We start from the raw sequence: 111,874 nt of genomic DNA, 5'->3' as shown, positions 1-111,874 counted from the left end.
GACACGGCGGCCAGCACGAGGCAAAAAAGAAGCGTCAGGCGGCGCATGGCGTCCTCCGAACCGCGATCATCGCGGCGTTATTTGTATCGCAGCGCCATGACGAGCATGGCGACCACCAACCCAAGTGTTACCGCATTGGCCGCAATGACGGGCCAGGAACCGATGTCGATGCCATGCAACAACCACAGCACGGTCCCGGTGCACATGAGCACGTACATGCCGGTCGAAATGTCGGCAGCTGAACGACGTCGCAGGGTCTTGACCACCTGAGGCGCGAAAGCCAGCGTGGTGCACAAACCGGCGAGATACCCCACCCATTCGAACGATCCGGCCATGGCGGCGTCCTATTTCTTTACCGACTGCCGGGTTTCGCCGGCTGCCGCCGGCTCGAAAGTCGGAGCGGCGGTGCGGAAATAGGCGGCCATGGCTTCAATGTCGCGGAAGGCTTGGCCCAGTTGCACGGCAATGGGCAGGTCGGAAACATTTTTTTCCACCAGCCGCATCCACTGCAGTTCCTTGTCGAGCTTGCCGCCAACGGTCACCAGCCCTGTCTTGATCATGCCGCCTAGCTGATGGACTGCCGAGGAACAGCCGGGATCGAGCATATCATAGACGTAGACCATGTCGCCGGCGTTTAAAATGAGCTCCCAGCAAGCCGAAAGCGAGGCGCGAAGGGCCAGAACGTCCTTTATGCGGTCATCGTTGCCGTCCTTGGCCAGGGAGGCGTAGTAGTCCGTGACCTTGAGCAGATGGTCGTAGATACGGGCGCTCTGGCTGGCGTAGTAGGCGTTGAACGCCTTGGTGTCGGCCTTGGCGGCACAAAAGGCCTGGGGCGCGGTCAGAAACAGCATTGCCAGGACCGCCGCGACGACGATGAAGAACCGGGACCGGGATTGACGATGAGCCGCATGGCCGCACCGGCCGGCGGGTGAGCCAGGCCAAAGAATCAGGCCTGCTGAACATGCAGCCGTAACAAAGGACCTGGGAGTATGGAGGTCATGCACGATGCTGCTCGTGTTGGCCGGAGAGTCCGCGCTGGCAGCAGACGTCAATTGCCAACAGCCGCGTCCAGAGGGGCCAGGGCGGCTTTGGCCTGCATCCCGGTGATCTGGGCGGCGCTTAAGCGCTTGGCCGCGGTGTCGCGCAATTTGACGGCCCGGTCGCGGACCCGGTCCGGCAGGGTCGAGGAAGCGGCGGCCAGGGAGGCGTAATAATAGGCCAATTCCTCATTGACCGGCACGCCGGCGTAGCCCCGGTTGTAGACGTCGGCCAGGACGAAGCGGGCGTAGGCAAAGCCGGCGTCCGAGGATTTGGTCAGCCAGTGGAGCCCCAGGCGGTAATCCTGGGCCACATGACGACCGTTCAAGTAGGCGATGCCGACGTCGCACTGGGCCTTGGGATTGCCGTTCTCGGCCTGTTCCATCTGGCCGGGGATCGGGTCAGCGGCAAGTTCGAGGGGATTGTCCTGGGAATCGGCGGTCGTGGCGGCCAGGGACGGACAGGCAGGGGCGGCCCAAAACAGAGCAAGCAGGGTCAGGACGCCCCATAGTCGCAGGCCGCAACGGCCCGGTCGGGAATTCCCACGGGAATTGGGCATGGCGTCTCCTTGAAAAAGCGGCCGGCCCCGGCGGGACCGGCCGCTCGTGAAGCTACTTCTTGAGCCAGCTCATCATGCCGCGCAGCTTGGCCCCGACCTTCTCGATGGGGTGCTCGGCGTTGATGCGGCGCATGGACAGGAAGTGGGCCCGTCCGGACATGTTCTCCATGATGAAGTCGCGGGCGAAGGTGCCGTCCTGGATTTCCTTGAGGATCTGGCGCATCTCAGCCCGGGTCTCGTCGGTGACGACCCGGGGGCCGCTGACATAGTCGCCGTATTCGGCAGTGTCGCTGATGGAGTAACGCATACGCGACAAGCCGCCTTCATACATGAGGTCCACGATGAGCTTGAGCTCATGCAGGCACTCGAAGTAGGCGATCTCGGGCTGGTAGCCGGCCTCGCACAGGGTCTCGAATCCGGCCTTGACCAGCTCGGCCGCGCCGCCGCACAGGACGGCCTGCTCGCCGAACAGGTCGGTCTCGGTCTCTTCCTTAAACGTGGTGGTCAACACGCCGCCGCGTGTGCCGCCCACGCCCTTGGCGTAGGCCAGGGCGGTCTCCATGGCCTTGCCGGTGGCGTTTTGGTGGATGGCGATGAGGCAGGGAACGCCGGCTCCTTCGGTGTAGACCCGGCGCACCAGATGGCCCGGACCCTTGGGCGCGACCATGGCCACGTCCACGTCGGCCGGGGGCACGATCTGCTGGAAGTGGATATTGAAGCCGTGGGCGAAAAGCAGCATCTTGCCGGGCTTGAGGTGCGGCAGGACGTCTTTCTCGTAGACGGCTTTCTGGTGCTGGTCCGGCACCAGGATCATGATCAGGTCGGCGGCGGCAGCGGCTTCGGCGGCGCTCATGGGGGTGAAGCCGTTTTCCTTGGCAAGCTCCCAGTTGGGGCCGCCGGGGCGCTGGCCAATGACTACCTTGACGCCGGAATCCCGCAGGTTCTGGGCATGGGCATGGCCCTGGCTGCCGTAGCCGATGATGGCCACGGTCTTGTCAGCCAAGAGGGAAAGATCGGCGTCCTGGTCGTAATAGATTTTCATCCTTGCTCCTTTCTCGTGCCGCTTGGGGCACGCTCGATTTCCAATACGGACGGGGCGCATCAGCGCCCTACTCCTGCATCCCGCGCTTCATGGCCACGGCCCCGGTGCGGGCGACTTCCTTGATGCCGATGCGTTGCAGGAGGTTTATAAGCGCTGTGAGCTTCTCCTGGTTGCCGGTGACTTCGAGCACCAGCTCGTCCGGGCTCACGTCCACCACCTTGCAGCGGAAGATGTCCACGATGCGCAGCACCTCGACGCGCTTTTGGCCTTCGGCGTCCACCCGCAGCAGCATCATTTCACGCTGCACGGACTTGACCTCGGTGAGGTCAACGACCTTGAGGGTGGTGACGAGCTTGCGCAGCTGCTTGACGATCTGTTCGATGATGGCCTCATCACCGGTGGTGGTGATGGTCATCATGGACAGCCCCTCGGTCAGGGTGGGGGCGACGTTTAAGGTTTCGATGTTGTAGCCCCGGCCGCTGAACAGGCCGGCCACCCTGGCAAGCACCCCGGGTTCGTTCTCGACGAGGATTGATAAAATGTGGCGCATGGGGGTGCTCTCCTAGACGAGGATCATCTCGGTTATGGACTTGCCGGCCGGCACCATGGGGGCCACGTTCTCCTCGCGGTCCACCACCACGTCCACGATGACCGGACGCGGCAGGGCAAAGGCCTCGGCCAGGGTGGACTCGACCTTGGCCGGGTCGGTGACCCTGAATCCGGCCGCGCCGTAGGCCTCGGCCAGCTTGACGAAGTCCGGGGCCACGTCCAGGCAGGTGGCGCAGTAGTTTTTCTTGTAGAAAAGTTCCTGCCACTGCCGGACCATGCCGAGATAGCCGTTGTTTAAAATGACGATCTTGACCGGCAGGCCGTAGCACACGGCCGTGGCCAGCTCCTGGATGCACATCTGGATGGAGCCGTCGCCGGCCACGTCGATGACGAGCCTGTCCGGAAAGGCCATCTGGGCCCCGATGGCCGCCGGGAACCCGAAGCCCATGGTGCCAAGACCGCCGGAGCTGATAAACGACCGGGGCCGGGTGAAGGCGTAGAACTGGGCCGCCCACATCTGGTTTTGCCCCACTTCCGTGGTAATGACGGCCTCGCCCTTGGTCAGCTTGGAGATGGTCTCCACCACGAACTGCGGCTTGATGGTCGTTTCATCCTGGGCGTAGCTCAGCGGCTTTTCGGCTTTCCAGTCCGTGACCTTGGTCGTCCAGGCCTCATGGGGCGCGGCCGGTTCGGCCGCCAGGGCCGGCTCCAGGATGTCGCGCAGGGCGGTTAAAAAGCTTTTGCAGTCGGCCACCACCGGAATGTGCACGGCCACATTTTTCTGGATGGAGGTGGGGTCGATGTCGATATGCACGATCTTGGCGTTTTTGGCGAACTCGCTGATCTTGCCGGTGACCCGGTCGTCGAAGCGGCTGCCTATGGCCAGGATCAGGTCGGCGTGGCTGATGGCCATGTTGGCGGCATAGGTGCCATGCATGCCGAGCATCCCCAGCCAGCGCGGGTCGTCGGCCGGAAAGCAGCCCAGGGCCATGAGCGTGGCCGTGACCGGAATGTCCAGGGCACGGGCCAGCCAGGCCAGATCGTCGCTGGCCTCGGAGGCAATGACCCCGCCGCCGGCGTAGATGATGGGCTTTTTGGCCTTGCGCAACACTTCCGCCACCTTGGCCACCTGCTTGGGGTTGGGGGCGTAGGTGGGGTTGTAGCTGCGCATTTTGATGGTCTTGGGATACTTGTATTCCGTAAGCTGGGTCTGCACGTCCTTGGGCAGATCAATGAGCACCGGTCCCGGCCGGCCGGTGGAGGCCAGGTAGAAGGCCTCCTTGATGACCCGGGCCAGTTCGCGCACGTCCTTGACCAGATAATTATGCTTGGTGCAGGAGCGCGTGATGCCGACGATGTCGACTTCCTGGAAGGCGTCGTTGCCGATGAGCGGCGTCGGCACCTGTCCGGTGATGATGACGACCGGCACCGAATCCATGTAGGCCGTTGCGATGCCGGTCACGGTATTGGTGGCTCCGGGGCCCGAGGTTACCAGACATACGCCTACCTTGCCCGTGGCCCGGGCATAACCGTCGGCCGCGTGGATGGCGCCCTGTTCGTGGCGCACCAGCACGTGGCGCAGGGGGTAGTGCGGCAACTGGTCGTAAATGTCGATGACCGCACCGCCCGGAAAGCCGAACACGACTTCCACGCCTTCACGGCGCAGGGATTCCAGGAGGATCTGGGCCCCGGTAAGTTCCATGCTATTGGACCTCCGCCTTACGGTACTTGGCCAAAAGCGCTTCGATGCGAGTCTTGCCGGAGAGCTTCTTCTTCTTGATCTCCTTGAGTTCCGTCTCTTCCGCCGGAGTCAGATACGGCTTGGACTCCATCTTCTCCAGAATCTTTTCAAACGCGACATGCTCTTCATAGAGGCTCTTGAGTTCCGGGTCCGCTTCACCGTACTTGGCGACGAGATCCAGATCGCGTTGATCCATGGCACAGACTCCTTGTTGACGGTTCTAGTCGCATCCCGTCCCGGCCGCCCTGGGCCAGTCGGGCTCGGACTCTGTCTCGATACGTAAGGTCTTTTTCCGGGATTTCTCGCCGGAAATAATGCGCACTTGCCGGGGTTTGACCCCCAGGCAGCGCGCCACGAAATCGGTCAGGGCGGCGTTGGCCTGCCCTTCTACGGCCTTGGCTCGCAGCCGTACCCGAAGGCGGTCTTCAGCCAACCCGGCCAGGGCGTCCTTGGCCCCTCCGGGGGTCACGGCCACCCGCAACGTCCAGGCCCCGTCGCCGGCCGGCGCGACGAAAACCGGCCGATCGGCGTCGCCGGACGCAGGTCCGGTGGCCGGGGAAACACACTGGGCGGAGGCTTGGCGGGCCATGCCTAGCCCCCCTGCCCCGGCGGCGACAAGGAAACGGCCGCGTCGGCCGCCTCGCCACCAAGAAACACGCCGTTTTCGGCAGCATCCAGAGACCCTTCGGCCAACCGGGCCAGTCCGACCGGCAGGCCCTGGGGTTCGTCCCCGGCCGCCTCCTGATCGCTTGCGGCCATCCGACCTGTCAGAGCCGACGCGTCCCGGATTGCCTCCTCGGCCGCCTCGGTGTCCAGCAAGGCCAAAGCCGCCGTCAGCATATTGCGAAACCGGCCGGCTATGTCCGCCTTGCGGGCCTCCAGGGTCTCGATCTCGTCGGCCAGGGCGTCGGCCCGGCCACGCGCCTCGGCCACTATGGCGGAAGCTTCGTTTTGCGCAGCCTCGACGATGCGCCGGGCTTCTTCGCGGGCCTTGCCCTTGAGCTCCTCCACGATGCGCTGAGTGGTGAGCAACGTGTCGCGAAGCGTCGCCTCGCGGGCGCGATACTCGGCGATTTCCCGGGCAAGGCCGTCGTTGGCCCGGGTAAGCGCCATCTTTTCCTCGGCCAAACGGCCGATGGAATCCGCCGCCTCGGCCACGAGGCGGTCCACTTCGTCGCGGCGGTAGCCGACGAGACTGTGGGAAAAGGTGCGGTCGAGCAGGTCGATCTTATCCAGGGTCACGGCTACGCTTCCAGCCCGGCGGCGGCGTTAGCCGTCCCGAGGCGGTTTGCGGCGCACGCCGGACCAGCCGTCGCCATGCGCCGTTCCTACATGCGCCCCATCCCCACGCCGCCAAGGCGCATGAGGGTGGGCACAAGGAACCATTGAAGGAACTGCAGCCCCAGGATCACCACGATGGGCGACAGGTCGATGCCGCCGATGGTGAGAAACGGCAGCCAGCGCCGGACGCGGTAGAATACCGGATCGGTGACGGCGCGCAGGAAACGGACCACGGGATTGTACGGATCGGGGCGCACCCAGGAGAGTAGCGCGGCAATCAGGATGATCCAGAAATAGAGGCTAAAGACAATATCGAGCACCCTGGCCAGGGCGACAAAGAAATAGCCAATGATATCCATGCGAATTCCTTTCCAGCGCGTATCAAAAGCAGACGCGCTTTACCTGAAAAATGGCACAGCGCCGGCCATTAATCAAGACAAATCCGGTTCCTTGCCAAGGCCGCACGCCGGCTTCGCTGGCGAGGCAGGCTCGGGCCTGCCGGGCACGGGCACGATGTTTGCCCCCAGGCGGTTATTTCGCCGCCAAACCGGAAAGACAAACACGCAGGCTGTCAAAGTCCGGCAGGTGCATGGCCGCAGCCAAGCCGGGGTTTTTGTAGGACCAAAAAGCGATGCCGGCGGCGGCGGCCGAACGCTCGTCCAGGGCCGAGTCGCCGATGTAGGCCACAGCGTCCTTGGGGCACTGCCAGTCAGCCAGGATGCGGTGGACGCCCTCGGGGTCGGGCTTGGGCCGCTTGAGCGCTCCGGCGGCAATGACCGGCGAAAAAAAACGATCGATCTCAAAATGAGCTAAGAGCAGCTCCACCGTGCTCGTCCGGTTGGTGTGCACAGCCATGCGCACACCAAGGCCTTCCAAGGTTTCGAGCAGCTCGACCAGGCCATCCTCCAGGAAAATATACGGAAAGATGTCCCGGTAATCGAGATTGCGCCGGACTTCCTCGGCTTCTTCCCGACGCTCGGCCGGGATGATGCGGTCCAGACACTCGCCCACGGCGTGCATGTGGACATAGTCCTCTTCCTCGGGGGTGATGGGCAACATGCCGATGCCCTCGCGGATGAGGTTGTAATACATGCGGTTGGCGTCCCGGGAATCCACCAGCACGCCGTCGCAGTCGAAGATGACGCCGGAAATCCGGGCCAGGAATTCGGGCGGGGAAGCGGGGTTGCAAACGTACATCGGGCGGCCTTCTTCTCCGTCTTAAGGTTTGACGGCCACAACCAGCCGCGTCATGTCGAGCCACGGGGCCTCAGGGTCGGGCCGGGTCCGGCCGGCCAACCGGTAACCGGACGGGCGGGCCGCGATCAGCGGCGCATCGGGAGAGCCGCCGGGGAACAAGGCCGGAAACGCTTCGGGGGCGACGTCGTCAAAGCCGAGATCAGCGTCCTGGAGTGTCGCGGCGATTTCAGGATCATCGATAAAAAGCCCGGTTTCCACTGGGGCTATGGCCCAAAACGGCGACAGCAACTGTCGCCAGGGCGGACGAAATTCGTCGGCCAGGGTCGCCGGGGTCGGCAGGCCGCCGTCGCTGGAAAAGGCCGCCGCCAGCACCATGGCCGTGTCGTCATCGTCGTCGCCGTCTTCAATGCCAAGGCTCTCGGCCAGATCTTTGCGGAAGTCCTCATCCAGGGAACCGGCCTCGGCCAGCTCCAGCACGCTGTGCTCGATCATGGCGGCCAGACACAAGGCCAGCTGAGCCTGCTTGGCCCGGCGCAGGGCCACCCGGCCCGGATTGAGCTGGTCTTCTAAAGCCTCGCGCACGGCAAAGGAGGTTTCGCTGAAGAAATGCCCTCCGCCCGCTCCGGCCAGCAACGCCAGATCCTTGGGATTTTTCGTCTCGCGGCGCAGGCGCTCGAATTCGCGCAAAAATCCCGCCAGTTCTTCCTGGGAAAGCGGCAGGTCGGCGGGACGCAGCAACTCCGGGTCGCCAGGCTCGCCCAGGCCGGGATCAAGAAAACGTACGCCCGGCACGCCGTCACTGGACACGGCCGGAGTCAAACAAGGAAAGTGCAGCAACGTCAAGGCGTTGCCGGAAGCGTCAGTCATGGAAACCATCCTTTGGCGCGACACCCCGCGCCCAACCTTCCAGGTAGCGTGGACAACGCCCCGGGCACAGGGGAAAGGCGAGCAAGCACAAATCGCCCACGGCATGGGCGCAATCCGGGAAGGAAGTCGTATCACCGGGCAGGTAATCCTGACAATTCCCTTCTTTGGCCAGGGTGGCCGGAAAACGGCTCTCCCAAAGGGCCTGGGCCTGCTCGTCGGGCAGCCCCATGACGTCGGCGCGCAGCACGAAGTCGTCAAAGGCACGGCACAGCCGGTTAAGCACGGCGCAACGATGGTTCTCGTGCAGGCCTGGGTTGAGATGCTCCTCGTAGAGACAGCGCTCTGCCCGGCAATGGGGGCAACCCTGGCCGGGCAAGCGACGCACTTGCGCCGTCATGACGATATGTCCATAAAACCGTGCCTTCCTTGACCTGCCCCAAGGCCGCGTGTATAGCCACGGCCAATCCACCAGCGGAGGCGCAGCATGTTTGGAATCGGATTTCCGGAGCTTATCATCATCCTGGTCATCGTGCTCATTATTTTCGGAGCCAACAAGCTTCCCGAGATCGGCGCCGGCATGGGCAAGGCCATCAAGAACTTCAAAAAGGCCACCAACGAGCCTGACGAGATCGACGTGACCCCGGGCAAGCCCAAGGACGACTCCACGGACCACAAAGCCTAGAGCAACATCCCATCCGCCGTCAAAGCCCCGAGGAGCCGTCTCCCCGGGGCTTTTTTGCGTGCATCATTTTAAGAGGCCCCCGGCCCCCCCAATTGGTTTGCGGTCTGCGCCGTTTTCCCGCCTGTCCTTCTTGTTTGGGGGCGCGTCTTCCCCTTGAGGCTCCGCCTCAAGGGGAAGACGCGCCCCCAGGCAGGGAGGGTCCGGGAGGGGGTTACCCCCTCCCGGCCGCCGGAGGCATCTTCACTCCCCGCAGCGCCGCCAGAAAGGCGTCGGCCAGGGCCTGGGCCAGGGCTTGGCGCTTGTCGGGGCTGCCCAGGGCGGCGGCGTCGTCGGCGTTGGACAGAAAGCCTGTCTCCAAGAGGAGTGCCGGCGCGTCGGCTTCTTCGAGCAGTTTGAGGGGGGCTGATCCGGCGACGCGCGTTGGCAGCGGCGCGGCGGCGGGCATGGCACGCATGAAGGCGCGGGCCAGTTCCAGGCCGCGCGCGAACCGGTCCTGTCCCACGGCATTATTGGCAGCAGCCAGGAAAAGCCCTTCCCCGCCCCGGGATTTCCAGGATGCGCCTGGTCCGTAGGCGGCGTTCTCGACTCGGGCGACAAGGGCGGCCTGGGCATCGGACGGTTCGCGGCCATAGCCATAGGCCGCGATGCCCATGGCCGCCGGATCGCTCACTCGGGCGGCATGGAGCGAAACGAGCAGGTCCGCGCCGTAGAAACCGGCCAGCCCGGCCCTGGCCCAGCCGGGCAGGGACACGTCGGCGGTGCGGGTGAGGTGAATGATCACCTCGTTTCTGGCCGGGGCCAGCGCCCGGGCCAAACGCAAGGCCAGATCGAGGGTCACGTCAGCCTCACGCAGTCCACCGACCGCCGCGCCGGCGTCCAGGCCGCCGTGGCCGGCGTCGAGCAGCACGCGCCACGGCCCTTGTCGGGTTGATTTCCCTGCGCCCTTGGCCAGGGCTTCGCGTTCGGCCTTGGCGTCCTGGGCCAGTCTGGAGGGGCGGGAACGAGAAGGCGACGGTTCGCGCCCAGACCCGACTTTGGCGGCGGGCATGGGAAACTGGCTGATGGTGTCGGCCAGCAGGCGCGACAGCGTGTCCTCGGGATTGAGCCGCACGGCCCGAGTGAAATGGGTCAGTGCTGTCCGGGCGTCGCCTTGCTGGAAATACGCCCGGCCCAAAAGCGCCTGAACCCGGTCGTTGCGCGGGTCCTTGGACTCGGCTTCATGGAGCAGCACCAGGGCCTTGGCCACGTTGCCGCCGGTGAGTTCCGCCTGCCCTTCCCCGGCCAACTCGTCGGCCGAAGCCGCGAACAGGGCGGAAGGCCGTAGCCAAGCCAGTCCGCCGGCCACGGCCAAAAACGACAGGACGCGCCGCCGGTCCATCATGCCCCGCCCTCCAAACGCTTCCCGACCAAATCCAGCAGCCCGGCCTCGTCGCCCGGGCCAAACCAGACGATGTCCGGCTCCTTGCGAAACCAGGTTCTTTGCCGCTTGGCATAGGCGCGGGTGTTGGTCAGCCAGGCGGACTTGGCCTGGCCCAGGCCGCAACGGCCGGAAAGATAGGCCGTCAGCTCCGGCCCGCCGATGCCGCTTAAGCCCGGGACATCCGGAGGATAGCGGTCCAGGGCGGCGCGCACTTCCTCGACGGCGCCGCCGGCGGCCATGGCTTCGATGCGCCGGGCCAGTCGGTGGGCCAGCTCCTCCAGGGGCAGAGCCAGACCGAGGCTGATGACGTCATAATCCGGGGCGGCGGGATCGCCTTGGCGGTGCCAGTCGGAAAAGACGCGGCCGGTCGCGGCCTCAACCTCCAGGGCGCGGGTGACGCGCTGGCGGTCGGCCGGGGCGATCTTGGCCGCGTAGTCAGGATCGCGCTCGGCCAGGCGGGCGTGCATGGCGGCCGGCCCCAGGCGGTCCCAGTCAGCGGCGACGGCGGCGCGCACCTCGGCCGGCACGGGCGGGATGGGGGCCAGCCCGCCGAGGATGGCCCGGAAATACAGGCCAGTGCCGCCGACGAACAGCGGCAGCCGGCCGCGCCCGGCGATGTCGGCGGCGCAAGCCCTGGCCCGCACGGCGAAATCGCCGGCCGCCACGGGCTGATCCAGCGGCGTGTCGCCGTAGAGGTGGTGCGGACAGGCGGCGCGCTCCCCGTCGTTTGGCTGGGCGGTCAGCACCGGCAGGCTTTGGTAAACCTGGCGCGAGTCCACGTTGATGACTTCGCCGCCAAAAGCCCGGGCCAGGCCGATGGCCGCGGCGGTCTTGCCCGTGCCCGTGGCTCCGGCCAGACAAACCACCCTTGTCCTCGCGCTCACGCGCCCTCCCCGCTCCCGTTTGCCGGGCCGAAGCGCTCAAGCATCCGCTCGCGTACGTGCTCGGGCACCATGCCCCGTATGTCGCCGCCGTGCTTGGCCACTTCCTTGACGATGGTGGAGCTGATGTAGAGCCACTTGTAGTCGGTCATGATGAAGACCGTCTCGATGGTGCGGTCGAGCTTGCGGTTCATGAGCGCCATCTGGAACTCGAACTCGAAATCGGACACCGCCCGCATGCCGCGCAGGATGACGTTGGCTTCCCGCGACTTGACGTAGTTGACGAGCAGTCCCTTGAAGCCCTCCACCAGCACCCGGCGGTCGTTGGCGAAGACCTGCTCGGCAATGGCCACCCGTTCGTCCAGGGTGAAAAGCGGCGTCTTGTGGGAATCGCCGGCCACGGCCACGATGACCGTGCCGAAAATCATGGCCGCCCGGCGCACCAAAGAGACGTGGCCGTTGGTCAGGGGATCGAAGGTTCCGGGGTAGACGGCGATGCAGGATTTCTGGGAGTCCATAGGATGATCCTCGTTTGTCCGTAGGTCCGGTCGGTCAGGCAGTCAAACACGGGCGGCACGGCGGTCTCGGGCAGGTCGAGTCCGGCCTCGATCTCGGCCACGACAATGCCGCCTGGGGCAATGAGGTCCAGGGCGGCGATTTTGGCCAGGGTCGGCGGCAGCAGATCCTGGCCATAGGGCGGGTCGATGGCGATGAGATCGAAGTAGCCGCCGGATAGCCGGCCCAGGGCCTTGACCACGTCGGCCTCGACGACCTGGGCCACGTCCGGCCCCAGGCCCAGGCCGCGCAGGTTCTCCTTGAGCACCTTGGCCACGGCCGGGCTGCGTTCGATGAAAACGGCCTTGCCCGCGCCGCGCGACAGAGCTTCGATGCCCACGCTGCCGGCTCCGGCATAACAGTCAAGCACCCTCGCCCCGTGAAAAAGCGCGCCCCGGGCCGCAAGCATGGAAAACAGCGCTTCCCGCACCCGGCCCGTGGCCGGCCGCAGCCCCGGGGAGTCAATGACTTTGATGACGCGGCCGCCCAGGCGGCCGCCGATAATGCGCATGGCGCTTCCTTGTCGTCGCCTCGTGTCGCGTCCGAAAAAGGCAAGTTCCTTCTCGGAACGACAACAAGCTTAACGGAGTATTGTTATTCGAAACACTTGGCACGTTCCTGGCCAGGGCCAGCCTGGCCGAAACCCCTTGCCAGGCAGTGTGCCCGCGACCTCGTCAACGATCCAAAGGTCCTCACCCAACCCTGCCGCGCAGGAGACGGCAAGGCCCGCTATCTCGCTCCCGTGGCCACGGCGTAGACCCGAGGGGCAAAGCGTTCCAGGAGCCGGGCCAGGCCATGGCAGAGGGCGTAGGTCAGGGCGGTGAGCAGGAGCATGTAGGCGATGCCGACCACCGTGCCCGAAGGTTTGAAGACAAACCGCGTGCCGTAGATGAGGTACGACAATACGGGTTCATGGGTCAGATACACGAAAAAGGAAGTCGCGGCCAGCCGGCGCAGCATCACGGCGTCGCGAAGGGGCGGCCAGGCTGAAACAAGCCAGACGGTCAACACGCCCAGGATCATGCTGTTGCGGTAGAGGATGTGATAATAGGACTGGCAGCCGTAGAGGCACTCATAGGTCGCCGTCACGGCCATGAGGGCCAGATAGCCAAGACCGACTGGCCAGGCGAAACGGGCCAGGCCGTCGAGATCGGCCCGGGTCCGGGCCAGGACGCAGCCGCCGTAGAAAAAGACCAGTCCGCTCAGCTCAATGGGAATGCGCCCCTGGGGCAGGAACATCCAGGCCGCCCAGCAGGCGACAAGGCCGGTCAGGGGCATTTCCTTGGAAAAGACGTAAAACACCGGGGCCAGCAGGAAATAGACGTAGAGATCACGCAAAAACCACAGCGTGTAGACCACGGGATAGCGGTAGATGCCAATGAGGAGTTTCAGGTAGCCGTCGGCGTCGATGGCGTGAAAGTCGCCGATGTAGGGCACCTTGTTGAAGACCTTGATGAGGATCAGGGTGATGGCGTTGAAGATGAGAAAGGGCACGAGGATGCTCTTGGTCTTCTTGACGATCATGCGGCCGTAGGAGGCGGCGTCGGGCTTGTAGGTCAAAAAGAAGAGGTAGCCGGAGACGGCGAAGAAAAGCGGCACGGCCAGGCGAAAAACGTTATGCGGAAAAATGGCCAGATAGACGTTCAGGGCTTCTGGCATGGCGCTGTAATAGGCCTGCAAGCCCTTTTCGGCGTGGATGCCGATGACGAAGACGACAAGGAGGGTGCGCAAGACGTCGAAACGCTTGGACGCCTCCGGCGAAACCAGGCTGCGCGTGGACATGGGTTCCTGTACGACTACCCGAGCAGGTCGAATTTGAGAAAACGCATGGACATGCCGGCCCGGCCCTGGGTGGCCGAGCGAAGGTCGGTGGAAAAGCCGAACATCCGGCGAAGCGGAGCCAAGGCCGTGACCGTCTTGTGGCCGCCCCGGTCGGCCATGTTCTCGATCTTGGCCCCCTTGGAGCCGAGCAGGCCGGCCACGTCGCCGATGAAGGCGTCGGGAACGCCGATCTCCAGTTCCATGATAGGTTCAAGCAAGGCCGGCCTGGCGGCGGCCAGGGCGTTTTTCAGCGCCTGGGCGGCGGCCATGCGGCAGCCGATGTCCGTGGTCTTGCCCTCGACCGGAAAGACGCCCGTCACCCGCACCCGCACGTCCTGGACCGGATGGCCGCCCAAGGGACCGCTTTGCAGGCCGTCTTCAAGGCCTTCGGCCATGGCCGCGCTCCAGGCCGGCGGATAGGCCAGGCGGTCGATCTCGAAGGAAATTTCCCGGCCGGTTCCCCGGGGCAGCGGCGATACGGCCACCGTCACCCGGCCGTGATGGCTGCGGTCGCCGAGTTCGCGGTCGAACACGCCCTCCCCGGCCGCCTCGGCCACGACGGTCTCCTGATAGACCACCTGCGGCTTGCCGGCGCGCGGTGAAACGCCGTATTCGCGCCGGGCCCGCTCCAGCACCACGTCGAGGTGGAGTTCGCCCATGCCCGAAAGAATCATCTGGCCGGTGTCGGGGTCGTGGGCCACGGTCAAGGTCGGGTCTTCCTCGGCCAGCTTGTCCAGGACTTCCTTGAGTTTGTCGGTCTCTTCGGCGTTTTTGGGCTCCAGGGCCAAGCTGATGACCGGCTTGTAGCCGCCGATGGCCTCCAACAAGATGGGGCTGGCCTTGTCGCACAAGGTGTCGCCCGTGGCTGCCCGGCGCAGGCCAGCGATGGCCACGATCTCGCCGGGGCCGGCCGTCTCGGCCTTTTCGCGGTGGCCGGCGTGAAGATGAAACAGCCTAGCTGGCCGCTCGATTTCGCCGCGCGTGGCGTTCCAGACGTCCTTGCCGGCTTCCAGGCGGCCGGAATAGACGCGCACGAACACCTGCCGCCGGCCGGTCTCCATGCTGACCTTGAAGGCCAGGGCGGCCAGGGGCGCCTCAGCCTCGGGCGGATAAACGATCTCGGTCTTGGAAGCGGGATCGACGCCGCGCGCCCCGCCACGGTCAAGGGGGCTTGGCAGATAGGCCAGGATGCCGTCGAGAACCGGCTGGACGCCGATGTTCTTGAGCGCCGAGGCGGCGAAGACCGGCGTGACCTTGTGCTCCAGGGTCCCCAGGCGCAGGGCGGCCTCGATGGCGGCGGCGGCAATGGCCTCGCCGCCGAGGTAGGCATCCATGAGCGCCTCGTCGTAGTCGCAGGCCGCTTCAACCAGTCGCTCGCGCCAGGGCGCGGCATAGGCGGCTTCGTCGTCGGTCAGCGGCCGGCGTGAAACCTCCTCGCCGTCGCTGGAAAAACGGACATGCTCCATGGCGGCCAGATTGATGATGGCCGTCAGCTCAGGCCCCTGGCCCAGGGGGATAGTCACGGCCACGGGATTGGCGCGCAGCTTTTCGCGCATGGCGGCCAGGGCCGCCTCGAAATCGGCCCCGGGCCGGTCGAGCTTGTTGACCACGGCGATCTTGGGCACGCCATAGGCCATGGACTGCCGCCAGACTGTCTCGGACTGGGGTTCCACGCCGGAGACAGCGCAAAAAACGCCCACCGCGCCGTCGAGCACCCGAAGCGAGCGCTCCACCTCGATGGTGAAATCCACATGGCCCGGGGTGTCGATGATGTTGATCTGATGGTCTTTCCAGGCGCAGGTGGTGCAGGCCGAGGTGATGGTGATGCCGCGTTCCTGCTCCTCGGGCATGAAATCCATGGTGGCGGTGCCGTCGTGGACCTCGCCCATGCGGTGGATGCGGCCGGAAAAATAGAGGATGCGCTCGGTGAGCGTGGTCTTGCCGGCGTCGATATGGGCGATGATGCCGATGTTGCGCAGGCTGGCCAGACGGCTTTTCTTCGCCCCTTTCTTCGAGCTCATGCGTCCTCCGGGCCGGGCGTCGGAGCATCGGCCGCGCAGTTGGGATCAACGACAGCGGCGAAGCGGCGCCGGCGAAAGGCCTCGGGCGGCAAGTGCGGCCACAGCCAGAAGCCCTCCCGGCCCGGCCCCAGGCACAGCGGCGCGTCGGCAGCCAGGGTCAAGGCCTCGTCAGCCGTCACGTAGACGGCGTCGTAGGCGGCCTGACCGGCTTCGGCCAAGCTTCCCTGCCCCGTCTGCCAGCCGGACAGCTCGGGACATTGGCCATCATGGCTATAAAACGTGCAATCCGGATGGGCAAAGGACAGGGCTGCAGCGTCGAAACCGGGGCCGAACACGCCGGCTTTGCCGGCCACGGCGGCCCGGCGGACGTCGAGGCCGGGCGATATTCCGGCCGGCAGGATCAGCTCGCCAAGGAGGACCACGACGCCCCGCCCCTTGGCCGGAAGCTCGGCCAGGAGGCCGGCCCAGTCGCGGCGGGAGATCCGGGCGGCCGTTTCCACGCCGCACAGCTCCAGGGTGGTGATTAGCGGTTTGGGCCAGGCCGCGCCCACCCGCACGGCGGCCACGTCGGGCACGCGGGCGCACAGGGCGGCCATGACCACGGCGGACAAGCGGGCCGGAGACAGGAAATCCCGGCCGCAGGCCACGAGCACGTAATCCTGGGGGACATCGAGAGAAGCCGCAAGCAGGTCATGGCCCAGGGCGTCGCAACGCTGCCTGGAGGCCGGCAGGGGGCCGCCCATGGCCGCGTACATGGCGGCCAGGCCGGTCTTGATCCAGGCGCGCTCCCGGTCGGGCGTGCGGGCGTAGGCGGCGGCAAAGGCCGCGTCGGCCAGGCGGGCGCGTTCCAAGGCTTCGGGCCAACGGCCCATGGGCAAGGACATCAACGCGTTCATGAAGTCCCCGCGCGGCAAACGCAAACGGGGCGGCCAGCCGCCCCGTTTTGCCGCCGTATGGCCCCAGAAGTGAAAAGCTTCCGGAGATCGATGGTTACAACCAGCGCTTGGTCCAGTGTCGCCAGCTGCCTTCAATGGCCTGGCGTTCGTTTTCGGTCAGGGTCTTTTGGTATTCAAGGTAAGACAGCTCGGCCCGCAGCTTGGCGTATTCGAGCACTTCCTCAAGATCCTTGTAGTTCTCCACCGTGTACATATAGCGCTTCCAGGCCGCGCCGTACTGGCTGGTGCGCCAGTAGAAGTCTGCCACGAAGAGCTCATGCTCGGCCATGCGCTTCTTGCAGCGACGAATGTAGTCGGCCGCTTCCTTGCCGTACTCGGTATCCGGGAAGGTCTGCTCCAGGAGGTAGAAATACTGGATGGCTTCCTGGAGATTGCTTTGCGGCATGTCGATGGATTCGGAGCGCTTGAAGTTGGAGACGCCGACTTGGTAAAGCACGTAGGGAATCTCTTCGCTTCGTGGATGGACCGACTCGAATTCCTTATAGGTTTCAGCGGCCATGCCGTAATCTTCGGTGAGGAAGTAGGCGTCGCCCAGGGCAACCGTGCCCATGGGCGTGTACGGGCTAAACGGATAGCGGTCCTTCAATTTCATGAAGTAATTGATGGCCCCATAGTAATCCTTGTCAGCCATGGACTGCCGTCCAGCCTCATAGAGTTCCTGGGCGGTATCCTCGGGCGGCGGCAGGAAATAGTAGTCGATCATGCCGGCGCAGCCGCCAAGGAACAGGAGCAGAAAGCCCAAGGGCAGGAAACGGCGCAACATCACATTCATGGTATATTCCCGGTATGGCCCGGTCCTGGCCGGGCGCCATGCGGCGGTCGGGTTCCTTTGGTAGGCGTCAGCGGAACCCGGCGTCTCGATGCGCGTCCTCTTACCAAATGGCCCCAAGGGGCACAACGCAAAAAATGCCGGACCCGTCAGCCGTCCGTTCGAAGCGGCGCGGTCGCACGGGTCCGGAAATGATCAGTCTTGCGGGAACCGCGTACTGATGTAGGCGTAAGCGGCGTGGGCGGCCACGGCCCCGTCGCCCACGGCGGTGGCCACCTGGCGGCAGGACTTGGACCGGATGTCGCCGGCGGCGTAGATGCCTTCGATGCTGGTGCGCATCTCGTCGTCGGCCAGGATGAATCCCTGGTCGTCGCGGGTGAGTCCCGGCGGATAGAAATCCCCCTGAGGCTCGAAGCCGACGAACACGAACACGCCGTCCACCGGGATGGTGCGGCAATCGCCGGATTTGACGTCGCGGACCTCAATGCCGGTGACGGCGTCGCCGCCGGAAATGGAGCACACGACCGTGGAACGCAACACCTCGATGACCGGATGGGTGAAGCAGCGATCCTGAAAGCATTTCTGGCCACGAAAATCGTCGCGACGATGGATCAGGTAGAGCTTTTTCACCAGCCGGGCCAGATACAGCGATTCCTCCAGGGCCGAGTTGCCGCCGCCGATGACGGCCACAGTCTGGTTCCTGAAGAAATTGCCGTCGCACAGGGCGCAGTAGGACACGCCCCGGCCGGCCAGTTCGCGCTCGCCGGGGATGCCGACGCGCTTGTAGCGCGCGCCGGTGCACAGCACCACGGCCTTGGCCTCGACCACCTCGCCGCCAACGCGGATGCGATGCAGTCCGCCTTCGGACTCGATGGCCGTGACCTCGTCATTGATGCGCTCGACGGCATAATGCCCCAGGTGGGCGGCCATGGCGTCGGCCAGCTTCCAGCCCTCGATGCCATCCGGGAAGCCCGGATAGTTCTCAATCAGATGCGTCATGAGCATCTGGCCGCCCGGCGAGAGCTTTTCGATCATGGCAACGGACACGTCGGACCGGGCCAGATACAGGGCGGCCGTGATGCCGGCCGGGCCGCCCCCGATCACGACGGCGTCGAATCGTTTCATGGATTAGAGCGCCTTCTGGGAGAGCATTTCCTTGATCGAGCTTTTGGACACGGCACCGGTGATCTGCTCCACCACTTCGCCGCCCTTGAACAGGATCAGGGTGGGGATGGCGCGGATGCCGTACTTGCTCGGGGTGCTCGGGTTTTCGTCGACGTTCATCTTGGCCACCTTGACCTGGCCGGTGTACTCGTTGGCCAGTTCGTCGATGACCGGACCCATGGCGCGGCACGGCCCGCACCAGGGCGCCCAGAAATCCACCAGAACGGGCAGGTCGCACTGCAGGGCTTCGGCTTCGAAGTTGGCGTCGCTCAGTTGGATGGCCATGGATGCTCTCCTTTCATGGTCTGGCCGACCGCCGGGGCGGTCGGGTTTCTGGCGTTATCGGGACGGCGGGTCGCGCCGTTTGCCGTCATACTCAAGGGCCGTAATCGTGCGAACCTATTGCGCCGGCGAGGCGCTGTCAACCGATGCCGCCTTGCCGGACGGTCCGCCGGCATAGTCCCAGGGCACCTTTCGTCCCCGGGGGACGGCAGTCAGCGCCAGGTCATGGGCATAGCCCGCCTCGGCCAGCCGGCTGCCTGCCGCCGCGATCATGACGGCGTTGTCGGCGCAAAGGGCCGGCTCGGGCAAATAGAGCGGCAGGCCGCGTCGGGCGGCCAGATCGGCCAGCATGGCCCGGATGGGACCGTTGGCGGCCACGCCGCCAGCGGCGATGAGGCTGGCCGGCGGTCCGGGCTGCCGATCCAAGGCCCGCTCGAACTTGATGCGCAGCGTCTCGGCAATGGCGAAATTGAGCGAAGAACAGGCCCGCCGCAAGGCCATGGGCCAGGCCTCGGGGTCGATGGCCCCGCCCGCCTCGGCCAGGCTGCCGGCACGCAGTTCGGGATGGGCGGCGGCATAGGACGCCACGGCGGTCTTGAGGCCGCTGAAGCTGAAGTCGAAATGATCGTTATCCAGGAACGGACGCGGGAAAAGGGTCTTGTCCGGCGCGATCCCCCGGCCCAGCACGTCGATGTAGACGCCGCCGGGGTACGGCAGATTGAACGACTTGGCGGCCTTGTCAAAGGCCTCGCCGGCGGCGTCGTCCAGGGTGCGGCCGAGCACCTCCAGGGACAGGGCCGATTCCAGGCGCACGATCTGGGTATGGCCGCCCGAAACCAGGAGCCCCAGGGCCGGAAAGGCCACGTCCCGGCCGATGGTCGCGGCCAGGAGATGGGCGTGGAGATGGTCCACGCCAATGAGCGGCTTGCCCGTAGCCAGGCTCAGCCCCTTGGCCGCGGCCAGCCCCACCAGCAGGCTGCCGAGCAGGCCCGGCCCCCGAGCCACGGCAATGGCGTCAACGTCGGCAAGGCTTCGTCCGGATGCGGCGAAAAGGGCCTGCAACAGCGGCCCCAGGCGGCGCAAATGCTCTCGCGAGGCCAGCTCCGGCACCACGCCCCCGAAGACGGCATGGAGATCGGCCTGGGAAGCGAGTTTTTCCAGGACGGGACGGCCGTTTTCGAAAAGCGCCACGGCCGTCTCGTCGCAGGACGTCTCAATGCCAAGACAAAGCATGTTGCTTAAGCTTTCCTGGCCCGGCCGTAGATTTCCATGACCTTGGCCACGTCGTTTTTGCTACCGATAAAAAGCGGCACCCGTTGATGCAGCTCCTCGGGTTCGATGGACAGGATGTCGCGCTCGCCGTCGGTGGCCGCGCCGCCGGCCTGTTCGATGACAAAGGCCAGGGGATTGGCCTCGCACAAAAGGCGGAGCTTGCCCTGAGGCTTTTTGGGGTCGCGCGTGTCGGCGGGATAGAGGAAAATGCCGCCGTAGAGGAGATTGCGGTGGAAGTCGGCCACCAGCGACCCGATGTAGCGGCCGCCGTAGGGCTGGCCGCGCGGGTTGTCCGTGCCCTTGAAGGCGCTGACGATCTCGCGGGTGGGCTCGTCCCAGTAGGACCAGTAGGCCTCGTTGACGGAATAGACCTTGCCGGTCTCCGGAGTGCGGATGTCGGGGTGGGACAGCAGGAACTCGCCGACGCTGGGGTCCAGGGTGAAGCCATGGACGCCCCGGCCGGTGGTGTACACGAGCATGGTGGAGGTGCCGTAGAGGAAGTAGCCGGCGGCCACCTGCTTGGCGCCCTGCATGAGCAGATCGCACAGCTTGTCGCCGGAGCACCCCTCGGCCACGCGGTAGATGGAAAAGATGGTGCCAACGTTGACGTTGGCGTCAATGTTGGAGGAGCCGTCCAGGGGATCGAAGATGAGGAAATAATCGCCCTTGGGGAACTGGTCGGGGATACGCACGATGTCGGCGTTTTCCTCGGAGGCGATGGCGCACAGCACCCCGGCCCGCTCCATCCGGTGGATCAGCACCTTGTTGGCGTATTCGTCGAGCTTTTGGACCTGCTCGCCCTGGACGTTGACCTCGCCGGTAAAGCCCAGCACGTCGACAAGGCCTGCCTTGCTGACTTCCCGGGAGATGATCTTGGCGGCCAGGATCAGGTCGTTGAGCAGCCGCGTGAAGCGGCCCGAGGCCATGGGGGATTCTTTCTGATGCAACAGCAGGTGTTCGGTGACGGTGATCTGCGGCATGGCTGTTCTCCTCAAGCCTGGGCGGCAAAGGCCCCGGCGCGGCTCGCGGGTTTTGCGGCCTCGTCCCAACCTACCCCCAGACCGAAATACCCACAAGATTTTCCAGGGTTGGGAAGAAAAAAAAGCCGGCGGCTTCGACCGCCGGCCAACGATGCATCGAGAAGGCCGTCTAGGGAGTGGTCAGATCCGTAGGCTGCGGCAACGGCTCGGTGGAAGGCAGCGCCTTGTTGGGTTCGGGCGCGGGCGCGGCTTCCTTCTTGGGTTCCGGTTTGGCGGCGCGCACTTCCCGGGCGTCGGTGAGATAAACAAGCTCCAACTGGCCGAGGTAACGGGCCTGCCAGACGTATTCGCCGCCCCCGGTCCGGATGTCGCCTTGCACCTCGCCCTTGAGGATGTCGCTCCATTTGAGGGCGGCCAGGGACTCGCCCTGCCCGGCTCCGCCGGCCCAGAGCAGGCCTTCGGTGGACACCACCACCAGCGCATTGGGGTCGGGAGAAAAGCGCACCAGGTTACGCGGGTCGAAATTGACCACGACCAGACCGGCCCATTCGTTTTCCTTGAAAAACGGCATGGCGATCATGACCACCGTGCCCATCTCGTCGGACACCACGCGCGCGCCCATCTTGCGAACCTTGTAGCGGTCGGCCATGTCGAGCAGGGACGCGTAGTCAAGGGGACGCATGGGCGTCGAAGGCACCTGGCCGACGATGGCTCCCGAAGCATCGACCACGGCGATGCCGGAGAGCCAGGCATTGGCGGACAGCAGCTGCTGGGCCCATTCGGGGTCCGGGGCCGCGTCCTGGCTGCCCAGGGTGCGCAGCATGGCCAGCAGCCGCTCGTCCACGGGCATCATGAGAGCGGCCAGGCGTTGCAGGCCCTTGTCGGAGATGCCCTGGTCGCTGAAGTCGATGGAGGGGTCGGTGTTGATGTATTCCCGGTACAGCTTGCGGGTTTCGCGCCACTGGGTTTTCATGGTGCCGCAGCCGGCAAGGATGCAAAGACAGACAATGGCGGCAATGGCCGCGAGAACGGTGCGTTTCAAAGCCGTATCCTCGTGCGGTTGGCGTATGCGGTGGAGGCGGTTAGCCGAAGGCGGCGGTTACGATCCGGCCCGGGTTTCCAGGCGGTTGGCCAGGGCTTCGAGAAAATCAGCCAGCCGGTTGGCCGATTTGGGGCCAGCGGCGGCGGGCGTTTGCACTGGGTCCTGCGAGGCGGGCCGCCCCGTTGCGCCCAGGGCGTCCATGAGGGCGCGCAACTCCTCGCGTTCGGCGTCGGTTGCGGCGGCGGCCAGGAGTTCCTGATAAATGGCGCGCGCGCCGGCCAGATCACCCTGCTCGGCCAGGACGGCGGCCATGGTCCGGGTGCGCACGCCCTGTTCCTTGCCCTTGGCGGGCTTGGACCGGGGACGGGGTTCAACGGTTTCAGGAGCGTCCAGCAGACCGGCCAGCTCCATGACCTCGCGGGCACCGCGCAGCTCCGGGCCAGCGGCTTCGACAGGACCAGCGGCAATGGCCGACGGGGCAGGGCCCGTTTCCGGGGGCAGGTTCTCGGCTTCGGACAAGGCGGCAGTCTGAATGACCGGACCGCAAGGGACGTGCGACAGCTCACGAACCGCCTCGATTTCCCCAGTCGGCTCAAGCAAGGCCGATTCCGATACCCCTGGCCTATCACCCAGGGCGGGGGCCACGGCATCCTGAGACACGGCGGCGACGTCCGAGGCAATGCTCGCCGACTGCGCAGCAGCGGCTTCTTCTTCGCCGCCGTCCGGCCCTGACTGCTCCGATCCGCCGGACGCCTCGGCGGTTCCCGGCCCGGAAGAGCCTTCGGACGGCTCAAGGGAACCGGCGGCCTGACTCAGGCTTTTAAGCCCCCGCTCCATGACCTCGGCCCAGGTGAGGGTCTGGTTCTGGAAGTAGTGGGCCAAAAAGAGCATGGCCAGGGAGGGGTCCTTGGCCCGGGCGGCGGCGGTCTTGGACCACAGGAGCCAGACCGAGGGATAGCGCGCCAACAGCGCGCCGACGTCGGCAAAGACCTGATCGGCCTGCTCCTCCTTGCCCTGCCGGGTAAGGAGTTCGATGAGCAGGAACTTGGCTTCGAGGTGGTCGGGATGGAAACCGATGCCGCGTGAAAGCACGGCGGCGGCCTCGTCGTGGCGGCCTTCCTCGGCCAGGCTGCGGGCCAGGGGGAAGAAGACCTTGGAGTTGGGCTCGATTTCCAGGACTTCCCGGTAGATTTCGATCTTACTGAGCATCGGCCCGCTTTCCTTCCTTGTCCCGTTCCGGCTCCTTGGCGGCGGGCGGGTCCTTGGGAAACTGGTAAAGGATCTCGTTATCCTTGAGGTAGTTCATCTGGGACCGGGCCATTTTCTCGGTGAAAGCCTGATCGGTCTTGAGCCAGCGGATTTCCTGGCTGAGGTCCAAGGACTTGTCGTTGACGGCTTCCAGGCGTTGCTTGAGCTGCTCATGCCTGGATTTGAGTTCGAGGTAGGCAAAAATGCCGTTGTCGCTCCATATCAAATTATAGAGCAGGAACACATTGAAGAAGATCAGCGCCGTCAGCAGGAACCTTCGCCAGATCATGTCATTGCACGACGTATTTCTTCGGGCGTTTGGTATCGGACTGGGCCAGGGGCTCCTTCAGTTCGCGAAGGAAATTCTCGGTGGCCGCCTCGATGCGCAACACGTCCTGTTCCTCCACTTCGATGTCTTCGACCTGGGAGAGAAACATCTTGAGCACCTTGAAGTCGCGCAGCAGATAATGCCCGAACTGGAGGCGCTCCAGATCGGGTTCGAGCTCCAGGATGGTGTGCAGGCAGTTTTCGATACGGGCGGCGAGATTGTCGTCCAGGTGCGTCCCGGACCAGGCGCCCTTGCCGAGGCCGGCCCGGGCGGGACGGACCCGGCGACGGGCCAGCTTGGAAATGTTTTTGGCTTTCATAGCGCCTTGTCGCAAAAGGTGTTGGTCAGCGGGCGAGGCATGGCCGCTTCGCTACCGGGCGGCCTTGTCCGACCACTTCGCCTGCTTGCTGAATCCATAAAAGTAATTGACGCCGGAAACAAGGGTCAAAACCAGGGCCAGGTACAAAAGCGTCTGTCCCAGCGGCGCGGGGTCGAAACCCCAAACGGGATAATGCAGCAGCAGCGGACACAGGGCCACCATCTGCAAAACGGTCTTGAGCTTGCCGTAGCGGTCGGCGGCGATGACCACGCCGTGGTCCACGGCCATGGCCCGAAGCCCGGTGACGGCGATCTCCCGGCCGACGATGACCACGGCCACCCAGGCCTCGACCCAGCCGAGTTGGACGAGCATGATGAGCGCGGCGCTTATCAGCAGCTTGTCGGCCAAGGGATCAAGAAACTTGCCGAAATTGGTGACCAGATTGCACCGCCTAGCCACCACGCCGTCCATGATGTCGGTGACGGCGGCGGCGATGAACACCATCATGGCGGCAAAACAGGCTCCCCGGCTCGGAAAATAGAGCAGGAGCACCAGGATCGGCACAGCCCCGACGCGGGCCAAGGTGAGGTTGTTAGCAAGATTGAACATAGCGTGGTTAGTCCCTGGTGGTTTCGTGGCGCAGGCAGGCAATTAAAGCAATACCGGGCCGGCGTCAAAGCCTTCCGCCCGGCGCGCCGCAGCCATCGGCCCCGCAACGCGCCGCAACGGGCGTATTTTCGGCCTGGGCGATTTCCGCATTGCCGCGGGCCGCTCGACAATCCGCCAGTTAGGGCCTCGGGTAGGCGGCGGCTTCGAGGCTGCCCCGGCAGGCGGCGGCCACATGGTCGGCCAGGGCGGCAAAGGCGGCCTTGGCCGGATGGTCCCCGGGCAAAAGGGCCACCGGCCGGCCCAGGTCGCCGGCCGCCACCGTGGCCGGGTCCAGCGGCACCGCGCCGAGGAACTCCAGGCCGAAATCCCGGGCCAGGGCCTCGCCGCCGCCTTTCTTGAAAAGTTCGATCTCCTGACCGCAGTGCGGACAGGCCAGCCCGCTCATGTTTTCCACCACGCCAAGGATGTTGGCGTTGGTGTACTGGAGAAAATTGATGCTTTTGCGCACGTCGGCCAGGGAGACCTCCTGGGGCGTGGTCACCAGCAGGCACAGGGCGTCGGGCACGGTCTTAAGCACGGTCAGGTGCTCGTCGCCGGCTCCGGGCGGGGAGTCGATGACCAGATAGTCGAGGTCGCCCCAGTCCACGTCGGCGATGAACTGGCGTATGGCGGTGGTTTTCATGGGACCTCGCCACAACACGGCGGCATCGGGATCGGCCAGAAGCGACTGCATGGAGACGACGGAGAGATTGTCGCCGAAGCGTTTGGGGGCGATGGCCGCCTCGCCGCCGGCGGTCATGGCGCCGGTCAGGCCCAACATGCCCGGCACGCTCGGGCCGTGGAGATCCACGTCCAAAAGCCCAACCCTGGCCCCGCCGGCGGCCAATGAGCAGGCCACGTTGACGGCCACGGTGCTCTTGCCGACCCCGCCCTTGCCGCTCATGACCACAAGCTTGTAGCGGATGCGCTCCAAGGTCTGGCCGATGCGGGCTTGGCGGCCGTCGCTGCCGGTCGCCGCCCCAAGGGGCTTGCCCGGTCCGGTGCAGCCGCGACAGGAATCGGATTGCGTCATTGAGCCAACTCCTTCACGAAGCCTGCCAGCCGTGGGTTCCGACGAGGTCGACGAACATGACCCCGCCGAGATCGCGCACGATGACCCGGCCGTTATCCCGGCGCACCAGGCACAGGGTCTGGTTTCGCCGCGAAGTCCCCACCGGTATGACCATGCGCCCGGCCGGGCCGAGCTGGGCCACCAGCGGGGCCGGAATCTTGGGCCCTCCGGCGGCCACCAGTATTCGATCAAAAGGAGCCTTCTCAGGCCAGCCCAGGGTGCCGTCGTCAAGTTTAAGCTGCACCCGGTCGTAGCGCAAGGCGTCGAGCCTGGCCCGGGCCTGTTCATAGAGGGGCTTTATCCGCTCCACGGTATAAACCTCGGCGCCGAGTTCGGCCAGCACGGCGGCCTGATAGCCCGAACCCGTGCCGATCTCCAGGACCTTGTGGCCCGGGGCGACCTCAAGCAGTTCCGTCATCCAGGCCACGACATAGGGCTGGGAAATGGTCTGGCCGTGGCCGATGGGCAGCGGGTGGTCCTCGTAGGCCTGGGGAATGAGCGCCTCTTCGACGAAAAGGTGGCGCGGCGTCTTGCGCATGGCCCGCAGCACCTCGGGCCGGGTCACGCCCCGGGCCTCGATCTGTTCCCGCACCATGCGTTCCCGGCTGCGCCGCAAATCGGTCTTGACCCCAGTGGCGTTCATCAGTTTCCTTTCACGGGGAAGCATCCTTCCCCGCGCCATTCCAATCCTCTTCGGAAAACAGAATTTCCGCCTCAAGTCAACGCCTTGCGCCTTGACACGGCCGGTGGTCGATGCCAACTCACGCAGATCACCAAGGAGGTGTTCATGCTGACTACTCGCGACCTCATGACCGAGGATCTCATCGCGTTGCGCCACGACGACAGCCTGTTGTCCGCCAAGCGGACCATGGAAGAGGCGCGCATCCGCCATCTGCCCATCATCGACGGTTCCGGGGCCTTTGTGGGGCTTGTCACCCACCGCGACCTGCTCGCCGCTTCGGTGTCCCGGCTGGCCGAGATCGACGCCCAGACCCAGGAGGACATCTACGCCGGCATCCCGCTGGGCGAAGTCATGCGCGCCGACGTGGCCATGGTCACCCCGGACCTGCCCCTGCGCCAGGCCGCCGAAGTGCTGCTGACCCAGAAATACGGCTGCCTGCCCGTGGTCGAGGGGGGCAAGCTCGTCGGCATACTGACCGCTTCGGACTTCATTCGCCTGAGCCTGGAGCTCATGGACGCCCTGGAGGCATCGGAAAAGCTCGAATGTTTGACCGAAAACGATTAACCCCGTGAATCCTTTGAAAAGCATTGTGCGTGCGCCGACTTTCACCCTGGCGGACAGCGTTTTTTGCCAAAAGAGTATTGACTTCCGGCTTGTGAAATTTTACGCTTTTCCACTGAATTACGGCGGCGGAGCAGTTGCCTGACGCCCCGCCTGCGTAGTCGCAGCGGCAAGGTCACTTTCACCGTTTCTTGGAGCTTAAGGAGGGAGTTGGATGCGTTCCAAGGTCATGCTTTCCGGGTTGATCGTTATGGTGTGCAGCCTGGCCCTGGCCACGGCGGCCTATTGCGAGGGCGGCAAGTTCAGCGACATCGTGGATGCCAAGTCCACCCTGTGCTACCCCCTCGAACTGACCTTCAAACGGCCGTCCGGGGTCCTCAAGACCAGCTTTGCCCCGGTCAAATTTTCCCACGGCCAACACGCTTCCGTAGCCTGCGTCACCTGCCACCACATGTGGGACGGCAAGGGTGAGATCCAGGGCTGCGCCGAAGCCGGCTGCCACGACAACCTGAAGGACCGCCAGGAAGCCACGTCCTACTTCCGCGCCTTCCACGACAAGAATGCCGACAACAGCTGCCTGGGCTGCCACATGAAGCTCAACGTGGAGCGCAAGGCCAAGGGCCAAAAGCCCCTGTCCGTGGCTCCCTGCTCCAACAACGGCTGCCACGTGGCCGCGAAGTAGCTTTTTCAGGCAACTATCGCCGCCAAGTAAACGCCCTCGCCTCGCGGGGGCGTTTTTTGTTGGGTTTCTCGCCTGTCTTCCCCGCGCGGGTTGTCCAGGCGAAGGGGCCTCGTGTCACGTCGATGATAAGCGCCTCTGACGCTTCGTTTGCAACAGACGAAAACCATTTATTTTTTTGACCTGTTGCAAGACAGGCACGACACTTTTCCGCTTCGCCGGCATCGAACCGGGCCGGCTCCACGGGGCCTCCCGAGCGGGAGCGCCCGTTGTCGATCGAAAGCCGCGATGCAAACTGCGGCAGGCAACCTATTGGTTCAGTCGGCCTTGCTCCCAGCCAAAGTCCCGCGTACGGTTTGAGGGGCTTTCCTTTTTGTGAAAGAAAGTACAAATGGCACGTTTCCATCCGATTGCAACCCGCTTTCCCCTGCCCCGCCATCGGCCAAGGAGCGCCATGCCAAGCCGTGTCATCGACATCTCGCTACCCCTGACCGCGACGCCCCCCGTGCCCGGCGATCCGCCTTTTACCCGCCGCCTGTTTCTCGACCAGGCCGCCCACGGCTGCGAAGCCGCCGTCTGGTCGATGAGCGCCCACGCCGCCGCCCATATCGACTTTCCGGCCCATTTCCTCCCTGGCGGTAAGCGGGCCGGCGACTATCCTGCCGAGGCCTTTTTCCTGCCGGCCGTGGTGGTGGACTGCGGCCAGGCCCTGCGCCTTGGCCCCGAACTCCTGGCCGCAGCCGATCCCCGGCCCGGCGAGGCCGTGCTTTTTGCCACCCGAAATTCCCGGGAACGCCGTTTCACCGGCCCGAATTTCCCGGCCGACTTCGCCGCCGTAACGCCGGCCCTGGCCCGGGAACTGACGGCCCGAGGCGTCGCGCTAGCCGGCCTTGACGCCATGAGCATCGAACCTCTGGATGATCCCGCCTATCCCGTCCACAACATCTTGCTTTCGGCCGGCATCCTCATCCTCGAAGGTCTTGATTTATCGCAGGCCCCGGTCGGCCGCTGCCGGCTTGTCTGCCTGCCCTTGGCCGTGCCCGAGGCCGAAGCCTCGGCGACGCGGGCCGTGCTCGTCGTTGAACCGGCCACGTAAAGGCCAAGCTACGGTCGTCGCCGCACCCCAATCTGCCCTGGGTGCCTCTCCACCCCACGCCGCAGACGCCGCCAGTCTTTTTATCGAATAAAAACGTATGAATTAGCACAAACGGCCCTTGTTGTTGCACGAACCATAAAGACGTGCTACCGATACCTTGATGTCCAACCCTCCTGCCGCCGCAACGTCGCTGGTCGCCAACCATCTGGCCCTCTCGCGGGCCAAGACGCTCCTGGCTCTGGGGCTGGGCGGCCTCCTGGCCCTTTTGGCCGGCTACGCCCTGACTGCCGGCCGCTACGACCTTTCGCTGTCCCAGATCGCCGGCCACCTGTTCGGCCAAAGCGCAGCCGGGCCGGCCGGGGTGGTGGTCATGGGCATCCGGCTGCCGCGCATCCTGGCCGCCGTCAGCGGCGGCTTTGCCCTGGCCGTGTCCGGGGCGCTGACCCAAAGCCTGCTCGGCAATCCGCTGGCCTCGCCGTTTACCCTGGGCATCAGCCACGCGGCCGCTTTTGGCGCGGCCTGCGGCATCGTCCTTTTCGGAGCCGGAGGATTTACCGCCAACGCCGTAGCCGGCTCGGCCGCTGAGATCGTGCGCATCGGCGCGGCGGCCACGGTTTCCGCTTGCGCCTTTGGCGGGGCGCTGGGAGCAACGGCGCTTATTGCCGCACTGACCACGCTTCGGCGGCTTTCGCCCCAGGCCATGATCCTGTGCGGCGTGGCCCTGTCCTCGCTTTTCACCGCCGGCACCATCCTCATCCAGTTTTTCGCCGACGACCTGCAGCTTGCCGCCATCGTCTATTGGACCTTCGGCGACGTGTCCCGTGCCGGCTGGGAGCAAATCGCGGCCATGGCCGGGGCTGGCGTCGCGGCCGGCGGTTTCGGCCTTATGGCCCGCCACGACCTCAACGCTCTACTGGCCGGCGAGGACGTGGCCCGAAGCGTGGGCGTGCGCGCCCTGCCCTTGCGTCTGGCCGGACTGGGACTGGCCGCCCTGGCCACCGGCGTGGTGGTCGCGGCCTGCGGCGTCATCGCGTTTCTGGGACTTCTCGCCCCGCACATCGCCCGACGGCTGGTCGGAGCCGACCACGGTCCTCTGGTGCTCCATAGCGGCTTGTGGGGCGCGCTGTTGTTGCTGGGGGCCGACACGGCCGGCCGGCAGCTGGCCGGCACGGGCGCGCTGCCGGTGGGGGTGCTCACCTCGTTTCTCGGCGCGCCGCTGTTTTTATTGCTGCTGTTGCGAGGAGGTCGGACATGACGCTTTGCGCCCACGACGTTGCCTGCGGCCACGGCCGCCGGGAAGTGCTGCGAAACGTCGATCTGCCCCTGCAAAAGGGTCTGGTGACCGCCGTGCTCGGGGTCAACGGAGCGGGCAAGTCCACCCTGCTGCGCTGCCTGGGCGGTTTGATCCGCCCCTTGCGCGGCCGGGTCACCCTGGACGGCCGGGACATGGCTGCTGTAAGCCGCCGGCAGATCGCCCGGCGCGTGGCTTACGTGCCCCAGTCCCAGCGGCCGGACAGTCTCACCGTATTCGAGGCCGTGCTGCTGGGCCGCCGGCCCCATATGGGCCTTGGTCCGTCGCGGCGCGACCTGGCCGCCGTGGAAAACGGCCTGACCGCCCTTGGCCTGGAGCCGCTCGCCTTCAAACGCCTGGAGGACCTCTCCGGCGGGGAACTCCAAAAAACGTCCATTGCCCGGGCCATGGTCCAGGAGCCGGACGTGCTGCTCCTCGACGAGCCGACCGCCAGCCTGGACCTGAAAAACACCGAGGACGTCCGAGCCATCGTGCGCCGGGCCGCTGCCGCGAAAGGCCTGACCGCCGTGGTCGTTCTCCACGACCTGTCCCAGGCCCTGCGCTTCGCCGACGTCTTTGTGTTGCTGCGCCGGGGCCGGGTCCATGCCGTGCTGGACCGCTCGGGCCTAGGTCCCCAAGTGGTGCGCGAGGTCTACGGCGTGGAGGTGGCCTTTGGCGAAGTGGGCGGTCATCCCGTGGTCATGCCCCTGGGCGTGGCCGACGCCGCCTGACGTAAACCCCTCAGCCAAGGAGACGTCATGCCTCGCCCGCTATTCGCCCTGGCCTGTCTGCTGGTCCTGCTCGCTACCGCCCTTTCGGCCTTGGCCGGCGAAACCCGAACCGTCACCGACGCCGCCGGCCGGTCGGTCACGGTCCCGGCCGCGCCAAAGCGCATCGTCTGCCTGGGACCGGGCTGTCTGCGCCTTATCGCCTACCTTCAGGCCACCGACCGCGTGGTCGGCATCGAGCGCTTCGAGACCGCCCGGCGCACGGGACGTCCCTACAACCTGGCCCACCCCGAGCTTTTAGCCCTGCCGGTCATCGGCCCGGGCGGCCCGCAGAGCATCGACAAGGAACCCGACCTGGAAGCGCTCTTGGCCGTGGCCCCGGAGGTCATCTTCGCCTCGACCATGGAACAGGGCACGGCCCAACGTCTTTCGGACAAGCTCGGCATCCCGGTGGTCGTCGTCAGCTACGGCGCGTTCGGACGCTACGATCCCAAGGTGTTCGACACTCTGGCCATGATGGGGGTGATTCTTGGCCGGGAAGCTCGGGCCAAGGAAGTAACCGATTTCCTGCAGTCCGCCGAGGCCGACGTGCGCGACCGGGCAGCCAAGGGGCTGGCCGCGCCGGGCTACGTCCGGCCGGGCGTGTATGTCGGCGGCACAGGGATGCGCGGCTCCCATGGCCTGACCAGCACCGACAATCCCTATCCGCCGCTGGACTGGCTCGGGGCCGACAACGTCGCCGCCAAACTGGTTAAGGAAGGACACGGCTTTCTCGACAAGGAGCAACTGCTCTCGCTGCGTCCCGACATCCTGTTCCTCGACGCCTCGGGTCTGGACGCCATGGCCGAGGAACTGTCCGGCCAGCCCGACTTCGCCCAAAGCCTGCCAGCCGTGGCCGCCGGCCGGGTCTACGTGGTTTATCCCTTCACCAGCTATCTGACCAACTTAGAGACCATCGTGGCCGACGCCTACGCCGCCGGCACGATTCTCTATCCCGAGGCCTTCGCCGACATCGATCCGGCCGCCAAGGCCGACTCGGTCTACGCCTTCATGGTCGGCCGCCCGGTCTACGCCGATATGGCCAAGGACTTCGGCCCTCTGGGCCGGACGTTTCCCATCACGAACAACACGCCGTAATCTCCTCGCCCCCTTAACCCATATCGGGGGTCCGGGGGGCTGAGCCCCCGGCCGCCGGAGGCATCTTCATCTTCCATATCAACACATTAGGAGCCCTCCCTTGCAAGACTTCACCGATATGCCAGCGTTGACCGCCCGGGCGGTGGATTACCACGGCCACATGTGCCCAGGGCTGGCCATCGGCATCCAGGCCGCGCGCCTGGGCCAGGCCGTGTGCGGCCGGGACGGCGACGAGGACATCGTGGCCGTGGTCGAAACCGACATGTGCGCCGTGGACGCCATCCAGGCCCTGCTCGGCTGCACCTTCGGCAAAGGCAACCTCGTCCACCGCGACTACGGCAAGACGGCCTTCACCTTCCACCGCCGCGCCGACGGTGCCGGCCTGCGCCTTGTTCTGCGCCCGGATGCCCTGGCCGCCGTTGATCCCGAATTCGCCGCCGTGCGCCAGGCCGCCAACACCGGCGACGCGGCCGCCCGTAAGAAACTGCCGGCCCTGGCCCGGCAATGCGCCGCGCGCGTCCTGGCCAGCGACCCCGAAAGTCTTTTCCTTCGAACCGCCCCCCAAACACCCCCGCCGCGCCGGGCAGCCATCCTCTCCAGCCTCGTCTGCCAGGCCTGTGGCGAATCCGTCATGGAATCGCGCACCCGCCGCTTTGCCGGCCAGACGCTGTGCATTCCGTGTTTTGGGAAGGTGGAGCAGAAGATCTAAGTAATAACAAACAGATAAGATGCCTCTGGGGGCCGGGGGCTTGAGGCCCCCGGCCCCCCCAAATGGGGGAATGGGGGGCGGTGGGGCAGGGGCGGTTGGCGGGAGCGCGGGGAGAACCGCCGTGGGGCGGGGAATGGCCCCGGCCCACGGCGAAGGGATGGGCTAGTCGGTGCAGAGGATCTCGTAACTCTGGCCGGTGAGGCACCGGCCGCCCTGTTCCGTCACCTCGAAGGTGTTCTCGACCCCGACCATGCCCAGGTCCGGGATGCCGAACTTGGGCTCCAGGGCCAAGGTCATGCCGGCCCGAAGGGGTTGATCGAAGCCCTTGGCCAACACCGGCCAGCCGTCGATGGTCAGCCCGATGCCGTGGCCCAGAAACCGGACCTGGTTTTCGCCCAGGCCCATGAAGCCTTCCGACAATCCGGCCTTGTCGGCCATCTCCAGGGACAAGGCGTAAAGCTCCGACGGGATCGCCCCGGGCACGAGACGCTCGGCCACGGCCTGTTGCACGGCCACGCACAGGTCATGCCCGCGCCGGGCCAGATCCGGGATGGCCGAAGCCTTGCCGGCGAAATAGATCTGCGTCTTGTCCGTGCTGTAGCCTTCCAGGGAAAAGCCGTTGTCGATGGTCAGCACCTGCCCCTTTTTCCAGACCGTGCCGGCGTAGCCGAAAAAGGGCAGGGCCGGATGCGCCCCGCGAAGCCCCACCGGCCCGTTGAAGACGCTGGGGTAGTTGGCCGAATCCCCCACCGCGATGTGCCCCAGAAAGATTTCCTCGCCATAGCTGCCCATGCGCAACTGGCCCTGGTGGCCAAGCTCGTAAAAGACGTCGAAACACGCGCCAGTGATCTCGCGCTCGGTCATGCCGGGTTTGATGCGCCCGGGCAGGCGCGCATACAGCCCCTCGTTGTGGCGCGCCCCGCACAGGCGCATCTTGGCCAGCTCCCACTCGGACTTGTAGGCCTGAGCCATGGCCAGGGCGGCGTCGCCGGAAACGAAGTTCACGCCCGGCAGGCGCGCGGTCAGGAGATTGGCCAGATTCCAGGGCAGGCCGGCCTGCTCGGCGGCGCAGATGGCGGCAAGCGGGCTGCCGGCCTGCTCGCACAGGGGCGCGATGTCCCCAAAGGAGCGAAAGTTCACGATAGTGGCCAGCGGCGACTCCAGCTCGGCCCGCTGCCGGCCCTTGCGGCACAGAAGCACGGGCGCGCCTTCAAGTGGCAGCCAGAGCAAGCCGTTGGCCCAGGAACCGGTGAGATAATAGATGGCCAGGCGCGAAAAAACGAGCAACCCGCCGGCCTGGGGGGCGGTTTCGGCCAACAACTGGCAGACGGTCGCCTGACGGGCGAGCATTTCCGATTCAGGCAGGCGTTCCAGCGCTTCAAACGTCATGTGATACCACTCCGTTGGGGTTGCAATAATCGGCCGGGGCGGGCATAGCCTCCGTCCGGGCGCGTCCCGGATGCCTTGACCAACGCATCCGGCGTATTTTCGCCGGGTTCAGGCCGCAAGGAAGGCCCATCGTGTCGCAGACAAACCGCGAAATGTCCTGGGCGGCCTTTTTCGCCCTGGTCGGTGCCTCTATTTTATGGGGCAGCTCCTTTATCGCCATGAAGATCGCCATGCGGGAATTTTCGCCGCTGCTGGCGGTCTTTTGCCGCATGGCCGTGGCCTCGGCCGTGTTCGCCCTCATCTGGAAGCGCATGGGCGGCTTCGCCGCCGGCCGGGCGGACTGGAAGGGCATCGTCTTCATGGCCTTTTGCGAGCCGTGCCTGTATTTCATCTTCGAGTCCCAGGCCCTGACCATGACCCAGGCTTCCCAGGCCGGCATGATCACCGCCATGTTGCCGGTGATGACGGCCGTGGCCGCTTCTTTCGTTCTTCAAGAAAAACTTGAAGTCCGGGCCATGACCGGCCTGCTCCTGGCCGTGGCCGGGGTGGCCGTCATGAGCCTGGCCGGCGAGGCCGGACCGCAGGCCCCGCGTCCCATCCTCGGCAATTTCCTGGAATTTTTGGCCATGTGCTGTGCCGTGGGCTACATCATCACCTGCAAGAAACTGGCGGCGCGCCACAAGCCGCTGTATCTCACGGCGGCCCAGAGCTTTGTCGGCATGGCCTTTTTTTCGCCGGCCCTGGTGTTCGCGCCCATGCCGGCCAAGTTGACCTTCGGGCCGGTGGCGGCCGTGTTTTTCCTGGGACTGGCCGTCACTTTCGTGGCCTACGGCCTGTACAACTACGGCGTTTGCAACGCCCCGGCGGCCAAGGCGGCGGCATTTATCAACCTCATCCCCGTCATCACCTGCCTGCTTTCCTGGCTCATCCTGGACGAAACCTTAAACGCCGGCCAACTCCTCGGCGGCGCGACCGTGCTCGGCGGCGTGGGCTTAAGCGCCCGCCCGGCGCGGAAGGGAAGGAAGACACACGGGGAGTAGGCAGTGGCAGCAGTAAGCAGGGGGAAAGCCTCCGGCGGCCAACGGGCTGCCGCCCTTTGGAATCCTGTTTGCGTTTAACAATTTCAAACGTCGGTGCCGTCGCGTTGGCGGTACACGGGGCAACAAACCAGAACCATTTACTTTTTTCCCTAGCGGGAAGCCAGAAGGGCAACTGCCGCCGGGTCTGCGATTCTCGGCAAGGGGGCGGCTGTCACGTTCCGGTCTCTGGCCAACCCAATCGCCGGGGCAACGCCCTAATCCCATAAATCGCTTTACCTTACTCCCCCGACCACCGAAACAATGGGGCGCAGCCAAATGCCATCTGCCAAAAGAGACGATCCAGCCGAAGAAAGGGCCAATCCGGCCCCCTTTTAAGCTTTTCCCCATGTGGGGGGGTCTGGGGGCCTCAGGCCCCCAGCCGCCGGAGGCCTCTTTTCTCCCTCCCCCATTCCCTCACCCTTCGCGGCGCGAGTAGTCCATGTTGCGGCGCACGGGTTCGAAGCCGGCCTTAACCACCAGCCGGCGCAGCTCTTCTTCTTCCATGCGGAAGTGGACGCCGGCGGCGGCCACCACGTTTTCCTCGATCATGGTGGAGCCGAAGTCGTTGGCCCCGAAATAGAGCGCGGTCTGGCCGATCATGGGGCCTTGGGTCACCCAGGAGGCCTGGATGTTGGGCACGTTGTCCAGGAACAGCCGCGACAGGGCCAGTGTGCGCAGGTATTCCCAGGAGGAGGTCTCGGGCACGGACAGGGCCGTGTTGCCGGGCTGGAAAGTCCAGGGAATGAAGGCCGTGAAGCCGCCAGTCCTGTCTTGCAGATCGCGGATGCGCAGCAGGTGTTCCAGCCGGTGTTCGATGGTCTCGCCCAGGCCGATGACCATGGTGGCGGTGGAGCGAAGGCCCTGTTTGTGGGCTTCGGCCATGACGCCGATCCAGGCGTCGGCCGGGGATTTCTTGGGCGAGACGTGGCTGCGAATGGGATCGGCGAGGATTTCCGCCCCGCCGCCGGGCAGTGAGGCCAGTCCGGCGGCCTTGAGTTCGGCCAGGACCTCGGCTATGGACAGCCCTTCCATTTCGGCCAGGAAAACAATTTCCGGCGGCGAGAAGCCGTGCACGGCCACGCTCGGGAATTGCCTGCGCAGCCCGGACAGCATGTCGGTGTAAAAGCCCAACCGCAGTTCGGGATGCATCCCGCCCTGGAGCAGGATCTGCCAGCCGCCGAGTTCTACGGTCTCGGCCACCTTGGCGGCCAATTCCTCGGGCGAAAGCACGTAGCCGCCCGGCTGGCCGGGGGCCTTGAAAAAGGCGCAAAACCGGCAGCCGCAGGCGCAAATATTGGTATAATTGATGTTGCGGTCCACGATGTAGGTGACCACCGGCTCGGGATGCAGGGCGAGTCGGGCGGCGTGGGCCAATTTGCCCAGGGAAAAGACGTCCTCGTTTTCCCAAAGGGCGCGGGCCTGGTCCAGGCTTAAGCGGGCTATGGCGCGATCCGACATGGTGCGGTTGACCTCCAGGCAGTGATGCCGCCAAGCCGATACACTTTTTTGCCGCAAACGAAAACACCCGGAGACCTGATGCTCTACGCCGACTCGACGCTCAAGGAACTGCTTGCCCCGGGCAAGACCATCGCCCTTATCGGGGCCAAGGACCGTCCCGGCACGGACGTGGACATGGTCGGGCGCTTTCTTTTAAACGCCGGCTTCCGGGTCATTCCGGTGCATCCGGCCCGGGCCGAGGTCTGGGGCATCCCGGCCCGCAAGACCCTGGCCGAGATCGACGAACCCATTGATCTGGTCAATTTGTTTCGTGCCCCCGAGGCCTGCCCCGGCCATGCCGCCGAGGTGCTGGCCCTGGGGCACAGGCCAGCTTGCTTCTGGATGCAGACGGGCATCGCCAGCCCCGAGGCCCGGGTCATGCTGGCGCCGACGGGCGTCGTTGTCGTGGAAGATCGTTGCACCATGGTTGAATACCGCCGCCTTTGGGGATAGGAAGTGGAAATGCCGACCGTCACCGCCTTTGTCTGTCAACGTTGCGGCCACTGCTGTCAGGGCGTGGGCGGCATCGTCATGTCCGCCGCCGACATTGCGCGGCTGGCCGGCCACGTAAAACTTGACCACGAGACGTTTCTTTCGCGCTATGCCGAGTTCGTCGGCGGCCGGCAACGGCTGGTCACCGGCGACGACGACTATTGCATTTTTTATGCGCAAGGGTGCTCGGTGCATCCGGCCCGTCCCGACGTGTGCCGAGCCTGGCCGTACTTTCGCGGCAACATCATCGACGCCGACAGCCACGCCATGGCCGCCGAGGACTGCCCGGGCATCAACATGCAGGCCCCCCACGCCGAATTTGCCAGGCAAGGCCGCGACTATCTGACCAGCCGGGGACTTTGCCGGCCCCGGGGAGCCGACGTGCCCGAGGCCCTGGTCGAGACCTGTCCGGACAACCCTTAAGGCGGCGCGGCCATGGGCGGACAGGATTCCATGCGCTTGGATCAGGCGCGCGCCCTGCTCGGGGTTTCCGCCCGCGACGACATCGAGGCCGTCAAATCGGCCTATCGCAAGCTCGCCTTCAAGCTCCACCCGGATCTGCATCCCGACGATCCGGCGGCCAAACGCAAGTTCCAGCGCTTAAACGAAGCCTACCTGCTCCTGCGCCACTTTCTGGCCGACCGCGACGACACGGCCGGCTACAGGCAGCCGGGCGAAGAGGCCAAAAGCGCCGGCCCCAAGGCGTCGCCGGGTCCGGGCGCGAGCGCGCGGACTTCCCGCCCCGGCGGCCCGCCGCCTCCTCCTCCCCCGCCGCCGCCGGGAGCCGAGGCCGGGGCGCGCCAGCAGCAGAGAAAGGCCAAGCAGGCCTACACCAAGGCCTCCAAGGACAACGCCGACGCCGGGTTCTATTTCCGCCGCGAGGAAGTGCTCCAGGACCTGCTCAAGGATCCTTTTGCCCGTCAGGTCTTTGAGGACATCTACCGGCAAGTGAAAAGCGGCCCCCAGCGCACCGCTAGAAAGGTGGCAGCCAAGGGCGCGCGGGAAATGTCGTTCAGCTGGGGCGACAAGGCCGTATCCTTTGACATGTCCAAGGGTTTCCTGGAAAATCTCAAGGGATACTTTAGAAAACAGCTTGACGACGAACAGACCGTGCATCTGCCCAGCGCCAGTCTGCTCCCCGGCACCCGCATACGAGTCGGCATCCGACATGGCCTGGGCAATACCAAGCCGACCATGGTGGAAGTCACCCTGCCGCCGGATTTCGTGGTGGGCCGGCCCATCCGCCTCAAGGGCATGGGCCGGCGCATCGGCCCCATGCGCGGCGATCTGTACCTGCGCCTTTTGGCCAAATAACGCCCGTCGCCAACAGCCTCCAAAGGAGGTTCGCCATGCCCCGTTGCTTCCTTGTTCCGTTCACGGCGGCTCTTGTCGCTCTTATCTGCCTGCCCGCCCTGGCCCGCGCCGCCGGTCCCGAACGCGTAGGCGGCCCCTGCCGCTATGAGAGCTACCCTGGCACGGCCACCTTCGTGGACGTCAAGCCCTGGCAGCCCGAATCCCCCACGGCCGGCGTGCCCACGCCCTACCCGCCCCTGACCGTGACCTTCCAGTTCGTGCCCAACCAGCCCATCACGAACGAGCCGCTCTACAGACCCGGGGCCGTCCACACCTTCACCCTCATCAACTCCATGCCGCCCGGACCGCGCTTCGCCGCCAAATACGGCATCATGGCCGGGGCTGCCGTACCCTGCCAGCTGCGCGTTATCCGCGAGGGGACCTGCACGCCGGTGGTGTTCGAATTTCCGGGCATCGACCGGGCCGATTACTTCGAACTGACCGGCAAGCCCTAAAGCAAAGGACACTCCATCCATGCGCGTCTCGGGGGGCACTTCCGGCGGCACGCCGTCCGGCGGCGACGGCCGGGACCGCTCCGATCCCCAAACCTTCAAGCGCGGCAGGCAAGTCGGGCAGATCGTGCGCGGCCGGCTCCTCGCGCCCGGCCCCCAGGGCCTGTTCTGGGTGAACCTGGCCGGTCACAAGCTGCTGGCCGCCCTGGACCACGAACCAAGCCCGGGACGGGAACTCGTGTTTCGCATCGAACGTCTGGAGCCGGAACTGCTCCTCCGCGACATCACCCCGCCGCCCTCGGCCGTGGACGATCCGGTCCTGCTCCTGGCCGCCCTGGCTGAAACCCGCTCCCGCTTTGAAGCCTTGCTGCATCGTGGGCCAGACCTGTTCGCCGCGCCAATCCCGCCCGATCCAAATGCACCCGGGGCAAACGCGCCCCTGGCCCCACTGGCTGCCCGAAAACGCCTTTTCGATTGGCTGACGTCCACCCCCGAAGCGGCCGGCCTTTACGGTCGCCTGCGGGAACTGCTGCGTCTGGCCCGGCCCTTTCTGCCAACTCAGGTCGGACGGCCGGTCTACCTTCCCTGGGCGTTTCCCGGTCTCGACGCCAGCGAAGGCCTGGTCACCCGGTCCGGCCGCGCGTTCACCTTGCGGCTCTTTGGCCGGCTGGCCGAGGCCGGCCGGGTTTCCGGAATCTTTTCCCTGTCCATGGGCCGGGCCAGTTACCGGCTGTCCCTGGAGCGTCCCGAGGCCGGCGAGAGGCTCGTCGCCGCCCTGGCCGCCGTGCGCCTGGGCCGACGCGAGCTTGCGCCGGTCTGCGTGCATCTCGGGCCGCTTGCCCCGGCCGAGGCCGGCGGGCTTTTCGCGCCGCTTATCGCCGGCGCGGCCCGGCCCTTTACGGGGCTGCGGCTTCGCGTATAAAAGCCCTTACCGGCGGCCACGCCGGATCGACCACACCCGGAGCGTTCACGCATGGCGTACAAGGATTTGCAGGAATTTTTGCGGCTTTTGGACAAAAAGGGCGAACTGAGGCGCATTGCCGCGCCGCTGGACCCGTATCTGGAAATCGCCGAGGTCACCGACCGGGTGTCCAAGGCCGTGGGCCCAGCGCTTTTCTTCGAAAATCCCAAGGGTTCGCGCTTCCCGGTGGTGACCAATGCCTTCGGGTCCTTCCCGCGCATGAACCTGGCCCTGGAGTCCGAGGACCTCGACGCCCTGGGCCGGCGCATCGACGACGTGTTGGAGATGGAAAAGCCCGAAGGGCTCATCGACAAGCTCAAAATGTTGCCCAAGCTCGCCAAAATGGCCGGCATCTTCCCCAAGACCGTGCAAAGCGCCCCCTGTCAGGACGTGGTCCTGACCGGCGACGCCGTGGACCTGTCCATCCTGCCGGTGCTCACCACCTGGCCCGGCGACGCCGGCCCGTTCATCACCTTCCCGGTGGTCATCACCAAGGACCCCGAGACCGGCAAACGCAACGTCGGCATGTACCGGATGCAGGTCTTCGACAAGACCACCACCGGCATGCACTGGCATCGCCACAAAGGCTGCGCCGCCCACTACCGGCTGGCCGAAAAGCGCGGCAAGCGCCTTGAGGTCGCCGTGGCCATCGGCCCGGACCCGGCCTGCACCTACGCCGCCACCGCCCCCCTGCCCGACGACATCGACGAATTCCTCTTCGCCGGCTTCCTGCGCCAGAAGGCCGTGGAACTCGTGCAGTGCAAGACCGTGGACTTGCAGGTTCCGGCCAACAGCCAGTTCGTGCTCGAAGGCTACGTCGAACCCGGCGAGCGCCGACGCGAAGGCCCGTTTGGCGACCACACCGGCTACTACTCCCTGGCCGACGACTACCCGGTCTTCCACGTCACGGCCATCACCCACCGCAAGGACGCCGTCTACCCGGCCACCCTGGTCGGCCAGCCGCCCATGGAAGACACCTACATGGGCAAGGCCACCGAGCGCCTGTTCTTGCCGCTCATCAAAAAGCAGTTGCCCGAAATCACCGACATGAGCCTGCCTGTGGAAGGCGTGTTCCACAACTTCTGCTTCGTCTCCATCGACAAGCGCTACCCCGGCCAGACCCGCAAGATCATGTACGCCATCTGGGGCCTGGGCCAGATGATGTTCACCAAGTTCATCGTCGTGGTCGATGCCGAGGTCAACGTGCAAAACACGGCCGAAGTCTGGTGGCGCGTGGGCAACAACGTCGATCCGCGCCGCGACGTGGTCATCGTGGACGGGCCGCTGGACGCCCTGGACCACAGCGCGCCCATGGCCTGCTTCGGCGGCAAGATGGGCATCGACGCCACGAAAAAAGGCCCCGAGGAAGGCCATACCCGGGGCTGGCCCGACGCCCTGGCCATGGACCCGGCCACCAAGGCCCGCATCGACGCGGTCTGGGGTGAATTGGGGTTGTAATGCCTCCGGCGGCCAGGAGAGACGCTGCCTCTCCTGGACCTCTCCGCTGGGGGCCGCGGGCCCCCAGACCCCCCAAATGGTTTCAGGGGCATCACCGTGGGTTGCCAGAAAATCATGGACGCTTGCAGGGCTTGAGCGTTTTTGCTTTTCGCCCTGTTCCCGACAGAGGACAATGAGGATGCATATAGACGTTGCCGACAAGCCTCGGTGTCCCTGGTGCGGGGAGTTGCCGCTGTACGTGCGCTACCATGACGAGGAATGGGGCGCGCCGCTCCATGACGACCGGGCGCTCTTCGAACTGCTCATCCTCGAAGGGGCCCAGGCCGGCCTGTCGTGGCTCACGGTGCTCAAACGCCGGGAAGGCTACCGCACGGCCTACCAAGGCTTCGATCCGGCCCGCATCGCCGCCTATGGCCCGGCCGATCAGGCCCGGCTCCTGGCCGATGCCGGCATCATCCGCAACAAAGCCAAGGTGGCGGCGTCCGTGAAAAACGCCCAGGCCTTCCTGGCCGTGCAGGAGGCCTTCGGCTCGTTCGACGCCTACCTCTGGGGCTTTACGGACGGCAAGCCGGTCATCGGCGGCTGGGACGACATCAAGCAGGTTCCGGCCGTGACGCCCCTGGCCGAAACCCTGAGCCGCGATCTCAAGAAGCGCGGCTTCGGCTTTGTCGGCCCCACCATCGTCTACGCTTTTCTCCAGGCCGCCGGACTGGTCAACGACCACCTGCGCGGCTGCTTCCGTTTCCGGGAGCTGACCGGGGAGGTCTAAGGGATGGCCGCCAAGCCGCTGGCCCGCCCGCCCATCCATACCATCGGGCATGGCGGCCTGGAGCGGGTCGTGTTTTTAAGCCTGCTGGCCCGTCAGGGCGTCAACATGGTCATCGACGTGCGCAGCGCCCCGACCTCGCACTACATGCCGCAGTTTTCCAGGGAACTCCTGGAGCCGTCCCTTGGGCTCTGGGGCGTGCGCTACGTCTACATGGGCCGGGAACTCGGCGCGCGTCCGGTCGGCACGCCCATCGAGGCGGCGGTGTCCTTTGTGCGCGGCATCGAGCGGATCATGCAGTACTGGCGGCAGGCCTGGCGCTTGACCCTGCTGTGCGCCGAGGAAGACCCCAGGCGCTGCTGTCGGGCCGGACGCATCGCCCCGGAACTTCTCGCCCGGGGCGCGCGCGTGGTCCACATCCGGGGCGACGGCCGCCTGGAACCGCATACGCCGGCCTGGAACGATTTTGCCCTGGCCTGTCCCCTGCACGACAGGGATTGCCAATAATCATCGGGCCAGCGCCCTGACGCCGGCCAAAGCGCAAGGAGAAACAACGTGTCCCAGGAGTGGGTGACGGTATCGAGTTTCGCGGCCCCGTCTCGGCCCGAGGCAGGCTTTGACGCCATTGTGGCGGCCGACGTGGCTCGCTGGCACGGAGAGGCCCAAAGCGCTGGTCTTGATCCCAAGGCCCATGTGCGCCTGTCGCGCCAAAACGGCGAGGTGGCGGTGGAAATCAGCCCCGAACTCGACGCCGCCTTTACCCCGGTGCAGACCTTGTGGCGGGCGGAGTAGATCGTCCGGTCAGTCGGTCAGCCACGCAGACGATGCCCACGGCCGACCGATGATGCCAGCCTGCTTCGGCGACCGGATCGAGGTCGGTCAGACGATGCTTCCGGCCGACCGGTGATGCCAGCCCTGGCTACGGCGGCCGGCTTGCAGTCGGTCAGTCGAGGATGCGATGCACCCGGCCAACTTGGCCGTCGGTCAGCCGCACCTTGATGCCCCGGGTGTGGACCGGGGCCTTGGTGAGCAGGTCGCGCACCACGCCTTCAGTCAGCGCCCCGGTGCGCTGATCCTTCTTGAGCACGATGGCCACGCGTTGCCCGGGCCGGATGTTCTCGCGGCGGGTGGGATCGCTCATGCGCCCGCCGCCGGCACGAAACGCAGGAACTTGCGCGGCTTTTCATAGCCCTCGGCCATGGGCGAAATGGGTTCCATGCGCCAGCGCGGGGCCAGGAAGTCGCGTACGTAGTCGAGCAGCAGGAAATCGCCGCCACGTATGTAGCGTTCGGGATAAAGCCGGCCCAGGGCCTCGGGCGTGGTCCCCAGTTCCTTGCGGATCCAGTAGATCTTTTGCACCGAGACAATGAGTTCCCGGTCCGAGAGCTTTTCCAGGAAGGCCAGGGCCGGGGCCACCCGGTTTTCCACGATAAAGGTCTTGCCGATAAATTCCACCAGCATGGCGATGTCGAACTTGCGGCCAAGCAGCGAGCAGGCCGGGTCGTCGATGTCGTGGCAGGCAAAGCCCACGTTATCCAGGCCGAAATGCCGTTGCAGCAGCCGGCAGCCGTCGAGCACCCGGGGTTCGCGGTCCACGCCGGTCACGGCCGCCGCGCCTTGCCGTCTGGCCTGGAAGGTGAAAAAGCCGAAATTGCAGCCGAGATCGATCACGGTGCGGCCGGCGAAGTCGATGCGGCCGAAGTCGTCAAGAATGTCCTGGTCGATGTGTTCCTTGCCCGGCACGAGGACGGAGAAATCCGCATCATAGACCGTACGGTAGCGATGCTGAGGCTCGATGGCCTGGGCCAGGGACAGGAATTGGGCAAGGGGCATGGCGTCTCCGGATAAAATGGATTGACTATTTTGCCAGATACCGGGGCGATGATCAATCCGAAACCGCTTGCAGGGCCGCAACCACCTGCGCCGCCCTGGCCGGCCCCAGACCAGTGCGCTCCCGCACGGCTTCCACCGAGGCCGCCCGCATGGCCGCCGTGGAGCCAAAAGCCTCCCACAACAGCCGCGCCGTCTTGGGGCCGATGCCCGGCAGGGCCAGCAGATCGCTTCGAAGGCCCGTCTTCTTGCGGGCCAGCCGTTGCCTACCGATGGAATAGTCGTGCACCGTGTCGCGCACCCGCTGCAGGAACAGCAGCTCCGGCGACCCCGGCCGCAGCCCGAGCGGATTTTTACGGCCCGGCACGAAAATGACGTCTTCCATTTCGTTTTGGGAGCGCCGGTCCCCCTTGGCGATGGAGGCCAGGGCAAAAGCCCCGCCCGCGCCGGCTTGGCCAAGGGCGCGCTCCACGGCGGCCAGCTGCCCCTTGCCGCCGTCGATGAGCAGCAAATCCGGCCAGGGCGGCCCGGCCTCGGCCCGTTTGGCGGCAAAGGCGGCCAGGGCCAGATAGTCGTCGGACGAGCCTTCGGCCTCGGGAAAGCCGTAGCTGCGGTAGTCGCTTTTCCTGGGCGCGCCCTCCTCAAAGACGACCAGTCCCACGCGCACGCCCTTGCCGCCCAGGTGCGACACGTCCACGGCCTCGATGCGGGAAAGGCGCGCCAAGCCAAAGGCCTTGGCCAGGGCCGGCAGCAGGTCGCGTTCGGCCGCCTTGGCCGCTTCCTCGGCGGCTCGGCCGGCGTTGGCCTCGGCCATGGCCAAAAGCTTGCGCTCCTCGCGGCCGCGCGGCGACCCCAGGCGCAGGGCCCCGCCCCGGCGCTCCTCCAGGATTTCGGCCAGGGCCAGACTGTCGGCCACGGCTTCGCCGGCCTCGTCGGCATTGGTTGTGGCGGACAGGCGCTCGGTCAGGTCCCCACCGTTTTCCTGCCGGTCGTCGGCCACGGGGATTGCCGCCGGAGCGCTTGGGTCGTCTTCGGCCGGTCTTGCCTCGGCAAGCCCCACAGCCGAGGAACCCGGCGACGTCTGGCCATCGGCCGGCCCAGAGCCGGCCCTTCCCGCCTCGGCCGAAGCCGGATCGGCCGCCTCGGCCAGCGCCCCGCTCCCGGCGGCTTCGGCGGCCGTCAAGACGTCGGGCACGACGATGCGCGGCGGAATGAAGCTCTCGGGCCGATAGAACTGCAGCATGGCCGTGACGGCCGCGCCCCGGGCCTCGTCAGCCGTCACACCCGGAAAAAAGAACGTCTTGCGGTCGAGCAGCCGGCCCTGGCGTACAAAAAGCACGCAAAGCCCGACCCCGGTCGGCACGGCGGCCAACCCCACCACGTCGATGTCGATCAGGCGGGTCAAGACCGTGGCCTGCCCTTCCACGGTTTTTTTCATGGCCCGCAGCAGATCGCGCAGCCCGGCCGCCTTCTCGAAGGCCAGCGACTCGGCCGCCTGCTCCATCTCATGCTCAACAGCGCGCAGCACCTCGGCCGAGCGGCCGGTCAAAAAGGCCTCCACCCGGCGCACCAGGGCGGCGTATTCCCCGGGGTCCACGGCCAGCACGCACGGGGCCAGACATTGGCCGATGGAATGGTACAGGCAGGGCCGCACCCGGTTGGCCATGGCCCGGTCGCCGCATTTGCGCAGGGGAAAGGCCCGGCCAAGCTCCTTCCAGGTGGCCCTGGCGGCGGCGGCCGAGGTGAAGGGCCCGAAATAGGCCGCGCCGTCGCGCTCCACCCGGCGGGTAAACGCCAGCCGAGGAAACGGTGAGCGCTTGTCGAGCTTGAAGAGAATGTAGTTCTTGTCGTCTTTCAGGACAATGTTGTAGCGCGGGCGGTGTTTTTTGATCAGGCTCGATTCGAGGAGCAGGGCCTCTTTTTCCGAGGCGGTCAAGAGCACGTCCACGCCCTCGACCTTGGCCACCAGGGCGGCGGTCTTGACGGTCAGCCCGGCGTCGTTTCGAAAGTAGGAGGAAAGGCGGGAACGCAGGTTTTTCGCCTTGCCGACGTAGAGAATTTTGCCGCGCGCTCCCTTCATCAGGTAAACGCCAGGAGACATGGGGAAATTTTTCGGTTCAAAGGTGAACATGGTCGCTTATGGTAGCCTGCCGCCCCCGTTGCCTCAAGCCCTTTGGCGTCAAGTTGTCGCCTGCCTGCTAAGGCTCCCTTGCTCTTGGACAAAGACGCGTGTAAGCAAGACGGACATGGACACGACGCGCCCCGGACGGGTATCGGTCATCGGTTCGGGCCAATGCGACGCCACCCAGTACGAGACGGCTCGGCGGGTGGGCGAACTGGCGGCCAGGGCCGGGTACGAAATCGTCTGCGGCGGCCTGGGCGGAGTGATGACCGCCGTCTGCCAGGGGGCCAGGGAAGCCGGCGGTCACACCATAGGCATCCTGCCGGGCGACGACGTCCGAGCGGCCAACCCCTATGTGGACGTGCCGGTGGCCACGGGCCTGGGCATCGCCCGCAACGTGCTGGTGGTCAAAAACGGCGACGCCGTCATCGCCGTGGCCGGGGGAGCCGGCACCCTTTCGGAAATCGGCGTGGCGCTCAAGCTGGGCCGGCCGGTGGCGGCCCTGGGATGCTTCGGCGGCATCGAGGGCGTGCGCGCCGTGTCGAGTCCCGAGGAAGCGCTGGTGTTCGTGGCGTCCCATCTCAAGAAATAAGGATCGCGCGGAGTCGTCTTGATGGAAGTGTTGTGGGCGCCCTGGCGCATGGAGTATATCCTTGGACCCAAACCCGACGGCTGCGTGTTCTGCCTGCCTGAGAAAACCGACGGCGACCGGGATCGCTTGGTTTTGGCCCGAGGGCGGCACGGCTTCGTCATCATGAATAAATTTCCCTACAATTCCGGCCATCTCATGGTCACGCCTTTTCGCCACGTCAGCTGCATCACCCAGCTCACCGACGAAGAAAATGTGGAATTGACCCGGGGCATCGCCTATTGCACGCGGGTCATCAGCGACTGCATGCGGCCCCAGGGCATAAACATCGGTCTCAACCTGGGCGAGGCCGCCGGTTCGGGCATCGCCGCCCATATCCACTACCAGCTCGTTCCCCGCTGGAACGGCGACTCCTCTTTCATGGCCGTTTTTGGCGAAACCCGGGTGATGCCGGAATTGCTGCTGTCCACCTTTGATCGGCTCAAACCGTTTTTTTCGGATTACCACGCAACCGTCACGTCGTGACAAGGAGGCCTCGATGCGCGTGATCAAAGTGCTTTTCCTGCTGGTTTTCTTCTTCGTCTGCATGCTGTTTTTCGTGCAGAACACCGCCATCCTCGAAACCGCCCTGCTGCTCAAGCTCGGCGCCTTCGGCTATCAGGTCCAGACTCCCGGCGTGCCCTTCTACGTCGTGCTGCTCCTGAGCTTCGTGGCCGGCGGCCTGTTCGCCACCCTCTACTTCCTGGCCGAGAAGGTCCGTTTGGCCTCGGGCATGCGCAGCCTGCAAAACAAGGTCAACGCCCTGGAAAAGCAGATGGCCCAGCAGAAGAAGTCCACCGTGGCCACGCCTCCGAGCTTCGCCGCCGTCGCTCCGGCTCCGGCCGCCGCCCCGGCCGCGACCAGCGAACCCCAAAAGGCCGACGCCTAGCCAGGAGCGCCCTTGCCTGCCGTGGGGGATTTCAAGATGACCCCCATGCTCGAACAGTATCTGCGCGCCAAGGCCGAGCACCCTGACGCGCTGCTGTTCTACCGCATGGGGGATTTCTACGAATTGTTTTTCGAGGACGCGATCACCGCGGCCCGCGAACTGCAAATCACCCTCACCACGCGCAATCCCGGAGCGGATTCGCCCATCCCCATGTGCGGTGTGCCGCATCACGCCGCCGAGGGGTATCTGGCCGAACTGCTCGAAAAAGGGTTTTCGGTCGCCGTTTGCGACCAGATCGAGGACCCGCGGCAGGCAAAGGGCCTGGTCAAACGGGCCGTCACCCGGGTGCTCACCCCGGGCACGGCCGTGGAAGACGGCAACCTGCGGGCCAAGGAACACAACTTCCTGGCCGCCCTCTACTACGATGCCGACGAACGGGCCGGCGGCCTGGCCTGGGTCGACTGCTCCACCGGCGAATGGTCCGGCCTGCATTCCCGCGACGCTGCCCGCCTGTGGCAGTGGATGGTGAAGATCGGCCCTCGCGAACTGCTCCTGCCCGAGGGCGTCACCCCGCCCCGCGACATCCCCCTGGCCGGCGTCCACGTCACCACCGTGCCGCCACGGCCCCATTTCGATTTCGCCGCCGGCCGCGACAAGGTGCTCTCCGCCCAGTCCGTGGCCGATCTGGCCGCACTTGACTGCACCGACAAGCCCCAGCTCGTGCGGGCCATGGGCGCGCTTTTGACCTACTTAAGCGCCACTTACATGCGCGATCTCGGCCACCTGGGGCCATTCAAGCCGGTCAACCTCGGCCGGCACATGCTCCTGGACGAGGTCACCGAGCGCAATCTGGAAATTTTTCGCCGCCTGGACGGCCGCAAAGGCCGGGGGACGCTGTGGCATGTACTGGACCGTACTCAGACGCCCATGGGCGGACGGCTGCTGGAAACCATGCTGCGCCAGCCCTGGCTCGACCTCGGTCCCATCCACGAGACCCAGGAGGCGGTGGCCCTTTTCGCCGAGGACGAGAGCCTTCGCCGCCTTGTCCGGGAAGACCTGGCCGGGGTCTACGACCTGGAGCGGCTTATTACCCGCATCTTCCTCGGCCGGGCCGTGCCGCGCGATTTCACCGCCCTGCGCCAATCCCTGGCCGCCCTGCCCGCGTTGCGCCAGCGCCTGTCCGGGGCCGCCTCGGCCAAGGCCGCCAGCGCCCTGCTGTCGGGTTGGGACGACCTCGACGACCTTTTCGAACTCCTGTCCAGGGCTTTGGTCGATTCGCCGCCGGTGCTCGTCACCGAGGGGGGACTGTTCCGGGCCGGCTATCATCCCGAACTGGACGAACTGCTTGATCTGGCCGAACACGGCGAGCAAAAACTCCAGGAACTGCTGGCCCGGGAACAGGAAGACGGCAATCTGCCCAAGCTCAAGCTCGGCTTCAACCGAGTCTTTGGCTACTATTTCGAGCTGTCCAAAGCTGCCGGCTACGCCCCGGCCCACTTCGAGCGCCGCCAGACCCTGGCCAACTGCGAACGCTACGTCACCCCGGCGCTCAAAGAACTCGAAGACAAGCTCCTGGCCTCCGGCGAAAAACGCAAGACGCTGGAATACAATCTTTTCCGGGAACTGCGCGACCACGTGGCCGGATTGCGCGAGCGGGTCATGGAAACCGCCGCCCGGGTTGCCCGCCTGGACGTCTGGCAAGGACTGGCCGAGGCGGCCGTAGCCGGCGACTGGACCCGGCCCGAACTCCACGCCGGCCAGGCCATCGCCATCCGGGCTGGCCGCCATCCCGTGGTCGAGGCCGTCACGGGCGTGGGCAACTACATCCCCAACGACGTGAGCCTCGACGAATCGACCCGGATGCTGCTCATCACCGGTCCCAACATGGCCGGCAAATCCACGGTCCTGCGTCAGACCGCGCTGATTGCCATCCTGGCCCAGATCGGCTCCTTCGTGCCGGCGGCCAAGGCCAGCGTGGGGCTGGTGGACCGCGTTTTTTGCCGGGTCGGGGCCTCGGACAACCTGGCTCAGGGCCAGTCCACCTTCATGGTGGAGATGATGGAAACAGCCCGCATCCTGCGTCAGGCCGGCAAGAAGAGCCTGGTCATCCTGGATGAGATCGGGCGCGGCACGGCCACCTTCGACGGTTTGGCCCTGGCCTGGGCCGTGGTCGAGGAACTGTGCGGCCGCGACGACGGCCATGGCGTGCGCACCCTTTTCGCCACCCACTACCACGAGCTGACCGCCCTGGAAGGCCGCATCCCGGGGCTCAAAAACGCCAACATCGCGGTCAAGGAATGGAAGGGCGACATCATTTTCCTGCGCCGGCTGCTGCCTGGGCCGGCCGACCGCAGCTACGGCGTGGAAGTGGCCAAATTGGCCGGCGTGCCGCGAAACGTGGTCAAGCGCGCCCGGGAGATCCTTGGCGAACTCGAAAGCTGCCGCGACCCCGCCCAGGCCGCCCGGGGCAACCGCGAGCGCGGCCAGCCGTCCCTGCCCGGGCTGTTCGCCGTGCAGCCGCCCCACGCCGCAGCGGACGAAACCGAGGCCCGGCCCGACCTGTCCGCCCTACTTCTTGACGAACTGTCGCGCCTCGAACTAGACCGGATGACGCCGCTTGAAGCCCTGACGCTGCTTTGCGACTGGAAAGGGCGATTTGGCGGCAACGCCCGCTAAGGAGACCAGCCCATGCATCATTTCGAGTACCGCGGCGGCGAGCTGTACGCCGAGGACGTTCCGGTTTCGACCCTTGTCGCCGCCTACGGCACGCCGCTGTACGTCTACAGCGCCGCCACCCTGCGCCGGCATTTCAGGGCCTTTGACTCGGCCTTTGCCGCTCTGCCGCATCTCACCTGCTATTCCGTCAAGGCCAATTCCAACCTGTCGGTGCTCAAAACCCTGGCCGCCATGGGCGCGGGCATGGACATCGTCTCGGGCGGCGAGCTCTACCGGGCTTTGGCCGCAGGCGTTGACCCCCAAAAAATCGTCTACTCGGGCGTGGGCAAGCGGGCCAGTGAGATCGAGGAAGCGCTTAAAGCCGGCATCCTCATGTTCAACGTGGAGTCCACGGGCGAACTCGAACGCCTAAGCGCCATCGCCTCGCGCCTGGGCAAGACGGCGCAAGTGAGCCTTCGCATCAATCCCAACGTGGACCCCAAGACCCATCCCTACATTTCCACGGGGCTGAAGAAAAACAAGTTCGGCCTGGACATCGACCACTCCCTGGCCGCCTACGCCAAGGCCATGGAGCTGCCCGGGGTCACGCCGGTGGGCATCGACTGCCACATCGGCTCCCAGCTCACCTCCATTTCACCGTTCCTGGAAGCCCTGGACAAGATTCTGGCCTTCCGGGACAAGCTCACGGCCATGGGCATTGAGACCCGCTACCTCGACCTCGGCGGCGGACTTGGCATCCAGTACAACGAGGAAGAGCCGCCGCATCCCAGCGAATTCGGCCAGGCCCTGACCAAGGCCCTGGGCGATCTGCCCATCACGCTCATCCTCGAACCCGGCCGGGTCATCGTCGGCAACGCCGGCATCCTGGTCACCGAGGCGGTCTACACCAAAAAGACCCCGAGCAAGGACTTCATCATCGTGGACGCGGCCATGAACGACCTCATCCGGCCCTCGCTCTACGACTCCTACCACGCCATCCGCGAAGTGCGCCCGGCCGGCCGGCCCGAACTGAGCGTGGATGTTGTCGGCCCCATCTGCGAATCCGGCGACTTCCTGGCCCGGGACCGGGCTTTGCCGGCCGTGGCCCCGGGCGAACACCTGGCCGTGTTCTCGGCCGGCGCCTACGGCTTCACCATGTCCTCCAACTACAACTCCCGGCCCAGGGCGGCCGAAATCCTGGTCGACGGCGACGAGGTCATCGTGGCCCGCCGCCGCGAGAGCTATGACGACTTGATCGCCCTGGAACGCTAGTTTTTTTCGAACATTGCGCCCGGCCCGCCTTCGCGCGCGCCGGGCGCAATGTTTTCCATACGGCGCCATGCCCGGCGGCCCTTCCCTTGACCGGATTCGTCACGCCGCTTATTTTTTGCCGATCAGGGCAACTCTGCCCGAAAGCGACCGCGCATCCGGAGGCGTATTCCGTGAATCCCGTGCTGCCCGCCCTGCTCGCCATGCAGATCGTCTTTTGCGGCGACAGCATCACCAAGGGCTGGGAAATCTACAATCTTTTCGAAGAACCGCGCAAGGTCTTCATCAGCGGCGTGGAGTCCTCCACCAGCGCCGATCTGCTGCGCCGCATTGAGCCTATCGCCCAAAAACGGCCGGGCAAAGTCTTCCTCATGGTCGGCATCAACGAGATCGCCTCCCCGGACCGGATTATCGACAACTACGACAAAATCATCAATAAGATCCAACACCTCTCGCCGTATACCCACATCTACGTGCAAAGCATTCTGCCCACCCGGGCCCAGAACATCGACAACGCCGTCATCGTGTCCACCAACGAACGCTTGAAGGCCCTTTGCGACCGCAAAAACGCCTTTGTGCGGTATCTCGACCTCTATGACGCCTTCCTGGCCGACGACGGCAAGCTCGGCCCCAATTTCACCGAAGACGGCATCCATCTGACCAAGAACGCCTATTCTCTCTGGAAAAAACGCATCGCCAGCCAGATGTGACCGCAGGACGCTCCACGGCCGTCAATCCGTCTCATGTCCTGCCGGCTTGACCCTCGTCTCGCCGCCGCGACCGGAATTTCTCGCGCCCGTCATGACATCTTGTCGCAAAGTGGTTATGAGAAAAGTTGGTTTCGCTGAAAAAGACCCGCAAAGGAGCGCACCATGGGCGAGAAAACCGACCTCTTCCACTGCGATGAAAAAATGCTGACCTACGACGCCGCCGTCGTGCTGGAGAAAATCGTCGCCGGCCTCAAGCAGGGCAAGCTGGCCGCAAACGGCGATAACGGACCGGTGTGCGTGGAGCTGCCGCGCCTGGGCGAGCTGGAAATCAGCTTCAAGGAGAAAGCCAAGTCCGGCAAGTCCAAGAAAAAGCTCTCCATTGAACTTACCTGGAAAGACGGCGACGCGCCCCTTGGCCTCGACGGCTAGGCGCTGCACCAAACAGCAACAAAAGCCCCGGCCGGTCGCGCGAGCGACCGGCCGGGGCTTTTCACGATACGCCGGCCGCAGCCGGCCCGGATCAGGACTGGAACGAGACGATGCGCGGCGACACCTCGCGCACCGAGGCCGTGCCGGTCAGGAGCATGGCCGCGGCCAGCTCGGCCCGCATTTTACCAAGCAAAAGCGCCACGCCCTCGGCCCCGCCGCCGAACGCGCCGATGACCAGGGGACGGCCCACCAGCACGGCGTCGGCCCCCAGAGCCAGGTACTTGAGCACGTCGGCTCCGGTGCGCACGCCGCCGTCGGCCAGGATGACCCCCTTGCCCTTGACGGCCCGGGCAATGGCCGGCAGCACCTCGGCCGCGCCCGGGGTATGGTCGAGCACCCGGCCGCCGTGGTTGGAAACCACGATGGCGGCTGCTCCGGCGGCAAAGGCGATTTCGGCCTCGTCCGGGGTCATGACGCCCTTGACGATAAAGGGGGTTGTCGTGGCTCCGACCAGTTCCCGCAGTTCTTCCGGGGTCTTGGGCGACACCGGCTGGCCCTTCAGGGCCATGACGGCCAGGCCCGCGCCGTCCACGTCCACGCCCACGGCCGCCACGCCGGCCTCGGCCGAGCGCTTGAGGAGCGCCATGATGGCGTCCTGGGCGCGGGGTTTGATAAAGGGGATGCCGTGGCCGGCCTTGGCGGCGATGGCGGCCAGGCCGCTGTCGAACATGGCCGGATCGGCTCCGTCGCCGCATGCGCCAATGGTTCCGGCCTCGGCCGCGCCGTCGATGACGCGGCGGATGAATTCGTCCTCGGCCAACCGCCCGCCCATGTTGTAGAGCACACCGGTCATGGGCGCGGCCAGGATCGGCATGGACAAGGTCTTGCCAAACAGTTCGACAGTGGTGTCGGCCGTCTTGACATTATGCAGGGTGCGCATGTTGAGCCGGACCTTGGACAGGGCCTCCAGGTTGGCCGTAAAGGCCGAGCCCGTGCCCATGCCGCCCATGCCCGGGGCCTCGCCGGCGCAGGCCCGGCCGTTGCAAACCGGGCACACCCGGCAATAGCCCTTGAGTTCTTCCTTGGCGGTCTTTCGAAGCGTGGCAATATCCATCACAGCCTCCCGTCGTATTCGGTGATGCCCGGGACGGCCGGCCCTGGCGGCCGGCGTTCCCAGGCCGTGGTACGCCCGGCCCGGGGGAGTCGGCAAGTCCGCAATCCCGGCCGGGCCGACCGGGATGAACAAATCCCTCTTTTTTTTCACGTGACTTGCCGATTGCCCCCATGGTAAGCGCCAGCTTCGAATGCCGGCATATGCGCCGCCTTTCCAACGCCAGATACGAGGAGCCTATGCGGTCAGTCATCGCCTTGGTTGCCCTGGGGCTTATCGCCCTGGTCAGCGCCTGCTCCGGAGGGGACAAGGAATCCTTCCGGCATGTCGACCACGATAAAAACGGCAAGATCTCCTACGAGGAGCTGCTGTTCGTTTTTCCGGACGTGACCCCGGACCTGTTCACCAAATCGGATGCCGATTTCGACGGCGGGTTGTCGGAAAGCGAATACGCCGCTTTCTTTAAGGACGACGCCAGGATTGCCGCCAAGACCGCCGCTCCTGCGCCCAATGCCCCTTCCCCGGTGCGTCCCGGCGACGGTAAGCAGCTGGCCGTGCCGTTTAAGGGCGAGGAAGTCATCGAGATTCCCGCTCCCGTGGCCGAGCCGGCCGTCAAGGCCAAGCCGGAGAAAGGCAAGAAGGAAAAGGACGCCAAGGGCAAGTCCGAGGGCGGCAAGAAATCCGAGGGCACGACCTATACCGTGCAGCGCGGGGACCATCTCTCACGCATCGCCCACAAATTTGGCGTCAGCGTGGAAGACATCACCCGGGCCAACGGCGACATGCATCCCGACACCCTGCGTGACGGGCAAGTGCTCAATATCCCGGCCAAGCCCTAAGCGCTGCCGGCTTTTGCAAAGGACCGTTCCATGAGACGGATTGTCTCCTCGCTTCTCGCCATGTCTCTCGTCCTGGCGGCCACTTCCGCCTCGGCCCTGACCCAAGAGGAAATCCTCAAGCGCCGTCTGGAAAAGATGCGCCAGGCCGACAGCACCATCCGCCAGGAAGAGCAGCAGCGCCAGGAGCAGATGCAGGAAGCCACCTCCGGAGTGGAATCCGGTCCGTCTCGCCAGGCGACCGAAAAATTGTCCATTCCCGATCCCGTGCGCCAGCCCCATCCCGAGCCCAAGACCGGGCTTTTCGGGGCCAAGCCGCAACCCGCCGGACAGCCGGCTGCCACGGCGACGCCGCCGGCTGCCACGGCGACGCCGCCGGCTTCCCAGCCCGTCGCAGCCCCCAAACCCGCGGCGCCAGCTGCGCCTGTCGCGCCGGCCATGACCACGCCCGTGCCCCAGCCCATGGCTTCGCCTGCCCCGCAAACGGCAGTCGCACCGGCCCCGCAGCCCATGGCCGCGCCGGTTCCCCAACCCATGGTGACGCCGACTCCGAGTCCGACCGCCCAGCCGGCCATGGCCCAGGCTCCCGTGCCGGCCGGCGGCGCTCGCGATCCCAAGGCCGCCGCTTCCCTGGCCGCCCTGGCCGCCAAGGCTCAGGCCGCCGGGGACACCAAGACCGCGCTGACCATGCTCGACGAGGCCATCGCCGCCGATCCCCAGGACCCGGACCTGCGCAACAATCGGGGCAATCTTTTGAGCAACGCCGGCAAGCCCCGCGAAGCCCTGCCCGATTACGACAAGGCCATCGCGGCCAAGGCGTCGGACGCCTCCTATTTTACCAATCGTGGTCTGGCCTACGAACGCCTTGGTAACCGGGAGCGGGCCTGCGCAGACTATAAGAAAGCCTGCGATCTGGGCGACTGCGACTTTTTGACAAGCTACAAGGCCGAGGGCAACTGCCGCTAATCCGGCAGCATTTGCCGCCTCGGCCCGGCGTGGCGGCCGCAGGCCCGGAATCCTTGAGCTGGATCGATTTTTGCATTTGTCAGGGTAAACCCCGTGACGCCGATCCGGTCCCGTGGCGTCCGAGGAGGCCTGCCCTGCCTACCCGCGTGCTCATCGTCTGCCCGGATTCCCTGGAACTGGCGTTCCTGACCGGGGCCCTGTCGGGGCATTTCACAGTGCTCGCCGCCCGCGACGCCGACGAAGCGGCGCGCCTGTCGGCTCATTTCGGTCCCTGCCAACTGGCCTACCTGACCCTTGACGCCGACGAAGACCCGGCAACGCTGCTCAAGGAGCTTGACGGTCTGGCCCCCCGTATCATCACCCTGCTCCATGGCCCCAGCCCAAAACGCCTCTCTGGCGACCAGGAGGGCGTTTGTCGGCTCCCCTTGTCTCCCGGGGCGCTTCTGGCCCGCACCTGGCAAGCCCTGGGCCTGCCGCAACCCGGAAAGCTCCCATGCCGCCCGTCCATGTCGGTGCTGACTTCCGAAGAAGTGGCCTTTCTCCTGGGCCGGCCCCTGGCCGACGCCCAGGCCGTCGGCGCTCCGGCCTGAGGCGAATTCCTTTAGCGTAGCGCCTGCCTGCCTCAAGCCCGGGGTAGTGCGCCCGGATTTACGCCGACATGCTCCCGCCAAGCCAAAACTGCACCAGATCCTCGGGTTCCTCCCGTTCGCGCAACACCGAAAAATGCCCTTGCCGCAGCCCCAGCACACGCGGCATTTGCCGGCTGTTGTAGCGCGACCACATGGACAGGGTGTAGGCCCCGACATCCTCGATGACCACGATGTCCCCCGCCGTTGCCTCGGGCAACATGGCCCGACGCACGGGAAAATCCCCGGAAAAACACAACGGCCCGGCCAGATGGTGCAGCACGGGTTTTCCTTGTTTCTCAAGGCCGTGCGCGCCGAGCAAACGGGTGCGATGGGGCCAGAAGCGCGGGTTGTAGCATTCGCGTACGAACATGTCCGCGCCCAGGTGCATGACCGCCGTGCGATGGCCCGGCTGGCGCTTGACGTATTCCACCCGGCTGGCGGCCACGGCGCAAGGCGCGGCCATCATGCGGCCGAATTCCGTGACCAGCCGGCGCTGGTTTCCCTCCAGGCCGGGACAACGGACACGCAGCGCCTCGAAGTAGGCTTGGGGGCTGGGCGGACGGTCCGCGTCGCGGTAGGCGGCGGGAAGGCCGCCGCCGAGATCGAAGACAGCCACGCGCCCCGGACCGAACCGGGCGTCGAGGTCGGCGGCAAGGTCGTAAACCGCGCCCACGCCGGCCACGAGAAGTTCCAGGGGGCAGCCCTGGGAACCGATGTGGACATGGAGGCCCGAAAGCCAAGGATAGCGGCCGAAGGCGTCGACAATGGCCTCACGCTGGGGCAGGGGAACGCCGAACTTGGAATAGCGCCCAGCCACGCTGGTGGCCTTGATGCGCCCGGTTCCGGCCTGGGGATTGATCCGCAGCCCGGCCCGGGGCACGAGGCCCATGTCCCGCCCCAGGTCGTCCAGGCGGTCCAGTTCGTCCAGGTTGTCGGCATTGACGAAAAGCCCAAGGGATAGGGCCAGGCGCAGCTCCTCCACGGTCTTGGCCGGGGAGTCGAAGACGATGCGCTCGGACGGAAAGCCGGCAGCCAGGGCCAGATGAATTTCGCCAAGGGACGCCGCCTCGGCCCCCAGGCCGAGCTGGGCCAGCATGGCCAACACCGGCGGTAGCGGGCAGGCCTTGACGGCAAAGGCGTGGACGGTTTCGGCGGGAAAGGCGCTTGTCAGCGCCTCGACCCGGGCCGTCAGGGCGTCCAGGTCGTAGAGCACCACAGCGGTATCCTGTTCCCGGAACCAGCCGTCGGCCAAAGCTCGTTTAATAGCTTCCATACGTTGTCACTCCTCGCTCACCCCCGACGCCCCTCCATTCCCCAATTGGGGGGTCTGGGGGCCTCAGGCCCCCAGCCGCCGGAGGCATCTCCCCTCTTCTCTCACACCCCCAACAACAACCAGCCCGAGACGACCAGCGTCAACACGGTGGCCGGGGCGGCGATGCGGGCGTGTTCCCGAAAGCCCATGGAGACGCCAAGCAGCGCGGCCTGATCGGCCACGATGAGGTTGGCGATGCTGCCGGGCAGCAGCAGATTGCCGGCCAGGGTGCTGGAGACGGCGAGCAAGGTCGCCTGTTCGGGCGAGCCATGGCCGGGCAGGAGCAGCATGACTGCCGGCACGTTGGAGACAATGTTGGACAGGACAACCGAAGCCGTGAACAGCCAGGCCGGCCGGCCGAGGTCCACGCCGCAGGCGGCCACGCCTCGGTAAAGGTCGTCGAGCAAGCCCACGGCGGCCACCTCGCGGTTGACCACAAAAAGCCCAAGGAAAAGGAGCAGGAGTTGCCAGTCAACCAAGGCGAGGGTTTCGCGCGAGGCCATGCGGCGGCTGAGCAGCAGCGCCCCGGCGCAGCCCAGGGCTACGTTTTCCCGGGCCATGCCGCCCCAGACGAAAACGATCATGCAGACCGTCAGGGCGGCCAGCCCTTTGGCCGATTGCCAGGGCGAATAGGCCGGGGCCGGCACGTCCAGGGTCACCTTGGGGCCGGCGAACCGGCCACGGAAGCCCCAGACCACGGCGGCGAAGGCGATGGCCAGGCCGGCGACCACGCTTGGCAGGGCGGCCAGCATGTAGCCGCCAAAGGGCAGATTGGCCACCTGGCCGATAAGCATGTTCTGCGGATTGCCGATGAGCGTGGCGGCCGAACCGATGTTGGCGGCCATGGCCAGCCCGATCAGGTACGGAACGGGGTTGAGGCCCCGGGCCAGAGTGGCCTCAACCAAAATGGGCGTCATGGCCAAGCAAACGATGTCGTTGGCCAGAAGCGCTGAGAGCGTGGCGGCGGCGGCCATGACCCGGGCCAGAAGGCCGGCCGGGCCGGCCGAGGCGGCGATAAGTGCGCGGCTGATGGCGGTGTAGAAGCCGCCCAGACGCAACTGGGCGGAGATGACCATGAGTCCGAAGAGCAGGGCCAGGGTCGGCACGTCGGCGGCGGCCCAGGCATCGGTGACGGTCATGGTTCCGGCGGCGATAAGGGCCAAAGCCCCGAGTACGGCCGCGCCGGCCCGGTCCAGGGCCAGACCGGGCAGGCGGCCCAGGATCATGGCGGCATAGACCACGACAAAGACGATGATGACGACGGCACGCACGGGGTTGGGCCTACCGGGGTTTTGTCCAAAAGTCCAAAAAAAAGGCGGCCCCGAAGGAGCCGCCAGAAACATCATGACGACAGCTACTTGCCGATAAGGTTGGCGTTGGACGGATGCTCGCCAAACCAATGGACATCGCCGGAATCGATGTCATAGAGCGCGCCCACAACCTTGATCTTGCCGTCGGCCGCCATCTTCTTGAGCAAGGGGCTTTTGGCGTACATGTCGGCGATGGCCTGCCACATGTTGGCCTCGATGGAGCGGTTGATAAGCTCGTTCAAGTCGCCCGAGGCAAAGCGGCTTTTCACCGAAGCCACGGCCGGCACGATGGGGGCCACGAGCTTGCCGATGTTTTCGGTGACATGCTCGCCCTTGACCACGGCCGTGACCGCGCCGCATTTGGTGTGGGCCAGGACCACCACCAGGGGGGTGCCCAGGTGTTCGGTCCCGTATTCGATGGTACCGATCTCGTCGGTGTTGGCCACGTTGCCGGCCACGCGGATCACGAACACATCGCCAATGCCCTGGTCGAACACGGTTTCCACGGGCACGCGGGAATCGGCGCAGGACAGCACCGAGACAAAGGGATGCTGGCCGCCGGTGGCGGTTTCATGCCGCCGGGCCGCGTCCTGACGCGGGGTCACGGCCGCGCCGGCCACATAGCGGGTGTTGCCTTCCTTGAGGCGGGCCAGCGCCTCATCGGCGGAAATGCCCGCCCCGCCGGAAAACGCCATGGCCGCCCCAGCCATGGAAAACGTGATGACCGCTCCCGCAAACGCCGCAACGAACCGTTTCATAAGCTGCTCCTCCCTGCCGGGTAAAATAGTGAGTCCATATCTTTAGCAAAGGACAACGGCTCCGGTCAAAAACTATCCGCGCCCCCTTTACGGGCTTGGGGTGGGCCGGCTATCGGTAAGTGTAAACGGTGGTAGACAATCGCAAAGCGAATGGAGCGGGCATGCTGGCATTCACGGTTTTTTCCTGCGGCGCGGCGGTGATGGTGCTGGAAATCGTCGGAGCGCGCATCCTCGCCCCGTTTCTGGGTACCTCCATCGTGGTCTGGACCGGGCTTATCGGCGTGGTCATGGCCGCCCTGGCCCTGGGTTACTGGCAGGGCGGCCGGCTCGCCGACCGTCGCCCGGACCCCAAGGTGCTGGCCCGGATTATTCTCCTGGCCGCGCTGTTGACCGCCGCCACGGCCGCCACCAAGGCGCTGCTCCTCGATTTTCTGGTCACCCGGGGCCTTGGGCCACGATTTGGCGTCATCGCCGCCACGCTGCTCCTTTTCGCCCCGGCGGCCGGGCTTCTCGGCATGGTTTCGCCCTTTGCCGTTCGCCTGAGCCTCGACCAGACGGCCAATGCCGGCAAAACCGCCGGCCGGCTCTATGCCCTGTCCACCTGCGGCAGCATTGTCGGCACCTTTGCCGCCGGCTTCATCCTCGTTGCCGCCCTGGGCTCCACCACCATCCTGCTGGTCACGGCCGGCTTTCTCGTTTGCGTTTCCCTGGCCGCCACCCGCGCCGGGATCAAGGCCAAGGCGGCTGCGGCCGGGCTGGTCGCCCTGGCCGGGTTGTGGCTTTACGCCCAAGACGCCCTTTTGGCCGAGGCCGGCATCCACGACGTGGACACGCCTTACGGCCGGGTGTTGGTCTACCAGGGCCTGGACCCGGTCTCGACGCGGCCCATCCGGGTCATGACCACCGGGCCGTCGCGGTTCCAATCGGCCATGTTCCCGGACGCACCGGGCGAGCTGGCGCTCAGTTACACCCGTTTTTTCACCATCGGCCTGGACATGGCCCCGGCCAACGCCAAGGTGCTGGTCATCGGCGGCGGGGCTTACAGCTTTCCCCGCCACTTCCTCGACAATCGGCCCGAGGCTGCGGTCACGGTGGTGGAGCTCGACCCGGGGGTAACGGCCCTGGCCGAGGAATATTTCGGGCTGACACCCCGGCCTGGGCTGAGCATCGTTCACGAAGACGCGCGGATGTTCGTCAACCGCGACGGCGGCCCCTACGACCTTATTTATCTCGATGCCTTCGGCACGGACTACGCCCCGCCGTTTCATCTGGTGACGGCCGAGGCGGCCCGGCGTTACCAGGCGCTCTTGGCCCCGGACGGCGCGCTCATCATCAACGCTATCGGCCCGGCGGCCGGCGACGGCAGCCGGTTTATCGCCTCCCTGGCCGCCACCTTCGCCTCGGTCTTCCCGGATGTCGGGCTGTACCCCCTGGGCAGCCCCGAGTCGCCCCAGGCGGCTCAGAACGTGATGCTCGTGGCCCGCAACCGGCCCGGCCCCCTGCCCGAAGGCCACAGCGACGAGCTGCGCCGATTTCTCGGCCGGCGACAGGAAGCGGCCTCCCTGGCCGGGGGCCTCATGTTGACGGACGAATTCGCGCCGGTGGAATGGCTGTGCGCCATGACGCTTGGCGATGATTAGCGTCGAAGCACGTTACTGCATCTCCACAAACACCCGGCTCCCCTATACCCCGTTGGGGGGTCTGGGGGCCTCAGGCCCCCAGCCGCCGGAGGCATCCCCCTCTTATCCACTACGAGAACAACAACCGCGCCAGATCGCCGAGGTTGTCGGCTTTGGGGCGGCCCTTGCCGCCGTCGGGGCTGATGATGGGGCCGTAGCCCAGGCGTTCAGCCTGTTTGAGGCGGGTATCGTGGGCGGCGGCCGGCCGGATGCGGCCGGACAGGTCGACTTCGCCCCAGAAGACCGCGCCGGCCGGCAGCGGCCGGTCGTAGAAGGAGGACAGGACAGCGGCGGCGATGCCGAGGTCCAGGCCCGGGTCGGCGATTTTGAGGCCGCCGCCGATCTTGGCGTAGATGTCGGTCTGGCCGAGATTCAGGCGCAGGCGTTTTTCGAGCACGGCCAGGAGCAGGTGGAGCCGGCCGACGTCGAGGCCGAGGGCCGCCCGGCGCGGCATGGAGAGAAAGGATTTGGCGGCAAGGGCCTGGACTTCCACGGCAAAAGGCCGCCGGCCTTCCATGGCCATGACCACGGCCGAACCGGACACGGCCGGGTCCCGGTCGCCGAGAAAAAACGTCGAAGGATCGGGCACTTCATTCAGACCGGCCTCGCGCATTTCCATAACGAGCAGTTCGTCGGTGGGGCCGTAGCGGTTTTTGAGCACCCGCAGGATGCGAAAGAGGTGGCGGCGCTCGCCTTCGAGGTAGAGTACCGTGTCGACCATGTGCTCCAGGAGCTTGGGGCCGGCGATCTGGCCGTCCTTGGTGACGTGGCCGACCAGGATCAGACAGGCGTCGCCACGCTTGGCCGCTTCCACGCAGGCGGCGGCCACGGCCCGCACCTGGGAGACCGAGCCGGCTGGGCCTTCGACTCCGGCGGCGTGCATGGTCTGGACGGAGTCGAGGATGACGAGGTCCGGGGCGGGAGATGCGCCCAGGATGTCCACAGCCGCGCCGGCGTCGGTGGTGGAAGCGGCGAGCAGCCCGTCGTGGAGCACGCCCAGGCGCTCGGCCCGGGATTTGAGCTGGGGCAGGGATTCCTCGCCCGAGACGTAGACCACCCGGCGGCCGGCGGCGGCGGCAAGGCCGGCCAGCTGCAGCAGCAAGGTTGACTTGCCGATGCCGGGTTCGCCGCCAAGGAGCACGGCGCCGCCCGGGGTCAGCCCCCCGCCGAGCACCCGGTCCAGGCCGTCGATGCCGGTGGGAAACGGCTTGAAATCCGCGCCGGGATGGTCGCCCAGCACAATGGGAAGCCCGGACGGCAAGCCGTCCGGGCCGGGGATTCGGGCTGGTCCGCCGAGCTTTTCGGCCAGGGTGTTCCAGGCCCCGCAGCGAGGGCACTGGCCGCGCCAGGTGGGCGAGGCCCCGCCGCATTCGGCGCAGACGAAGGTGCGCTTGGTCTTGGCCGCCATCCTACTGCCGGGGCGGGTCCTTGGCGTCCACGACCTTGACGCCGAATTCCTTGACCGCTTCGGGCGGATCGAAAAAGACCATCATGAAGGGCACTTCGCCAGCCGGAGCGATATTGGTGTTGTTGGTGAGCACGCCGACTTGGGAGGCCAGGGCGTTTTTGAGCTCGTCGCGGGTCATGACCTGGAGCTGGAAAAGCGACACGGTGTTGCCGGCCAGCTCTTCCTTGGAAACCAGCGTGCCGCCCTTTTCATCGAACAGGCTGGCTTCGAGCTTGAGCATTTCCTTGGGCGTCTTGAAGTTGTTGACGGCCTTGCCCTCGATGACGAAGAGCTGGCCGGCCTTTTCGTTGGAAACGTAATACTGCCGCACGTTTTGCAGCATGATGTCCTTGACCTTGGCCGCTTCCTCGGGCTTTTGCGCGCCCTGGCCTGCCGGCGCTCCGGGCGTTGCGGGCTTGGCGGCGTCGGCTCCGGGGGCGGCCGGCTTGGCCGCGTCGGGAGCCGGAGCGGCGGTGTCGGCGGCCGGAGTCTGGCCGGCGTCCTTGGCCGCTTTCTTGCCGGGCATGAGGTCAAGGAAATACACGGCGGCCAGGGTCGCTGCCAAAAGTCCGACGAGGATGCCGCCGAGCAGCAGGACCCGTTTGCGTCGTTCTTTTGACGGCCGGCTGCCCGGCAGGGGCAGATCGGCCACGTCGTCGAGGCTGAATCCCGGCTTGACCGGCCCACCCGGGAAATCGTCGTCGGCGTCCGGCTCGGGGGCGGCTTGCTTCTTGGGCGAAGCCGGGGCGGCGTAGGACTCGGAATGGAACAGGTCGCCCGGCACGCCGTCGTCGGGAATGGACGGCCCGGGCCGATCACCGCCGGCCGCGCCGGCCCGGGGCGGGGTCGGGGCCAGATCGTCAGGGAAATCGAAATCCGTCAGGCCGCCGAGATCCGAGGACTCGGGGGGCGCGGGCGGATCGACGTGAAAGACGTTGCGGCACTTGCCGCAACGCAGCTTGGCCCCGTCGGAACCGACCTTGTTGTCGGGGAGGTTGAACTTGGCCTGGCAATTGGGGCACTGTACGATCATGTTTTCTTTCCCGCGCCGGTTGCGTTTTTAGGCCAACCTCTGCAATTTCAAAGCCATTATTCTTGGATCAGTTCGTAAACCGCCGGCAGCCGCCGCAGCCGTTCGCCGATGTCCATGCCGTAGCCCACCAGAAACACCGGCGGGGCCGAAAAACCGACGAAATCCACAGGCACATCGACCTCACGGCGATAAGGCTTATCCAGCAGCGTGCAGACCTTGATACTGGCCGGGTTTCGCTCCTTAAGCATATTGAGGAGATAGGCCAACGAGCGGCCGGTGTCCACTATGTCTTCCACCAGCAGGACATGGCGGCCGGCGATGTCGGTTTCGAGGTCCATGAGAAACCGTAGCGCTCCCGGAGCCACACCCGCGCCGTAGCTGGCCACGCGCACGAAATCGAGTTCCGGGCAGAAATCCAAGGCCCGCAACAGATCGGCCATAAACGGCAACGCGCCCTTGAGCACGCCCACAAGCACCACATCCTGGCCGGCGTAGGCCGCCGACACGTCACGGCCAAGCTCGGCCACCCGGGCGGCAATGGCCGCCTGGCCAAACACTTCTCGCAAGGTCTCGGACATTGTTCCCCGCGTTTGATTTTATAATAATAAAGCGAAAAAGCCTACATTTCCATGATGAGCGCGTTCTCGTCGCACTCCGGAAACTTGGGGCAATGGATGCAGTCGGCCCAGACTTTCTGGGGCAGCTGCTCCTTTTCCACGGGCGCAAAGCCCAGCCGCTCGAAAAAGTGCGGCCGGTAGGTCAGGGTGAACACCCGGAAGATGCCAAGGGTCACGGCGTCGGACAAGCAGGCTTCCACGAGCTTGCCGCCCCAGCCTTGCTTTTGGATGTCCTCGTCCACGGCCAGGGAACGGATCTCGGCGATGTCTTCCCAGCAGATGGACAGGGCGCAGCAGCCGCGAACGCCTGGGGCGTCGTGCTCGGCCAGGACAAAGAAGTCGCGCAGGTGGCTGTAGAGCTGGTTGTAGGAACGCGGCAGCAAGAATTCCTTGCGGGCGCAGCTCATCAAAAGGGCGTGAATCTGTTTGACGTCCTGGATTCTCGCCTTGCGGATGAATAGCCCGTTCATTTCTCGCCGCCGATGAGCTTGTCGAGAATCTGGCGCAGCATCTCGCCGGGCATGAAGCCGGAATGGTTGAGCGCCTGCTGGCCGGCCGGGTCATAGATAATGGTCTTGGGAATCATCTTGACACCAAAAGTGCTGATGACGTCGGGATCGGCCAGATAGACCGGAAAATTGAAGGGCGTCTGCTTGACGAAGCGGAAGTACTGCCCCTGATCCTGGTCCAGGGAGATGCCGATAAAGACCACCTTGTCGGCGGGATAGTGCTTGCGGGCCTCAATGAACTCCGGAATCTCCATGAGGCAGGGCTTGCACCAGGAAGCGAAGAAGTCGATGACCACGACCTTGCCCTGGGCCGCGACCACGGCGTCAAGGACGCCCTGGCCGTTTATGGTTCCGGCGTCCTGGGCCAAGGCCTTGGTGGCGGGCAGGCACAAAAGCGCCAGAGCCAGCATGAGGGAAGAAATACGCAACGGCGTCCTCCACGAGTGCGATTGCGCGGCGTGGCCGCCAGGAGCTTTTACTCCAAACGCGCCGGGCCGCGCCAGTTGTTTTTTCCTACTGCCGCGGGTTCGAAACAGGCCGCTTGCGCCTTTCGGGAAACGATTGGCGACAGCATGATCACCGCTCAGTACTCCCGGTCGGCCGCGAAGGCCAGTGTCGCGCCCCTTAACAAATGCGACAGAATTTCCCACTATAAATCAAATATTTATGTAAAATAACCGCGAATCGTCCTCGACGGTTGTCGAGGGCGCGCCCCTAGGCCCCGCCGGCCAGGGCCTTGGCCTGGCGCACGGCGTCCACGGCGTCGGCGGCGTAGGCGGCCGCGCCGATGGACTTGGCAAAAGCCTCGGTGACCACCGCCCCGCCGACCATGACCGGGATGGCCAGGCCCTTGTCCCGCAGCAGGCGTACCGTGTCCTCCATGCGCACCATGGTGGTGGTCATAAGCGCCGAAAGGCCGATGACGGCGGCCTTGTGCTCCTCGGCCGCTTCCACGATGCGGGCCGCAGGCACGTCCTTGCCGAGGTCGATGACTTCGAAACCGTGGTTTTTGAGCATCAGGCACACGATGTTCTTGCCGATGTCGTGGATGTCGCCCTCCACCGTGGCCATGACAATGCGGGCCTTGGCGGCCGCGCCGGCCTCGGTCAGAAGCGGCTCCAGGCGGGTGAAGCCGGCCCGCATGGCCTCGGCGGCGGCCAAAAGCTGGGGCAGGTAGAATTCCTTGCGCTCGTAGCGCTCGCCCACGCTCATGATGCCGGGAATAAGCTCCTCGCCAAGCAGCGTGGCCGCGTCGGCTCCCTCGGCCAAAGCCTTTTCGATGCGCTCCAGCACCTCTTCACGCCGGCCGTAGACCACGGCCCGACGCAGCGGACTTTGGCCGTCGTCGGCCCCGCCCGAGGCCGGGCCGGACGGAGATCCGTTCCCGCCGCCCGAACTGGGCTTCCAGCCGGCGTAGCCGGCGATGTACCGCCCGGCCTGGGGATCGCGGCCCATGAGCACCTCGCCGGCGGCCAAGGTCTCCATGAGGCGCGGCACGTTGGGGTTGGCGATGGCCGCGGCCATGCCGGCCCCCAGGCACATGGCGAAAAAGGCGCTGTTGACGAGCTCCCGGCCCGGCAGGCCAAAGGAAATGTTGGACAGGCCAAGCACGGTGGGCAGCCCCCACTTGTCCCGGCAGGTCCGGATGACCTCCAGGCAGGCCAGGGCGGCCTCGGGCTTGGAGGAGACGGTGAGCGCCAGAGCATCGACCAGGATGAGGCGGCGCGGGATGCCCAGGGCCTCGGCCTGGAGAAGCAGCTCCTCGATGATGGCCAGGCGTTCGGCGGCGCTGACCGGGAGCTTGCGGCCTTTGAGCGGCAGCAGGATAAACGGCGCGCCGTGGTCGCGGCAGACGGGCCCCAGGCGCTCCATGCGGCCGGGTTCGCCGCTGATGGAATTGACCAGGGGCGTGCCCGGATAGGCCCACAGGCCGGCGGTCAGGGCGTCGATGTTGTTGGAATCGAGGCACAGGGGCAACTGCTGCCGCTTGACCAGTTCCAGGGCCAGCCCCGGCAGGACGGCCGTCTCGTCGACCATGGGCGCGCCCACGTTGACGTCGAGAATATGCGCCCCGGCAGCGGTTTGCTCCTCGGCGAAGTGCAGGGCCTTGGCGAACTCTCCGGCGGCCAGTTCGGCAGCCAGCTCGGCCTTGCCTGTTGGATTGATGCGCTCGCCGATGACGGCCAGGGGCGCGCCGCCGCCGATGGGCACGACCATGGAGCGCGAGGTGACGGCCAGGACCGGGCGGTCTGGCGTGTCGACCCGCTTCCAGCTGCGGGGGGCAAGGGCCGCGCCCAAGGCGGCGATGTGGGCCGGGGTGGTGCCGCAGCAGCCGGACAAGGCCTTGGCCCCGAGATCAACAAAGCGGGCGGTCTTTTCGGCGAATTCGTCAGGTCCCATGGGAAATACGGTGCGGCCGTTTTCCAGACGCGGCATCCCGGCGTTGGGCTTGACGAAAAAGGGCGTTTTCAGGCGGCGCGAGAAGGCTTCGCCGACTAGGCGCATGTCGTCGGGGCCCTGGCCGCAGTTGACGCCGATAAGCGCGACGCCCAAATTCTCCATGGCGTCGGCAAACACTTCGGGGCTTGATCCGGTGAGGCTGGCCGCGCCTTCGAAGGTCATGCACATGGCCACGGGCAGGGAGCAGACCTGCCGGCAGGCCAGGATGACGGCCTTGGCCTCGGCCAGGTCGAAGTGGGTCTCGCCAATGATGAGATCGCAGCCGCCCTCGGCCAGGCCCCGAATCTGCTCGGCAAAGGCCTCGACCAGATCGCGCAGACTGGCTTTGCCAAGGGGGGCGACAAAGTGGCCGGTGGGGCCGACTGAGCCGGCCACGAACACGCCCGGCCCGGCGGCCTGCCGGGCCAGACGGGCCATTTCGCGGTTGAGCCCGGCGACGTCGGTGCCGGCCGGCAGCTTGTAGCGCGAGCCGCCGAAGGTGTTGGTGGTGATGACCCGGGAGCCGGCCTGGACATAATCCCGGTGCGCGCCGATGATGGCGTCGGGGTTGGTCAGGCCGAACAGTTCCGGGGACTGACCGGCGGACAGGCCCCGGCCCTGGAGCAGGGTGCCCATGGCTCCGTCAAACAGGAGCAGCGTGTCGTCGGCAAGCGCCTTTCTGAAATCGCCCACAAGATCTCCTTCAGCCGGCCGGCGGCCCGCTTGTCGTTGACGAGAAACGCGGCCCGTCTACTGAAAAACATTGAAAAGGACAAACCAAAACTTTACAGGGAGAGGTAGGCATGCGAGACAGCGCCTTTACCGGCGCGGGCAACCTGCCCGGGCCAACTCAAGCGGTGCGGCCGCACCCGTAAGCACGGTCAGTATCCGATGGAAATCCACGACGATCAAGAAATTTCCCCTGATGACACGGACCTCGACCCGGTCGAGCCCGAGGTGCTCGACGCCGACGCCGACGACGACGCCCACGAACCAACCCTCGACCCCGACCTTGAAATAGACGCTGCCGACACGTTCACTTTGCCAGCGCCGCGCCCCCGCTCCGAGGGTTCGCTCTCCACCCGTGACCCGCTCCAGCTCTATCTGCGTGAAATCGGGAAGTTTCCCATGCTCAAGCCCGAGGAAGAGCAGGAACTGGCCCGCCGGGTGCGCGACGCGAACGATCAAAAAGCAGCCTTTCGCCTCATTTCCTCCCATCTGCGTCTGGTGGTCAAGATCGCCATGGACTTCCAGCGCCGCTGGATGCAAAACGTGCTTGACCTCATCCAGGAAGGCAACGTCGGCCTCATGCGGGCCGTGACCAAGTTCGACCCGGACAAGGGCATCAAATTCTCCTATTACGCCGCCTATTGGATCAAGGCCTACATCCTCAAGTACATCATGGACAACTGGCGCATGGTCAAGATCGGGACTACTCAGGCCCAGCGCAAACTGTTCTATAATTTGAACAAGGAACGCCAGCGTCTGCAAAGCCTCGGCTTCGACCCCAGCGCCGCCCAGCTCTCCCAGGCCCTAAACGTCACGGAATCCGACATTGTGGAGATGGATCAGCGCTTAAGCGGCAACGATCTGTCCCTGGACGTGTCCCTAGGCGACGACACCACGTCCACGCGTCTGGATTTCCTGCCGGCGCTCACGCCCGGCATCGAGGAGATCCTGGCCGGCGACGAGATCTCGCACCAGCTCGACAAGCACATCCAGTCCATCCGGCCCAAGCTCAACGAGAAAGAGATTGAGCTGCTCGACAACCGCATCCTGTCCGACTCTCCCGTGACCCTGCGGGAAATCGGCGCGAAATACGGCATCACCCGGGAACGGGTGCGCCAGATCGAATCCCGGCTCCTGGAAAAGCTTAAGGATCATCTGTCCAAACGCATCGAGGATTTTTCCTCGGACTGGATTCACAAGGACGAATAGCGCCGCCAAGCCGGCCCCGCCGCCCCTTGCCGGGCGGCGGGGCCGGCCGGCGCAACGGATGCCGGTCATGCCCGAAGCACGAAACCGCCTGTTCCCGGCGCGCCTGCCAGTCCTGCTGGTCCTGGCGCTTTTGCCGTGTCTGTTGTCCAACTCCTGCGCCTCCAGCCGGCTGGCCCGCAACGCCTATGCGGCGCGCGGTCTGTCCCCGTCGGCCGAGGTGAATTACCAGTTCCTGGTCTACCAGGATCTCCTACGCCAGGGCCGCAAGGAGGACGCCGCCCAGACCCTGGCCGGGCTGGCCGCCGCCCACCCCTCGCCCGATCTTTCCGTGGAGCTGGCCAACCTCTACTGGGGACAAAACGAGCGGGAAAAGGCCACCGAAACCCTGGAACAAGCCCGGACCGCCTTTCCCGGCAGCCGGCAGGTCAATTTCTATCTGGCTAACGCCTACCAGATGCGCCGGCTCAACGACCAGGCCATCAAGGTTCTCGAATCCTTCCTGGCCAGCCAGCCCAAGGACTACGCCGCCGTCCAGGAACTGGCCTCGCTGGAGATCGACGCCGGCCGCAACAAGGAGGCCGGAGAACTGCTGGGCCGCATTCCCGAAGGCGAACGCGACGCCACGGTGCTCTATTTGATGGCCAAGGCCGCCGCGGGCTCCGGGCGGGCCAAGGACGCCATGCGCCATTACCGGGCCGCCGTGGCCGCCGACGCCGGCCTCATGCCGGCCTGGGCCGAACTGGCCGCCCTGCTCGAAGCCGAAGGGGATTTCAAAGGCGCCCAGGACGCCTACCAGCGGATGCTGTCCCTTGGCGAGGAATCACCCGAGGTGCGGGCCAAGCTCGTGCGCTTGGCCATCCGCCAGAAAAATCCGGCCAAGGCGCTGGCCCTGCTCAAGGAAGGCCCCACCGGCAAATCGCAATACCTCGACGCCATGTCCGCCCTGGTCGAGGCCGGCCAGCCCAAACAGGCCCGGCAGGTTTACGAAATGCTGCGCGCCGCCGACCCGTCAAGCCCGGACCTGCCCTTCTACGACGCCGTGCTCACCTATGAAGGCGAGAAAAACCCCAAGGCGGCCCTGGCCATTCTGGCCAAGGTGCCGGCGGACAATCCGAATTACGACAAGAGCTTGAGCTTTCGCGTCCAGATTGCGTCCGAAACCGGCAACATGGCTGCCGCCGCCGCCGTGGTGCGCGAGGCCAGGGAGCGCTTCCCGGACCGGCGCGAGTTTGTCGCCCTGGAAGCCGCCGTCAAGGACAAGGCCGGCGACATCGCCGGAGCGGTCAAGACCCTGGAAGAAGCCGTCAAGACCTGGCCTGACGACCTGGATATCCTCTACCGTTACGGCGTGGGCCTGGAAAAACTCAAACGCCGCGACGAGGCCAAGGCCGTCATGGAACGCATCGTGGCCAAGGACGGCAGCCACCCTGATGCCCTCAACTATCTCGGCTATTCCCTGGCCGAGGAAGGCCGCGATCTGGAGCGGGCCCTGTCCATGATCGAAAAGGCCCTGGAAAAAGAGCCGGACAATCCCTTTTTTCTCGATTCCCTGGCCTGGACGTTGTACAAGCTCAAAAGAACCGACGCGGCCTTTGCCGCCATTGAAAAGGCCATTGCCCAGAAGGTCAAGGACGCCATCATCTGGGAGCACTACGGCGACATCGCCGTGGCCGCCGGCCGGCCCGAAGAGGCTCGCAAGGCCTACCGCAGTGCCCTGGAACTCGGCTCCGAGACGCCGGCCGCCGTGAAAAAGAAGCTGGAGGCCCTGTAAATGCGCCGCAGCGCCCTGCCCGCCCGCCTGCTGCTTTTCGCCGCCCTGGTCGTGGCCGCCCTCGGCGGCTGCGCCCCGGCCAAACCCGGCGCGCCAGGCCCCGCCGACGAGGCCAAGGCCGTCTACCAGACTTTCCTGGACGCCCAAGCCAAAAATGAGCCGGCCAAGGCCTTTTCCCTGTCCGGTTCCTTGAGCTTCGCCCGGGCTGGCAAGAGCGGCCGGCTCAACTACCGCTTTTTCGGCAACTACGCCGCGCCGGTGCGCCTGGACCTGACCACGCCCATGGGCGGGGCCTACGCCCATCTGCGCGAGGCCGGCGGCGAATTCACCGCCTTCGTGCCCAGCCGCGACACCCTTTACACCCACGCCGACACCCGGGTCGGCGCGGCCAAGCTCGGGATGCCTCTGCCCTTTACCCTGCGCGAATTGGCCGCCATCGTCTCGGGACGCCTGGGCGAACTGGCCTCGCCCCGTTATGCCTCGGCCAAGAAAGTCCAAGGCGGCTACGAATACGCCTTTACCGGCGACCCGCGCCTGTCCTCGCTCACCCTTGACTTCCAAGGGAAACCGCGACATCTGACCGGCCGGGGCGTGGAACCCTGGCGCATCGATTTCGAGGACGACGAGGCGACCCCGGGCTATGGCGCGCCCGTGGCCAGACGCCTTGTCCTGACCACCCCCGGCGGAGCGACGCTTATCCTTCGCGTCAAGACCCTCTCCCCCCGCCCGGCCCCCTACCCGGCCGCCGACTTGGAACTGCCCGTCCCGCCAAACGTGGCCGTGCGGCCCCTGGACGCCGCCGGCGACGGCGGGCTTTTGCCGGAACTTTAAACCGCGCCACGCGGAGTACGCCCATGCCCAAGACCGTTTTCCTCGGCTCCGACCATGCCGGCCTGGAACTCAAAACCGTTGTCGCGGCCCATCTCGCCGCTGCCGGCCATGCCGTGGTCGATCTCGGCCCGTCCGAAGCCAAGAGCGTGGACTACCCCGATTTCGCCAAGGCCGTGTGCGCCAAGGTCCTGGAAACCACGGGATCGTGCGGCATCCTCATCTGCGGCACCGGCATCGGCATGTCCATGGCCGCCAACCGCATCCCCGGCATCCGGGCCGCCCTTTGCGTCAACGAATACCTGGCCCGCATGACCCGCCTGCACAACGACGCCAACGTCTTGTGCCTGGGCGAGCGTGTCATCGGCCAGGGGCTGGCCGCCTCCATCGTCGACGCCTTCATGGACACCGCCTTCGAAGGCGGCCGCCACCAGCGCCGCGTGGACCTGATCGAAACCTGCCGGCCCGGCTGCGGGCTGTAGACAACCTTCCAACCGCCCTGTCGAGGAACCCTCCATGACCACCGCATCCGCCAGCGACGCCCAGGCCGTCAACGTCATCAAAGGCCTCATCATGGACGCCACCCGCAAGGCCGCCTCCGGCCACCCGGGCGGAGCCATGTCTTCCGCGGACATGGCGTACGTGCTGTTCAAGGACTACCTGCGCTACGATCCGGCCGATCCGACCTGGTTCGACCGCGACCGGTTCGTGCTCTCGGCCGGCCACGAGTCCATGCTGCTCTACGCTTTGCTGCATCTGCGCGGGCTTTTGACCATGGAAGACCTTGAGCATTTCCGGCAGTTCGGCAGTAAAACCCCGGGCCATCCCGAGAATTACGAGACCCCGGGCGTCGAGTGCACCACCGGGCCGCTGGGCCAGGGCTTTTCCATGTCCGTGGGCATGGCCGTTGCCGAGGCCATGTTGCGCGAGCGCCTGGGCGACGACGTCGCCGGGCATTACACCTATGTCCTTTCTTCCGACGGCGACGTCCAGACCCCGGTGTTCCAGGGTTCGGCCGCCCTGGCCGGCCTGTGGGGACTGGGACGGCTCATCGTTCTTTTCGACAAGAACCAGGTCCAGCTCTCGGGGCCGGTGGCCATCTGCGACCATGTGGACTATGCTAAGCTCTTTACGAGCATGGGCTGGCATGTCGTCGAGATCGACGGCCACGACCATGCCGCCATCAGGACGGCCATCGAGGCGGCCAAGGCCGAAACCTCCCGGCCGTCCATGATCATCGGCCTGACCACCATCGCCAAGGGTTCCTGCACCATGGAGGGCGACTGCGCTTCCCACGGCGCGCCCTTTAGCGAAGACGAGATCAAGGCCACCAAGAAAAACCTCGGTTTGCCCGAAGACCGGAAATTCTACCTGCCGGCCGAGGTGGGCAAGCATTTCCGCGCCCGCTGGCCCGAGCTGGTCGCCGCCCGCAAGGCCTGGGACAAGACCCTGGAAGCCAAGCTGGCCGCCGACGCCGGCTTCGAGGACCTCTGGCGGCAGGCCAAGCGCGCCCCGGGCAACCGGACCTTCAACTGGCCGACCTTCGACCCGGCCAAGGCCGTGGCCACCCGTTCGGCCTGGGGCAAGGCGCTGGACGCCATCACCCCGGACTTCCCGCTTCTTGTCGGCGGTTCGGCCGACCTCGATCCGTCCAACCAGACCGAGAAGTTCCGCAAGACCACCGGCGTCTTCGGGCCGGAGAACAAACTCGGCCGCACCCTGTGCTTCGGCGTGCGCGAATTCCCTATGGGGGCCATCGTCAACGGCATCACGCTCCACGGCGGGCTCATGGCCTTTGGCGCGACCTTCCTCATCTTCTCCGACTACGAGCGCAACGCCCTGCGCATGGCCGCGCTGCAGCGCATTCCGGCCCTGCACGTGTTCACCCACGATTCCTTCTACGTTGGCGAGGACGGCCCCACCCACGAGCCCATCGAGCAGACCAGCTCCCTACGCCTTATTCCAAACATGCTCGTCATGCGCCCGGCCGACGCCTACGAGACTTGCGCCTGCCTGGAAATGGCGCTGACCCGGGTCAACCGGCCGACCTGTCTGCTCCTCACCCGCCAGAACCTCCCGGTCCTTGATCCGGCCCACTATCCCGGACTCCAGGAAGGGACGGCCAAGGGCGGCTACGTCCTGGTCGAGCCGGAAGGCGGCAAGCCGGACATGATCCTTCTGGCCGCCGGCTCGGAAGTCTCCCTGGCCATGGCCGCGGCCAAGCTCTTGCCGGAGCTGGCCATCCGCATCGTCAGCATCCCCTGCATGGAGATCTTCAACGAGCAGCCCGAGGCCTACAAGGAAAGCGTGCTGCCCTCGGCCATCCCCTTCCGCTTCGCCGTGGAAGCTGGCCGGCCCGAGCTGTGGTGCCAGTACACCGGCCGCATGGACCGCATCCACGGCATCTCGCGCTTTGGTGCCTCCGCCCCGGCCGAAAAGCTGGCCGAGGCCTATGGATTCACGCCCACAGCCCTGGCCGCCGCCGTCAAGGCCGCCTGGGAACGTCGATAACATCGGCCGGGACGCCCCGGTTGCTTACGGTTCCGTTTAGCCGGCCCCGCGCGCGCAGGCGCGCGGGGCCTTTTGGAATAACGCCCGGCATGGCCGACGGGACGGCGCGCCGGGCCTTCCCATCCTCTCCCGCCCGCACAAAAGGAGCCTTGCCATGGAAGCGCCGGACAGAAACCTGGGCCTTGACCTCGTACGGGTGACCGAAGCGGCGGCCTTGAGTTCCTCGCGCTGGCTCGGACGCGGCGACAAGAACGCCGGCGACCAGGCCGCCGTGGACGCCATGCGCCTGTCGTTTAACACCCTGCCCATCGACGGCGTCATCATCATCGGCGAAGGCGAAAAAGACGAAGCCCCCATGCTGTATAACGGCGAGCGCGTGGGCAGCGGCCAGGGCCATGCCGTGGACGTGGCCGTGGACCCGGTGGAAGGCACCAACCTGCTGGCCTACGGCCGGCCCAACGCCATCTCCGTGGTCGGCATCGCCCCGCGCGGCTCCATGTTCAACCCCGGACCCAGCTACTACATGCAAAAGCTCGTGGTCCCGCCCCAGGCCAAGGAAGCCGTGGAACTCGACGCGCCCATCGGGGAGAATCTCAAGAAAATCGCCAAGGCCCTGGGCAAGGACATGGACGACCTCGTGGTCTTTGTCCTGGACAAACCGCGACACAAGGCGCTCATCCAGGAAATCCGCACCGCCGGCGCCCGCATCCAGCTCCACACCGACGGCGACGTGGCCGGTTCGCTCATGGCCGTGGACCCGGACAACGTGGTGGACGTCATGTGCGGCACCGGCGGCACCCCTGAAGGCGTGCTCTCGGCCTGCGCCATCCGGGCCCTTGGCGGTCGGATGCTGGCCCGGCTTGATCCCCAGTCCGAAGCCGAGGCGGCCGCCCTGGCCGAGGCCGGGATCGACTGCAAGCAGGTCTTCACCGAGGAAACCCTGGTGCGCAGCGACGACACCTATTTCGCCGCCACCGGCATCTCCGGCGGCGCGTTCCTCGAAGGCGTGGCCTTCACTGGCACCCACGCCGTCACCCACTCCCTGGTCATGCGCGGCAAAACCGGCACCATGCGCCGCATCGAAACCCGCATCCGGTTGGATAAGCTGATGGAAATCAGCGCGGTGAAGTACGATTAAGGGAAGACAAAGAGGAAGATGCCTCCGGCGGCCGGGGGCCTGAGGCCCCCGGACCCCCTGCATAGGAAAACGGCCGGCCGGACGCGAGGCGTCCGGCCGGCCGTTTTCCATGGCATGAGGAGCTGCTAAAGATAACGGTCGGGCTGGGACAGGTAGCCCTTCACGTAGTCGGCCACGCCCTCTTCCAGAGTCATGAAGGAGTTGGCGCAGCCGGCGGCGTGCAGCCGATCCATTTTGGCCTCGGTGAAATACTGGTACTTGCCGCGTATGGCCTCGGGCATGGGGATGTAGTCCACGGCCAGGGCCTTTCCCATGGCCGAAAAGACCGCAGCCGCCAGATCGTTCCAGGTCCTGGCCGCGCCGCTGCCCACGTTGTAGACCCCGCCCACCTCGGGATGCTCCAGCAGCCACAGCATCACGGCCACGGCGTCCTTGACGTACAGAAAATCCCGCTTCTGGCCGCCGTCGGGATAGTCCGCCCGGCTGGACTTGAACAGCGACAGCCGGCCCGTCTTGCCGATTTGGGCGTAGGCCTTGCAGACCACCGATCGCATGTCGGCCTTGTGATACTCGTTGGGGCCGTAGACGTTGAAGAACTTGAGGCTGGCCAGTTGCCCCAACAAGCCTTCCCGCCGCGCCCACAAGTCGAAGAGATGCTTGGAATAGCCGTACATGTTGAGCGGCTTAAGCGCGCCCAGGCCGCCCGGGTCGTCGTCAAACCCCAGGCTGCCGTCGCCGTAGGTGGCGGCCGAGGAAGCGACGACCAGCCGCGCCCCGGCCTCCAGGGCATAGCGGGCCACGGCCTTGGTATAGGCCGTGTTGTTGCGCATGAGATACTCGGCGTCGGTCTCGGTGGTGGCGGAGCAAGCCCCGAGATGGATGACGGACGTGGCCCCAAAGGGGTCCTTGGCCTCGGCGATGGCCTCCAAAAAGGCGTCCTTGTGCAGGTAGTCGGCAAAACGGCGATTGACGAGATTTTTCCATTTGTCGCCGTGCCCCAGGTTGTCCACCACCAAAATGTCGTCGTACCCGGCGGCGTTAAGCCCCCACACCAGCCCGCTGCCCAGGAACCCGGCCCCGCCCGTGACGATGATCATGCCCGCCTCCCTTGCCAAAAATGCCTAAAATGTTCACAACCGCCTTCTGCGAAACCCCGGCGGCTTGGCCGCCGCAATGCCGCGTCCCGCCCGGGCCAAACCGCCTTTTCGGGACGACCTTCCCGGCGAAGGAGAACTCCATGCTTGCCATCCTGGACTACGAGGCCGGAAACCAGACCAGCGTGCGGCGCGCCCTGGACCATCTCGGCATTCCCTGCCGCATCACCGCCGATCCAGCCGTCATCGCCGACGCCTCGGGCCTGATCTTCCCGGGCGTGGGCGCGGCCGGCCAGGCCATGCGCCATTTGACCGCCACCGGCCTGGACGCCCTTTTAGCAGAGCAGGTCGCCGCCGAAAAGCCGCTGCTGGGCATCTGTCTCGGTTGCCAGATCATCCTCGACTACAGCCCGGAAAATGACACCAAGGCCCTTGGCATCATTCCCGGCCAGTGCGCCATGTTCAACCCGGCGCTCACCGACGAGGACGACCAGCCCATCCGCATTCCCCACATGGGCTGGAACAAGGTCGCCCTGGCCAAGGAATGCGAACTCTTCGACGGCATCGACCCGGCCTCGGAATTCTACTTCGTCCACAGCTACTATCCCGTGCCCGCCCGGGAATACGTCCTCGGCCTCACCCGTTACGGCCTGGATTTCTGTTCCGTCCACGGACGCCGTGGCCTTTGGGCCGTGCAGTTCCACCCGGAAAAAAGCGGTCGCCCGGGGCTGGCGCTTTTGCGCAACTTCGCCGCCTATTGCCAGGAGGCTTAACACATGCTCTCCAAACGCGTCATTCCCTGCCTCGACGTCCGCGACGGCAAGCTCACCAAGGGCATCAAGTTCCAAGGCAACGTGGACATCGGCGATCCCGTCGAGACCGCCCGCCTCTACTACGAGGCCGGGGCCGACGAACTCGTTTTCTACGACATCACCGCCTCCAGCGAAGGCCGGGGCATCATGCTCGACGTGGTGGACCGGGTGGCCCGGGAAATCTTCATCCCGTTTTCCGTGGGCGGCGGCATCTCCACCGTCGAGGACATGCGGGCGGTGCTGCTGGCCGGCGCGGAAAAAATCTCGGTCAATTCCGCCGCCGTCAAAAACCCCGACATCATCAGCCTGGGCGCGGCCGCCTTTGGCTCCCAGTGTGTGGTGGTCGGCATGGACGTCAAGCATGTCGGCGTGTCCGAACAGATCCCTTCGGGCTATGAAATCGTCATCCACGGCGGCCGCAAGGCCATGGGCCTGGACGCCCTGGAGTGGGCCAGGACCGTCGAAGCCCTGGGAGCCGGCGAAATCTGCTGCAACTCCATCGACGCCGACGGGGCCAAGACCGGCTATGAACTCACGCTCACGCGCATGATCGCCGAAGCCGTCACCATTCCGGTCATCGCCTCGGGTGGGGCCGGCAATCCCGACCACATGGCCGACGCCGTCACCACCGGCAAGGCTTCGGCCGCGCTCATCGCCTCCATCGTCCACTACGGCGAATACAGCATCAAGGACTGCAAGGACCACATGGCCAAGCGAGGCGTCAAGGTCCGCAACATCTGGTGATCTGGCAATCAACCAGCCATAAACGGGCAGCGCCCGCAGCCGACGGAGGCGTTCCGTTGGCTGCGGGCGCTGCCCGTTTGATCGCCCTTACGCGCCCTTGGGCACGTCGCTTTTGGGGCAGGACGCGCGCAGATGGCAAACGGTGCAGCCGCCAAGATAGGGATCGTGGGTCATGACGGCGTACTGCACGCTGACGTTGCCGACCTCGTTCCAGACCAGGCCCAGGCGCTCAATACGGCGTTTGAGGTCGCGGTCCGGGGTGGGCAGGGGCGCGCAAGCCCCGGCCTCGATTTCCGGGACCTGCTCCCCGGCGGCGGCCATGACCATGGACACGGCCAGATTGTGGATGGCGAAGCCTTCGGTGGGCGAGCGGCCCCAGGCTTCCTCCACCAGGCCCTCGGCGGCGGGTTCCAGGAAATAGAGCACCACGCCGCGCTTGGAGCCGGCCGGAGCGAAGCGGTAGCCCTTGAGGTGTTCCTTGAAGGTGTCCCACTGGGACTGGCACAGATCGATGACGTGCTGTTCGACCTTGGGTGCGCCGCAGACACGCAGATACAAGAACAGATCGAATTCCGGATTTGGGGACAATTTTTCAACGTTGAGCTTGCCCAAGACAGCCTCCCGGCGGGGTGTAGTCCGGGGTGTGTAGCCCAGGCAGGCCTCGGACTCAAGGCCGGCCACCGGGCAAAACGCGTCGCCAGGCTTTGTTTCCTCGCGCATTGACCGCCCTCCGCCCTCCGGCGGCCGCCAAACCCGTCAAGACAAACCACCCGGCATCCCTGGCGGTTTTTTTGAAGGTGACAAAAGGCCGCGATCCGTGTTTAAGGTCATCCCTTGGCGGCCGCTCTCCCGGGCCGCCCTCGGACAACGGACCGGCCGCCCATCGCAGCTTGCGCAGGCCCATATATCCCCATCCCCCTCAGACCATCCGCAAAGGAGCCACCATGAGCGCCAACGACGCCCCCACCGGGGCCATTTTACAGCGTGACCAGCAGACCTACGCCATCGTCCCCCGCACGCCGGTGGGGCTTATTTCCCCCGAGGTACTCGAAGCCCTCAACCTCGTCGTCAAGAAATACGCCGTCCCCATCGTCAAGATCACCTCCGGCCAGCGTTTGGCCCTGGTCGGGGTCAAGGCCGAGGACGTGGACGCCATTTGGAAGGACCTGGGCACGGACGTGGGCCAGGCCCTGGAACTGTGCGTGCATTTCGTCCAGGCCTGCCCGGGCACCAGCGTGTGCAAGTTCGGCGTCCAGGACAGCCTGGGGCTGGGACTGGAGATGGAAAAGCTCTTTGTCGGCCGCGACCTGCCGGGCAAGTTCAAGCTGTCGGTGTCGGGCTGTCCGTTTTGCTGCTCGGAGAGCTTTGTGCGCGACCTAGGCGTGCTGGGCAAAAAGTCCGGCTGGACGGTTATTTTCGGCGGCCACCCCGGAGCCCGGCCGCGGATCGGCGACGTGGTGGCCGAGGATCTCACCAAGGAGCAGGTCATCGAGCTGTCCGAGAAGCTTATCGGCTACTACGCCGCCAACGCCAAGAAGCGCGAGCGGGCCGCCCGGTTCGTGGAGCGCCTGGGCATCGAGGCCATAAAGCAGGCTGTGCTCGGCTGAAGCCCCTTGCCCTGACGCCAAACGCCCCAGCCGAGAACCTCGGCCGGGGCGTTTGGCGAAAAGAAAGCAGAAGCAACACTAATTTTTCCAGAGTGTTGCTGGCACGCTGTTGTCTGGACTTGCCAACGCCATGTTTGACCGGATATCATCGATAAACATTTTTCGACACTGCGCGACATACAGGATGCTTTCTTCCACATCCAGGCGGCAGCCTGAATCCGTGGCACGGCAAAGTCTGGCGTGCACCGCCGCAACCGCTTTCAAGGCGTCCTTACTTTCCCCTCCCGACACAGCCTCTTTGCCCGCAGCATCCAGCGATTGGGTGATCAACAGCGCGCCGTAATCCAACAACACGCTGATGTTGCTCTTCGACACGACGATTTCATCCATGACGTCATCAAAGGACGCGCCATATTTCAATTGCTTGAAAATATGCAGCACCGTCTCCATTTCATCCATCACGCCGGACGACCAGGAAATGACTGCATTATGCCAAGCTTGACGTTTCCCGGATGCTTGCGCAGTTCTCCTGGAAAGATAGCTGAGAAGGGAAATGCACAGCGCCGCCACGGACAAAGCGACGACCAGATAAGCTTGGAATTCCGTCATGTCACAGACACCTCGCCTCTCTCGCGTATCCTGTCATTTCTGACACAGACCACAGAGACGAAGCGACGTCAACAAAAAGCCTATACCGTATCTCAGAAGAATAGAACTTCCGGCATCTCCCTGGGCGGTATCCACTTGACCCGGGTGGCGGGCTTACCCAGAAGCAGCGCGGCGTAGCCCGTGTTGCCGGCCGGGATGCCCAGGGCCTGCCCCACCGGCGGATGGCTGGCCAGGGCGAACATCAGGTAGCCGCACCAGCAGGCGGCGTAGCCGGCGGCGGCCGCCGCGATCTCCAGCCACGAGGCGGCGATGACCGCGTCCACCTCGGGACTGATGCCCACGGCCGGGGCATGGGCCACGACAACATGGGGCGCGCCGCGAAAGATGACGTCCTTGCCCCGGGCGGCGGCCCGGGCCGCGCCGGCCAGATGCAGTTCGGCGGCCTTGGGCGTGTCCGCCGCCACCTCGGCGGCGATCCAGTCCAGCACGAGCGTCCGGGCCGCGTCCATGCGCTCGGGACCGTCCACCACCACCCAGCCGACCTCGCGCATGTTATGGCCGGTGGGCGCATGGCGCACGGACTCAATGAGCCCCAGGATGGCCTGGCGGAAAAGGGTTTCCGGGGCGTAGGTCCGGCAGGAGCGCCGGGCCATGAGCAGGTGGCGCAAGGCGGCCGGCGTGGGCAGGTCCTTGCGCCGGATGGGTTCAAAGGCCTCGGCCGGAAGCAAGGCGTGGACAAAGGCCCGCTTGGGGCAGGCGATGACGCAGTGGCCGCAGCGGATGCAGTGGGCTTCGCGGCCCGGCAGGGCATGGGGGGCGTCGCCGGGCTTGGCCTGGCGCACCAGACTGGCCGGACAGGCGGCCACGCACAGACCGCAGCCGGTGCAGGCATCGGTAACGGTGAAAAGCGCCATTGCGGCTCCCAGGCGCGTCAGGACGCGCCGTATTTGTCGCGCAGGACAGCAATCGCTTGTTCTTCGCGTTTCACGTAGTCGTCCGGTGCGAAAAGCGACCTGTGGCCGCCTTCGTGTCGCACGCAGGAAGCCAGGGGCACATGGACGAAAGAATGGCCCAAATGGACCATGTCGCCGAACCAGGCCACGCCGATGTCGAGGATGCCGTTGCCGGTATAGGGGTTGCCGACGTCCACATACGCGCCGAAAGGCCGGGCCAAACCCTGCGGGCAGGTATCGGGCCGAACCCGGTCCAGGCGCAACAAGCAACAAAATTCGTTGAGCCGGCATTCCGGCAAGGGCCAGGGCCGATTTCGAAGGGCATCGGTCGGTTCCTGCAGATACATGCGGCGATAAACGGCAGGATCGATGGCGTCGTAGAGAGCGGCCAGTTCGGCGAAATCCGGGCGATAGTCACGGTAACGCCCGGGGCCGCAGCGTCCGAGCATGGCCGCCGGACACAGCCAGCATTGGCCGATCTCCCCTGCGCCGCTGTGAGCCCCCAGCGCGCCGAGAAGCAAGCCGACCACGTCGCCGGTGAACTCGCAGTCATTGTGGATGATGAGCAGATACCGCTTGTCGGAGTGCTCGAAGGCGTATTGGTAGCGCAGGGCGTGGCGATAAGCCGGGTCACCCAGACGGGCTTCGTCCACGGCGTAACGCCAGTTCATGAATGATGGCCGGTGGCGCACCACCCGGTCACCCAAGGCGGCCAGCAGGTCGTCATGGTCAAAAACCGCATTGAGTCCGTCCGGTTCTTCATTGAAGTAGATACGGTCAATGAACCGGCCGCTGTGGGCCAGCAAGGAAACCAGGGCCAGAGCGGTCTGTGCCGGTTTGCCGTAGACATTGATGGCGACGTCGATGATGCGGGTTTTCATGGTGCGTCCGGGGCTTCATAGCCCATGGCCGGGAGCCGAGCAAGCCGCCTACCGGGAGGGCCTCAGGGAAACGCGACCGCCGCCATGGTGATGTCGTCCTCCCGGGGCTTGTCGTGGCTGAAGGCCTCCAGGTCGTGGCGCACGGCCTCAAGCACCTGGGCCGTGGGCCGGCCGAGATTTTTTCGCAGCAAATCGACGAGCCGACGCTTGCCGAACATGCCCTCGCCTTCGCCGGTGGTTTCCCATATGCCGTCTGTGCCGATAAACACCAGTCCGCCGGCCGGCCAGGGGCAGGACTCGGCCACGTACCGATAGCCCTCCACCACGCCAAGAGGCGGCCCGCCGCCGCCAAGCAGCGTCGCCTCCTCTTGGCCAGGCTGCACCACGAAGGCCGGGTCATGCCCGGCCCGCACCCAGCGCAGCATCCGGGCGGCCACGTCGATCTCCAGATAAAACAGCGTCAAAAACCGGCCGGTGCCGTACACGTCCTCGGCCACCCGGGAATTGACGGCGCTGACCACAGAACCGAGATCGGGATACATGGCGGCGGCCATGCGCACCGTGGCCCGGGCCGAGGCCATGAGCAGCGCCGGCCCCACGCCATGGCCGGCCACGTCGGCCACGACAATGGCCGTGCGGCCCGGTCCGGTTTCGATGAAATCGTAATAGTCGCCGCCGGTCTCGTCGCAGTAGTCGCTCAAGGCCGCGATATCCAGGCCCGGGATGTCCGGCGGCGCGGCCGGCAACAGGTTTCGTTGCACGTCCTCGGCCACCTTGAGGGCGTCAAGCAGGGCCAGGCGATGGGAAAGGCCCTCGATCATGGAATTGGCCTCGGCGGCGATAAGGCCAAATTCGTCGGAAGTGGCCAGAGGCAGACGCACGGACAGGTCGCCCTGGCGCACCCGGGCCAGACCTTCGGTGATGGTGTTGAACAGCAGCTTCAGGTTACCGGCGTAGAGCAGGATCAGCCTCGCCGCCCCAAGCAGCAGCACGGCCATGACAAAGGCGATTTCCACGATGACCGAGGACCGGGCCTGGGCCAGCACGGCCGGATCGCGGTCCAGGGTGGACAGCCAGTCCACGTCGCCGGCCCAGATGAGGCCAAAGATACCCAAAAGCAGCACCGTTGCCGTGGCGGCCACGGTCAAGAAGCGCCGTGAAAGGCTGCGCAGGCGCTTGGGCCGCCAGACCGGATCGTAACCGGCCTCTCTGGCCCGCAAGACGACCTCACGCTGGCGCAAAAGTGCCCCTTCCAAGCCAAGGTAGAACCCGGCGGCCGTGGCTCCCAGCACGATTTTCCAGCCGGGAGCCCAGGGAAAGCCCGTGGAGGCTTCCATGGTCAAACCGGTAAGCAGACCGCCGAGCAGACACGCGCCCATCTCCAGGGCAAACTGGCGCACAGGCTGCTCCCCGGCCGGCGCGGACAGGACCAGACGGCGCAGGACAAGCCCCCGGGCCATCAAGGCGACGGCAAAGGCAAGACTGAGCATGGCCCCCAGGCTCACGGGGGGCACGGCCTCAATGAAGGGTCAGACCTGGCCGCCGTAGGCGGCGAGCAGGACCACGACGCCAAGGTAGCGCACGGCGATGCCGATGGGGCCGGGCATGGACTGCAACGTATTCATGCCACTCTCATGCCCGAAGGCGCGCGGGCTGGCAATCGCGACCAGCCTCCGCCGCGACGCCAAAAATGACGGCTTCCCGCCGGGTGCTTGCCCGGGAGAAGCCGTCGCAATATTCCGTATCTAATAGTCTCCATCGCCCCTTTTCGAGGGCGTCGGGGACATTCCACCGACTGCTGCAGCCAAGACGGACCCAACCCCCTTAACCCTTTTCCCAGGTGGGGGGTCTGGGGGCCTCAGGCCCCCAGCCGCCGGAGGCCTCTTCTCTCTCTTACTTGTCTTTTTTCTTAGCGCCGTCGAGGACGTGGCGGTCCTTGGCGGGCAGCACGCTCTTGCGCAGGCGAATGGACAGCGGCGTGACCTCCACCATCTCGTCCTCGCGCACGAAGTGCAGGGCGCGCTCCAGGGTCATGGGCAGCACGGGCGAGAGGATGACGTTTTCATCCTTGCCCGAGGCGCGCATGTTGGTGAGCTTTTTTTCCTTGCAGGGATTGACGTTGATGTCGTTGTCGCGGTTGTGCTCGCCAACGATCATGCCCTCGTAGACCGGCTCGCCCGGGGTGATGAACAGCCGGCCGCGCGGTTCGAGGTTAAACAGGGCATAGGGCACGCCAACACCTTCCCGGTCGCAGACGATGGAGCCGGTAAACCGGCTGGGGAAGTCGCCCCGGTATTCCTCGTAGCCCAGGAATATGGAGTTCATGATGCCGGTACCCTTGGTGTCGGTCAAAAACTCGTCGCGGTAGCCGATAAGGCCCCGGGACGGGATGGAGAATTCCAGGCGCACCCGGCCCGAGCCATGGTTGACCAGATTGAGCATCCGGCCCTTGCGGATGGAGAGTTTTTCGGTGACCACGCCGACAAAGGCCTCGTCGCAGTCGATAAACAGGTGTTCGACGGGTTCCTTGCGCACGCCGCCTTCGGTCTTGTAGATGACCTCGGGACGCCCCACGGACAGTTCGAAGCCCTCGCGGCGCATGGTTTCGACGATGATGGCCATCTGGAATTCGCCCCGGCCCTTGACCGTAAAGGCATCCTTGTCCTCGGTCTCCTCGACCTTGATGGCCACGTTGCGCAGGGTCTCTTTGTAAAGGCGCTCGCGCAGCTTGGCCGACTGCACGAACTTGCCCTCGCGTCCGACAAAGGGCGAGGTGTTGATGGCAAAGCGCATGGACACGGTGGGCTCGTCCACGTTGATGCGCGGCAGGGCCTTAGGCGCGTCGGCCACGGTGATGGTGTCGCCGATGGTCACCTCGTCAACGCCGGAAATGACCAGGATGTCGCCGGGTTCGGCCGCCTCGGTCTCGGTGAGCTTGGGGCCTTCGTAGACCTGCAGTTTGGTGACGCGAAGGGGCTTGACCGCGCCTTCCTCGTCGATGCGAACTAGGGTCTGGTTGATGCGGGCCGTGCCCGAGACCACGCGCCCAACGGCCAGACGGCCCAGGAACTCGGAATAGCCGAGGTCGGAGACAAGCATCCGGTAAGGCTCGTTCGGATCGTGGGACGGAGCCGGGATCTCGGCCAGGATGGTTTCAAACAGCGGGGACAGATCGGCCCCTTCGCCGTCGAGCTCGCGCTTGGCGATGCCTTCGCGGCCGATGGCGTACAGAACCGGAAATTCAAGCTGCTCCTCGGAGGCGTCGAGGTCGATGAAAAGGTCGTAAATTTCGTTCAAGACTTCCTCGACCCGGGCGTCCTTGCGGTCGATCTTGTTGACCGCGACGATAACGGGCAATCCCCGATCCAGGGTCTTTTTGAGCACGAACCGGGTCTGGGGCAGCGGGCCTTCGGAAGCGTCCACCAGAAGCACCGCGCCGTCGACCATGGACAGCGCCCGTTCCACTTCGCCGCCGAAGTCGGCGTGGCCCGGGGTGTCGATGATGTTGATCTTCACGCCGTTCCAGATCACGGCACAGTTTTTCGCGGCAATGGTGATGCCGCGCTCACGCTCGAGATCCATGCTGTCCATGATGCGGTCCGTGACTTCCTGGTTCTGGCGAAACAGGCCGCTTTGGCGGAACATGTGATCCACGAGGGTGGTCTTGCCGTGGTCGACGTGGGCGATGATGGCGATATTGCGCAGGGCTTCGTTTCTGGCGACGTTTTTCATGCAGGAATCCTTCAAGGGCGTTTGCGGCGGGCGGCGGCCACGCCGCCGGGGGACGGGGACATACCGCAACAGGCGGACTTAGGCAATCGGCAGCGTAAAGGTGAATGTGCTGCCGGCTCCGGGCCGAGATACACAAAAAATGCGACCGCCGTGTGACTCCACGATGTGTTTGCAGATGGTCAACCCCAATCCGGTGCCCTTGGGCTTGTTGGTCAGCGTGCCGCCGATCTGGTTGAACTTCTCAAACACCTTGCCCTGTTCGGATTCCGGGATGCCGATGCCGGTGTCGCTGACCTCGATGACGATGGTGTTGCCCTGAGCCCTGGCCCGGCAGGCGACATACCCCTGGTCGGTGAACTTGATAGCGTTGGAGACGAGGTTGACCAGCACCTGAATCAGCCGGTCGCGGTCGCCCCGGACCAGGGGCAGACGGCCCTCGATGCGGGTGTCCAGGACGATGTTCGTATTTTGCAACAGTCCAGCCGAGGCGTTCATGACGTGGCGCACCACTTCGGCCGGGTCCACGGGCTCGGACTTAAAAGCCATCTTACCGGCTTCGAGCTTGGCCAGATCGAGCACGTCGTTGATGAGGTGCTTAAGCCGCTCTCCCTCGGCCACGATGATGTCCAGGTTGTCCTGGATCTGCTCGGCCTGGAGGCGCTTTTTGGGCGTATCCACGGCCGAGGCGGGCAGGAGTCTGGCCAGTCGCTTTTTGATGAGCACGGCAAAGCCGAGGACCGAGGTCAGGGGCGTGCGGATCTCGTGGGAGACCATGGACAAAAAATCGGACTTGGCCCGGTTGGCGGCCTCGGCCGCTTCCTCGGCGCGCTTGCGGATGGTCACTTCGTGGACGAGGCGCTCGTTTATACGGGTGAGTTCGGCGGTGCGCTCGGCCACGCGCTGCTCAAGCTCGTCGTGGTAGCGGATAAGCGTCTGCTCGGCCTGTTTGCGGATGGTGACGTCCTGGACCGAGCCGTCGAAGCGCTCGGGCGTGCCCTCCTCACCCCGGATGCGGCGGGCGTTAATAAGGCCCCAAATGTGCGCACCGGATTTGGTGATGAGTTGGACTTCGAGGTTTTTTACTTCATCGTAGCGGTCCAGCTCGGAGCGGATGCGGTGACGGTCCTCGGGAGCGGCCACCACCTCGTCCACCACGCTTTTGACGTGGCGCAGGAGGTCGTCGGGGTTGGCGTAGCCCAGGATCGCGGCCAGGGCCGGGTTGGCGTTCATGAGCCGACCGGAAAGGGTGCTCTGGAAGATGCCTTCGGCGGCGTTTTCCACGATGCCCCGGTAGCGTTCCTCGGCCCGACGCAGGGCTTCCTCATTTTTTTTGCGCTCGGTGACGTCTCGGGCCACGATGACGGCGACCCGGCCGGCCTCGCCCTGGGCCAGGCGAAAGGTCATCTCCACAGGCAGGCTGCCGCCGGCCTCGTCGCCCGGACGCGACAGGCTCGTCTCCACGCGCCCGGCGGCGAAATCGCCGGAAAAAAGCCCCCGCAGCCGCAACACGGCGTCGGGAGGCAGAAAATGCTCAAAGGGCAGTCCCCGCAGATCGCCGCGCTCCTGCCGCAACATGGCCCCGGCCGCGCCGGCCGCGTCGGCGATGCGCCCCGTGGCCACATCCACGAGAAAAATGGCGTCGCCGGTCTGGTCCAAAAGCGAACGGAAGCGCTCAAGCTCCTCCAGGCGGCGGCGCAGCTCGGGATAATAGCTCTTGCTGACCGAATGTTCGCCAAACCCGAGCAACCGGGTGAGGCGTTCGTCGGCCCTAGGCGAGGGATCGGCTGGCGCTGGCATAGACGGCTTCGAGTTCGGCCAGGGTGGGCTTTCTGGGGTTGGTGAGCATGCAGGGATCATCCAGGGCGCGCCTGGCCAGATCGACGAAAACCGCCGGGGAGATGCCGAGTTCAGCCAGTCCCTGGGTCACGCCCAGGCGGCGCTTGAAATCGGAAAAGGCCTGGACCACAGCCGCGCGCCGGCAGTCCTGGGACGCGCCAGGCTCCATGGCCGCGCCAAGGGCCTGTCCCAAGGCGTCGTAGCGCTCCGGGGCGGAGTCGTAGTTGTAGGCAATGACATGGTCAAGCAAAATCGCGTTGCACAGGCCATGGGGCAGGTCGAGCATGCCCCCGAGACTGTGGGATAGGGCATGGACCGCGCCGAGGATGGCGTTGGAAAAGGCCAGACCGGCGTAAAGGCTGGCCAGAAGCATGGAACCTCGGGCTTCAATGTCGCCGGGGTCGGCCAGGGCGACTGGCAGGGCGGCGGCGACCAGTCGGGCCGCCTCCAGGGCGAAAAGATCGGTGACCGGGCCGCTGGCGCTCGACACGTAGGCCTCCACGGCGTGGGTCAAGGCGTCGAGGCCGGTGTGGGCGGTCAGGTCCGGCGGCATGGTCACGGTGACGTCGGGATCAATGAGCGCCGCGTCGGGAATGAGCGTCTTGCTGGCGATGACCACCTTGCGGCGGTTCTGGGTGTCGGTGATGATGGCGAACTGGGACACCTCGGCTCCGGTGCCGGCCGTGGTCGGCACGCACAGAAGCGGCGGGCCGGGGCGCTCGACGTTATCGATGCCCTCGAATTCGAGCACATGGCGCTTGTTGGCCGAAACGATGCCGATGGCCTTGCCGCAGTCCATGGCCGAGCCGCCGCCCACGGCCACAATGGCGTCGCAGCCGGTTTCGGCAAAAACGGCCGCTCCGTCCATGACCTCGTGGTCACGCGGGTTGCTGCTCAGGTCGCTAAAAAGGACCGTGGCCACGCCGGCCTGGGCCAGACTCTCCTCGACCTGCTGGGGCCAGCCAAACGGGAAAAGTCCGGGATCGGCCACCACAAGCGCCCGGCGCACCCCAAGCCCGGCCGCTTGTCGTCCGGCCAGGGCCAGTCCGCCGCGACCGAATACAAACTCCGGGGCCACGAACTTGCGCATGGACAACAGCAGTTTTTGCGGCATGGCGTGTTCCTTGTCTTGGGCGTTTGCGCCGGAAACCGTGGGCGTCAGGCCACCGGCGCGGCCAATCCATCCGGGCCGATGACCGCCACGCCAAGGCCGGCCAGGGCCTTGGCCAATCCGGGCGCGGCCAGGACGGCCAGCTCTTCCTCACGGGCGTCGGCGTAGACGCTGATGGCAGCCAGGGCGGCGTCGCTTTTGCCGGGGTGGCACATGATTTCCACCACGCCCTCGCCGCCAAGGGCGGCAAAGGCCGCGTCCACCAGGGACAGGAGCTTGGCCGTGGTCAAGTCCTCGCCAAAAAACCGCGTGACGCACACGTCGGCATGGGCCACGCCCGCCGCGTCCATGGCCTGGCGCATGTCGTCGGACAGCGCCCGGGCCGGCAAGCCCCACTCCCGGGCCAACTCCACGAACACCCCGAAAACTTCGGGCCGCTTGTGGATGTGATGGTGGGCGTCGAGGTGGCTGGGTACGAGTCGGGTTTCGAGGAAGCGCTGGTACTGCGCCCGCCATTCCCGTCGGACTTCTTCGGGGTTGACGTCCACCACGGCCACCTTTTTGCGCGGAAACCGGCCGTCGGAACCAACCAGGGTCGGGATATCCCCGGGCGGCAGGCAGGGCGCGCTGCCGGTAAGCTGGAGATGCAGCCCTACCCGGCCGGCAAACGCCTGACCCCAGCGCCGAATACGCTCCACGGCTCCATCCGGGCAAACCATGGCCGTGGTTCCGCCCACCACGCCGGCAGCCAAGGCCTCGGCGATGCCGGCCGTCACGCCGTCGGTGAGGCCGAAATCATCGGCATTGATAAAAAGCCGCCGCCGCGCCCGTCCCTGGACGCCGTCCCCGAGGGGGGCTGATTTGTACCCTTGTAAAACGGTCATGCACCACTCATTGCGCCAAAACAGAAACGCTTGCAGCGGCCCAAACGCCGCCCAATCCTCTGGACCCCACCAAGCCCCCTACAGGTCGAGGGGCTGGCGGTTCTCCGCCATTTCCAGCACGGCGGCAACCAGTTTTTCAATACCAAGGGCGATGTCGGCGATGCCCGGCCCGAGCATGTAGGCCGGGGTCGTCACCAGCCGGTTGGTCTCGTCCACCACGATACCGTCCACCGGGCAAGCCACATGGACGCCGCCGGCCGCCCCGACGGCTTGGGCCGTGCCGGCATCGTTGCCGATGGTCAGCCGGGGATGGTGCTCGCCCAACGCCAGGGCCAGCACGGCCGGGGCGATGCAGATGGCGCCAATGGGCTTTTTGGCCGCATGCATGGCCTTGATGAGCGCCGCGACCGACGGCAACACAGTGCCTTTGCCGCCCTTATCCGCGAAGTCGCACAGATTTTTCGCCGCGCCAAAGCCGCCCGGCAAAATAAGCGCGTCCAGGTCGGCCACGCCCACCTCGGCTGCGTCGACAACCGGCCCCCGGGCGATGCGGGCGGCCTCGACGCGAACATTGCGCTTCTCGCCCATGGGCTTTTTGGCCCCATGGTCCATGGCCTCGACAGTCATTTCCGGAGCCAGACACACGACCTTGGCTCCGGCCTTGTGCAAATAGAGCAGGGTCAGGGTGGCCTCGTGGATCTCCGAGCCGTCCAGGACGCCGCAACCGGACAGCAGTACGCCGATTGTCGCCATGTTCCCCTCCGTCAAGCATTGGTATCGTCCCCGGGAAAGGCGGACTTTGGAAAAGCTATCCTGTGCCCTGTCCTGCGTCAAATCGTTCCATGCCCAAGTCCCAGGGCCGGCACGATTTGACAATACCGTCGTGACGTCCCCTAAATTCCGCTCCAGGCGTGACGGTTGTCGGGACGTTGCTTTTGGCGGAAAAACGGCGCAAAAGGGCGCATGTCCAAGCGTATGGCCGCCACGGTTTCCCTCTCTCCCCTCATCATCTCCGACACCACCCTGCGCGACGGCGCGCAGATGCCCGGCGTGCATTTTTCCATCAACGACAAGGTCGCCATCGCCCAGGCCCTGGAAGCGGCCGGGGTGGACGTCATCGAGGCCGGTTTTCCGGCCGGCGGGGCTGGCGAAATCGAGGCCGTACGGCAGGTGGCCGCCGCCACGGCACGCCCGCTCATCATGGCCCTTTGCCGGGCCGTTGACGCCGACGTCGACGCCGCCTGGCAAGCCCTAGGCGACGCGCCGGCCGAGCGGCGCGGGGTCGGCGTCTTTCTGGCCACTAGCCCCCTGCACCGCCGCCACAAGCTCGGCAAGACCAAGGCCCAGTGTCTGGCCATGATCGCCTCGTCCGTGGCCTACGCCCGTCAGCGTTTTGCCCGAGTCACCTTTGGCTGCGAGGACGGCAGCCGCACCGAACCGGCGTTTTTGCGCGAGGCCTATACCGCCGCCATGGACGCCGGGGCCACGGCCATCGGCTTTCCCGACACCGTGGGCGTGCTGACGCCCGAAACCGCGCGCCGCCGCATCGCCATGCTCGTCCGCCTGGCCCAGCCGCGCGGAGTCAAGGTGCGGGCGCATTTCCACAATGATCTTGGCCTTGCCACAGCCAACACCCTGGCCGCCATCGCCGCCGGAGCCGATATCGTCCACCTGACCGTGGGCGGCATCGGCGAACGGGCCGGCAACGCCGCCCTGGAAGAGACGGTCATGGCCCTGACGCTGCATCCCGGCCAGTACCGCCGCGCGATAAACGTGGACACGACCAGGCTCACGGCCCTGTGCCGGCTGGTGGCCCAGCGCGCCGGCTTCACCTTGCCGCCAAACAAGGCCGTGACCGGGGCCAACGTCTTTGCCACCGCCGCCGGGGTGCATCAGGACGGCCTGCTCAAGCACCCGGACACCTATCTGCCCTTTCGGCCGGAACTGGTCGGGGCCGAAGGCATCCGGCTGCCGCTGTCGCCCCTGTCCGGCAAGGCCGCCCTGGCCCTGCGCTACACGGAACTGGGCATCGCGCTTTCCGCTGACGAGCTTTCCCGGGCCAGCCGGCTGGTCAAGGACGCCGACAAGGACGCCTGGCGCGACGAGGAAGGCCTGCTGCGCCGGGCCGCCGCCGCCGCCCGGCAGGACGGGGCGGCATGATCTGGGCAAGCCTGGCCGCCGCCTTGACGCTGGCCCTGCTCCATCTTTACGTGCGCCTGCTTTCGCCTATCCTGTCCGCGCCGCGAAGCCCCTGGCTTTCGGCGGCCGGCGGCGCGGCCGTGGCCTACGTCTTTGTCCATGTGTTTCCGGATCTCTGCGCCGGCCAGGAAACCGTCGCACGGACCGGCTGGGCCTGGGTGGGGCTCCTGGACCGCCACGTCTTTCTCATCGCCCTGGCCGGCCTGCTCGTCTTCTACTCCCTGGAGCGGGCGGCGATCCTGGCCCGTGGCGGCCGCGACGGCCCACGCCTAGGGCCGTCCCAGGGCGTTTTCCGCCTGCATCTCACGTCCTTTGCTCTCTACAATTTTCTGATCGGCTATCTGCTGGTCAACCGGGTCGTGCCCGGCCCCTTGAGCCTGGTGACCTACGCCATGGCCATGGCCCTGCACATGGCCGCCAACGACTATGGCCTGCGCCGCCACTTCACCGACAGCTACCGCCATCTGGGCCGCAAGGTCCTGGCCGGCGCGGTGCTGGCCGGCTGGGGCCTGGGCGCGCTTGTCCATGTCCACGAAGCCGTGCTGGCCCTGCTCTTTGCTTTTCTGGCCGGCGGCGTGGTCATGAACACCATGAAGGACGAACTCCCCCTGGACGGTTCCGGCAACGCCCCGGCCTTTGGCCTGGGGGCCGTGGCCTACGCCGCCCTGCTGCTTGCCGTATGACGACAACCACCTCCCTCCAGGGCAAAAGCCCCTTTTTCGGCCGCCATGTCTGGACGCTCTACCGCTTCCTCGCCCCCTACCGCGCCGCTCTGGGCCTGGGACTTGGCCTCAACGTCCTGGCCCGGGCCTGCGACCTGCTCCCCCTGGCCCTGGCCGGCAAGGTCATCGACGCCGCCACCTCGGGCATAACCGACGCCCAAACCTACGCCCTCTACGGCCTGGCCGTGCTGCTGGCTTTTATTTTCCTGGCCATCTTCCAAAGCGGCTCGGACTACGCCCTGGCCGCCATCGCCCAGAAGGTGCGCCACGACCTGCGCCTGGCCCTCTACGGCCGGCTCCAGACCCTGGACCCGGCCTATTTCGAGGATAGGCAGACCGGCGACATCATGTCCGTGGTGGTCGGCGACGTGGACACCCTGGAGAGCTTTCTCACCGACGCCAGCACCTCCATCATCCGGGTCGTGGTCACCTTTGTGGGCATCTACGGCTACCTCTTCTTCCTGGAATGGCGGCTGGCCTTGCTCCTTTTCGCGCCCCTGCCCCTGGCCGTCTTCGCCGTGCGCCGGTTCGTCACCCGGGTGCAGCCGCGCTACCGGGCCGCCCGCAAGGCGGTCGGAGCCATCGCCGGGATGCTCGAAAACAACATCGCCGGCATGGGCGTCATCCAGGCCTACACCGCCGAGGACCGGCTCCATGCCGCCGTGGCCGCCCGTTCGGCCGCCTACCGCGACGAGGCCGTGGCCGCCGAGGGTGAGCGGGCCAAGTTCCTTCCGGCCCTTTACGCCGTGGCCGGCGTGTCCTTCGCGGCGGTCTTTGCCGGCGGCGGCTGGCTGGTGGCCTCGGGTTCCGGCCCGACCGTCGGCGACTACACCACCTTTACGCTGTTCGCCGCCCGGCTGGTGCTGCCGCTTTTTGTCTTCGGCATGCTCATCAACCAAATCCAGCGTTCGGAAGCCGCCGCCGCGCGCATCGCCGAGCTTTTGGCTACCGAACCCCGGGTGGCCGACCGGTCGGACGCCGTGCCCTTGACGGCGCGCCCCGAGGAGATCCGCTTCGACAACGTCCGCTTCGCCTATCCCGGCCGCGAGCCGGTCATTCACGGCGTGAGCTTTGCCGTCGGCCTTGGCCAGTCGGTGGGCGTGGTCGGCCCCACCGGGGCCGGCAAATCCACCCTGGTCAAGCTGCTGCTGCGCTACTACGAACCGACCAGCGGCCAGATCACCGTCAACGGCGCGCCCCTGTCCGGCCTGACCCTGGCCAGCTATCGCGGCCGGCTTGGCTACGTGTCCCAGGACGCGTTCCTGTTTCACGGCACGGCGGCGGAAAACATCCTGCTTGGCGATCCGGCCGCCGATCTGGCCGCCGTGCGCCGGGCCGCCGCCATGGCCGGCATCGACGAGCGCATCATGAACCTGCCCGACGGCTACGACACGGTCATCGGCGAGCGCGGCATGAAGCTTTCCGGCGGCGAACGCCAGCGCGTGTCCCTGGCCCGGGCCATCCTGCGCGATCCGGCCATCCTGCTTCTCGACGAGGCCACTTCGGCCGTGGACACCCGCACCGAGGCGCTCATCCAGCAAAACCTCCACGCCTTGCGGCAGGGCCGCCTTACCCTGGCCGTGGCCCATCGCCTGTCCACCGTGCGCCAGTGCGACCTCATTTTGGTCGTGGTCGACGGCTGCGTGGTGGAGCGCGGCGACCACGAGGCGCTTCTTGCCTCGGGCGGCGTCTACGCCGGCATGTGGGCCGTGCAAAGCGGAGCCGAGGCCACACCGTGAGCTTTGATCCGGCCACGACCACCGTTCTTGATCTGGTAGCCACCCATCCGGCTACGGAGGGCGTATTTCGGCGCTATGACGCTTCGGCTGGCTGCTGCATCCTGTGCGAGGCCCTTTTCGAAACCCTGCCTGTGCTTTGCGCCCGGTACGGCCTTGACGCCGAGGCCCTGGCGCATGATCTTTCCCAGGCCATCGACACGGAGACCCCATGAGCATCGAACTGGTCAAGACCGTCAAAGCCGCCGGCTGAGCGGCCAAGATCGCCCCAGGGGACCTGGCGGCCGTCTTGCGGGGGCTTCCCCACATATCCGATCCGCGTCTGCTCACCGGCCAGGGAGTCAACGAGGACGCTGCTATTGTGCGGCTTCCCGACGGCCGGGGGCTGGTGCAGACGGTGGATTTCTTCACGCCCATCGTCAACGACCCGTTTTTGTTCGGCCGCATCGCGGCGGTCAATGCCCTGTCCGACGTCTACGCCATGGGTGGGGTACCGCTGGCCGCCATGAACATCGTGTGTTTTCCGGCCAAGACCATGGACACGGCCATCCTGGGCGAGATCCTGCGCGGCGGGCTGGAAGCGGTGCTGGAAGCCGGAGCCGTGCCGGCCGGGGGACACAGCGTCGAGGACGACGAGATCAAGTACGGGCTGTCCGTCTCCGGGCTGGTCGAGGCCGACGCCTTTGCCTCGAACACCGGGCTTGTGCCCGGCGACGTGCTGGTGCTCACCAAACCGCTGGGGACCGGCGTCCTGGCCACGGCGCTTAAGGGCGATTTCGGCGACAAGGCGGCCCTGGAAGCGCTTCTGGGAAAGTGGGCTGGTCGCTTGAATGCCGCTGGAGGCCGGGTCATCCGGGAACTGGGCCTGCGGGCAGCCACCGACGTCACCGGCTTTGGCCTGGGCGGCCATGTGCTGGAGATGGCGACGGCCTCCAAGGTCGCGGTAGAGCTGTCGCTGGCGTCCATCCCGTTTTTGCCCGAGGCCGTGGAACTGGCCGGCTACGGCATGTTGCCAGCCGGCAGCTTCGCCAACAAACGGCATTGCTCCGGAGACGTGTCGTGGGCTTCGGGCATGGACCCCATCCGCTGCGATCTGGTGTTCGACGCCCAGACCTCCGGCGGACTTGTGCTGGCCGTGCCGGCGGAAAAAGTCACGGCGGCGCAGGCGATGTTGGAAGCGGCCGGCGATCTGGCGGCGGTCATCGGGCGAGTGGCGGAGATGGAGGACGGGAAGGCGCGGTTGCGGATCACGCCTTAGCGCAAAGGCGGATGCCTCCGGCGGCCGGGGGCCGACCGCCCCCCCGGCCCCCACATGGAGACGTCAAAATGTTTTGATTAACGGCGAATCCGCTGGTTCCGGCGTGCTTTTCCGCACGTTCTTGCCTTCCTTGAATCCCACAATCCCAAACGAACCATAGTGGGTGACCTTGCCCGCCGCCGCTTCCACATCCTTGGCCGCCGCTTCGGGCCGGGCCGTGAATGCCGCCGCGATCCCTTGCCCCCGCTTGACCACGGCAAACGCCGTGTCGCTCTCCGGCGACAAGGCCAGGGCGTCGACCATGCCCTCGACGGCCACCCGGGGCCGACCCACGACCAGCACGTCGCCCTGCCCAAGGGCGGCGACGGCTGGCCCATCCAGGGCGGATTCCCGGATCAACCGCGCGCCTTCCTGGCCCAGGCCGGCCAACAGCCGGGGCACGGCGGCCTGGAGACTCTCGGGCGCGTCGTCGGCCACCAGCACCGTCAGCGCCCGGCTGGCCTTGACCGCGTTGACCGTGGGCGGGGATTCGGCCGCGTCCAGTAGCCGGAAACAGTCGGCCCCGGGGTCCAGGACCGCCCGCAGCGGCCTGGCCGGCACGGTCAGCGACGCCGTATGCCGCCGGCTGTCCATGACGAAGGTCGTGGCCGTTTGGCCGGCCTCGGTTTCGACAGCAAGAGTCAGACGCAGCAGATACGGTTGCCCGCCCTGGCCGACAACAACCGTCACGTCATAGCCGCCGGCCGGATTGGCCTTGGCCGCGACCCGCTCCAGCCGCGGGGTCGGGCCGCCCGGGCGCGTCAGCCATTGGCGGAAAAAGCGCCGGCTGCGGGCCGCGTCGAACCCGGGCAGCCCGGCATAGACGCGGCGGATGTCTTCCCAGGAGGTGGGCTTGAAAAGACGCGCGGCATAGAGCTGGCGCAATCCCTGCCAAAAGGCGGCCTCGCCGACGAAGCCACGCAGCATGTGAAAGACGTACATCGCCTTGCCGTAACCAACCGCCTGACTGGCCGGCGAAAAACGCCCGCCAAAGCGGTCCAGCGGCATGTCCTGGCCCTGGCCGGCCAAGGCGGCAAAGGCGCGCAAGGTTTTCAGGCGATACTCCCGGGCCGCCTGGGGCGACTCCTCCTCCTTGGCCAGGTAATCGGCCACATAGGTGGTCAGCCCCTCGCACCAGTTGCCCCCGGCGTCGTCCACCAGCACGCCGTTGCCCCACCACGAATGGGCGATCTCGTGGCGCAGGCTGGTGGCCGGAATGAAGGGCAAGGCAATGACCTGGGAGCCGAGCAACGTGTAGGACGGCAGGCCGTAGCCCGTGGGCAGCGGATTCTCCGCCACCGCGAACTTCGTAAAGGCGTAGGGTCCGTGCAGATCGGTGTAAAAGCGCAAATACTTGGCCGAAGCGGCCAGATAGGTCGCAGCCAATCGGTTCGACTGGGCCAGCAGAAAGGTCTGGACCAGGGCCGGCGCGTCCCTGGCCTCGGAAAGCGTGTAGGGAGCCAGGCAAAGGCCCAGACGGCCCACGGGCTTGGCAATGTCCCAGGTGGAGACGGTTTGCCCATCCTGATCGTCAATTCGTCCAAGCGTTCCCTGGGTGACGGCTTTGATGCCGCTTGGGGCGCTCAAGCGCAGATGGTAGGCGTTGGCCCTACCCGCAAGCAGCGGATGCCAGAGGCTTGCCGGCATGAGCATGGCCCAGTCAGCGCCGCTGACCGCGTCCGAGGCCAGCGCGCCGGGATTGTCCATGGAGACCGGCAGTTCCTCCGGCGGCGCGTCCAGCGGCAGGACATAGTCCAGCCGGATCGACGACGTGCCCGGCGGCGTATGGAAGCGGACAGTGTCCTTGGCACGCTGGAAGGCAATGGCGACGTTGCCGGCGGCAAGACGCAAGTCCCTGGCCGTGGGCGCAAGGGTGACGACGTGCCCGCCCTGCCCGCCTGGAAGGATCAATGTCGCCGTGACGGCCAGGGTCCTGGCGGCGGGATCAAAACGCGCGTCAATCGTGTGGCTGGGCGCGGCCAGACACGGGGCGCTCGTGTTCGCCAGCAGCAACGTCGCCCACAGCAGCACAACCACCCAGTACCGGACCCGGGCTTTCATCCTGCCTTGTTTCATGACCAAGCTCCCGTACCGTGACGACGGCTTTTTACAGTGACAGGACTTCTGCCGTTGCCGTGCGTAGCGCGGCAAGCTGCCGCCCGGCCAACGCCGCGTCATAGCCCGGCGAAAGCGCGTTCATAAATCCATGGGCCGAGTCCGGCACGACCTCGGTCCGCACCGTCTCCGAGGCGATGGCCGCCGCCACGGCCTGCGGATCAAAAGCCGCTTCGTGTTCGGCGAAAATGGCCTCCACCCGGCAACGCGGGCGCAAATCCAGATAATGGCGGATGCGCGAGCCGTAGAACAGCACGAGCCGGCAGTCTGGATGACAATGCTGCCCGGCGGCGAAAAGCCAGGCCGCCGTGGCCCCGACGCTAAATCCCACCAGCATAACCGGCTCCCCGGCCGACGCCATGGCAATCCGCTCGGCATAGGCCTCAAGCCCGGGCCCGGCAACGAACGCGGCGTGGGAGTCCTGTTCCGTGGCAAAGGGACTGCCCTCGCCTTCCCAAGGAGAAAGGAACTCGGCCTCGCCGCCGAGATCGGCCGCCAAGGCGCGAAGCGCCGGGGTGATGCCGTAAATGTCGGCCGCGACCAGCAGCCGCCTCGCTCGCCCATTCTCCCCGGTCACGGCAGACACCGCGCGGCGTCGAGCTTCCAGACCCCTGCCTCCCGGACCATGACAAAGCTCGCCGAAGGGGCGGCCGAGCCCGGCCAGGAATAGGTGATGTCCGACCGGTCGGCAGTCGCGGCCGTGGTGCGGTAGCTATAGGGCGCGTCGGATTCGTCCTGGGCGCAGGTGAGCGGATTGTAATCCAGGCCGCAGAGTTCACCAGGAATATAGCGCCCTTTGCAGTTGTCGCGAACGGCTTTGCGTTCCAGCTCGGACAGATCATGGCGTAGCCGGACGGTGGTCAGCTCGCGCGCCAAGGCGGCCTCGCCCTTGCCGCCGCCAGGTCGGCCAAGCAGCGCGGCCACCAGCCCGACGCGCTTCTCCGAAAGCCGCAGCAGCTTGTCCAGGGCTTTTTCCGCCTCGGTCGCGGCCGGATGGGGCCGGCCGGCCGCCGGCTTGTCCGCGTCGTAACTGGCCGAAATAGCGGAAACGGGCGGCCCGGCAAAGGCAACAGCCCCGCCGAGCGCTGTAAACAGCATCGCCAACACCATCGTTCCAAACCATTTGCCCATGCCCTGCTCCTTTCGGGTGCGTCGCCCGACTCTGCCCCGGCCAAGGCGCAAGCGCCAGCCGAAATTCACCCCGGCAAAAGCCTCAGGACCGTCCCACTCCGCCCAGCCAAACAGCCGCAGTCGCCATGCTGCAAACGCCAAAAGCCCACCGCGAAACCTCGCGGCGGGCCTTGGAAAAACACCAGTAAACCGGAAGACTAGGCCGATTTGGCCTTGTTGACGGCAGTGGACAGCCGCGAGATGTTGCGGGCGGCGGTCTTCCAGTGAATGATCTTTTTGGTGGCGGCCTTGTCGAGCACCTTGGTGGCGGTCAGCAGGGCGGTTTCGGCGGCAGCGGCGTCCCCGCCGATCAGGGCGGCGCGCACGGCCTTGATGACGTTACGCACGCGGGTCTTGACCGCCCGGTTGCGAGCCCGGGCCAAAAGGTTTTGACGATGCCGTTTGATGGCGGATTTATGGTTGGCCAAGGATCGTTCCTCCGTGAAGTGTTCGCTGAAGCAGGATTAGCTAGCCCAATGCGCCAACCCTGTCAAGCAATTTATGCGAATATTACACTTGTAGGGCGGCGAAATCCGCCACCCGGCCCAGACGGTCAACCAGCGACTTGAGCAGATTGAGGCGGTTAAGCCGCATATCCATGTCGTCGCACATGACCATGACGTTGTCGAAGAAGGCGTCCACCGACGGCCGCAGCTCGTAAAGCAGCTCCAGCACCGCCCCGTAGTCGCCGGCATCGAAGAGCGCATCGAAGCGCGGGAACACGTCCTGGCACACCGCCGCCAGATCCTTCTCGGCCTGCTCTTCCAGGAGCGCCGCCTTGACCGCGCCGGTCAGCGGCACGCCGGCTCCCACGCCCTGCTTGCGAATGATGTTGGCGGCCCGCTTGAAGGTCAGCACGGCCTGGTCAAAGTCCGGCTTGGCGGCGAATCCGGCCAGGGCGGACAGACGGGCCGACAGCGCGGCGATGTCGGTGTAGGACGCGCCCAGGGCCGCTTCCACCACCAAGGTGTCGTAGCCCTGGCCGGTGAAGTAGGCCTTGAGGCGCTGGCCGAAGAAGTCGAGGAGCTTGGCCAGGACGTGGGTGCGGTCCACCTTGAACTTCACCTCGCCGTAGCCGTCGATGGCTCCCTGGAGCAGTTCCATGAGGTCCAGGCGCAAGCCGTGCTCGATGACGACGCGGCAGATGCCCAGGGCCGCCCGGCGCAGGGCGTAGGGGTCGGCCGCGCCGGTCGGGGCCATGTCCAGGCCGAAGCAGCCGGCCAGAGTGTCGGCCTTGTCGGCGATGGACAGGATGGCGCCGGCCAGGGTCGCCGGCACGGGGCTGTCCGGTCCGGCCGGCAGATACTGCTCGGCCACGGCCCGGGAGGCCGTCTTGGACTGGCCCTTGCGACGGCTGTAAATGCCGCCCATGATCCCTTGGAGTTCGGCGAACTCGCCCACCATATCCGAAACGAGATCAACTTTGGCCAGTCCGCCGGCCTGGGAGGCTTCCAGCATGATCTCGGGCTTGCCGGCCTGTTCGGCGATAAGCCCGCACAGCCGTTCCAACCGCTTGCCCTTGTCGCGCATGGAGCCAAGGCCGGCCAGGAAGACCACGTTTTCCAGCTTTTTCTGCCAGGTTTCCAGGCTGGCCGAAAGATCGGCCTCCCAGAAAAACCGGGCGTCTTCCAGGCGGGCGGTCAGCACCCGCTGCCAGCCCCGGCGCACGAGTTCCACATTGCCCGGCACAAGGCCCAGGGTCGTCAGGAAAACGGGCAGAAGCCCGCCCTTGCCGTCTTCCACGGCAAAGCTCTTTTGATGGCTCTCCATGCTGGTGATGAGCACTTCGCGGGGCACGTCGAGGAATTTGGGGTCGAAACGGCCAAGCAGCACCACCGGATGTTCGGTGAGGCCCGTGACCTCAGCCAAAAGGGCCGGATTGATGACGGCCGTGCCGCCGGCTTCCTTGGCCAGGGCTTCGGCCTGGGAGCGCACGATGCCTTCGCGTTCCCGGGCGTCGAGAACGACCTTGCCCTTGTCGCGGATGATGTCGAAATAGGCGGCCGCCGTGGGCACCTCGAAGGGGCCGGGGCCCATGATGCGCTGGCCGTAGGTAGCGCGGCCGGAGGTGATGTCGTCGAACTGGAACGGCACCACAGCGTCGTCGAGAAGAGCCAAAAACCAGTGCACCGGCCGGCCAAAGGCGAACTCGCGGCTGCCCCAGCGCATGCGCTTGGGGAAGGAGAGCTTTTTGACCGCCTCCAGGCACAGGGCCGGCAGGAGTTCAATGGCGGCCTCGCCGCCGGTGGTCTTGCGCAGGGCCAGATAGCGGCCCTTGGGCGTGTCCATGACGAAGACGGCGGACACGTCCAGGCCCTGGCCCTTGGCAAAGCCCTCGGCGGCCTTGGTGGGCGCGCCGGCGGCGTCGAAGCCCACTTTCTCGGGCGGGCCGCTGACGACTTCCTCTTCCCGGCGGGCGGCGGCGGCCAGGTCGGGCACGCTGACGACCAGACGGCGGGGCGTGGCAAAGGCGGCGATGGTCCCGCAGTCGACCTTGGCCTGGGTCAGCCCTTCGGCAAAGAGCTTTTTCACCTCGTCGACGAGCCCGGGCAGGAACCGGGCCGGCATCTCCTCGAATCCGATCTCGAACAGAAAATGGGACATGGCGTGGTTCCTTTAGCCTTTGTTGAGCAGGGGATAGTCGAGTTCCTTGCGCTGGGCAGCGTAGAGCCGGGCCAGCGCCGAGGCCAGGGCCCGCACCCGGCCGATGTAGCCGGTGCGCTCGGTGATGGAGATGGCTCCCCGGGCTTCGAGCATGTTGAAGGCGTGGGAACACTTGAGGCAGTAGTCATAGGCCGGCCAGGGCAGGCCCAGTTCGCACAGCCGTTTGCACTCCTTCTCGCAGGCATTGAAATGGGCCAGGAGCATGGCGGCGTCGGATTCCTCGAAATTGTAGCGCGAATGTTCGTATTCGCCGCGCTGGTGCACTTGGCCGTAGGTGACCTGGTCGTTCCAATCCAGGTCGTAGACCGAGTCCTTTTGCTGCAGGTACATGGTGATGCGCTCAAGGCCATAGGTGATCTCCACCGAAACCGGCGACAGGTCGATGCCGCCCACCTGCTGGAAGTAGGTGAACTGGGTGGCTTCCATGCCGTCGAGCCAGACTTCCCAGCCCAGGCCCCAGGCCCCAAGGGTGGGGGATTCCCAGTCGTCCTCAACGAAACGCACGTCGTGGTCCGAGGCGGAAAGCCCCAGGGCGGCCAGGCTTTGCAAATAGAGATCCTGGATGTTGTCCGGCGAGGGCTTGAGGATCACCTGGAACTGGTAATAGTGCTGCAGGCGGTTGGGATTTTCGCCGTAGCGGCCGTCGGTGGGGCGGCGCGAGGGCTGCACGTAGGCGACGTTCCAGGGTTCGGGACCGATGACCCGGAAAAACGTATGCGGATTGAAGGTGCCGGCCCCGACCTCGCTGTCGTAGGGCTGGACCACCAGGCAACCGGACTTGGCCCAGAAGTTTTGCAGCGTCAAAATGACATCCTGAAAGTACATGCTCGCTCCGATTTCAAGGTTTCGCCGCCGGCCGGGCAGCGGCGGCGACGGGGCGGGCCGGCGCACGCGCCGCGCCCCGCGAAAAGCCTCCCGGCCAAATAAAATCCGTTCACCGGCCGCTTGGGCCGGTCCAGCAGGACCGAGGCAAAACGACAGTCCGACCGGGCCTACGAAATACGCCGCGCGCCCCCCAAATCAGGCTCGCACGAATCCACCCTGCTCCCAGGCCAGCCCCATGTGGTAGCGCACCAGGAGATCCACGGCCCGGGAAAACTCCCGGCCGGCGGCCGGATGGGGCCGGCAGGCGGCCCACTGCTCCGGCCCCTGCTCCACGGCCGAAGCCAGAAGCGCCAGCGCCTCACCGCCAAGGCGGGCATGCACGCCACCCGAGGCGGCCGCGCGGCAGTCGGGGCAGGCCACCCGCCCCTCCTCCACATGGCACACCGCTCCGTCATGGCCCAGGGGCTGGCCGCAGACGGCGCACTGGCCGCAGGCCGGCAACATGCCGTGCAAAAACGTCATCCGCGCCCGAAAAAGGAGCGGAAAAAGCGGCGACGGCTCGTCGGCCGCGTCCAGGGTCGAGAGCATCGCGCGCATCAGGCCGTACGCCTGGGCGAAGCTTCCCGGAGCGACCGGGGCGGCCTCGAAAAATTTCAAGCAGTTAACAGCCATGCCCAGGCGTTGGGGATGGCTTCGCAACTGCCTTGGGGCATCAAGCAGCTTGCCCTCGGCCAGACAATGGTAGCCGCGATAGCCCGAGCGACGCACCTTGAACTGGACGTGGTTGAGCGGATCAAGGCAACCCAGGAAACGGCGGCGGCTTTTGAGCCCCCCGAAGGCAAAGGCCGTATAGACCCCCCGCGTCGGCGAGAGCAAGCGCACCCAGGCGTCGATCTCCCGGAACCGTTTGACGGCCAGTATGAGGGCCTGATCGCTATACTCCATGCCGTCCCGGTCCGACCGTCACGGCGCGGTCAAGGCGCTGCAAACGCCGACAAGCGTCCACAGCGCCCTGACAAGCGCCCGTAAGCCTGTGTTCTCGGACGAACCCAGACCGCTTTCCATTGCCTGCCGCCAAGGTCGGACGCGCCTGACCATTGGCTCCCTTACTGCGGGAACCGGATGGTCTTGATGGCCCCCTTCTCGGTGGTCACCGGCGTTTCCTGGCCGTTGTAGCGAAACACCACGCTGCTCGGGTTGCCGAGCTTGATTTCAATCTTCTCGCCAAAGGGCACGGTGATGCGCTGGCCCTTTTTCACGTAGATTTCCTTGGACGGCCCCTTGTCCGGGCTGACGATGACCCAGCTGCCGTCCTGGCCGTAGATCTCGACTTCCTTGGCTCCGGAGGCGTTCTCGGCGGCCGGGCCGGGCGTGGGGGCGACGGCCGGGGAAGCGACGGGCAGCGACGCAGCCGGCTGGGCCGTCGGCGCCGCAGCCGTTTGGGGCACGGCCGAAGGCTGTCCCTGACCATTGGCCGAGGTCGGCTGGTCGGTTTTCTTGGCCACAAACTTGAGCGTCTTGACCGACCCCTTGCCGGCCTGGAGGGGATAGAGCTTGTTGTCGAAATGGATTTCCACCGCACCGGCGTTGCCCAGTCGCACGAGCATGTTGTCGGCGAATCGGCCGGTGAAGGTGTCGCCCTTTTCGAGCATGGTTTCGTGCATGGCCCCGCCGTCGGCTCCGGCCTGGAGCCAGCAGCGCTCGTTGGCGGCGATGGTCACGACATGGGGTCCGGTTTCGCCCACGGTAAAGTTCTTGGCTGTTGGCGCGACCGGGGCGGCCGGGGCTGCGGGCGTGGCCTCCGGGGCGGCGGGCACGGCCGGAGCCGAACCGGCCGGACCGCTGACGGCAATGTCCTGGGTGGCCTTGTCGTCGGCTGTGGGCGCGCCTGTTTTGGCGGTTTCCGACTGGGGCTTGAGCGTCTCGGCGGGAGCCGGCGTCACGGCCGGCGGCACGGTGGGCGTCACGACCGGCGGCACGGTCGGCGCGGGCTGAACCGGCGTGGGAGCCGCCACAGGCGGCGTTGGCTCGGGGGCGGGCGCAGCAAGAGGCTTGCTCGGAGCAACGGTGGCCGTTTCCGACGGCTTGACCTCGTCGCCGGATGCGCCGGAGCCGGAAAACACATGCGAAAAAAGATACCATCCCAGGGCCAGGACGACGAGAACGGCCCCGGCTCCGGCGAGCCAGAGCGTTACCGGCGGGCGGGGAGCGGACGAAGACACGCTACAGCCGCAATCATCGTCGGGAAGGTCGGTAACAAGCGAGATGTCGCGAAACGCCGTCGGCTCTTCGACCTGATACACGGTCGAGAGACGGGAGGCGAACTCCGCATGGTCCACCCCGAGCAATCGCGCGTAATTCTTTATGAATCCCTTGGCATACACCGGATGGGGCAACAGGCTGTCGTTACCCTCCTCAATGGCCGCCAGACAGGATCGTGATATCTTGGTCTTGTCCGACACCGTGTCGAGGGAGAGTCCCTGCCGCTCCCGCTCCTCGCGTAGCATCGTCCCTATCTCACGCAAATCCATACAAAAAACTCCTCTGAGTCCGTAACGCCGGGAGCGGGAGGACGCCCGGCGGACCATCGCAAGCCCTAAAGCTTGACTTCAACGACGGCTTTGGACCGCAGATTGTCGATGTATTCCTGGAAGAGTTTGTCGAATTTCTGCTTATAGAGCAGTTCCTGAATCTGTTCCTTGGCCGCCTCATAGGACGGATTCGACCCGGCCGCTGCCGCCGGGGCAGCTGGCTTTTCCGCCGGAGCCGAGGCCGTCCGCTGGACGAGCAGCACGGCTTTGCCGTCGAGAAGGACCGGTTCGCTGACCTGTCCGGGAGGCACGGCGGTCAGCGCGCTACGCAGAGGCGGAGCCAGATCCTTGATCTGCACGTCGCCCAGATCGCCGCCCTGGTCGCGGCCAGGCCCGATGGAAAATTTCTTGGCCGCATCAGCGAAGGACATGGAACCGGAATTGATCCTGTCGCGCAATTCCTCGGCCTGCTTCTTGTTGGGCACCATGATAAACCCGAGCCCTCCGGAAACCTTGGGGCCGAGCACGGACTTGGCGGCGGACAAGCTGCCCTTGTTCTTCTCGTAGTAGTCGCGGATCTCGTCGTCAGTGACGAGCACCTTGCGATGCACCATGAAACCGAGCAGACGCTTCTTGATGCTGTCCAGGCGCATCTTGTCGCGGAACTGCTTGAGCGTCAGGCCTTCCTTGGCCAGTTCCGTGACGAACTGCTGCTGGGAAAGGTTGTTCTTTTTCTTGATCTCTTCGATTTGCGAATCGATTTCCGTATCGGAAACCGTCACCTTGAGCTTGTTGGCCTCGCTTTCGATGAGCATATCGGTGATCATGCTTTCCAGCACTTGCCGCCGCAGATCGTCGAGGCGGGGATCATCGGGCTTAAGCGCCACGCCCTGGGTCTGCTTGACCATGTCCGCCACGCGGGTATTGACGTCAAACAGGGTGATGAGTTTGCCGTTGACGACAGCCACAACTCGATCCACCAGTTCGGCGGCTCCGGCCGGGGTAGCCAGACTCGCCAGAAGCGCCAACACACCAAAAAATTTCGCGATTTGCGGCAAAGTATCCTCCATGAATGGGGCTAAGGCAGCCGTCTGCAATGGGCTCGCCGAGCCCGCCCGGCGATGCCCCGGAAGCGTCGCCTGACCACGCCGATCTCCTCCCAGAGCGTCGTAGCCACGCATCCGGGGCGTATACGCGTTTTTGCAACCCCAGGCAATCATGCCCGTCCGCCGTTGGGCGGGCCTAAGGAAATTCCAGCACCCGGCTTTCCTTTTTGCCGACCTCGACGGTTTCGGCCCGTGCGCCGGCACGGTAGGCCACTTCGCTGGGGCTGCCAAGCCGAACGGTGAGCCGTCGGGAATAGGCCACTCGGTGCGGCTTGCCGGGCTTGAGATAGACCCGCTCTTCCCGGCCGTCGTCCGCCGTGTAGAGAATCCAACTCGCCTTGACAGCGGTGAATTCGACCTCGCCAGGGCCTGCGATCGGACCGGGCGGCTGTCCTGAGGCCGCTGCGTCCCGTTGGCCGACGGCATTGCCGGCCACAGTCGCGGCAGCCCCAGACTGGAGTGCCTCGGGTTGCGAACCGGTCCTATCTGCCGGCGTCGGCTGGGCGGGCGTGGCCTCGGGGAAGGCCGCAGAAGCCTCGTCACGTCCGGCGGCGTTGCTGTCAGGCCCGGAACCGGAGACCTGAGCCGGCTTGGCCCCATTGGCCACGGGCCGGGCTGCCGATCCTTCGCGCACCCGAGCCTCGTCCGAAACGGGCGGGGGAGCTGGCGCTGAGGCCGTGCCCCTGGACGCCGCCGCGCCGCTCTCGCCGGGAACCGCCGGTTCGGCCGGACCGGAAGACGGCGTGGACGCGGGCGGCGGCGCGACCGGGCGCGCCCCCTGTTCCGGGACCGGCAGCGCGGGCGCAAGGGCCGGGGTGATCGTCTCGTCTGCGGGCGGGGCCGAGGGAGGGGAGGCCGGCGGCTCATCCGGCGAAGCAGGCGAGGCGGCCGTCGGCTGGCGGTCCGCCAGGGCACGGCGGGCCGCGCCGGCCACATAGACGCTGGCCTCTTCCTGGACCTTGGCGGCGACAAGCTCGGCGTCGCCGTCCTTAGTGTCGATCTGGGCCAGCATGGCTGCGGCCGGCAGCAACCGGGCATTGACCCGGATGGTCGCCTGACCGAGCGCCTTGGCCAGCCAGGCGTCAAAGGCCTTGGTCAGCTTTTCCTCAGTGAGCCGGGCCTCGACCCGGGCGTAGGCCTTGGCCGGATCGGGCATGGCGGCGGGCGTGCGTTCCACCAGCACCAGGGCGACATGTTCGCGGCCCATGGCCAGGGGAGGGGTCGCTTCGCCGGGCTTTTTGCCGCGCAGGGCGTCGCGCCAGGCCTGGGGCAGCCCGGCTTCGGGCATCACCGCCTCCCGGCCAAGCGAGGCCTCGCCCTGGCCGGACTTGCGCGCCGCAGCCAGGGCCGCCTTGACCGCTTCGGCGTCCCGGCCGGACACCACGCGAAGCGTCACCATGGCCGGCCGGGCAAAGGCGGCCTGGTGTTCCTTGTAATAGGCAGCCGCCTCGGACACGCCCACCCGCTGTCCGGGCAACAGCACGTCCTGGCGAAATTTTTCCAGAGCCAGTCGGTCGGCCAGCATCTCCCGCCAACGGGCCAGATCAATGTGCTCTTCAAGCAACATGCGCTCGAAAGCTTCGCCCGGATAATCGGCCCGCACGGCCGCCTCGGCCTTTTCCAACTCCTCAGGCGTGGGAGCCTGGCCCAAACGCTTGAGTTCCTGGCCTACCAGCCGGGCCACGACCGCGTCGGCCAGAGCCGCTCCAAGGCCGGCGCGCAGGTCCTCGACCGCCGGATTGTCAACAGCTGGTTGGCTGATCCGGCTGACATCGTTTCGCATTTCCAGCTCGGCCAGTCGGATGGGCGAACCGTTGACCACGGCCACCACGCCCGGCTCGTCGGCCGTGTCGCGGCCGCAGCCCCAAAGGCAAAAGGACAGCACCAGGGCGGCCGCCAAGCGCCAGCCCCGGCCAAGCCGCCTTGTCACGCCCCCTCCCCTTCGCCCAAGCCGGCCAGTTCGCCGGCCCAGACGGCAATGGCCTCGGGCAGCGGCAAGGCGGCGTCCAGGGGCAGCACGATCTTGCCCGGCGGCAGCAGGCGCACGGCCGGATGGGCGGCCACGAAGGCGACGAGCCGCTCCGTGGAAACGGACGCGCCCTCGGCCTCGAAGGCCACAGTCAGACGCGTGGGCGTGATCTCGGCCTTGGTCGCGCCAAGGCGTCCGAGCACCTGCTTGAAGGCCAAAACGGACCGGAAATTGTCCACCTCGGCCGGAGGCGAGCCAAAACGGTCGCGCATCTCGGCGGCGATCTCGGCCAGGCGCTCTTCGGTCTTGGCCGTGGACAAGGCCTTATACAGGCGCAGGCGGTCGGAAGCCTCGGGCACGTAGCGCTCGGGGATGCGGGCGGCGATGCCCAGGGTGAGTTCGGTCTCGATGCGCTCCTTGATCGGCTCGCCCTTGAGCCGCCGCACTTCCTCGGCCAGCATTTCCAGGAACATGTCCAGGCCGATTCGGGCGATATGGCCGGACTGGGCCTCGCCCAGGATGTTGCCGGCCCCGCGCAGCCGCAGGTCTTCCATGGCCACCTGGAAGCCGGCCCCCAGGTAGTCCATGTCCAGGATGACGCGCAGGCGCTTGCGGGCCAGCTCCGGCACCTTCTCGATGCTGGGTACGACGAAGTAGGCATAGGCCTGGCGCGGCGAGCGCCCCACCCGGCCGCGCAGCTGGTAGAGCTGGCCCAGGCCGAACATGTGGGCGTTGTCCACAATCAAGGTGTTGGCCCGGGGAAAATCCAGGCCAGATTCGATGATGGAGGTGCACACGAGAATGTCGGTCTCGCCGTGCCAAAAGCCGTGCATGGCTTCCTCCAGGGCGGTTTCCGACATCTGGCCGTGGGCCATGGCCACCTTGGCTCCGGGAGCCAAGGTCTTGACGTAGGCGGTCACGTCCTCCAGGCCCTGGACCCGGTTGTGTACCCAGAACACCTGGCCCTGGCGGTCGAGTTCGCGGCGCAGCACCTCGCGCAAAAAGCCCTCGTCGCGCTCGACCAGAGCAGTGTCCACGGTCTTGCGGTCCGGCGGCGGCGTCTCGATGACCGACAGGCCCCGCACACCGGAAAGGGACAGTTGCAGGGTGCGCGGAATGGGCGTGGCCGTCAGCGTCAGGGCGTCGATGTTTTTCTTAAACGCCTTGAGCCGCTCCTTGTGCTTGACGCCAAAGCGCTGCTCCTCATCGAGAATGAGCAGGCCGATGTTGGGGATGGCCACGTCGGAAGACAGGATGCGGTGGGTGCCGACCAGGATGTCCACCTCGCCGCGCGACACGGCTTCCAGCACCACCTTGCGCCGCTTGGGCGAGACAAAGCGCGAGAGCATCTCCACCCGCACCGGAAAGCCTTCCAGCCGGGCGGCGAAATTCTGGTAGTGCTGCTCGGCCAGGACCGTGGTCGGGCACAGCATGGCCACCTGCTTGCCGTCAAGCACCGCCCGGAAGGCGGCCCGCAGGGCCACCTCGGTCTTGCCGAAGCCCACGTCGCCGCACACCAGCCGGTCCATGGGCTCGGGCCGCTCCATGTCGGCCAGGACCTCGCCAATGGCCCGTTCCTGGTCCGGCGTCTCCTCGAAGCCGAAGGTGGCCTCGAATTCCAGGTACAGTTCGTTGGTGGGGCCGTAGGCATAGCCTTTGGCCACTTGCCGGTAGGCGTACATCTCGACCAGATCGGCGGCGATGCGTTCCACGGCCTTTTTGGCCCGCTCGCGCACGGACTTCCAGCGCGCCCCGCCCAGTCGGTCCAGCGGCGGCGAAATGCCTTCGGGTCCTTTGTAGCGTTGCAACAGGCCCAGGCGGTCGGCGGGCAGATAGAGCTTGTCCTCGTCGGCAAAGACCAGCAGCAGATAATCGCCGCCGGTGGCGTCCACGGTCATGCGGGTGAGGCCCTCGAAGGTGGCCACGCCGTAATCGCGGTGGACGACCAGATCGCCGGGGCGGATGTCGTCAAAGGAGGCCAGGCCCTTGAAGTCCTTGTCGGCCCGCTCGGAACCGCCCTTGGCCGACTCGGGGTGCAGGATGTCCTCGGCCAGGATGCGGGTGTCGCGCCACGAAAGCTCCATGCCGTGTCGCAGCGGCGAGAGCAGCGCGAAAAGCCCGGTCTCGTCCGGGCTATAGCCGGTGCGAAAGACCAGCCCTTCCGGCTCGATCATTTGCAGGAATTTCTTGCGCGACCGCTCGCCGTGGAAGGACAGGATGGTCTGGCCGTGGCCGTTCCATTCCTTGAGGGCGGCGACCAGGGTGGTCCAGGGGCGCTTGTCCGAGCCGGGCTTCCAGAAAAGGTCACCAAAGCGTTCCAGGACCTTTTCCGGCAGATCCGGGCCATGGCGGCCCCGGCCCATGACCAGATCCTCGAAGAGAATGCGCCGGCCAGCCACCAGGGATTTGCGGGCCATGTTTTCGGGCCACAACACCCGGGAGTTCGGCCAGGGATGGCCAAGCTCCTTGGTTTCGGCCTCGAAAAAACGCCGCCAGGCGTGTTCGGCTTCTTCCAGGCGCTCCTTGACCTTGGTGGGGTCGCACACGAAATAGGCCGCGCCTTCGGGAAACCAGGCCGAAAGCTCCACCGGCTTTTCGTAAAAAAGCCCGGGCCAGATGCCGCCGTCGCGGACCTGCAAGGCGTTTTCCAGGCGCTGCTTGGCGGCCCGGTGCAGTTCCCCCGTGCCGGCGATGGTCTCCCACAGCGTTCTGGCCTCATCCATGAAGGTTTCGGACAGCACAGCCGGGGCGGCCGGGATGAGGGAGGCTTCGGGGAGTTCGGCCAGGGAGCGCTGGGTGCCGGCGTCGAAACGGCGTACGGCTTCCAGGACATCGCCGAAAAATTCCAGACGCAAGGGACTTTCATAGCCCGGCGGGAAGATGTCGAGGATGTCGCCGCGAAGGGCGAATTCGCCGGGATTGGCCACCATGGGCGAGCGCTTGTAACCCCACAGCACGGCCTGTTCGGCGATGAGGTCCCGTGGCAGTTCCTCGCCCACGGCGACGTTTAAAATGTTGCCCTCCAGGGCGCGCGGCGGCGGCCACTTGGGCAACAGGTTGTCGGCGGTGACCAGCAGCACGCGTGGGCCTTTGCCCATGGCGGCAAAGGCCAGAAAGGCCATGCGCCGGGCCCAGAACGCGCCGCTTGGCCGGCCCGGGGCGTAGGAGGGCAGCATGGCGTAGGACGCGCCCCACAGGGTCCCGGGCGAGGGCGGGGCCAGCATGTCCAGCAGCGCGGCGATGCGCGAGAGTTCGTGAACGCCCGGGGCCACGACCACGGCGGATTGCCCCCGGGCCAGGGCGGCGGCGGCCAGATAGGCCAGGGTGGCCGGCCCGCTTTTATAGACCGAGGCGGAATCGCTGGCGGCGAGGAGTTCGGCGAGGGGCGAAGCTGTGCGGGACAAGATGGTCCTCGTGAAAAAAATACGGGATGGCCGCCGCCACGAAAGTGACGGCGGCCGTAACCGCGTAACAGATTGCGCCGAGCCGTCCAGGACCCGACCGTCGGGGACGGCCCAGCAGGCCGGTCCGACCGGACTTGGCGCGGCGAGCCAGCTTTAGAAGGAACCGAGCATGTCCCGTTCTTCGCCGGAAAGCAGCTTGTTGAGGTCGAGCAGGATGAGCAGCCGATCCTCGAGCTTGCCCACGCCGCTGATGTATTCGGACTCCAGGCCCGAAACGACGGGTGGCGGCGGCTCCACCGTGCTGGCGGGTATGCGCAGCACCTCGGAGACGGAATCGACCACAAACCCGACAATCATGTTGTTGATCTCAATGACGATGATGCGGGTATGCTTGTCGTGGTCCCGTGTGGTCAAGCCAAAGCGCCGCCGAAGATCAATAATGGGT

114 protein-coding genes (2 of these 114 cut by a window edge) are annotated in these 111,874 nt (G+C 65.9%); 43 read left to right on the top strand and 71 right to left on the bottom strand.

Translation table 11 applies throughout. From position 1 onward, the window contains the following. From DMR_RS10400 to DMR_RS23335, 14 genes are all read right to left on the bottom strand, one after another. Positions 1–47, bottom strand: partial view of a hypothetical protein gene (locus DMR_RS10400; protein WP_015860863.1) — the 5' end (the start) only. The gene continues 232 nt to the left of window position 1, outside the view; the window shows 47 of its 279 coding nt (coding positions 1–47); the start codon lies at positions 45–47; its stop codon lies off the left edge, out of view. A 30-nt stretch (positions 48–77) separates the two neighbouring features. Next, positions 78–335, bottom strand: coding sequence for a SemiSWEET family sugar transporter (locus DMR_RS10395; RefSeq protein ID WP_015860862.1), 258 nt, complete (start codon positions 333–335; stop codon positions 78–80). A 9-nt stretch (positions 336–344) separates the two neighbouring features. Then, the gene (locus DMR_RS10390) at positions 345–851 is read right to left on the bottom strand and encodes a hypothetical protein (protein WP_015860861.1); all 507 of its coding nucleotides are present in this window, start codon (positions 849–851) and stop codon (positions 345–347) included. Positions 852–1,048: 197 nt separating this feature from the next. Then, on the bottom strand, positions 1,049–1,597 hold the full coding sequence (locus DMR_RS10385) for a tetratricopeptide repeat protein (protein WP_015860860.1): 549 nt from the start codon (positions 1,595–1,597) through the stop codon (positions 1,049–1,051). Positions 1,598–1,649: 52 nt separating this feature from the next. Next, on the bottom strand, positions 1,650–2,639 hold the full coding sequence (gene ilvC / locus DMR_RS10380) for a ketol-acid reductoisomerase (protein ID WP_015860859.1): 990 nt from the start codon (positions 2,637–2,639) through the stop codon (positions 1,650–1,652). 67 nt (positions 2,640–2,706) lie between these two features. Further along, positions 2,707–3,189, bottom strand: coding sequence for an acetolactate synthase small subunit (gene ilvN / locus DMR_RS10375; protein WP_015860858.1), 483 nt, complete (start codon positions 3,187–3,189; stop codon positions 2,707–2,709). 12 nt (positions 3,190–3,201) lie between these two features. Beyond that, positions 3,202–4,890: a biosynthetic-type acetolactate synthase large subunit gene (gene ilvB / locus DMR_RS10370; protein ID WP_015860857.1), complete on the bottom strand. Its 1,689-nt coding sequence runs from the start codon at positions 4,888–4,890 to the stop codon at positions 3,202–3,204. Position 4,891: 1 nt separating this feature from the next. Continuing rightward, positions 4,892–5,125: a DUF465 domain-containing protein gene (locus tag DMR_RS10365; RefSeq protein WP_006918316.1), complete on the bottom strand. Its 234-nt coding sequence runs from the start codon at positions 5,123–5,125 to the stop codon at positions 4,892–4,894. A gap of 24 nt (positions 5,126–5,149) precedes the next feature. Next, entirely contained in the window at positions 5,150–5,518 is a 369-nt protein-coding gene (locus DMR_RS10360; RefSeq protein WP_015860856.1) for a DUF167 domain-containing protein, read from the bottom strand. Positions 5,519–5,520: 2 nt separating this feature from the next. Next, positions 5,521–6,171 carry a DivIVA domain-containing protein gene (locus DMR_RS10355; RefSeq protein WP_015860855.1) on the bottom strand — a complete coding sequence of 217 codons (651 nt, stop codon included), beginning with the start codon at positions 6,169–6,171 and terminating at the stop codon, positions 5,521–5,523. An 86-nt stretch (positions 6,172–6,257) separates the two neighbouring features. Next, the gene (locus DMR_RS10350) at positions 6,258–6,569 is read right to left on the bottom strand and encodes a YggT family protein (RefSeq protein ID WP_015860854.1); all 312 of its coding nucleotides are present in this window, start codon (positions 6,567–6,569) and stop codon (positions 6,258–6,260) included. A gap of 172 nt (positions 6,570–6,741) precedes the next feature. Further along, positions 6,742–7,407 (bottom strand): HAD family hydrolase, encoded by a 666-nt coding sequence (locus DMR_RS10345; protein WP_015860853.1) that lies wholly within the window; start codon positions 7,405–7,407, stop codon positions 6,742–6,744. Positions 7,408–7,428: 21 nt separating this feature from the next. Then, positions 7,429–8,274 (bottom strand): hypothetical protein, encoded by an 846-nt coding sequence (locus DMR_RS10340; RefSeq protein ID WP_043600471.1) that lies wholly within the window; start codon positions 8,272–8,274, stop codon positions 7,429–7,431. Next, on the bottom strand, positions 8,267–8,671 hold the full coding sequence (locus DMR_RS23335) for a hypothetical protein (protein ID WP_081429603.1): 405 nt from the start codon (positions 8,669–8,671) through the stop codon (positions 8,267–8,269). The genes DMR_RS10340 and DMR_RS23335 overlap by 8 nt, the downstream gene beginning before the upstream one ends. Positions 8,672–8,758: 87 nt before the next feature. Between DMR_RS23335 and DMR_RS10330 the strand changes: the two genes are divergently transcribed. Then, positions 8,759–8,956 carry a twin-arginine translocase TatA/TatE family subunit gene (locus DMR_RS10330; protein WP_015860850.1) on the top strand — a complete coding sequence of 66 codons (198 nt, stop codon included), beginning with the start codon at positions 8,759–8,761 and terminating at the stop codon, positions 8,954–8,956. A gap of 211 nt (positions 8,957–9,167) precedes the next feature. Here DMR_RS10330 and DMR_RS10325 read toward each other — a convergent pair whose 3' ends face one another. The 19 genes from DMR_RS10325 to DMR_RS10235 form a co-directional block, all read right to left on the bottom strand. Then, positions 9,168–10,337, bottom strand: a complete 1,170-nt coding sequence (locus tag DMR_RS10325) for an N-acetylmuramoyl-L-alanine amidase (protein WP_015860849.1) — start codon at positions 10,335–10,337, stop codon at positions 9,168–9,170. Next, a complete protein-coding gene (miaA, locus tag DMR_RS10320) occupies positions 10,334–11,260 on the bottom strand; it encodes a tRNA (adenosine(37)-N6)-dimethylallyltransferase MiaA (protein ID WP_015860848.1) in 927 nt (308 codons plus the stop codon). The genes DMR_RS10325 and miaA overlap by 4 nt, the downstream gene beginning before the upstream one ends. Further along, positions 11,257–11,775 carry a pantetheine-phosphate adenylyltransferase gene (coaD, locus tag DMR_RS10315; protein ID WP_015860847.1) on the bottom strand — a complete coding sequence of 173 codons (519 nt, stop codon included), beginning with the start codon at positions 11,773–11,775 and terminating at the stop codon, positions 11,257–11,259. Before coaD ends, miaA begins: the two co-directional genes overlap by 4 nt. Then, positions 11,721–12,323, bottom strand: a complete 603-nt coding sequence (rsmD, locus tag DMR_RS10310; RefSeq protein WP_015860846.1) for a 16S rRNA (guanine(966)-N(2))-methyltransferase RsmD — start codon at positions 12,321–12,323, stop codon at positions 11,721–11,723. Before rsmD ends, coaD begins: the two co-directional genes overlap by 55 nt. Positions 12,324–12,541: 218 nt before the next feature. Continuing rightward, positions 12,542–13,594 carry an acyltransferase family protein gene (locus tag DMR_RS10305; RefSeq protein WP_015860845.1) on the bottom strand — a complete coding sequence of 351 codons (1,053 nt, stop codon included), beginning with the start codon at positions 13,592–13,594 and terminating at the stop codon, positions 12,542–12,544. A gap of 14 nt (positions 13,595–13,608) precedes the next feature. Then, on the bottom strand, positions 13,609–15,654 hold the full coding sequence (gene fusA, locus DMR_RS10300) for an elongation factor G (RefSeq protein ID WP_015860844.1): 2,046 nt from the start codon (positions 15,652–15,654) through the stop codon (positions 13,609–13,611). Next, positions 15,651–16,550, bottom strand: a complete 900-nt coding sequence (locus DMR_RS25605; RefSeq protein ID WP_148208405.1) for a hypothetical protein — start codon at positions 16,548–16,550, stop codon at positions 15,651–15,653. Before DMR_RS25605 ends, fusA begins: the two co-directional genes overlap by 4 nt. A gap of 94 nt (positions 16,551–16,644) precedes the next feature. Next, positions 16,645–17,382: an outer membrane protein assembly factor BamD gene (locus DMR_RS10290; RefSeq protein WP_015860842.1), complete on the bottom strand. Its 738-nt coding sequence runs from the start codon at positions 17,380–17,382 to the stop codon at positions 16,645–16,647. A gap of 192 nt (positions 17,383–17,574) precedes the next feature. Beyond that, entirely contained in the window at positions 17,575–18,504 is a 930-nt protein-coding gene (gene trxB, locus DMR_RS10285; protein ID WP_015860841.1) for a thioredoxin-disulfide reductase, read from the bottom strand. A 3-nt stretch (positions 18,505–18,507) separates the two neighbouring features. Beyond that, complete coding sequence (trxA, locus tag DMR_RS10280; protein ID WP_006918681.1) at positions 18,508–18,828, bottom strand: thioredoxin; 321 nt, start codon at positions 18,826–18,828, stop codon at positions 18,508–18,510. A 114-nt stretch (positions 18,829–18,942) separates the two neighbouring features. Next, entirely contained in the window at positions 18,943–20,058 is a 1,116-nt protein-coding gene (tsaD, locus tag DMR_RS10275; RefSeq protein ID WP_015860840.1) for a tRNA (adenosine(37)-N6)-threonylcarbamoyltransferase complex transferase subunit TsaD, read from the bottom strand. Positions 20,059–20,063: 5 nt separating this feature from the next. Further along, complete coding sequence (gene fbp, locus DMR_RS10270; RefSeq protein WP_015860839.1) at positions 20,064–21,077, bottom strand: class 1 fructose-bisphosphatase; 1,014 nt, start codon at positions 21,075–21,077, stop codon at positions 20,064–20,066. A gap of 169 nt (positions 21,078–21,246) precedes the next feature. Beyond that, positions 21,247–22,119, bottom strand: coding sequence for a PDC sensor domain-containing protein (locus tag DMR_RS10265; RefSeq protein WP_015860838.1), 873 nt, complete (start codon positions 22,117–22,119; stop codon positions 21,247–21,249). A 57-nt stretch (positions 22,120–22,176) separates the two neighbouring features. Next, positions 22,177–23,328, bottom strand: a complete 1,152-nt coding sequence (locus tag DMR_RS10260) for a tetratricopeptide repeat protein (RefSeq protein WP_015860837.1) — start codon at positions 23,326–23,328, stop codon at positions 22,177–22,179. Then, the gene (locus DMR_RS10255) at positions 23,318–23,656 is read right to left on the bottom strand and encodes an FtsB family cell division protein (RefSeq protein WP_015860836.1); all 339 of its coding nucleotides are present in this window, start codon (positions 23,654–23,656) and stop codon (positions 23,318–23,320) included. Before DMR_RS10255 ends, DMR_RS10260 begins: the two co-directional genes overlap by 11 nt. A 1-nt stretch (position 23,657) precedes the next feature. Beyond that, positions 23,658–24,014, bottom strand: coding sequence for a hypothetical protein (locus tag DMR_RS10250; RefSeq protein ID WP_015860835.1), 357 nt, complete (start codon positions 24,012–24,014; stop codon positions 23,658–23,660). Between the two features lie 51 nt (positions 24,015–24,065). Further along, positions 24,066–24,623 (bottom strand): CDP-diacylglycerol--glycerol-3-phosphate 3-phosphatidyltransferase, encoded by a 558-nt coding sequence (pgsA, locus tag DMR_RS10245; protein WP_015860834.1) that lies wholly within the window; start codon positions 24,621–24,623, stop codon positions 24,066–24,068. A 178-nt stretch (positions 24,624–24,801) separates the two neighbouring features. After that, positions 24,802–25,695 carry an Mrp/NBP35 family ATP-binding protein gene (locus tag DMR_RS10240; RefSeq protein WP_015860833.1) on the bottom strand — a complete coding sequence of 298 codons (894 nt, stop codon included), beginning with the start codon at positions 25,693–25,695 and terminating at the stop codon, positions 24,802–24,804. Positions 25,696–25,708: 13 nt separating this feature from the next. Next, positions 25,709–26,377 (bottom strand): protein-L-isoaspartate(D-aspartate) O-methyltransferase, encoded by a 669-nt coding sequence (locus DMR_RS10235; protein WP_043600462.1) that lies wholly within the window; start codon positions 26,375–26,377, stop codon positions 25,709–25,711. A gap of 144 nt (positions 26,378–26,521) precedes the next feature. Here DMR_RS10235 and DMR_RS10230 point away from each other — a divergent pair, with 144 nt between their 5' ends. From DMR_RS10230 to DMR_RS10200, 7 genes are all read left to right on the top strand, one after another. Then, positions 26,522–26,980, top strand: a complete 459-nt coding sequence (locus DMR_RS10230; RefSeq protein ID WP_015860831.1) for a CBS domain-containing protein — start codon at positions 26,522–26,524, stop codon at positions 26,978–26,980. A gap of 211 nt (positions 26,981–27,191) precedes the next feature. Next, positions 27,192–27,659 carry a cytochrome c3 family protein gene (locus DMR_RS10225; protein WP_015860830.1) on the top strand — a complete coding sequence of 156 codons (468 nt, stop codon included), beginning with the start codon at positions 27,192–27,194 and terminating at the stop codon, positions 27,657–27,659. Positions 27,660–28,110: 451 nt separating this feature from the next. Further along, the gene (locus tag DMR_RS10220; protein ID WP_015860829.1) at positions 28,111–28,752 is read left to right on the top strand and encodes a cyclase family protein; all 642 of its coding nucleotides are present in this window, start codon (positions 28,111–28,113) and stop codon (positions 28,750–28,752) included. Positions 28,753–28,912: 160 nt separating this feature from the next. Further along, positions 28,913–30,007, top strand: coding sequence for a FecCD family ABC transporter permease (locus DMR_RS10215; RefSeq protein WP_015860828.1), 1,095 nt, complete (start codon positions 28,913–28,915; stop codon positions 30,005–30,007). After that, entirely contained in the window at positions 30,004–30,774 is a 771-nt protein-coding gene (locus DMR_RS10210) for an ABC transporter ATP-binding protein (RefSeq protein WP_015860827.1), read from the top strand. The genes DMR_RS10215 and DMR_RS10210 overlap by 4 nt, the downstream gene beginning before the upstream one ends. A 27-nt stretch (positions 30,775–30,801) precedes the next feature. After that, positions 30,802–31,908, top strand: coding sequence for an iron ABC transporter substrate-binding protein (locus DMR_RS10205; RefSeq protein WP_015860826.1), 1,107 nt, complete (start codon positions 30,802–30,804; stop codon positions 31,906–31,908). A gap of 100 nt (positions 31,909–32,008) precedes the next feature. Continuing rightward, entirely contained in the window at positions 32,009–32,617 is a 609-nt protein-coding gene (locus DMR_RS10200) for an FmdE family protein (protein ID WP_015860825.1), read from the top strand. Positions 32,618–32,779: 162 nt separating this feature from the next. On the opposite strand, the gene DMR_RS10195 is transcribed toward DMR_RS10200, so the two are convergent. Further along, positions 32,780–34,006, bottom strand: a complete 1,227-nt coding sequence (locus tag DMR_RS10195; RefSeq protein ID WP_015860824.1) for a M24 family metallopeptidase — start codon at positions 34,004–34,006, stop codon at positions 32,780–32,782. A gap of 131 nt (positions 34,007–34,137) precedes the next feature. Here DMR_RS10195 and DMR_RS10190 point away from each other — a divergent pair, with 131 nt between their 5' ends. Continuing rightward, positions 34,138–35,046 carry a DMT family transporter gene (locus DMR_RS10190; RefSeq protein ID WP_148208404.1) on the top strand — a complete coding sequence of 303 codons (909 nt, stop codon included), beginning with the start codon at positions 34,138–34,140 and terminating at the stop codon, positions 35,044–35,046. Positions 35,047–35,499: 453 nt separating this feature from the next. Here the strand turns inward: DMR_RS10190 and mqnC are convergent, their stop codons facing one another. After that, entirely contained in the window at positions 35,500–36,543 is a 1,044-nt protein-coding gene (gene mqnC / locus DMR_RS10185) for a cyclic dehypoxanthinyl futalosine synthase (RefSeq protein WP_015860822.1), read from the bottom strand. Positions 36,544–36,621: 78 nt separating this feature from the next. On the opposite strand from mqnC, the gene DMR_RS10180 reads away from it, so the two are divergent. The 9 genes from DMR_RS10180 to DMR_RS10140 all read left to right on the top strand — a co-directional run bounded on the left by DMR_RS10180 (position 36,622) and on the right by DMR_RS10140 (position 42,856). Further along, positions 36,622–37,035, top strand: coding sequence for a CoA-binding protein (locus DMR_RS10180; protein WP_015860821.1), 414 nt, complete (start codon positions 36,622–36,624; stop codon positions 37,033–37,035). A 9-nt stretch (positions 37,036–37,044) separates the two neighbouring features. Beyond that, the gene (locus DMR_RS10175) at positions 37,045–37,497 is read left to right on the top strand and encodes a YkgJ family cysteine cluster protein (protein WP_015860820.1); all 453 of its coding nucleotides are present in this window, start codon (positions 37,045–37,047) and stop codon (positions 37,495–37,497) included. A gap of 12 nt (positions 37,498–37,509) precedes the next feature. Further along, positions 37,510–38,388 carry a J domain-containing protein gene (locus DMR_RS10170; RefSeq protein WP_015860819.1) on the top strand — a complete coding sequence of 293 codons (879 nt, stop codon included), beginning with the start codon at positions 37,510–37,512 and terminating at the stop codon, positions 38,386–38,388. Between the two features lie 35 nt (positions 38,389–38,423). Continuing rightward, a complete protein-coding gene (locus tag DMR_RS10165; RefSeq protein ID WP_015860818.1) occupies positions 38,424–38,882 on the top strand; it encodes a hypothetical protein in 459 nt (152 codons plus the stop codon). 19 nt (positions 38,883–38,901) lie between these two features. Then, positions 38,902–39,801: a hypothetical protein gene (locus DMR_RS10160; RefSeq protein WP_015860817.1), complete on the top strand. Its 900-nt coding sequence runs from the start codon at positions 38,902–38,904 to the stop codon at positions 39,799–39,801. Between the two features lie 51 nt (positions 39,802–39,852). Beyond that, positions 39,853–41,298, top strand: coding sequence for a menaquinone biosynthesis decarboxylase (locus DMR_RS10155; protein ID WP_015860816.1), 1,446 nt, complete (start codon positions 39,853–39,855; stop codon positions 41,296–41,298). Positions 41,299–41,470: 172 nt separating this feature from the next. Continuing rightward, positions 41,471–42,067 (top strand): DNA-3-methyladenine glycosylase I, encoded by a 597-nt coding sequence (locus DMR_RS10150; RefSeq protein WP_015860815.1) that lies wholly within the window; start codon positions 41,471–41,473, stop codon positions 42,065–42,067. Positions 42,068–42,070: 3 nt separating this feature from the next. Continuing rightward, positions 42,071–42,571, top strand: a complete 501-nt coding sequence (locus tag DMR_RS10145) for a DUF488 domain-containing protein (protein ID WP_015860814.1) — start codon at positions 42,071–42,073, stop codon at positions 42,569–42,571. Positions 42,572–42,619: 48 nt separating this feature from the next. Then, positions 42,620–42,856 carry a hypothetical protein gene (locus DMR_RS10140; protein WP_015860813.1) on the top strand — a complete coding sequence of 79 codons (237 nt, stop codon included), beginning with the start codon at positions 42,620–42,622 and terminating at the stop codon, positions 42,854–42,856. Between the two features lie 151 nt (positions 42,857–43,007). On the opposite strand, the gene DMR_RS10135 is transcribed toward DMR_RS10140, so the two are convergent. The 3 genes from DMR_RS10135 to uvrC are packed head-to-tail and all read right to left on the bottom strand — an operon-like array spanning position 43,008 to position 46,025. Beyond that, on the bottom strand, positions 43,008–43,205 hold the full coding sequence (locus tag DMR_RS10135; RefSeq protein WP_015860812.1) for a YwbE family protein: 198 nt from the start codon (positions 43,203–43,205) through the stop codon (positions 43,008–43,010). Continuing rightward, the gene (locus DMR_RS10130; protein ID WP_015860811.1) at positions 43,202–43,897 is read right to left on the bottom strand and encodes a methyltransferase domain-containing protein; all 696 of its coding nucleotides are present in this window, start codon (positions 43,895–43,897) and stop codon (positions 43,202–43,204) included. The genes DMR_RS10135 and DMR_RS10130 overlap by 4 nt, the downstream gene beginning before the upstream one ends. A 52-nt stretch (positions 43,898–43,949) precedes the next feature. Continuing rightward, positions 43,950–46,025 carry an excinuclease ABC subunit UvrC gene (gene uvrC / locus DMR_RS10125; protein ID WP_015860810.1) on the bottom strand — a complete coding sequence of 692 codons (2,076 nt, stop codon included), beginning with the start codon at positions 46,023–46,025 and terminating at the stop codon, positions 43,950–43,952. A gap of 115 nt (positions 46,026–46,140) precedes the next feature. Between uvrC and DMR_RS10120 the strand changes: the two genes are divergently transcribed. The 7 genes from DMR_RS10120 (at position 46,141) to DMR_RS10090 (ending at position 52,596) form a co-directional block, all read left to right on the top strand. Then, positions 46,141–46,608, top strand: coding sequence for a TIGR00725 family protein (locus tag DMR_RS10120; protein WP_015860809.1), 468 nt, complete (start codon positions 46,141–46,143; stop codon positions 46,606–46,608). Between the two features lie 21 nt (positions 46,609–46,629). Next, positions 46,630–47,130 carry an HIT family protein gene (locus DMR_RS10115; protein WP_015860808.1) on the top strand — a complete coding sequence of 167 codons (501 nt, stop codon included), beginning with the start codon at positions 46,630–46,632 and terminating at the stop codon, positions 47,128–47,130. A 13-nt stretch (positions 47,131–47,143) separates the two neighbouring features. Then, entirely contained in the window at positions 47,144–47,533 is a 390-nt protein-coding gene (locus DMR_RS10110) for a LapA family protein (RefSeq protein ID WP_015860807.1), read from the top strand. Between the two features lie 36 nt (positions 47,534–47,569). After that, positions 47,570–50,209 carry a DNA mismatch repair protein MutS gene (gene mutS, locus DMR_RS10105; protein ID WP_043601653.1) on the top strand — a complete coding sequence of 880 codons (2,640 nt, stop codon included), beginning with the start codon at positions 47,570–47,572 and terminating at the stop codon, positions 50,207–50,209. Positions 50,210–50,221: 12 nt separating this feature from the next. Beyond that, a complete protein-coding gene (gene lysA, locus DMR_RS10100; protein ID WP_015860805.1) occupies positions 50,222–51,460 on the top strand; it encodes a diaminopimelate decarboxylase in 1,239 nt (412 codons plus the stop codon). Between the two features lie 170 nt (positions 51,461–51,630). Next, positions 51,631–52,167, top strand: coding sequence for a GDSL-type esterase/lipase family protein (locus DMR_RS10095; RefSeq protein WP_015860804.1), 537 nt, complete (start codon positions 51,631–51,633; stop codon positions 52,165–52,167). A 162-nt stretch (positions 52,168–52,329) separates the two neighbouring features. Then, entirely contained in the window at positions 52,330–52,596 is a 267-nt protein-coding gene (locus DMR_RS10090) for an amphi-Trp domain-containing protein (protein WP_015860803.1), read from the top strand. A gap of 91 nt (positions 52,597–52,687) precedes the next feature. On the opposite strand, the gene DMR_RS10085 is transcribed toward DMR_RS10090, so the two are convergent. Next, positions 52,688–53,710: an alpha-hydroxy-acid oxidizing protein gene (locus tag DMR_RS10085; protein ID WP_043600454.1), complete on the bottom strand. Its 1,023-nt coding sequence runs from the start codon at positions 53,708–53,710 to the stop codon at positions 52,688–52,690. A gap of 236 nt (positions 53,711–53,946) precedes the next feature. On the opposite strand from DMR_RS10085, the gene DMR_RS10080 reads away from it, so the two are divergent. The 3 genes from DMR_RS10080 (at position 53,947) to DMR_RS10070 (ending at position 56,099) form a co-directional block, all read left to right on the top strand. Then, positions 53,947–54,546, top strand: coding sequence for a LysM peptidoglycan-binding domain-containing protein (locus tag DMR_RS10080; RefSeq protein ID WP_043600451.1), 600 nt, complete (start codon positions 53,947–53,949; stop codon positions 54,544–54,546). Positions 54,547–54,576: 30 nt separating this feature from the next. After that, positions 54,577–55,509 (top strand): tetratricopeptide repeat protein, encoded by a 933-nt coding sequence (locus DMR_RS10075; RefSeq protein WP_015860800.1) that lies wholly within the window; start codon positions 54,577–54,579, stop codon positions 55,507–55,509. 146 nt (positions 55,510–55,655) lie between these two features. Further along, entirely contained in the window at positions 55,656–56,099 is a 444-nt protein-coding gene (locus DMR_RS10070) for a hypothetical protein (protein WP_232502904.1), read from the top strand. A gap of 58 nt (positions 56,100–56,157) precedes the next feature. Here DMR_RS10070 and DMR_RS10065 read toward each other — a convergent pair whose 3' ends face one another. The 3 genes from DMR_RS10065 to DMR_RS10055 form a co-directional block, all read right to left on the bottom strand. Then, positions 56,158–57,411, bottom strand: a complete 1,254-nt coding sequence (locus tag DMR_RS10065; protein ID WP_015860798.1) for a hypothetical protein — start codon at positions 57,409–57,411, stop codon at positions 56,158–56,160. A gap of 101 nt (positions 57,412–57,512) precedes the next feature. Then, positions 57,513–58,721 carry an SLC13 family permease gene (locus tag DMR_RS10060; RefSeq protein WP_015860797.1) on the bottom strand — a complete coding sequence of 403 codons (1,209 nt, stop codon included), beginning with the start codon at positions 58,719–58,721 and terminating at the stop codon, positions 57,513–57,515. An 83-nt stretch (positions 58,722–58,804) separates the two neighbouring features. After that, the gene (locus tag DMR_RS10055) at positions 58,805–59,518 is read right to left on the bottom strand and encodes a carbonic anhydrase (RefSeq protein ID WP_015860796.1); all 714 of its coding nucleotides are present in this window, start codon (positions 59,516–59,518) and stop codon (positions 58,805–58,807) included. Positions 59,519–59,679: 161 nt separating this feature from the next. Between DMR_RS10055 and DMR_RS10050 the strand changes: the two genes are divergently transcribed. Beyond that, positions 59,680–61,158, top strand: a complete 1,479-nt coding sequence (locus DMR_RS10050; RefSeq protein WP_015860795.1) for a fused MFS/spermidine synthase — start codon at positions 59,680–59,682, stop codon at positions 61,156–61,158. Between the two features lie 109 nt (positions 61,159–61,267). Here the strand turns inward: DMR_RS10050 and radA are convergent, their stop codons facing one another. From radA to DMR_RS10020, 6 genes are all read right to left on the bottom strand, one after another. Further along, positions 61,268–62,605, bottom strand: a complete 1,338-nt coding sequence (gene radA, locus DMR_RS10045) for a DNA repair protein RadA (RefSeq protein WP_015860794.1) — start codon at positions 62,603–62,605, stop codon at positions 61,268–61,270. A 1-nt stretch (position 62,606) separates the two neighbouring features. Then, positions 62,607–63,677 carry a DUF3426 domain-containing protein gene (locus DMR_RS10040; RefSeq protein ID WP_015860793.1) on the bottom strand — a complete coding sequence of 357 codons (1,071 nt, stop codon included), beginning with the start codon at positions 63,675–63,677 and terminating at the stop codon, positions 62,607–62,609. Positions 63,678–63,733: 56 nt separating this feature from the next. Continuing rightward, entirely contained in the window at positions 63,734–64,255 is a 522-nt protein-coding gene (hpt, locus tag DMR_RS10035; RefSeq protein ID WP_006921399.1) for a hypoxanthine phosphoribosyltransferase, read from the bottom strand. Positions 64,256–64,296: 41 nt separating this feature from the next. After that, positions 64,297–64,764 (bottom strand): N-acetyltransferase, encoded by a 468-nt coding sequence (locus DMR_RS10030; protein ID WP_015860792.1) that lies wholly within the window; start codon positions 64,762–64,764, stop codon positions 64,297–64,299. Continuing rightward, positions 64,761–65,231, bottom strand: coding sequence for a TlpA family protein disulfide reductase (locus DMR_RS10025; protein ID WP_043600448.1), 471 nt, complete (start codon positions 65,229–65,231; stop codon positions 64,761–64,763). Before DMR_RS10025 ends, DMR_RS10030 begins: the two co-directional genes overlap by 4 nt. Before the next feature lie 286 nt (positions 65,232–65,517). Beyond that, complete coding sequence (locus DMR_RS10020) at positions 65,518–67,935, bottom strand: homocysteine S-methyltransferase family protein (protein WP_015860790.1); 2,418 nt, start codon at positions 67,933–67,935, stop codon at positions 65,518–65,520. A 198-nt stretch (positions 67,936–68,133) separates the two neighbouring features. Here DMR_RS10020 and DMR_RS10015 point away from each other — a divergent pair, with 198 nt between their 5' ends. The 6 genes from DMR_RS10015 (at position 68,134) to glpX (ending at position 75,428) form a co-directional block, all read left to right on the top strand. Further along, entirely contained in the window at positions 68,134–69,180 is a 1,047-nt protein-coding gene (locus DMR_RS10015; RefSeq protein ID WP_015860789.1) for a sigma-70 family RNA polymerase sigma factor, read from the top strand. 67 nt (positions 69,181–69,247) lie between these two features. After that, entirely contained in the window at positions 69,248–70,951 is a 1,704-nt protein-coding gene (locus DMR_RS10010) for a tetratricopeptide repeat protein (RefSeq protein ID WP_043601651.1), read from the top strand. Beyond that, positions 70,952–71,782, top strand: a complete 831-nt coding sequence (locus DMR_RS10005; protein WP_015860787.1) for a lipoprotein insertase outer membrane protein LolB — start codon at positions 70,952–70,954, stop codon at positions 71,780–71,782. A 23-nt stretch (positions 71,783–71,805) separates the two neighbouring features. Continuing rightward, positions 71,806–72,261, top strand: a complete 456-nt coding sequence (gene rpiB, locus DMR_RS10000; protein ID WP_015860786.1) for a ribose 5-phosphate isomerase B — start codon at positions 71,806–71,808, stop codon at positions 72,259–72,261. Between the two features lie 34 nt (positions 72,262–72,295). Further along, complete coding sequence (tkt, locus tag DMR_RS09995; protein ID WP_015860785.1) at positions 72,296–74,290, top strand: transketolase; 1,995 nt, start codon at positions 72,296–72,298, stop codon at positions 74,288–74,290. A 154-nt stretch (positions 74,291–74,444) separates the two neighbouring features. After that, complete coding sequence (gene glpX, locus DMR_RS09990; protein WP_015860784.1) at positions 74,445–75,428, top strand: class II fructose-bisphosphatase; 984 nt, start codon at positions 74,445–74,447, stop codon at positions 75,426–75,428. 125 nt (positions 75,429–75,553) lie between these two features. Here the strand turns inward: glpX and rfaD are convergent, their stop codons facing one another. Beyond that, on the bottom strand, positions 75,554–76,525 hold the full coding sequence (gene rfaD, locus DMR_RS09985) for an ADP-glyceromanno-heptose 6-epimerase (RefSeq protein WP_015860783.1): 972 nt from the start codon (positions 76,523–76,525) through the stop codon (positions 75,554–75,556). 140 nt (positions 76,526–76,665) lie between these two features. Between rfaD and hisH the strand changes: the two genes are divergently transcribed. Next, complete coding sequence (gene hisH / locus DMR_RS09980; RefSeq protein WP_015860782.1) at positions 76,666–77,295, top strand: imidazole glycerol phosphate synthase subunit HisH; 630 nt, start codon at positions 76,666–76,668, stop codon at positions 77,293–77,295. 3 nt (positions 77,296–77,298) lie between these two features. Beyond that, positions 77,299–78,078, top strand: a complete 780-nt coding sequence (hisF, locus tag DMR_RS09975; protein ID WP_015860781.1) for an imidazole glycerol phosphate synthase subunit HisF — start codon at positions 77,299–77,301, stop codon at positions 78,076–78,078. 87 nt (positions 78,079–78,165) lie between these two features. Here the strand turns inward: hisF and DMR_RS09970 are convergent, their stop codons facing one another. Continuing rightward, the gene (locus DMR_RS09970) at positions 78,166–78,798 is read right to left on the bottom strand and encodes a hypothetical protein (RefSeq protein ID WP_015860780.1); all 633 of its coding nucleotides are present in this window, start codon (positions 78,796–78,798) and stop codon (positions 78,166–78,168) included. A 224-nt stretch (positions 78,799–79,022) separates the two neighbouring features. Here DMR_RS09970 and DMR_RS09965 point away from each other — a divergent pair, with 224 nt between their 5' ends. After that, the gene (locus tag DMR_RS09965) at positions 79,023–79,685 is read left to right on the top strand and encodes an NAD(P)/FAD-dependent oxidoreductase (RefSeq protein ID WP_015860779.1); all 663 of its coding nucleotides are present in this window, start codon (positions 79,023–79,025) and stop codon (positions 79,683–79,685) included. Positions 79,686–79,763: 78 nt separating this feature from the next. Here DMR_RS09965 and DMR_RS09960 read toward each other — a convergent pair whose 3' ends face one another. From DMR_RS09960 to elbB, 9 genes are all read right to left on the bottom strand, one after another. Then, the gene (locus tag DMR_RS09960) at positions 79,764–80,294 is read right to left on the bottom strand and encodes a hypothetical protein (protein ID WP_043600439.1); all 531 of its coding nucleotides are present in this window, start codon (positions 80,292–80,294) and stop codon (positions 79,764–79,766) included. Positions 80,295–80,386: 92 nt separating this feature from the next. After that, entirely contained in the window at positions 80,387–81,208 is an 822-nt protein-coding gene (locus DMR_RS09955; protein ID WP_015860778.1) for a nitroreductase family protein, read from the bottom strand. A 17-nt stretch (positions 81,209–81,225) separates the two neighbouring features. Continuing rightward, positions 81,226–82,128 carry a hypothetical protein gene (locus tag DMR_RS09950; RefSeq protein WP_015860777.1) on the bottom strand — a complete coding sequence of 301 codons (903 nt, stop codon included), beginning with the start codon at positions 82,126–82,128 and terminating at the stop codon, positions 81,226–81,228. A gap of 62 nt (positions 82,129–82,190) precedes the next feature. Then, positions 82,191–83,651 (bottom strand): PP2C family protein-serine/threonine phosphatase, encoded by a 1,461-nt coding sequence (locus DMR_RS09945; protein WP_327194906.1) that lies wholly within the window; start codon positions 83,649–83,651, stop codon positions 82,191–82,193. A 370-nt stretch (positions 83,652–84,021) separates the two neighbouring features. Then, positions 84,022–85,860 (bottom strand): translational GTPase TypA, encoded by a 1,839-nt coding sequence (typA, locus tag DMR_RS09940; protein WP_015860775.1) that lies wholly within the window; start codon positions 85,858–85,860, stop codon positions 84,022–84,024. A 78-nt stretch (positions 85,861–85,938) separates the two neighbouring features. Then, on the bottom strand, positions 85,939–87,657 hold the full coding sequence (locus tag DMR_RS09935; protein WP_015860774.1) for a sensor histidine kinase: 1,719 nt from the start codon (positions 87,655–87,657) through the stop codon (positions 85,939–85,941). Further along, positions 87,629–88,810 (bottom strand): alcohol dehydrogenase-like regulatory protein ErcA, encoded by a 1,182-nt coding sequence (ercA, locus tag DMR_RS09930; RefSeq protein ID WP_015860773.1) that lies wholly within the window; start codon positions 88,808–88,810, stop codon positions 87,629–87,631. Before ercA ends, DMR_RS09935 begins: the two co-directional genes overlap by 29 nt. 44 nt (positions 88,811–88,854) lie before the next feature. Continuing rightward, complete coding sequence (locus DMR_RS09925; protein ID WP_015860772.1) at positions 88,855–89,691, bottom strand: carbohydrate deacetylase; 837 nt, start codon at positions 89,689–89,691, stop codon at positions 88,855–88,857. 78 nt (positions 89,692–89,769) lie between these two features. Beyond that, positions 89,770–90,444, bottom strand: coding sequence for an isoprenoid biosynthesis glyoxalase ElbB (elbB, locus tag DMR_RS09920; RefSeq protein ID WP_015860771.1), 675 nt, complete (start codon positions 90,442–90,444; stop codon positions 89,770–89,772). Positions 90,445–90,654: 210 nt separating this feature from the next. On the opposite strand from elbB, the gene DMR_RS09915 reads away from it, so the two are divergent. Genes DMR_RS09915 through selD form a run of 5 tightly spaced genes read left to right on the top strand, consistent with a single transcriptional unit; the run spans position 90,655 to position 95,606 of the window. Continuing rightward, a complete protein-coding gene (locus DMR_RS09915) occupies positions 90,655–91,851 on the top strand; it encodes a LeuA family protein (RefSeq protein ID WP_043600436.1) in 1,197 nt (398 codons plus the stop codon). After that, on the top strand, positions 91,848–92,573 hold the full coding sequence (locus tag DMR_RS09910) for a hypothetical protein (RefSeq protein ID WP_015860769.1): 726 nt from the start codon (positions 91,848–91,850) through the stop codon (positions 92,571–92,573). Before DMR_RS09915 ends, DMR_RS09910 begins: the two co-directional genes overlap by 4 nt. Then, the gene (locus tag DMR_RS09905) at positions 92,570–94,351 is read left to right on the top strand and encodes an ABC transporter ATP-binding protein (RefSeq protein ID WP_015860768.1); all 1,782 of its coding nucleotides are present in this window, start codon (positions 92,570–92,572) and stop codon (positions 94,349–94,351) included. Before DMR_RS09910 ends, DMR_RS09905 begins: the two co-directional genes overlap by 4 nt. Next, entirely contained in the window at positions 94,348–94,563 is a 216-nt protein-coding gene (locus DMR_RS09900; RefSeq protein WP_043600433.1) for a hypothetical protein, read from the top strand. The genes DMR_RS09905 and DMR_RS09900 overlap by 4 nt, the downstream gene beginning before the upstream one ends. Further along, complete coding sequence (selD, locus tag DMR_RS09895; RefSeq protein ID WP_081429602.1) at positions 94,560–95,606, top strand: selenide, water dikinase SelD; 1,047 nt, start codon at positions 94,560–94,562, stop codon at positions 95,604–95,606. The genes DMR_RS09900 and selD overlap by 4 nt, the downstream gene beginning before the upstream one ends. A 63-nt stretch (positions 95,607–95,669) precedes the next feature. Here selD and DMR_RS09890 read toward each other — a convergent pair whose 3' ends face one another. The 12 genes from DMR_RS09890 to DMR_RS09835 form a co-directional block, all read right to left on the bottom strand. Next, positions 95,670–97,721, bottom strand: coding sequence for a M1 family metallopeptidase (locus tag DMR_RS09890; RefSeq protein WP_015860766.1), 2,052 nt, complete (start codon positions 97,719–97,721; stop codon positions 95,670–95,672). A 31-nt stretch (positions 97,722–97,752) separates the two neighbouring features. Continuing rightward, positions 97,753–98,337 carry a dienelactone hydrolase family protein gene (locus tag DMR_RS09885; protein ID WP_148208402.1) on the bottom strand — a complete coding sequence of 195 codons (585 nt, stop codon included), beginning with the start codon at positions 98,335–98,337 and terminating at the stop codon, positions 97,753–97,755. After that, positions 98,334–98,891 carry a hypothetical protein gene (locus tag DMR_RS09880; RefSeq protein ID WP_015860764.1) on the bottom strand — a complete coding sequence of 186 codons (558 nt, stop codon included), beginning with the start codon at positions 98,889–98,891 and terminating at the stop codon, positions 98,334–98,336. The genes DMR_RS09885 and DMR_RS09880 overlap by 4 nt, the downstream gene beginning before the upstream one ends. A gap of 197 nt (positions 98,892–99,088) precedes the next feature. Beyond that, positions 99,089–99,358 carry a 30S ribosomal protein S20 gene (gene rpsT, locus DMR_RS09875; RefSeq protein WP_015860763.1) on the bottom strand — a complete coding sequence of 90 codons (270 nt, stop codon included), beginning with the start codon at positions 99,356–99,358 and terminating at the stop codon, positions 99,089–99,091. A gap of 82 nt (positions 99,359–99,440) precedes the next feature. Continuing rightward, positions 99,441–101,534 carry a glycine--tRNA ligase subunit beta gene (gene glyS / locus DMR_RS09870; protein WP_015860762.1) on the bottom strand — a complete coding sequence of 698 codons (2,094 nt, stop codon included), beginning with the start codon at positions 101,532–101,534 and terminating at the stop codon, positions 99,441–99,443. A gap of 12 nt (positions 101,535–101,546) precedes the next feature. After that, entirely contained in the window at positions 101,547–102,419 is an 873-nt protein-coding gene (locus DMR_RS09865; RefSeq protein WP_015860761.1) for a glycine--tRNA ligase subunit alpha, read from the bottom strand. 195 nt (positions 102,420–102,614) lie between these two features. Continuing rightward, a complete protein-coding gene (locus DMR_RS09860; protein WP_015860760.1) occupies positions 102,615–103,364 on the bottom strand; it encodes a DNA repair protein RecO in 750 nt (249 codons plus the stop codon). Positions 103,365–103,525: 161 nt separating this feature from the next. Beyond that, positions 103,526–104,950: a RodZ domain-containing protein gene (locus tag DMR_RS09855; RefSeq protein ID WP_043600432.1), complete on the bottom strand. Its 1,425-nt coding sequence runs from the start codon at positions 104,948–104,950 to the stop codon at positions 103,526–103,528. A 65-nt stretch (positions 104,951–105,015) separates the two neighbouring features. Further along, positions 105,016–106,008: a SurA N-terminal domain-containing protein gene (locus DMR_RS09850; protein ID WP_043600431.1), complete on the bottom strand. Its 993-nt coding sequence runs from the start codon at positions 106,006–106,008 to the stop codon at positions 105,016–105,018. Positions 106,009–106,192: 184 nt separating this feature from the next. Then, positions 106,193–107,986, bottom strand: a complete 1,794-nt coding sequence (locus DMR_RS09845) for a peptidyl-prolyl cis-trans isomerase (protein ID WP_015860756.1) — start codon at positions 107,984–107,986, stop codon at positions 106,193–106,195. Further along, positions 107,983–111,429: a transcription-repair coupling factor gene (gene mfd / locus DMR_RS09840; protein ID WP_015860755.1), complete on the bottom strand. Its 3,447-nt coding sequence runs from the start codon at positions 111,427–111,429 to the stop codon at positions 107,983–107,985. The genes DMR_RS09845 and mfd overlap by 4 nt, the downstream gene beginning before the upstream one ends. Positions 111,430–111,582: 153 nt before the next feature. Further along, on the bottom strand, positions 111,583–111,874 hold the 3' portion of the coding sequence (locus DMR_RS09835) for a chemotaxis protein CheW (protein WP_006918937.1). It continues 185 nt past the right edge of the window; the window shows 292 of its 477 coding nt (coding positions 186–477); its start codon lies beyond the right edge, outside the window — the gene reads right to left on this strand; it ends in the stop codon at positions 111,583–111,585.

Source organism: Solidesulfovibrio magneticus RS-1 (genome assembly GCF_000010665.1).
Classification (GTDB): Bacteria; Desulfobacterota; Desulfovibrionia; order Desulfovibrionales; family Desulfovibrionaceae; genus Solidesulfovibrio; species Solidesulfovibrio magneticus.
The sequence above is the reverse complement of the archived record's forward strand: the minus strand, read 5'-3'. Positions and strand labels throughout refer to the sequence as shown.

Coding starts and splice junctions, on each gene's coding strand:
- ilvN (WP_015860858.1), bottom strand. CDS start 3,189: ATGCGCCACATTTTATCAATCCTCGTCGAGAACGAACCCGGGGTGCTT.
- DMR_RS10015 (WP_015860789.1), top strand. CDS start 68,134: ATGGAAATCCACGACGATCAAGAAATTTCCCCTGATGACACGGACCTC.
- DMR_RS10385 (WP_015860860.1), bottom strand. CDS start 1,597: ATGCCCAATTCCCGTGGGAATTCCCGACCGGGCCGTTGCGGCCTGCGA.
- ercA (WP_015860773.1), bottom strand. CDS start 88,810: ATGCCGCAAAAACTGCTGTTGTCCATGCGCAAGTTCGTGGCCCCGGAG.
- typA (WP_015860775.1), bottom strand. CDS start 85,860: ATGAAAAACGTCGCCAGAAACGAAGCCCTGCGCAATATCGCCATCATC.
- DMR_RS10340 (WP_043600471.1), bottom strand. CDS start 8,274: ATGACTGACGCTTCCGGCAACGCCTTGACGTTGCTGCACTTTCCTTGT.
- DMR_RS10040 (WP_015860793.1), bottom strand. CDS start 63,677: ATGATCGTACAGTGCCCCAATTGCCAGGCCAAGTTCAACCTCCCCGAC.
- trxA (WP_006918681.1), bottom strand. CDS start 18,828: ATGGCCATCCAACTGAGCGACGCCAACTTCGAAGCCGAAGCCCTGCAG.
- rfaD (WP_015860783.1), bottom strand. CDS start 76,525: ATGATCATCGTCACGGGCGGGGCCGGGTTCCTGGGCAGCGGGCTGGTG.
- DMR_RS10155 (WP_015860816.1), top strand. CDS start 39,853: ATGGCGTACAAGGATTTGCAGGAATTTTTGCGGCTTTTGGACAAAAAG.
- DMR_RS09960 (WP_043600439.1), bottom strand. CDS start 80,294: ATGACGGAATTCCAAGCTTATCTGGTCGTCGCTTTGTCCGTGGCGGCG.
- DMR_RS10205 (WP_015860826.1), top strand. CDS start 30,802: ATGCCTCGCCCGCTATTCGCCCTGGCCTGTCTGCTGGTCCTGCTCGCT.
- DMR_RS10260 (WP_015860837.1), bottom strand. CDS start 23,328: ATGCTCAGTAAGATCGAAATCTACCGGGAAGTCCTGGAAATCGAGCCC.
- fusA (WP_015860844.1), bottom strand. CDS start 15,654: ATGAGCTCGAAGAAAGGGGCGAAGAAAAGCCGTCTGGCCAGCCTGCGC.
- DMR_RS10365 (WP_006918316.1), bottom strand. CDS start 5,125: ATGGATCAACGCGATCTGGATCTCGTCGCCAAGTACGGTGAAGCGGAC.
- DMR_RS10090 (WP_015860803.1), top strand. CDS start 52,330: ATGGGCGAGAAAACCGACCTCTTCCACTGCGATGAAAAAATGCTGACC.
- DMR_RS10135 (WP_015860812.1), bottom strand. CDS start 43,205: ATGAGCGATCCCACCCGCCGCGAGAACATCCGGCCCGGGCAACGCGTG.
- pgsA (WP_015860834.1), bottom strand. CDS start 24,623: ATGTTCAATCTTGCTAACAACCTCACCTTGGCCCGCGTCGGGGCTGTG.
- coaD (WP_015860847.1), bottom strand. CDS start 11,775: ATGGACTCCCAGAAATCCTGCATCGCCGTCTACCCCGGAACCTTCGAT.
- uvrC (WP_015860810.1), bottom strand. CDS start 46,025: ATGTTCACCTTTGAACCGAAAAATTTCCCCATGTCTCCTGGCGTTTAC.
- fbp (WP_015860839.1), bottom strand. CDS start 21,077: ATGCCGCAGATCACCGTCACCGAACACCTGCTGTTGCATCAGAAAGAA.
- lysA (WP_015860805.1), top strand. CDS start 50,222: ATGCATCATTTCGAGTACCGCGGCGGCGAGCTGTACGCCGAGGACGTT.
- DMR_RS10115 (WP_015860808.1), top strand. CDS start 46,630: ATGGAAGTGTTGTGGGCGCCCTGGCGCATGGAGTATATCCTTGGACCC.
- DMR_RS10345 (WP_015860853.1), bottom strand. CDS start 7,407: ATGTACGTTTGCAACCCCGCTTCCCCGCCCGAATTCCTGGCCCGGATT.
- DMR_RS10110 (WP_015860807.1), top strand. CDS start 47,144: ATGCGCGTGATCAAAGTGCTTTTCCTGCTGGTTTTCTTCTTCGTCTGC.
- hisH (WP_015860782.1), top strand. CDS start 76,666: ATGCTTGCCATCCTGGACTACGAGGCCGGAAACCAGACCAGCGTGCGG.
- hisF (WP_015860781.1), top strand. CDS start 77,299: ATGCTCTCCAAACGCGTCATTCCCTGCCTCGACGTCCGCGACGGCAAG.
- DMR_RS10030 (WP_015860792.1), bottom strand. CDS start 64,764: ATGAACGGGCTATTCATCCGCAAGGCGAGAATCCAGGACGTCAAACAG.
- DMR_RS10010 (WP_043601651.1), top strand. CDS start 69,248: ATGCCCGAAGCACGAAACCGCCTGTTCCCGGCGCGCCTGCCAGTCCTG.
- DMR_RS10005 (WP_015860787.1), top strand. CDS start 70,952: ATGCGCCGCAGCGCCCTGCCCGCCCGCCTGCTGCTTTTCGCCGCCCTG.
- DMR_RS09965 (WP_015860779.1), top strand. CDS start 79,023: ATGAGCGCCAACGACGCCCCCACCGGGGCCATTTTACAGCGTGACCAG.
- DMR_RS09925 (WP_015860772.1), bottom strand. CDS start 89,691: ATGACCGTTTTACAAGGGTACAAATCAGCCCCCCTCGGGGACGGCGTC.
- DMR_RS09935 (WP_015860774.1), bottom strand. CDS start 87,657: ATGCCAGCGCCAGCCGATCCCTCGCCTAGGGCCGACGAACGCCTCACC.
- DMR_RS10330 (WP_015860850.1), top strand. CDS start 8,759: ATGTTTGGAATCGGATTTCCGGAGCTTATCATCATCCTGGTCATCGTG.
- DMR_RS10130 (WP_015860811.1), bottom strand. CDS start 43,897: ATGCCCCTTGCCCAATTCCTGTCCCTGGCCCAGGCCATCGAGCCTCAG.
- glyS (WP_015860762.1), bottom strand. CDS start 101,534: ATGTCCCATTTTCTGTTCGAGATCGGATTCGAGGAGATGCCGGCCCGG.
- DMR_RS10080 (WP_043600451.1), top strand. CDS start 53,947: ATGCGGTCAGTCATCGCCTTGGTTGCCCTGGGGCTTATCGCCCTGGTC.
- tkt (WP_015860785.1), top strand. CDS start 72,296: ATGACCACCGCATCCGCCAGCGACGCCCAGGCCGTCAACGTCATCAAA.
- DMR_RS10350 (WP_015860854.1), bottom strand. CDS start 6,569: ATGGATATCATTGGCTATTTCTTTGTCGCCCTGGCCAGGGTGCTCGAT.
- DMR_RS10225 (WP_015860830.1), top strand. CDS start 27,192: ATGCGTTCCAAGGTCATGCTTTCCGGGTTGATCGTTATGGTGTGCAGC.
- DMR_RS25605 (WP_148208405.1), bottom strand. CDS start 16,550: ATGAACGCGTTGATGTCCTTGCCCATGGGCCGTTGGCCCGAAGCCTTG.
- DMR_RS09860 (WP_015860760.1), bottom strand. CDS start 103,364: ATGGAGTATAGCGATCAGGCCCTCATACTGGCCGTCAAACGGTTCCGG.
- DMR_RS10230 (WP_015860831.1), top strand. CDS start 26,522: ATGCTGACTACTCGCGACCTCATGACCGAGGATCTCATCGCGTTGCGC.
- DMR_RS09970 (WP_015860780.1), bottom strand. CDS start 78,798: ATGCGCGAGGAAACAAAGCCTGGCGACGCGTTTTGCCCGGTGGCCGGC.
- DMR_RS10325 (WP_015860849.1), bottom strand. CDS start 10,337: ATGATGGACCGGCGGCGCGTCCTGTCGTTTTTGGCCGTGGCCGGCGGA.
- DMR_RS23335 (WP_081429603.1), bottom strand. CDS start 8,671: ATGACGGCGCAAGTGCGTCGCTTGCCCGGCCAGGGTTGCCCCCATTGC.
- DMR_RS09880 (WP_015860764.1), bottom strand. CDS start 98,891: ATGGGCAAATGGTTTGGAACGATGGTGTTGGCGATGCTGTTTACAGCG.
- DMR_RS10390 (WP_015860861.1), bottom strand. CDS start 851: ATGCTGTTTCTGACCGCGCCCCAGGCCTTTTGTGCCGCCAAGGCCGAC.
- DMR_RS10075 (WP_015860800.1), top strand. CDS start 54,577: ATGAGACGGATTGTCTCCTCGCTTCTCGCCATGTCTCTCGTCCTGGCG.
- hpt (WP_006921399.1), bottom strand. CDS start 64,255: ATGTCCGAGACCTTGCGAGAAGTGTTTGGCCAGGCGGCCATTGCCGCC.
- elbB (WP_015860771.1), bottom strand. CDS start 90,444: ATGGCGACAATCGGCGTACTGCTGTCCGGTTGCGGCGTCCTGGACGGC.
- rsmD (WP_015860846.1), bottom strand. CDS start 12,323: ATGCGCATTATCGGCGGCCGCCTGGGCGGCCGCGTCATCAAAGTCATT.
- DMR_RS10235 (WP_043600462.1), bottom strand. CDS start 26,377: ATGAACGCCACTGGGGTCAAGACCGATTTGCGGCGCAGCCGGGAACGC.
- DMR_RS09890 (WP_015860766.1), bottom strand. CDS start 97,721: ATGAAACAAGGCAGGATGAAAGCCCGGGTCCGGTACTGGGTGGTTGTG.
- DMR_RS10175 (WP_015860820.1), top strand. CDS start 37,045: ATGCCGACCGTCACCGCCTTTGTCTGTCAACGTTGCGGCCACTGCTGT.
- DMR_RS10170 (WP_015860819.1), top strand. CDS start 37,510: ATGGGCGGACAGGATTCCATGCGCTTGGATCAGGCGCGCGCCCTGCTC.
- DMR_RS10220 (WP_015860829.1), top strand. CDS start 28,111: ATGCCAAGCCGTGTCATCGACATCTCGCTACCCCTGACCGCGACGCCC.
- ilvC (WP_015860859.1), bottom strand. CDS start 2,639: ATGAAAATCTATTACGACCAGGACGCCGATCTTTCCCTCTTGGCTGAC.
- DMR_RS10085 (WP_043600454.1), bottom strand. CDS start 53,710: ATGGATATTGCCACGCTTCGAAAGACCGCCAAGGAAGAACTCAAGGGC.
- DMR_RS10210 (WP_015860827.1), top strand. CDS start 30,004: ATGACGCTTTGCGCCCACGACGTTGCCTGCGGCCACGGCCGCCGGGAA.
- rpiB (WP_015860786.1), top strand. CDS start 71,806: ATGCCCAAGACCGTTTTCCTCGGCTCCGACCATGCCGGCCTGGAACTC.
- DMR_RS09910 (WP_015860769.1), top strand. CDS start 91,848: ATGATCTGGGCAAGCCTGGCCGCCGCCTTGACGCTGGCCCTGCTCCAT.
- DMR_RS09905 (WP_015860768.1), top strand. CDS start 92,570: ATGACGACAACCACCTCCCTCCAGGGCAAAAGCCCCTTTTTCGGCCGC.
- DMR_RS09915 (WP_043600436.1), top strand. CDS start 90,655: ATGTCCAAGCGTATGGCCGCCACGGTTTCCCTCTCTCCCCTCATCATC.
- DMR_RS09865 (WP_015860761.1), bottom strand. CDS start 102,419: ATGTACTTTCAGGATGTCATTTTGACGCTGCAAAACTTCTGGGCCAAG.
- DMR_RS10250 (WP_015860835.1), bottom strand. CDS start 24,014: ATGAAAGCCAAAAACATTTCCAAGCTGGCCCGTCGCCGGGTCCGTCCC.
- DMR_RS10065 (WP_015860798.1), bottom strand. CDS start 57,411: ATGGAAGCTATTAAACGAGCTTTGGCCGACGGCTGGTTCCGGGAACAG.
- radA (WP_015860794.1), bottom strand. CDS start 62,605: ATGGCGGCCAAGACCAAGCGCACCTTCGTCTGCGCCGAATGCGGCGGG.
- DMR_RS10180 (WP_015860821.1), top strand. CDS start 36,622: ATGCTCTACGCCGACTCGACGCTCAAGGAACTGCTTGCCCCGGGCAAG.
- DMR_RS10395 (WP_015860862.1), bottom strand. CDS start 335: ATGGCCGGATCGTTCGAATGGGTGGGGTATCTCGCCGGTTTGTGCACC.
- DMR_RS10305 (WP_015860845.1), bottom strand. CDS start 13,594: ATGTCCACGCGCAGCCTGGTTTCGCCGGAGGCGTCCAAGCGTTTCGAC.
- tsaD (WP_015860840.1), bottom strand. CDS start 20,058: ATGCTTTGTCTTGGCATTGAGACGTCCTGCGACGAGACGGCCGTGGCG.
- DMR_RS10165 (WP_015860818.1), top strand. CDS start 38,424: ATGCCCCGTTGCTTCCTTGTTCCGTTCACGGCGGCTCTTGTCGCTCTT.
- DMR_RS10290 (WP_015860842.1), bottom strand. CDS start 17,382: ATGAATGTGATGTTGCGCCGTTTCCTGCCCTTGGGCTTTCTGCTCCTG.
- DMR_RS10360 (WP_015860856.1), bottom strand. CDS start 5,518: ATGGCCCGCCAAGCCTCCGCCCAGTGTGTTTCCCCGGCCACCGGACCT.
- trxB (WP_015860841.1), bottom strand. CDS start 18,504: ATGAAACGATTCGACGCCGTCGTGATCGGGGGCGGCCCGGCCGGCATC.
- glpX (WP_015860784.1), top strand. CDS start 74,445: ATGGAAGCGCCGGACAGAAACCTGGGCCTTGACCTCGTACGGGTGACC.
- DMR_RS10160 (WP_015860817.1), top strand. CDS start 38,902: ATGCGCGTCTCGGGGGGCACTTCCGGCGGCACGCCGTCCGGCGGCGAC.
- DMR_RS10255 (WP_015860836.1), bottom strand. CDS start 23,656: ATGATCTGGCGAAGGTTCCTGCTGACGGCGCTGATCTTCTTCAATGTG.
- DMR_RS10240 (WP_015860833.1), bottom strand. CDS start 25,695: ATGACGCAATCCGATTCCTGTCGCGGCTGCACCGGACCGGGCAAGCCC.
- ilvB (WP_015860857.1), bottom strand. CDS start 4,890: ATGGAACTTACCGGGGCCCAGATCCTCCTGGAATCCCTGCGCCGTGAA.
- DMR_RS09950 (WP_015860777.1), bottom strand. CDS start 82,128: ATGAAAACCCGCATCATCGACGTCGCCATCAATGTCTACGGCAAACCG.
- DMR_RS09955 (WP_015860778.1), bottom strand. CDS start 81,208: ATGGCGCTTTTCACCGTTACCGATGCCTGCACCGGCTGCGGTCTGTGC.
- mutS (WP_043601653.1), top strand. CDS start 47,570: ATGACCCCCATGCTCGAACAGTATCTGCGCGCCAAGGCCGAGCACCCT.
- DMR_RS10120 (WP_015860809.1), top strand. CDS start 46,141: ATGGACACGACGCGCCCCGGACGGGTATCGGTCATCGGTTCGGGCCAA.
- DMR_RS10195 (WP_015860824.1), bottom strand. CDS start 34,006: ATGACGTTTGAAGCGCTGGAACGCCTGCCTGAATCGGAAATGCTCGCC.
- DMR_RS10215 (WP_015860828.1), top strand. CDS start 28,913: ATGTCCAACCCTCCTGCCGCCGCAACGTCGCTGGTCGCCAACCATCTG.
- DMR_RS09855 (WP_043600432.1), bottom strand. CDS start 104,950: ATGGATTTGCGTGAGATAGGGACGATGCTACGCGAGGAGCGGGAGCGG.
- DMR_RS10150 (WP_015860815.1), top strand. CDS start 41,471: ATGAGGATGCATATAGACGTTGCCGACAAGCCTCGGTGTCCCTGGTGC.
- mqnC (WP_015860822.1), bottom strand. CDS start 36,543: ATGTCGGATCGCGCCATAGCCCGCTTAAGCCTGGACCAGGCCCGCGCC.
- DMR_RS10050 (WP_015860795.1), top strand. CDS start 59,680: ATGCTGGCATTCACGGTTTTTTCCTGCGGCGCGGCGGTGATGGTGCTG.
- DMR_RS10145 (WP_015860814.1), top strand. CDS start 42,071: ATGGCCGCCAAGCCGCTGGCCCGCCCGCCCATCCATACCATCGGGCAT.
- DMR_RS10055 (WP_015860796.1), bottom strand. CDS start 59,518: ATGAAACGGTTCGTTGCGGCGTTTGCGGGAGCGGTCATCACGTTTTCC.